The 113,418-nt window shown below is 69.6% G+C and carries 104 protein-coding genes and 1 riboswitch (1 of these 105 only partly in view); of the genes, 45 read left to right on the plus strand and 59 right to left on the minus strand.

Annotation, left to right across the window (positions count from 1 at the left end; translation table 11 throughout):
* Positions 1-161: 161 nt before the first annotated feature.
* Positions 162-2,414, plus strand: coding sequence for an FAD-dependent oxidoreductase (locus RIN43_RS00005; RefSeq protein ID WP_309126814.1), 2,253 nt, complete (start codon positions 162-164; stop codon positions 2,412-2,414).
* A gap of 68 nt (positions 2,415-2,482) precedes the next feature.
* Positions 2,483-3,391: a substrate-binding domain-containing protein gene (locus RIN43_RS00010; RefSeq protein ID WP_309126815.1), complete on the plus strand. Its 909-nt coding sequence runs from the start codon at positions 2,483-2,485 to the stop codon at positions 3,389-3,391.
* A gap of 44 nt (positions 3,392-3,435) precedes the next feature.
* Here the strand turns inward: RIN43_RS00010 and RIN43_RS00015 are convergent, their stop codons facing one another.
* Positions 3,436-4,224, minus strand: coding sequence for a DeoR/GlpR family DNA-binding transcription regulator (locus tag RIN43_RS00015; protein ID WP_309126816.1), 789 nt, complete (start codon positions 4,222-4,224; stop codon positions 3,436-3,438).
* A gap of 74 nt (positions 4,225-4,298) precedes the next feature.
* Here RIN43_RS00015 and RIN43_RS00020 point away from each other — a divergent pair, with 74 nt between their 5' ends.
* The gene (locus tag RIN43_RS00020; RefSeq protein ID WP_309126817.1) at positions 4,299-5,276 is read left to right on the plus strand and encodes an acetylxylan esterase; all 978 of its coding nucleotides are present in this window, start codon (positions 4,299-4,301) and stop codon (positions 5,274-5,276) included.
* A 34-nt stretch (positions 5,277-5,310) separates the two neighbouring features.
* Here RIN43_RS00020 and RIN43_RS00025 read toward each other — a convergent pair whose 3' ends face one another.
* Together RIN43_RS00025 and RIN43_RS00030 are read right to left on the minus strand one after the other, a co-directional pair.
* Positions 5,311-5,673 (minus strand): VOC family protein, encoded by a 363-nt coding sequence (locus tag RIN43_RS00025; protein WP_309126818.1) that lies wholly within the window; start codon positions 5,671-5,673, stop codon positions 5,311-5,313.
* Between the two features lie 63 nt (positions 5,674-5,736).
* A complete protein-coding gene (locus tag RIN43_RS00030; RefSeq protein ID WP_309126819.1) occupies positions 5,737-6,351 on the minus strand; it encodes a glucose-6-phosphate isomerase family protein in 615 nt (204 codons plus the stop codon).
* Positions 6,352-6,426: 75 nt separating this feature from the next.
* Between RIN43_RS00030 and xylB the strand changes: the two genes are divergently transcribed.
* The 4 genes from xylB to RIN43_RS00050 are packed head-to-tail and all read left to right on the plus strand — an operon-like array spanning position 6,427 to position 10,828.
* A complete protein-coding gene (gene xylB / locus RIN43_RS00035; RefSeq protein WP_309126820.1) occupies positions 6,427-7,965 on the plus strand; it encodes a xylulokinase in 1,539 nt (512 codons plus the stop codon).
* Positions 7,965-8,915 carry a phosphoglycerate dehydrogenase gene (locus tag RIN43_RS00040; RefSeq protein ID WP_309126821.1) on the plus strand — a complete coding sequence of 317 codons (951 nt, stop codon included), beginning with the start codon at positions 7,965-7,967 and terminating at the stop codon, positions 8,913-8,915. Before xylB ends, RIN43_RS00040 begins: the two co-directional genes overlap by 1 nt.
* A gap of 9 nt (positions 8,916-8,924) precedes the next feature.
* Complete coding sequence (locus RIN43_RS00045; RefSeq protein WP_309126822.1) at positions 8,925-9,854, plus strand: shikimate dehydrogenase; 930 nt, start codon at positions 8,925-8,927, stop codon at positions 9,852-9,854.
* On the plus strand, positions 9,854-10,828 hold the full coding sequence (locus RIN43_RS00050; protein WP_309126823.1) for an aryldialkylphosphatase: 975 nt from the start codon (positions 9,854-9,856) through the stop codon (positions 10,826-10,828). Before RIN43_RS00045 ends, RIN43_RS00050 begins: the two co-directional genes overlap by 1 nt.
* A 150-nt stretch (positions 10,829-10,978) precedes the next feature.
* Here the strand turns inward: RIN43_RS00050 and RIN43_RS00055 are convergent, their stop codons facing one another.
* From RIN43_RS00055 to RIN43_RS00065, 3 genes are all read right to left on the minus strand, one after another.
* Entirely contained in the window at positions 10,979-11,986 is a 1,008-nt protein-coding gene (locus RIN43_RS00055) for an ABC transporter substrate-binding protein (protein ID WP_309126824.1), read from the minus strand.
* A 63-nt stretch (positions 11,987-12,049) separates the two neighbouring features.
* Positions 12,050-13,081: an ABC transporter permease gene (locus RIN43_RS00060; RefSeq protein ID WP_309126825.1), complete on the minus strand. Its 1,032-nt coding sequence runs from the start codon at positions 13,079-13,081 to the stop codon at positions 12,050-12,052.
* On the minus strand, positions 13,078-14,583 hold the full coding sequence (locus tag RIN43_RS00065) for a sugar ABC transporter ATP-binding protein (RefSeq protein WP_309126826.1): 1,506 nt from the start codon (positions 14,581-14,583) through the stop codon (positions 13,078-13,080). Before RIN43_RS00065 ends, RIN43_RS00060 begins: the two co-directional genes overlap by 4 nt.
* A 211-nt stretch (positions 14,584-14,794) precedes the next feature.
* Between RIN43_RS00065 and RIN43_RS00070 the strand changes: the two genes are divergently transcribed.
* Entirely contained in the window at positions 14,795-15,670 is an 876-nt protein-coding gene (locus RIN43_RS00070) for a sugar phosphate isomerase/epimerase family protein (RefSeq protein WP_309126827.1), read from the plus strand.
* Between the two features lie 44 nt (positions 15,671-15,714).
* Here RIN43_RS00070 and RIN43_RS00075 read toward each other — a convergent pair whose 3' ends face one another.
* Genes RIN43_RS00075 through RIN43_RS00085 form a run of 3 tightly spaced genes read right to left on the minus strand, consistent with a single transcriptional unit; the run spans position 15,715 to position 18,404 of the window.
* Complete coding sequence (locus tag RIN43_RS00075) at positions 15,715-16,134, minus strand: RbsD/FucU domain-containing protein (protein ID WP_309126828.1); 420 nt, start codon at positions 16,132-16,134, stop codon at positions 15,715-15,717.
* Between the two features lie 25 nt (positions 16,135-16,159).
* Positions 16,160-17,122, minus strand: a complete 963-nt coding sequence (locus RIN43_RS00080; RefSeq protein WP_309126829.1) for an aldo/keto reductase — start codon at positions 17,120-17,122, stop codon at positions 16,160-16,162.
* Positions 17,109-18,404: an L-fuconate dehydratase gene (locus RIN43_RS00085; RefSeq protein ID WP_309126830.1), complete on the minus strand. Its 1,296-nt coding sequence runs from the start codon at positions 18,402-18,404 to the stop codon at positions 17,109-17,111. Before RIN43_RS00085 ends, RIN43_RS00080 begins: the two co-directional genes overlap by 14 nt.
* A 122-nt stretch (positions 18,405-18,526) precedes the next feature.
* Between RIN43_RS00085 and RIN43_RS00090 the strand changes: the two genes are divergently transcribed.
* Complete coding sequence (locus tag RIN43_RS00090; RefSeq protein WP_309126831.1) at positions 18,527-19,387, plus strand: fumarylacetoacetate hydrolase family protein; 861 nt, start codon at positions 18,527-18,529, stop codon at positions 19,385-19,387.
* Positions 19,384-20,136: an SDR family oxidoreductase gene (locus RIN43_RS00095; protein ID WP_309126832.1), complete on the plus strand. Its 753-nt coding sequence runs from the start codon at positions 19,384-19,386 to the stop codon at positions 20,134-20,136. Before RIN43_RS00090 ends, RIN43_RS00095 begins: the two co-directional genes overlap by 4 nt.
* A gap of 90 nt (positions 20,137-20,226) precedes the next feature.
* Here the strand turns inward: RIN43_RS00095 and RIN43_RS00100 are convergent, their stop codons facing one another.
* Positions 20,227-20,880: a TetR/AcrR family transcriptional regulator gene (locus RIN43_RS00100; protein WP_309126833.1), complete on the minus strand. Its 654-nt coding sequence runs from the start codon at positions 20,878-20,880 to the stop codon at positions 20,227-20,229.
* Between the two features lie 53 nt (positions 20,881-20,933).
* On the opposite strand from RIN43_RS00100, the gene RIN43_RS00105 reads away from it, so the two are divergent.
* The gene (locus RIN43_RS00105; RefSeq protein ID WP_309126834.1) at positions 20,934-21,527 is read left to right on the plus strand and encodes a dihydrofolate reductase family protein; all 594 of its coding nucleotides are present in this window, start codon (positions 20,934-20,936) and stop codon (positions 21,525-21,527) included.
* A gap of 70 nt (positions 21,528-21,597) precedes the next feature.
* Here the strand turns inward: RIN43_RS00105 and RIN43_RS00110 are convergent, their stop codons facing one another.
* Both RIN43_RS00110 and RIN43_RS00115 read right to left on the minus strand, forming a co-directional pair.
* Entirely contained in the window at positions 21,598-23,139 is a 1,542-nt protein-coding gene (locus RIN43_RS00110; protein ID WP_309126835.1) for an arylsulfatase, read from the minus strand.
* A gap of 51 nt (positions 23,140-23,190) precedes the next feature.
* Complete coding sequence (locus RIN43_RS00115; protein ID WP_309126836.1) at positions 23,191-24,066, minus strand: amidohydrolase family protein; 876 nt, start codon at positions 24,064-24,066, stop codon at positions 23,191-23,193.
* A gap of 56 nt (positions 24,067-24,122) precedes the next feature.
* Between RIN43_RS00115 and RIN43_RS00120 the strand changes: the two genes are divergently transcribed.
* Positions 24,123-24,803 carry a FadR/GntR family transcriptional regulator gene (locus RIN43_RS00120; protein WP_309126837.1) on the plus strand — a complete coding sequence of 227 codons (681 nt, stop codon included), beginning with the start codon at positions 24,123-24,125 and terminating at the stop codon, positions 24,801-24,803.
* Between the two features lie 159 nt (positions 24,804-24,962).
* Here the strand turns inward: RIN43_RS00120 and RIN43_RS00125 are convergent, their stop codons facing one another.
* Entirely contained in the window at positions 24,963-25,619 is a 657-nt protein-coding gene (locus RIN43_RS00125) for a transaldolase family protein (protein WP_309126838.1), read from the minus strand.
* Between the two features lie 115 nt (positions 25,620-25,734).
* On the opposite strand from RIN43_RS00125, the gene RIN43_RS00130 reads away from it, so the two are divergent.
* From RIN43_RS00130 to RIN43_RS00155, 6 genes are all read left to right on the plus strand, one after another.
* Entirely contained in the window at positions 25,735-26,691 is a 957-nt protein-coding gene (locus tag RIN43_RS00130; RefSeq protein WP_309126839.1) for a ribokinase, read from the plus strand.
* Positions 26,692-26,705: 14 nt separating this feature from the next.
* Positions 26,706-27,104, plus strand: coding sequence for a D-ribose pyranase (rbsD, locus tag RIN43_RS00135; RefSeq protein WP_309126840.1), 399 nt, complete (start codon positions 26,706-26,708; stop codon positions 27,102-27,104).
* Between the two features lie 10 nt (positions 27,105-27,114).
* On the plus strand, positions 27,115-27,906 hold the full coding sequence (locus tag RIN43_RS00140) for a GntR family transcriptional regulator (protein WP_309126841.1): 792 nt from the start codon (positions 27,115-27,117) through the stop codon (positions 27,904-27,906).
* A gap of 157 nt (positions 27,907-28,063) precedes the next feature.
* Positions 28,064-29,113 (plus strand): PLP-dependent cysteine synthase family protein, encoded by a 1,050-nt coding sequence (locus RIN43_RS00145; RefSeq protein ID WP_309126842.1) that lies wholly within the window; start codon positions 28,064-28,066, stop codon positions 29,111-29,113.
* Between the two features lie 31 nt (positions 29,114-29,144).
* Positions 29,145-29,654: an ACT domain-containing protein gene (locus RIN43_RS00150; protein ID WP_309126843.1), complete on the plus strand. Its 510-nt coding sequence runs from the start codon at positions 29,145-29,147 to the stop codon at positions 29,652-29,654.
* Between the two features lie 111 nt (positions 29,655-29,765).
* On the plus strand, positions 29,766-31,154 hold the full coding sequence (locus tag RIN43_RS00155; RefSeq protein ID WP_309126844.1) for an FAD-linked oxidase C-terminal domain-containing protein: 1,389 nt from the start codon (positions 29,766-29,768) through the stop codon (positions 31,152-31,154).
* 24 nt (positions 31,155-31,178) lie between these two features.
* Here RIN43_RS00155 and RIN43_RS00160 read toward each other — a convergent pair whose 3' ends face one another.
* Complete coding sequence (locus RIN43_RS00160; RefSeq protein ID WP_309126845.1) at positions 31,179-31,874, minus strand: FadR/GntR family transcriptional regulator; 696 nt, start codon at positions 31,872-31,874, stop codon at positions 31,179-31,181.
* Positions 31,875-32,030: 156 nt separating this feature from the next.
* On the opposite strand from RIN43_RS00160, the gene RIN43_RS00165 reads away from it, so the two are divergent.
* The 4 genes from RIN43_RS00165 to RIN43_RS00180 are packed head-to-tail and all read left to right on the plus strand — an operon-like array spanning position 32,031 to position 36,516.
* Entirely contained in the window at positions 32,031-33,266 is a 1,236-nt protein-coding gene (locus tag RIN43_RS00165) for an aminotransferase class V-fold PLP-dependent enzyme (RefSeq protein WP_309126846.1), read from the plus strand.
* Positions 33,267-33,323: 57 nt separating this feature from the next.
* Positions 33,324-34,634, plus strand: coding sequence for a sugar ABC transporter substrate-binding protein (locus RIN43_RS00170; RefSeq protein WP_309126847.1), 1,311 nt, complete (start codon positions 33,324-33,326; stop codon positions 34,632-34,634).
* Positions 34,635-34,651: 17 nt separating this feature from the next.
* Positions 34,652-35,596: a sugar ABC transporter permease gene (locus RIN43_RS00175; protein WP_309126848.1), complete on the plus strand. Its 945-nt coding sequence runs from the start codon at positions 34,652-34,654 to the stop codon at positions 35,594-35,596.
* The gene (locus tag RIN43_RS00180; protein ID WP_309126849.1) at positions 35,593-36,516 is read left to right on the plus strand and encodes a carbohydrate ABC transporter permease; all 924 of its coding nucleotides are present in this window, start codon (positions 35,593-35,595) and stop codon (positions 36,514-36,516) included. Before RIN43_RS00175 ends, RIN43_RS00180 begins: the two co-directional genes overlap by 4 nt.
* 89 nt (positions 36,517-36,605) lie before the next feature.
* Here RIN43_RS00180 and RIN43_RS00185 read toward each other — a convergent pair whose 3' ends face one another.
* The 3 genes from RIN43_RS00185 to RIN43_RS00195 are packed head-to-tail and all read right to left on the minus strand — an operon-like array spanning position 36,606 to position 39,736.
* Positions 36,606-37,619, minus strand: a complete 1,014-nt coding sequence (locus RIN43_RS00185) for an aldo/keto reductase family protein (RefSeq protein WP_309126850.1) — start codon at positions 37,617-37,619, stop codon at positions 36,606-36,608.
* A 9-nt stretch (positions 37,620-37,628) separates the two neighbouring features.
* Positions 37,629-38,135, minus strand: coding sequence for a hypothetical protein (locus tag RIN43_RS00190; protein ID WP_309126851.1), 507 nt, complete (start codon positions 38,133-38,135; stop codon positions 37,629-37,631).
* A 26-nt stretch (positions 38,136-38,161) separates the two neighbouring features.
* Complete coding sequence (locus RIN43_RS00195) at positions 38,162-39,736, minus strand: DUF4407 domain-containing protein (protein ID WP_309126852.1); 1,575 nt, start codon at positions 39,734-39,736, stop codon at positions 38,162-38,164.
* A gap of 145 nt (positions 39,737-39,881) precedes the next feature.
* On the opposite strand from RIN43_RS00195, the gene RIN43_RS00200 reads away from it, so the two are divergent.
* Entirely contained in the window at positions 39,882-40,097 is a 216-nt protein-coding gene (locus tag RIN43_RS00200; protein WP_309126853.1) for a hypothetical protein, read from the plus strand.
* Here the strand turns inward: RIN43_RS00200 and RIN43_RS00205 are convergent.
* On the minus strand, positions 40,084-40,995 hold the full coding sequence (locus RIN43_RS00205) for an AraC family transcriptional regulator (RefSeq protein ID WP_309126854.1): 912 nt from the start codon (positions 40,993-40,995) through the stop codon (positions 40,084-40,086). The genes RIN43_RS00200 and RIN43_RS00205 overlap by 14 nt on opposite strands.
* Positions 40,996-41,002: 7 nt before the next feature.
* Positions 41,003-41,830, minus strand: a complete 828-nt coding sequence (locus tag RIN43_RS00210) for an alpha/beta fold hydrolase (protein WP_309126855.1) — start codon at positions 41,828-41,830, stop codon at positions 41,003-41,005.
* A 148-nt stretch (positions 41,831-41,978) separates the two neighbouring features.
* Here RIN43_RS00210 and RIN43_RS00215 point away from each other — a divergent pair, with 148 nt between their 5' ends.
* A complete protein-coding gene (locus RIN43_RS00215) occupies positions 41,979-42,461 on the plus strand; it encodes a histidine phosphatase family protein (protein ID WP_309126856.1) in 483 nt (160 codons plus the stop codon).
* A 34-nt stretch (positions 42,462-42,495) separates the two neighbouring features.
* Here the strand turns inward: RIN43_RS00215 and rlmN are convergent, their stop codons facing one another.
* Positions 42,496-43,752 carry a 23S rRNA (adenine(2503)-C(2))-methyltransferase RlmN gene (gene rlmN, locus RIN43_RS00220; protein ID WP_309126857.1) on the minus strand — a complete coding sequence of 419 codons (1,257 nt, stop codon included), beginning with the start codon at positions 43,750-43,752 and terminating at the stop codon, positions 42,496-42,498.
* Between the two features lie 167 nt (positions 43,753-43,919).
* Here rlmN and RIN43_RS00225 point away from each other — a divergent pair, with 167 nt between their 5' ends.
* Positions 43,920-44,558 (plus strand): bifunctional 4-hydroxy-2-oxoglutarate aldolase/2-dehydro-3-deoxy-phosphogluconate aldolase, encoded by a 639-nt coding sequence (locus RIN43_RS00225; protein WP_309126858.1) that lies wholly within the window; start codon positions 43,920-43,922, stop codon positions 44,556-44,558.
* A 16-nt stretch (positions 44,559-44,574) separates the two neighbouring features.
* Entirely contained in the window at positions 44,575-45,303 is a 729-nt protein-coding gene (locus RIN43_RS00230) for a sulfite exporter TauE/SafE family protein (RefSeq protein ID WP_309126859.1), read from the plus strand.
* A gap of 28 nt (positions 45,304-45,331) precedes the next feature.
* Here RIN43_RS00230 and RIN43_RS00235 read toward each other — a convergent pair whose 3' ends face one another.
* On the minus strand, positions 45,332-46,162 hold the full coding sequence (locus tag RIN43_RS00235) for an NAD(P)-dependent oxidoreductase (RefSeq protein WP_309126860.1): 831 nt from the start codon (positions 46,160-46,162) through the stop codon (positions 45,332-45,334).
* Between the two features lie 9 nt (positions 46,163-46,171).
* Positions 46,172-46,933, minus strand: a complete 762-nt coding sequence (locus RIN43_RS00240; RefSeq protein ID WP_309126861.1) for an SDR family NAD(P)-dependent oxidoreductase — start codon at positions 46,931-46,933, stop codon at positions 46,172-46,174.
* 110 nt (positions 46,934-47,043) lie between these two features.
* On the opposite strand from RIN43_RS00240, the gene RIN43_RS00245 reads away from it, so the two are divergent.
* Together RIN43_RS00245 and RIN43_RS00250 are read left to right on the plus strand one after the other, a co-directional pair.
* Positions 47,044-47,406, plus strand: coding sequence for a DUF488 family protein (locus tag RIN43_RS00245; protein ID WP_309126862.1), 363 nt, complete (start codon positions 47,044-47,046; stop codon positions 47,404-47,406).
* 17 nt (positions 47,407-47,423) lie between these two features.
* On the plus strand, positions 47,424-48,161 hold the full coding sequence (locus RIN43_RS00250) for an aminoglycoside 3'-phosphotransferase (protein ID WP_309126863.1): 738 nt from the start codon (positions 47,424-47,426) through the stop codon (positions 48,159-48,161).
* A gap of 39 nt (positions 48,162-48,200) precedes the next feature.
* On the opposite strand, the gene RIN43_RS00255 is transcribed toward RIN43_RS00250, so the two are convergent.
* The 3 genes from RIN43_RS00255 to RIN43_RS00265 all read right to left on the minus strand — a co-directional run bounded on the left by RIN43_RS00255 (position 48,201) and on the right by RIN43_RS00265 (position 51,077).
* Positions 48,201-48,989, minus strand: coding sequence for an energy-coupling factor transporter transmembrane component T (locus RIN43_RS00255; RefSeq protein ID WP_309126864.1), 789 nt, complete (start codon positions 48,987-48,989; stop codon positions 48,201-48,203).
* Positions 48,986-50,443, minus strand: a complete 1,458-nt coding sequence (locus tag RIN43_RS00260; RefSeq protein WP_309126865.1) for an ATP-binding cassette domain-containing protein — start codon at positions 50,441-50,443, stop codon at positions 48,986-48,988. Before RIN43_RS00260 ends, RIN43_RS00255 begins: the two co-directional genes overlap by 4 nt.
* A gap of 1 nt (position 50,444) precedes the next feature.
* The gene (locus RIN43_RS00265) at positions 50,445-51,077 is read right to left on the minus strand and encodes an ECF transporter S component (protein WP_309126866.1); all 633 of its coding nucleotides are present in this window, start codon (positions 51,075-51,077) and stop codon (positions 50,445-50,447) included.
* Positions 51,070-51,179, minus strand: a riboswitch (TPP riboswitch). It overlaps the preceding gene by 8 nt.
* Before the next feature lie 107 nt (positions 51,180-51,286).
* Between RIN43_RS00265 and RIN43_RS00270 the strand changes: the two genes are divergently transcribed.
* A complete protein-coding gene (locus tag RIN43_RS00270; protein ID WP_309126867.1) occupies positions 51,287-53,125 on the plus strand; it encodes a D-alanyl-D-alanine carboxypeptidase in 1,839 nt (612 codons plus the stop codon).
* A 151-nt stretch (positions 53,126-53,276) separates the two neighbouring features.
* Here the strand turns inward: RIN43_RS00270 and RIN43_RS00275 are convergent, their stop codons facing one another.
* Together RIN43_RS00275 and RIN43_RS00280 are read right to left on the minus strand one after the other, a co-directional pair.
* Positions 53,277-55,421, minus strand: coding sequence for an ABC transporter ATP-binding protein (locus RIN43_RS00275; protein WP_309127364.1), 2,145 nt, complete (start codon positions 55,419-55,421; stop codon positions 53,277-53,279).
* Positions 55,422-55,465: 44 nt separating this feature from the next.
* On the minus strand, positions 55,466-57,193 hold the full coding sequence (locus RIN43_RS00280) for an ABC transporter ATP-binding protein (protein ID WP_309126868.1): 1,728 nt from the start codon (positions 57,191-57,193) through the stop codon (positions 55,466-55,468).
* A 186-nt stretch (positions 57,194-57,379) separates the two neighbouring features.
* Between RIN43_RS00280 and RIN43_RS00285 the strand changes: the two genes are divergently transcribed.
* The gene (locus RIN43_RS00285) at positions 57,380-58,600 is read left to right on the plus strand and encodes a glycosyltransferase family 4 protein (RefSeq protein WP_309126869.1); all 1,221 of its coding nucleotides are present in this window, start codon (positions 57,380-57,382) and stop codon (positions 58,598-58,600) included.
* A gap of 25 nt (positions 58,601-58,625) precedes the next feature.
* On the opposite strand, the gene RIN43_RS00290 is transcribed toward RIN43_RS00285, so the two are convergent.
* Complete coding sequence (locus RIN43_RS00290) at positions 58,626-59,684, minus strand: enoyl-CoA hydratase/isomerase family protein (protein WP_309126870.1); 1,059 nt, start codon at positions 59,682-59,684, stop codon at positions 58,626-58,628.
* A gap of 119 nt (positions 59,685-59,803) precedes the next feature.
* Between RIN43_RS00290 and RIN43_RS00295 the strand changes: the two genes are divergently transcribed.
* A complete protein-coding gene (locus RIN43_RS00295) occupies positions 59,804-62,080 on the plus strand; it encodes an ATP-binding cassette domain-containing protein (RefSeq protein WP_309126871.1) in 2,277 nt (758 codons plus the stop codon).
* 11 nt (positions 62,081-62,091) lie between these two features.
* Here the strand turns inward: RIN43_RS00295 and RIN43_RS00300 are convergent, their stop codons facing one another.
* The 11 genes from RIN43_RS00300 to hemE form a co-directional block, all read right to left on the minus strand.
* A complete protein-coding gene (locus RIN43_RS00300) occupies positions 62,092-62,541 on the minus strand; it encodes a hypothetical protein (protein ID WP_309126872.1) in 450 nt (149 codons plus the stop codon).
* Between the two features lie 192 nt (positions 62,542-62,733).
* A complete protein-coding gene (locus RIN43_RS00305; protein ID WP_309126873.1) occupies positions 62,734-64,056 on the minus strand; it encodes a glutamate-1-semialdehyde 2,1-aminomutase in 1,323 nt (440 codons plus the stop codon).
* 35 nt (positions 64,057-64,091) lie between these two features.
* Positions 64,092-65,069: a porphobilinogen synthase gene (hemB, locus tag RIN43_RS00310; protein WP_309126874.1), complete on the minus strand. Its 978-nt coding sequence runs from the start codon at positions 65,067-65,069 to the stop codon at positions 64,092-64,094.
* The gene (locus RIN43_RS00315; RefSeq protein WP_309126875.1) at positions 65,066-65,863 is read right to left on the minus strand and encodes a uroporphyrinogen-III synthase; all 798 of its coding nucleotides are present in this window, start codon (positions 65,861-65,863) and stop codon (positions 65,066-65,068) included. The genes hemB and RIN43_RS00315 overlap by 4 nt, the downstream gene beginning before the upstream one ends.
* Before the next feature lie 5 nt (positions 65,864-65,868).
* Complete coding sequence (hemC, locus tag RIN43_RS00320; RefSeq protein ID WP_309126876.1) at positions 65,869-66,855, minus strand: hydroxymethylbilane synthase; 987 nt, start codon at positions 66,853-66,855, stop codon at positions 65,869-65,871.
* A gap of 2 nt (positions 66,856-66,857) precedes the next feature.
* Positions 66,858-67,535, minus strand: coding sequence for a hydrogen peroxide-dependent heme synthase (hemQ, locus tag RIN43_RS00325; RefSeq protein ID WP_309126877.1), 678 nt, complete (start codon positions 67,533-67,535; stop codon positions 66,858-66,860).
* A gap of 84 nt (positions 67,536-67,619) precedes the next feature.
* Positions 67,620-67,910, minus strand: coding sequence for a hypothetical protein (locus RIN43_RS00330; RefSeq protein WP_309126878.1), 291 nt, complete (start codon positions 67,908-67,910; stop codon positions 67,620-67,622).
* The gene (locus RIN43_RS00335) at positions 67,897-68,304 is read right to left on the minus strand and encodes a phage holin family protein (RefSeq protein ID WP_309126879.1); all 408 of its coding nucleotides are present in this window, start codon (positions 68,302-68,304) and stop codon (positions 67,897-67,899) included. Before RIN43_RS00335 ends, RIN43_RS00330 begins: the two co-directional genes overlap by 14 nt.
* Position 68,305: 1 nt before the next feature.
* Positions 68,306-68,716 (minus strand): hypothetical protein, encoded by a 411-nt coding sequence (locus tag RIN43_RS00340; RefSeq protein ID WP_309126880.1) that lies wholly within the window; start codon positions 68,714-68,716, stop codon positions 68,306-68,308.
* Between the two features lie 165 nt (positions 68,717-68,881).
* Positions 68,882-70,378, minus strand: coding sequence for a protoporphyrinogen oxidase (hemG, locus tag RIN43_RS00345; RefSeq protein WP_309126881.1), 1,497 nt, complete (start codon positions 70,376-70,378; stop codon positions 68,882-68,884).
* 133 nt (positions 70,379-70,511) lie between these two features.
* Positions 70,512-71,522, minus strand: a complete 1,011-nt coding sequence (gene hemE, locus RIN43_RS00350) for a uroporphyrinogen decarboxylase (protein ID WP_309126882.1) — start codon at positions 71,520-71,522, stop codon at positions 70,512-70,514.
* Positions 71,523-71,621: 99 nt separating this feature from the next.
* Here hemE and RIN43_RS00355 point away from each other — a divergent pair, with 99 nt between their 5' ends.
* The 4 genes from RIN43_RS00355 (at position 71,622) to RIN43_RS00370 (ending at position 74,576) form a co-directional block, all read left to right on the plus strand.
* Positions 71,622-72,902 carry a glutamyl-tRNA reductase gene (locus tag RIN43_RS00355; RefSeq protein WP_309126883.1) on the plus strand — a complete coding sequence of 427 codons (1,281 nt, stop codon included), beginning with the start codon at positions 71,622-71,624 and terminating at the stop codon, positions 72,900-72,902.
* Positions 72,903-72,952: 50 nt separating this feature from the next.
* On the plus strand, positions 72,953-73,375 hold the full coding sequence (gene arr / locus RIN43_RS00360) for an NAD(+)--rifampin ADP-ribosyltransferase (RefSeq protein WP_309126884.1): 423 nt from the start codon (positions 72,953-72,955) through the stop codon (positions 73,373-73,375).
* A 206-nt stretch (positions 73,376-73,581) separates the two neighbouring features.
* Positions 73,582-74,157, plus strand: coding sequence for an HhH-GPD-type base excision DNA repair protein (locus tag RIN43_RS00365; RefSeq protein WP_309126885.1), 576 nt, complete (start codon positions 73,582-73,584; stop codon positions 74,155-74,157).
* A complete protein-coding gene (locus RIN43_RS00370; RefSeq protein WP_309126886.1) occupies positions 74,154-74,576 on the plus strand; it encodes a DUF1801 domain-containing protein in 423 nt (140 codons plus the stop codon). The genes RIN43_RS00365 and RIN43_RS00370 overlap by 4 nt, the downstream gene beginning before the upstream one ends.
* Before the next feature lie 94 nt (positions 74,577-74,670).
* On the opposite strand, the gene RIN43_RS00375 is transcribed toward RIN43_RS00370, so the two are convergent.
* The 5 genes from RIN43_RS00375 to RIN43_RS00395 are packed head-to-tail and all read right to left on the minus strand — an operon-like array spanning position 74,671 to position 82,244.
* The gene (locus RIN43_RS00375; protein ID WP_309126887.1) at positions 74,671-75,879 is read right to left on the minus strand and encodes an endo-beta-N-acetylglucosaminidase H; all 1,209 of its coding nucleotides are present in this window, start codon (positions 75,877-75,879) and stop codon (positions 74,671-74,673) included.
* Positions 75,880-75,926: 47 nt separating this feature from the next.
* Positions 75,927-79,103: a glycoside hydrolase domain-containing protein gene (locus tag RIN43_RS00380; protein ID WP_309126888.1), complete on the minus strand. Its 3,177-nt coding sequence runs from the start codon at positions 79,101-79,103 to the stop codon at positions 75,927-75,929.
* Positions 79,100-80,020 carry a carbohydrate ABC transporter permease gene (locus RIN43_RS00385; protein WP_309126889.1) on the minus strand — a complete coding sequence of 307 codons (921 nt, stop codon included), beginning with the start codon at positions 80,018-80,020 and terminating at the stop codon, positions 79,100-79,102. Before RIN43_RS00385 ends, RIN43_RS00380 begins: the two co-directional genes overlap by 4 nt.
* The gene (locus tag RIN43_RS00390; RefSeq protein ID WP_309126890.1) at positions 80,017-80,907 is read right to left on the minus strand and encodes a sugar ABC transporter permease; all 891 of its coding nucleotides are present in this window, start codon (positions 80,905-80,907) and stop codon (positions 80,017-80,019) included. The genes RIN43_RS00385 and RIN43_RS00390 overlap by 4 nt, the downstream gene beginning before the upstream one ends.
* 35 nt (positions 80,908-80,942) lie before the next feature.
* On the minus strand, positions 80,943-82,244 hold the full coding sequence (locus RIN43_RS00395) for a sugar ABC transporter substrate-binding protein (RefSeq protein ID WP_309126891.1): 1,302 nt from the start codon (positions 82,242-82,244) through the stop codon (positions 80,943-80,945).
* Between the two features lie 149 nt (positions 82,245-82,393).
* Between RIN43_RS00395 and RIN43_RS00400 the strand changes: the two genes are divergently transcribed.
* Positions 82,394-83,698, plus strand: a complete 1,305-nt coding sequence (locus RIN43_RS00400) for a glycosyl hydrolase (protein WP_309126892.1) — start codon at positions 82,394-82,396, stop codon at positions 83,696-83,698.
* 16 nt (positions 83,699-83,714) lie between these two features.
* Here the strand turns inward: RIN43_RS00400 and RIN43_RS00405 are convergent, their stop codons facing one another.
* Positions 83,715-84,740 carry a LacI family DNA-binding transcriptional regulator gene (locus RIN43_RS00405; RefSeq protein ID WP_309126893.1) on the minus strand — a complete coding sequence of 342 codons (1,026 nt, stop codon included), beginning with the start codon at positions 84,738-84,740 and terminating at the stop codon, positions 83,715-83,717.
* 81 nt (positions 84,741-84,821) lie between these two features.
* On the opposite strand from RIN43_RS00405, the gene RIN43_RS00410 reads away from it, so the two are divergent.
* Positions 84,822-87,809, plus strand: coding sequence for a glycoside hydrolase family 38 C-terminal domain-containing protein (locus tag RIN43_RS00410; RefSeq protein ID WP_309126894.1), 2,988 nt, complete (start codon positions 84,822-84,824; stop codon positions 87,807-87,809).
* Between the two features lie 157 nt (positions 87,810-87,966).
* On the opposite strand, the gene RIN43_RS00415 is transcribed toward RIN43_RS00410, so the two are convergent.
* The 3 genes from RIN43_RS00415 to RIN43_RS00425 all read right to left on the minus strand — a co-directional run bounded on the left by RIN43_RS00415 (position 87,967) and on the right by RIN43_RS00425 (position 91,076).
* Positions 87,967-88,131, minus strand: a complete 165-nt coding sequence (locus tag RIN43_RS00415; RefSeq protein WP_309126895.1) for a hypothetical protein — start codon at positions 88,129-88,131, stop codon at positions 87,967-87,969.
* Between the two features lie 277 nt (positions 88,132-88,408).
* Positions 88,409-89,290, minus strand: a complete 882-nt coding sequence (locus RIN43_RS00420) for a serine hydrolase domain-containing protein (protein WP_309126896.1) — start codon at positions 89,288-89,290, stop codon at positions 88,409-88,411.
* Positions 89,291-89,393: 103 nt separating this feature from the next.
* Positions 89,394-91,076, minus strand: coding sequence for an ABC-F family ATP-binding cassette domain-containing protein (locus RIN43_RS00425; protein ID WP_309126897.1), 1,683 nt, complete (start codon positions 91,074-91,076; stop codon positions 89,394-89,396).
* A 232-nt stretch (positions 91,077-91,308) separates the two neighbouring features.
* Here RIN43_RS00425 and RIN43_RS00430 point away from each other — a divergent pair, with 232 nt between their 5' ends.
* Together RIN43_RS00430 and RIN43_RS00435 are read left to right on the plus strand one after the other, a co-directional pair.
* On the plus strand, positions 91,309-91,869 hold the full coding sequence (locus RIN43_RS00430; RefSeq protein WP_309126898.1) for a PadR family transcriptional regulator: 561 nt from the start codon (positions 91,309-91,311) through the stop codon (positions 91,867-91,869).
* Positions 91,866-92,600 (plus strand): alpha/beta hydrolase, encoded by a 735-nt coding sequence (locus RIN43_RS00435; RefSeq protein WP_309126899.1) that lies wholly within the window; start codon positions 91,866-91,868, stop codon positions 92,598-92,600. The genes RIN43_RS00430 and RIN43_RS00435 overlap by 4 nt, the downstream gene beginning before the upstream one ends.
* A 58-nt stretch (positions 92,601-92,658) precedes the next feature.
* Here RIN43_RS00435 and RIN43_RS00440 read toward each other — a convergent pair whose 3' ends face one another.
* Together RIN43_RS00440 and RIN43_RS00445 are read right to left on the minus strand one after the other, a co-directional pair.
* Complete coding sequence (locus RIN43_RS00440) at positions 92,659-94,044, minus strand: glycine--tRNA ligase (RefSeq protein WP_309126900.1); 1,386 nt, start codon at positions 94,042-94,044, stop codon at positions 92,659-92,661.
* Positions 94,045-94,115: 71 nt separating this feature from the next.
* Positions 94,116-95,081 (minus strand): helix-turn-helix domain-containing protein, encoded by a 966-nt coding sequence (locus RIN43_RS00445; RefSeq protein WP_309126901.1) that lies wholly within the window; start codon positions 95,079-95,081, stop codon positions 94,116-94,118.
* A gap of 145 nt (positions 95,082-95,226) precedes the next feature.
* Between RIN43_RS00445 and RIN43_RS00450 the strand changes: the two genes are divergently transcribed.
* Positions 95,227-99,054 (plus strand): S8 family serine peptidase, encoded by a 3,828-nt coding sequence (locus RIN43_RS00450; RefSeq protein WP_309126902.1) that lies wholly within the window; start codon positions 95,227-95,229, stop codon positions 99,052-99,054.
* A 96-nt stretch (positions 99,055-99,150) separates the two neighbouring features.
* Here the strand turns inward: RIN43_RS00450 and RIN43_RS00455 are convergent, their stop codons facing one another.
* Positions 99,151-99,837, minus strand: coding sequence for a GNAT family N-acetyltransferase (locus RIN43_RS00455; protein WP_309126903.1), 687 nt, complete (start codon positions 99,835-99,837; stop codon positions 99,151-99,153).
* A gap of 60 nt (positions 99,838-99,897) precedes the next feature.
* On the minus strand, positions 99,898-100,524 hold the full coding sequence (locus RIN43_RS00460) for a hypothetical protein (protein WP_309126904.1): 627 nt from the start codon (positions 100,522-100,524) through the stop codon (positions 99,898-99,900).
* Positions 100,525-100,584: 60 nt separating this feature from the next.
* On the opposite strand from RIN43_RS00460, the gene RIN43_RS00465 reads away from it, so the two are divergent.
* Complete coding sequence (locus RIN43_RS00465) at positions 100,585-102,027, plus strand: MFS transporter (RefSeq protein ID WP_309126905.1); 1,443 nt, start codon at positions 100,585-100,587, stop codon at positions 102,025-102,027.
* Positions 102,028-102,067: 40 nt separating this feature from the next.
* Here RIN43_RS00465 and RIN43_RS00470 read toward each other — a convergent pair whose 3' ends face one another.
* Genes RIN43_RS00470 through RIN43_RS00480 form a run of 3 tightly spaced genes read right to left on the minus strand, consistent with a single transcriptional unit; the run spans position 102,068 to position 103,815 of the window.
* Positions 102,068-102,661, minus strand: a complete 594-nt coding sequence (locus tag RIN43_RS00470) for a dihydrofolate reductase family protein (RefSeq protein ID WP_309126906.1) — start codon at positions 102,659-102,661, stop codon at positions 102,068-102,070.
* A gap of 56 nt (positions 102,662-102,717) precedes the next feature.
* Positions 102,718-103,119, minus strand: coding sequence for a hypothetical protein (locus RIN43_RS00475; RefSeq protein WP_309126907.1), 402 nt, complete (start codon positions 103,117-103,119; stop codon positions 102,718-102,720).
* A gap of 39 nt (positions 103,120-103,158) precedes the next feature.
* Entirely contained in the window at positions 103,159-103,815 is a 657-nt protein-coding gene (locus tag RIN43_RS00480; protein ID WP_309126908.1) for a DedA family protein, read from the minus strand.
* 108 nt (positions 103,816-103,923) lie between these two features.
* Between RIN43_RS00480 and RIN43_RS00485 the strand changes: the two genes are divergently transcribed.
* Complete coding sequence (locus RIN43_RS00485) at positions 103,924-105,354, plus strand: histidine kinase (protein WP_309126909.1); 1,431 nt, start codon at positions 103,924-103,926, stop codon at positions 105,352-105,354.
* Positions 105,351-106,004 carry a response regulator transcription factor gene (locus RIN43_RS00490; RefSeq protein WP_309126910.1) on the plus strand — a complete coding sequence of 218 codons (654 nt, stop codon included), beginning with the start codon at positions 105,351-105,353 and terminating at the stop codon, positions 106,002-106,004. Before RIN43_RS00485 ends, RIN43_RS00490 begins: the two co-directional genes overlap by 4 nt.
* A 139-nt stretch (positions 106,005-106,143) precedes the next feature.
* Here the strand turns inward: RIN43_RS00490 and RIN43_RS00495 are convergent, their stop codons facing one another.
* The 4 genes from RIN43_RS00495 to RIN43_RS00510 form a co-directional block, all read right to left on the minus strand.
* Entirely contained in the window at positions 106,144-107,088 is a 945-nt protein-coding gene (locus tag RIN43_RS00495; protein WP_375163687.1) for a serine hydrolase, read from the minus strand.
* A gap of 118 nt (positions 107,089-107,206) precedes the next feature.
* Positions 107,207-109,171, minus strand: a complete 1,965-nt coding sequence (locus tag RIN43_RS00500; protein WP_309126911.1) for a M13-type metalloendopeptidase — start codon at positions 109,169-109,171, stop codon at positions 107,207-107,209.
* Positions 109,172-109,219: 48 nt separating this feature from the next.
* A complete protein-coding gene (locus RIN43_RS00505; RefSeq protein ID WP_309126912.1) occupies positions 109,220-111,085 on the minus strand; it encodes a lipase family protein in 1,866 nt (621 codons plus the stop codon).
* Positions 111,086-111,168: 83 nt separating this feature from the next.
* Entirely contained in the window at positions 111,169-111,741 is a 573-nt protein-coding gene (locus RIN43_RS00510; protein ID WP_309126913.1) for a DUF1992 domain-containing protein, read from the minus strand.
* Positions 111,742-111,815: 74 nt separating this feature from the next.
* On the opposite strand from RIN43_RS00510, the gene RIN43_RS00515 reads away from it, so the two are divergent.
* Together RIN43_RS00515 and RIN43_RS00520 are read left to right on the plus strand one after the other, a co-directional pair.
* Entirely contained in the window at positions 111,816-113,138 is a 1,323-nt protein-coding gene (locus tag RIN43_RS00515) for an MATE family efflux transporter (RefSeq protein ID WP_309126914.1), read from the plus strand.
* Between the two features lie 11 nt (positions 113,139-113,149).
* Positions 113,150-113,418, plus strand: the 5' end (the start) of a protein-coding gene (locus tag RIN43_RS00520; RefSeq protein WP_309126915.1) for a hypothetical protein. 586 nt of this gene lie beyond the right edge of the window; the window shows 269 of its 855 coding nt (coding positions 1-269); the start codon lies at positions 113,150-113,152; its stop codon lies off the right edge, out of view.

A 113,418-nucleotide genomic window follows, 5' to 3' on the forward strand; every position in this document is an offset into this window, starting at 1 on the left:
GGCGGGTGGCTGCACCCCATGGTCGCGTCGAGGCGCTCGGGCTATTGGGGTTGGTGTGGGGACCCCCCCCCCACCCGCCTACCCCAAATTTAAAACTGGGGGTTGTATGCCGCGGCTCGCGGCATCCACCACCAACCCCGATCACCACAGGAGAACTCCCCATGCGCACCCAGACCGTCCATGCCGACATCGTCATCGTCGGAGGTGGCCTGGCCGGTGTGAGCGCAGCCGTCGCCGCCGCGCGGCTCGGCCGGCGCACCGCGCTGATCAACAACCGTCCCGTCCTCGGCGGCAACTCGTCGTCGGAGGTGCGCGTGTGGGTCTGCGGCGCGACCGCGCACGGGAATCAGCGCTGGGCGCGGGAGACCGGGATCATCGGCGAGATGTATCTCGAGAACCAGTTCCGCAACCCCGAGGGGAACCCGGTGTACTGGGACGATGTGGTGCTCGACACCGTGCGCCGCGAGGAGAACATCAGCCTGTTCCTGAACACCGAGGTCATCGAGGTGGAGGCGTCCGGTCCCGACGAGGACCGGCGGATCACTTCCGTCGCGGGCTGGACGATGGGCTCCGAGATCCGCACCATCTTCCGTGCGCCGCTGTTCCTCGACTGCACGGGCGACGGGCTCGTGGGCGGGCTGGCCGGCGCACGTCACCGGCTGGGCAAGGAGAGCAGGGCCGAATTCGGCGAGGAATGGGCGCCGGAGGAGCCCATTCGCGAATTCCTCGGATCGACCCTGCTGTTCTACACGAAGGACCTCGGGCACCCGGTCAAGTACGTGGCCCCCGAAACCGCCAAGGACATCAGCACGACACCGATCCCGGAGACGCGGATCATCCGCAGCGGTGACAGCGGCGCGCACTACTGGTGGATCGAATGGGGAGGCACGCTCGACATCGTCGATGACAACGAGCGCATCCGCGACGAGCTGCGCTCGGTGATCCTCGGCATCTGGGACCACATCAAGAACTCGGGCGACTTCGACGCAGACAACCTGACGCTGGAATGGATCGGCAACATCCCGGGCAAACGCGAGTACCGCCGGTTCGTCGGTGACCACACGCTGCGTCAGCAGGACGTGCTCGAGCAGGTCGAGTTCGACGACGGCGTCGCGTTCGGCGGCTGGTCGATCGATCTGCATCCGGCCGAGGGCATGTACGCTACGGGCGCGGGTGCGGTGCAGCGCTTCTCGGACGGGGTGTTCGAGATCCCGTTCCGCTCGCTCTACTCGGCGAACGTCTCCAACCTGCTGATGGCGGGACGCAATGTGTCCGCCACCCACATCGCCTTCGGCGCAGCCCGCGTCATGGCGACCTGCGCGGCGATGGGCGAAGCGGCCGGCACTGCGGCATCCCTGTGTCTGACGCACGACGCGACCCCTCGCGACCTGTACCTGCGGCACCGTGCCGAGCTGCGCCAGGCGCTGCTCCGCCAGGACGCCCCGCTGATCGGCGTCGCGAACGAGGACCCTCTCGATCTCGCCCGCACGGCCGCGGTCAGCGCGTCCGGGTGGCAGCGCACGATCCAGGCGCTCGGGGTGGCCCGGGAGCCGCACGCGCTCCGTGACGATCTCGGACTCGTGATTCCGGTGCACCCGACGCTGGAGACCACCGACCTGCTGCTGAGCGCGACCGAGCCGACCGAACTGACGGTCGAGGTGTGGTCGACCGCGAAGCCGCAGAACGTCGTGCCCGCGAAGCTCGAGCACACCACGACCGTCGCCGTGCCGGCCGGTGCCCCCTCCTGGGTGACGGCATCGACGCCATTCGCGCCGGAGACGCCGCAGAACGCGATCGTGGTGCTGCGGGCCGCGCCTGCCGTGAGCGTCCACCTGACCGCACCGCTGCCGCCCGGGTCGCTCACTCTGGTGCACCGCGCCGACAACGACGACCAGAACGTCGAGATCAGCGACGACGGCCTGCTGGTCAAGTGGCCGACCAAGCCGCTGCGCGGGAGGACGCCCGTGTTCCGCACGGCGCCCGAGAGCGAGGCGCTCGCGCCCTCCCGCGCCGTCTCCGGTTACAACCGCCCCTTCGGCGGGCCGAACATGTGGGCGTCGGCACCGATGGCCGAGGGCGAGCAGTGGCTCCGGCTCGACTGGGAAGCGCCCGTCGAGGCTGCGGAGGTGCGACTGGTCTTCGACGACGACGTCGACGTGTCGCTGAACACCCTGCACCACCACCGCAACCCCGACGAGGTCATGCCGCAGCTGGTCCGCGACTATCGAGTCGAGGTGCTGTCCGTCGCCGGCGGCACGTGGACGACCATCGCCGAGGTGCGCGACAACCGTCACAGGCAGCGCGTGCACGAGCTGCCTGAGGGCCTTGGCGCCTTCACCGCCGCACGACTCTCGGTGCAGGCCACGAACGGTGCATCTGAGGCACGAGTCATCGCCTTCCGGGTGCAATCGTGAACGATGACGCTAACGTGAAGCACACCCGCACGCCGACGGGCGGACGCCGCGCATCCAGGAGGCCTCAGATGACGACTTCGCCCGTCGAGCGCGTCCATGCCGCGAACCGCGAGGCACCCGGCGCCCGCGCGACCCGCACCGGGCTGATCGCGCTGGCGGTGCCGCACCTGGAAGAGCCCTACTTCGCCGAACTCGGCGCGCGTCTGGTGCGCGGCGCCGAGGAGCGCGGGCTCGCCGTGCTCATCGTGCAGACTCAGGGCGAGCACTCCCGCGAGATCGACGTCGCCAACGGCGTGGGGCTGCCCCCGATCGACGGCCTGATCCACATCCCGCGGTCCCTGACCGTCGCCGACCTCACCCGCCGCACGGCGCCCGGCCCGCTCGTGCTGCTCGGCGAGCACATCGAGGTCAGCCCGTTCACGCACATCACGATCGACAACAGCGCTGCGGCGCGCACCGCCACCGAGCACCTGATCTCGGTGGGATGTCGCCGTATCGCGTTCATCGGACGCCGTGACGTGCGCCCGTCGGATGCAGCCGATCGCCGCCACGCCGGCTATCTCGCCGCCCTCGCCGCCGCCGGAATACCCGCCGACCCCGCTCTGACGGCCCAGGTCGAATCGTTCACCGCCGAAGAGGGTGAGCGTGTCGCGCGACGGATGGCGGCGGAGGTGCCCGGCCTGGACGGGATCGTCTGCTCGAACGACTCCGTCGCACTCGGCGCCCTCGCGGCGCTGCACATCGCAGGGCTGCGAATTCCGCAGGATGTAGCGGTGGTCGGAATCGACGACATCCGCGCCGCACGGTTCGCCGTTCCCGCGTTGAGCTCGGTGGCCCCCGACCACGAGCGTCTGGTGGATGCCGCGTTCACCGAGCTGGAGCGCCAGCTGACGGCACCGCTCGGCGCTGATCTGCCCGTGCGACACGTGATCGTCCCGGCGCATCTGGTGAAGCGGGCCAGTTCCGCGCGCACATGAGAGGCTCCTTCGCGGCGCCGCGCGATCCGGCCGGCGCAGGTCTCTCAGTGGGTGTCGAACGTTTCGGATGCGGCGATGTCGAGCCGGCCGACGTGCGCGGCGAGCTGCTCGCGTGCCTCGTCGACCAGTCCGTCGTCGATGATCAGGCGGTCGATGTCGCTGAGATCCGCGATCGTCGTGAGGCCGACCACCTGCCAGCGGGTGTGATCGGCGAGAACGACGACCTCCCTGGCGGCCGCCATGAAAGCGCGGTGGGTCTCGGCCTCCAGCAGGTTCATGGTGGTCATGCCCGCCTGCACATCGAGCCCGTGCACATCGAGGAAGACCACGTCGCAGTGCAGCTGCTCCAGAGCGCGCACGGCGACGGGACCGACCAGCGACTGCGCGGGCGTGCGCACGCCACCGGTCAGCACGACCGTCTGCGTGTAGGGCGCGTCAGCCCGGTCGGGCGGCGAGAACAGGTCGGAGACGGTCAGCGAGTTCGTGACCACGGTGAGGTCGGGCACACGCGCCAGCTCCTGTGCCAGTGCGACGCCGCCAGGCCCTCCCGAGATGCCGATCGCCATCCCGGGCTCGACCAGGCCGGCCGCAGCCATGGCGATCGCCCTGCGCTCGCCGCTCGGGGCCGGGACCGGGCTGCGCACCCCGATGCCGGATGCCGCCCGCACGCCGCCGCGCACCTTCTGCACCTCGCCGGCCTCGGCGAGCAGTTCGATGTCGCGACGGACCGTCATGTCGCTGACGCCGAGCTGAGCGATCAGCTCCGGGATCGGCACGGTCCCGCGTTCGCGGACCAGAGCGAGAATGCGCTCGCGCCGTTCGGTGACCAGCATCCGCTCTCCTTCTCGTGCGGTCACCAGTCTGCCATGCACCCCCTCCCGCGCACCGACAGGACGACGATCAACGCATGACCCTCCCCGCCCCCTTCGACGCCTGGTTCCCCGACGCGGCTTTCGACGGCAGCTACGGCTTCACGCTCGAGACCCTGCGCGCCGTGAGGCCGGCGCCGCCCTCCCCCGGATTCGCGGAGCGCTGGTCGGAGTGGCGGGATGCCGCCCGGGCAGTGCCGTCGGCACCCGTGGTGCTCTCCACCCGCGAGCGCCGCGACAGGCGCATCTCGCTGATCGAGCACGGCAGCGCCGACGGCGTGCGCCTGCGATCGTGGCTCGTCGAGCCGTGCGAGGGCGAACCGCGGGTCGGCATCGTGCACAGCCATGGCTACGGGGGGCGCGACCGGGTCGAGCTGCACCGCGTGCCGGTGGATGCCGCCGCGATCTTCCCCGTCGCACGGGGGTTGGGCGCGCTGAACACCGGCGTCGGCGCTCCCGCTGTCAGGGACGAGCACGTCGTCGCCGGTCTGGACGATCCCGACCGGTACGTCGTGGGATTGTGCGCCCGTGACCTCTGGCTGGCAGCGGATGCCGTCGTGGAGCTGGTTGGCGACGTGCCGCTGTACTACGTGGGCGAGAGCTTCGGCGGAGGGATCGGCGCCCTGGCCGCCCCGTGGGACGACCGCTGCATCGGCGCGACATTCGTGGTTCCGACGTTCGGGCAGTACGACCTTCGAATGGCGGTGCCGTGCCTCGGCAGCGGTGAGAGCCAGCGTGCCCTGGTTCTCGCGCGCCCGGAGCTGCGCGAGCAGCTGCGCCTGTTCGACGCCTCCACGGCGGCGATCCTCCTGCGCGTGCCGGTGCGAGTGGAGGCCGCGCTGTGGGATCAGTCCGTGCCTCCGCAGGGGCAGTTCGCCGTCGCCAACGCGGTCGCCGATCTCGAGCTGTGCGTGCTCCCGGCCGGGCATGCGGAGTATCCCGGTGTCGGCAGGGTGACCATCGACGCCCGCCGCGCAGGGGTCGCTCACCTGCAGCGTGTGCTCGACGGTCGCTGACGGATATCGGCTGCTCGCGTCGCCCGCTCGGCGTTCAGCCGCCGACGACGCCCTCGAACAGCCCGATGCGGTTGCCGTCCGGATCGACGATGACGGCCCATGCGCTGGTGTCGGTGATGGGCTGCTTCTCCATCGCCACGCTGCCGCCGGCGTTCTTCGCCGTCGCGATCGTGTCGTCGATCGAGTCGACCTCGACGTAGGAACGCGGCTGCGTGAACTCGCCGTCGCGCGGCGCGAGGCCGCCGCCCGAGAGGCCATTGGGCGCCGACCACATCGGATAGCCCTCGAAGCCGGGCATCTCGGCGATGTTCCAGCCGAAGAGCCCCGAGTAGAAGGCGCTCGCCTTCGCCATGTCGCTCACCGGGATGTCGATGTGCGTGATGTCACCGTGTGCCATTCTCCGTGTCCTCTCATCGGCCGACGCGGCAAGTCTGCGCCTCGGCCGGGAAAAGGACAAGAGTCACCCCTCGGTCGAGCGCCGGTAGCCGAGGTGGTCGGGATTGGGGGCGAGCATCCAGCCGTCGCCGTCGGCGACGACGAGGTTCTTCATTCCGCCTGCGGCGGCGATCAGTTCGTAGTCCTGCCCGGCATCCGCGGCGTAGCAGAACAGGGTCACGAATGGCTCGTCACCCACGTTCACGCTGCGGTGGATCCAGTGCCCCGGAACGTTCACGGCCTTGCCAGGGGTGAGCTCGATGGCGACGGAGCGGCCGTCGATGGTCTCCATCAGCATGACGCCGCGCCCGCTCAGGCAGTGGTAGAGCTCGGCCCGGTCGGCGACCGCATGGAGGTGCCCGCGCGTGACGGCGTACTCGGCGCCGACGCGACCGGGAAGCAGAGTGCTCGTGCCGACGATGAGCGCACCAGGACCCTCCTGGTAGCGGTGGTCGTCGACCCAGTAGATCAGCTCGCCGGCGCCGCGCTCATCGACCGTCGACTGCCAGGCGGCGTCGTCGCGGTAGACGCCCGCCATGTCTCCGAGGAACTTCTCGTAGCGGCGGGTGCGGCCGACGATGCCGCCGTCCGGCGAGATGTCGAGCGACACGGGGGTGTCGACGGCGGGTGGGATGCTCACGAATGACCTCCTAGCAACTTGTAATTACAGGTATACTCCGAAACACCCCGAACTCGAAACCAGCAGGGACGAACTGTGATCATCGCGCACGACCTCGGCACGACCGGCGACAAGGCGTCGCTGCACCACGACGACGGCCGCCTGGTGGCATCCGTCACCGTGCCCTACCCGGCGCACTTCGCCGCGGGTGGCGTCGCCGAGCAGAACCCACAGGACTGGTGGGATGCCGTCGTCACCGCGACCCGCGACCTCCTCGCCCGCACCGGCACCGTCGCCGCGGACGTCGCAGGCCTGGTCGTCAGCGGCCAGATGATGGGCGCCGTGCTGCTGGACGCCGACGGCGAGCCTGCGCGACCAGCGATCATCTGGGCCGACACGCGCGCCGGTGCACAGCAGCGCGAGCTGGAGGCCACACTCGGAGCCGAGCACGCCTACCGTCTGCTCGGTCACCGCCTGAACCCCACCTACTCGGTCGAGAAGGTGATGTGGGTGCGCGACAACGAGCCGGACGTGTGGGCACGGGTGCGTCGCGTCTGCGTCGCGAAGGACTTCATCGTGCTTCGGCTCACGGGCAGACTCGCCACCGACCGTTCCGACGCCTCGGGCACCAACGCGTATGACCAGCACAGCGGCACCTGGTCCGACGAGGTGCTCGCGGCCGCGCGGCTCGACCCCGCCCTGTTCCCTGAGATCCTCGACTCCACCGCGATCGCCGGCACTCTCACGGCCTCCGCGGCCGAGTCGCTCGGGCTGAGCGGCGGCGTGCGGGTCGTGATGGGCGGAGGAGACGGCCCGATGGCCGCTGTCGGCTCCGGCGTGGTCGCCCCGCAGGACGGCGCTTACGTCTGCCTCGGCACCAGCTCGTGGATCTCGTTCGCCGCCGACGCTCCGCTGCACGACGCCGAGCTGCGCACGTTCACGTTCGACAACGTCGTTCCCGGATCGTTCGTGCCCACCGCGACCATGCAGGCCGGCGGGGCGTCGGTGCAGTGGATCGCCGAGGCTCTGTCACCGGATCCTGCACACCCGGAGACCGGCCGTCTCACCGCGGAAGCCGCCGGTGACATCGACACGGAGGACCTCTACTTCCTGCCCTACCTACTCGGCGAGCGCTCGCCCCTGTGGGACCCCGACGCCCGCGGCGCGTTCGTCGGCATCGGCCGTCATCACACGAGGGCGCACCTGATGCGCGCCGTGCTCGAGGGCACGGCGTTCAATCTCCTCACCTGCATCCAGGCGTTCCGCGCCTCTGGGGCTGTCATCGACCGGATCGACGCGGTGGGCGGCGGCGCGCAGAGCGACGCTTACCTGTCGGTGCTCGCCGACGTGTGGGGAGTGCCCGTGCGCAGGCGCACCGTCGTCGAAGAGGCCAACAGTCTCGGCGCCGCCGTGACCGCCGCCGTCGGGCTCGGTCTCGCCGACTTCTCGGCCGCCAGGGCGCTCAGCGAGGTGACCGCCGAGTTCACCCCGGATGCCGCGCGCCACGCCGTCTATGGCGAACGTCACGCTCGCTTCACCGACGCCTACACCGTTCTCGCACCCTGGTTCGCCGGCGCTCGCCGTGCGGCCGGCGAACGCGGCGAGTCGGAGCGTCTCGCGGAGCGGACAGTCTGATGGCCGTGATCCTCGTCACCAGCCGCTCATTCTCGGACGGCGACCTCGACCTCGTCGGCCGCGCCGCCGACGCCGGCCACCGCATCATGCGCGGACCGGCGCATCACGACCTCACCGAGCTGCGCGCGCTGCTGCACGGCGCCGACGCCTGGATCGCCGGAACCGGACCGGTCACCGACGAACACCTCTCGGCCGCGCCGAGGCTCAAGGTCATCGCCCGCTACGGCGTCGGCTACGAGTCGGTCGATCTCGAAGCCGCCGCGCGACGCGGCATCCAGGTGACGAACACCCCGGGCGCGAACGCGGCCGCCGTCGCCGACCACACGATCGGCCTGATGCTCGCGGCGCTGCGCAGCATTCCCGACGGCGACCGCCGCGTGCGCGACGGCGACTGGAGCGTGCGGCGCGGCCGCGAGCTCGGGGCGGCGACCGTCGGCATCGTCGGCTTCGGCCGCATCGGACACGCCGTCGCGCGACGTCTGAGCGGGTTCGGCCCGCGCATCATCGCCTCCGACCCGTTCCTGCCGGCCGAGCGCGTACGGGAAGCCGGCGCCGAACCGGTCGACCTCGACGATCTGTTCCGCGTCGCGGATGTCATCACTCTGCACGCACCAGGCGGCCGGCGTCTGGTCGACGCCGCGCGCCTCGCGGGTGTCCGTCCCGGCACGGTGCTGGTGAACACCGCCCGGCCCGACCTGATCGAAGAATCCACCGTCGCCAACGCCCTGCGCGACGGCACGCTCGCGGCCTTCGCCGCCGACACCCTCGACGGCGACACGGCGGGCAGCGCCGGCCCGCTGCTCGACCCAGGCCTCCGCGATCGCGTGATCGTCACCCCCCACCTGGCCGCGCAGACCACGCAGGCAGTGGACAATATGGGCCGCATGTCGCTCGAGGACGTCATCGCCGTGCTGCGCGGCGAGGCGCCCGCACATGCCGTCACCCACTAGGAGAGCACGATGAACCGCACCCCCACCGGCGATCACATGGGCTTTGTCGGCGTCACGACCGGCTCCTCGTCGATCATGAAGGTGTTCCCGCTGTGGGCTGACATCCTGCAGCTGCCGACGCGCACGCTCGTCGGCCACGACCTGCCGATGAACGCCGCTCCCGCCGTGTACCGCGGCATGGTCGAGCAGATCCGCGACGACGGGCATCATCGCGGCGCGCTGGTGACGACCCACAAGATGAGCGTCTACGCCGCAGCATCCGACCTCTTCGACGAACTCGACCCGTTCGCCGTCTCCTGCTCCGAGATCTCGAGCATCTCCAAGCGCGGCGATCGGCTGATCGGACGCGCGAAGGACCCGATCACCGTCGACCTCGCGCTGAACGACTTCCTTCCCGCCGGGCACTTCGCCCGCACCGGAGGGCACGTGGTCATCCTCGGCGCCGGCGGCTCCGGCACCGCGCTCAGCTGGGCGCTCGCCGAGCGCGACGACGCGCCCGCTCGCGTGGTGGTCACCGCCCGGTCGCAGGACAGTCTCGACCACCTGCGCGAGGTGCACCGCCAGCACGGAACGCCCGATGACCTGATCCGCTACGTCGTCACCGAGACCCGGGAAGAGGCGGATGCCGTCGTGTCCGGAGCGCCGGCCGGATCGGTCATCGCCAACGCGACGGGGCTCGGCAAGGACCGTCCCGGCTCGCCGCTCAGCGACGCGGTGGTGTTCCCCGAAGGCGCGTACGCGTGGGAGTTCAACTACCGCGGCTCGCTGGAATTCATGCACCAGGCGCTCGCGCAGCGCGAGCCGCGCGGCTTGATCGTCGAGGACGGCTGGCGCTACTTCATCCACGGATGGTCGCAGGTCATCGCGGACGTGTTCGAGATCTCCCTGACACCCGAGATCGTCGAGCGACTGGCGACCGCGGCGGAAGCGGTGCGCTGATGTCGGCGGGTCTGGTCAGGACCGTGCTCGGCGATGTCGACCCGTCGTCGCTGGGACGCGTGGACTATCACGAGCATCTGTTCCAGATCAGCCCGCTGCTGCCCGGCGACGAACTCGACGACGAGGACGCATCCGGCTCCGAGGCTGCCCTGCTGAAGGCGAGCGGCTTCGATTCGATGGTCGACGCCACACCCTTCGGGCTGGGGCGCGACCCTGAAGCCGTCGCACGCATCAGCGAGGGGACGGGGCTCGGCGTCGTCGCGACCACGGGTCGTCATCGCGAGGCGCACTACGGCGACGACCACCCGATGCAGGTGTGGGATGCCGATCGCCTCGCCGCTCTTTTCACGGCAGACGTGACGGCCGGGATGGCAGCGGACGATGCGCAGCTGTTCGAGTCCCCTGAGGTCGCAGTCGCCCGCACTCGTGACGGCGAGGCGGTACGGGCCGGTCTGCTGAAGGCCGGCGTCGGCTACTGGAGCATCAGCGCGTTCGAGCGCACCACGCTGGAGGCGCTCTCCACGGCCCACCGGAACACGGGTGCGCCGATCATGGTGCATCTGGAGTTCTGCACGGCAGCGCACGAGGTGCTCGACCTGCTCGCCGCCGAGGGAGTCGCCGCCGAGCGGGTCGTGCTCGCACATGCGGACCGCGATCCGGATGCAGGCCTTCATGTCTCCCTCGCCCAGCGGGGAGCGTATCTGGGTTACGACGGCTTCGCGCGCCCGCGCACGCACAGCGATGCCCGGCTGCTGGAGCTCACCGCGGCGACGGTCGAGGCCGGCGCAGGCGATCGCATCGTGCTCGGGGGCGACGTCGCCAGGCGCACCCGCTACATCGCCTACGGCGGCATGCCGGGCCTGTCGTATCTCGGCGAGAGGTACCTCCCGCGCTTGCGCTCGGTCGTCGGAGACGAGGCGGTCGACCGGATGCTCGTCGGCAACCCCGCGCGGCTGCTCACCCTCGGGCGCTGACCTGGCCGCGGAGAAAGTGCGCGCGGGCGGTGGATCGCCGTCGCACTCCGCCGGATCGCCGTCGCCCTCCGGAGGGCGGCCGCCACACGCCGGAGGCCACACGAAAGGGCCCCTCACCCGAAGGCGAGGGGCCCTTTCGTCACGGCGTGATCACTCGTAGAGGACCGCCGCGATCTTCGGGTCCTCGATGTTCTCGGCGTCGTACCAGTACGAGCCGGTGTCGTAGAACTCGTCGAGCTCCTCACCCTTGGCCGCGGCGACAGCCGACTCCACGGTGCGGGCGCCGATGCCGATCGGGTCCTGGGTGATGGCGCCGGCCATCGTGCCGTCCTTGATCGCGTTGATCTGAGCAGCGCCGGAGTCGAAGCCGATGATGGTCAGCTTGCCCTTCTCGATACCGAGCTCCTTGACCGCGTTCACGACACCGATGGCGGAGCCCTCGTTGGTGCCGTAGATGCCCTTGAGGTCGGGGTGTGCGGCGATCATGCTCTTGGCGATGTCGGCCGACTTCAGGTGGTCGCCGTCGCCGTACTGGATGTCGACGATCTCGATGTCGGGGAAGTCGGCCTCGATCTTCTCGACGAAGCCATCACGCCGCTCGACACCCGTCGAGTTGATCTGCGAGTGGCCGACCACCGCGACCTCGCCCTCGCCGCCGATGAGCTCGGCCATGTGCTCGGCGGCCAGTGCGCCGGCGGCCTTGCTGTCGGTCGCGGCCAGGCTCAGCCCGACCTCGCCGTTGCAGGGCGCGTCGAAGTAGACGACCGGGATCTCCTTCGACTTCGCCTGTTCGAGCGGTGCCACGCAGGCCTCGGGGTCGAGCGCGGCGTAGCCGATGGCGTCGGGGTTGCTGTTGATCGCGGTGGTCAGCATGTCGAGCTGCTGCGCGATCTCGGTCTCGGCGGCCGGGCCCTCGAACGTGACGCGCACGCCGAGTTCCTCGGCCTTCTCCTCGGCTCCGGTCTTGACGGCCTGCCAGAACTGGTGCTGGAAGCCCTTCGAGACGAGCGCGACGTACATCTCGCCGTCGTTGCCGCCGCCGCCGGCGTCGCCACCGGGGTTCTCACTGACCACGTCACCGCCGCCGCAGCCCGCGAGGGCGATGGCGGAGGCTGCGACGAGCGCTGCGAATGCAGTCTTCTTCTTGCTGAATCGCATGTAAAACTCCATTGTTCTCTGTGTGTGCCGATCGGGCGATCGGCGGGTGGTGGGAAGGGACGTTCAGGTGCGCTGCCGGTTGCGCAGCGAGTCGAAGAACACCGCGAGCAGCACGACGACGCCGACGACGATGTTGCGCCACTCGGTCTGGATCGACAGGATACTGAGCCCGTTGACGAGCACGCTCATGATGAGCGCGCCGATCACCGTGCCGACGATCGAGCCTCTGCCGCCCAGCAGCGACGTGCCGCCGATGATGACTGCGGCGATCGCCTGCAGCTCGTAACCCATGCCGATCTGCGGCTGTGCCGAGTCGAGACGGGAGGCGATCACCACGCCGGCGACACCGACGAAGGCACCGGCGAACATGTAGACGAAGATCGTCCAACGGCGGGTGTTCACGCCCGAGAGGCGGGTGGCCTCCTCGTTCGAGCCGATCGCGAACGTGTACCGGCCGAGCAGGGTCTTCGACAGCACCAGAGCGGCGACGATCGCGAGCACGATCGTGATGAGCACGGCGTTGGGGATGCCCGGGATGAGCACGCCCAGCGCGATGCGCTTGAAGTCGGGGGCCGAGGTCGAGAAGTAGATCGGGCGCACATTGGAGATCACGAGGGCGAGGCCGCCGGCGATCATCATCATGGCGAGGGTCGCGATGAACGGAGGCAGGCGGAGGAACGTGATGTTCACGCCGTTGACGAGTCCCATCAGCACTCCGGTTGCGATGCCGCCGAGCACACCGACCCAGATCGGCATCCCCCAGTTCGTGATGAACACACCGGTCATCACCGCGCACAGCGCCATACCCGTGCCGAGCGACAGGTCGATGCCGCCGGTGATGATGACGAACGTGGTGCCCAGCGCGAGGATCGCGATGACCGCGGTCGACAGCAGCACGGTGGTGAGGTTGCTCACCGTGAAGAAGGCTGGGCTGGCGATCGCGAAGAAGATCACCAGCACGACGAGGGTGCCGAACGCCAGCGACTGCTGCAACTGGCGCTTCAGCATCCCGCTGATGTCGCGCTTGTCCGTGTTCTCTGCGACGGCCTGCTGGACGACGGTGGTGGTCGATCCGGGCTGCTGAGGCGTGCTCATTGTTCTTCCTCCCCATGGGCGGCGAGCTGCATGATCTTCTCCTGGCTGGCTTCCTCGTTGCGGAGGGTGCCGGTGATCCGGCCGTTCGCGAACACGGCGATGCGGTTCGCGACACGCAGGATCTCCGGCAGCTCCGACGAGATGACGATGATGGATTTGCCCGATGCGGCGAGCTGCTGCATCAAGCGGTAGATCTCCTCCTTGGCCCCGACGTCGATGCCTCGGGTGGGCTCGTCGAAGATGAGGATGTCGCAGTCGCGCATCAGCCACCGGGCGATGACGACCTTCTGCTGGTTGCCTCCCGACAGCAGTTTCACGATCTGGTTGACCGACGGCGTCTTGACCCGCAGCTGCTGGACGTAGTCCTTGGTCTGGTTCTTCGCCTTGCGATCGCCCATCCAGCCGATCGCGTTCGCGTACGAGTCCAGCGAGGCGAGCACCGTGTTGAACGTGACGTCCTGCTCGAGCATGAGGCCGAGCAGCTTGCGGTCCTCAGAGAGGTAGCCGATGCCGCGCTTCACGGCGTCCTCGGGCTGGCGGATCCTGACCGCCTTGCCCGCGACCGTGACCGTCCCGCTGTCCTTCCGGTCGGCGCCGATGATGGCGCGGGCGGTCTCGGTGCGTCCCGCCCCCATGAGCCCCGCGAATCCGAGGATCTCGCCCTTGTGCAGCTGGAACGACACGTCCTTCAGCAGCGCCTTCGTCGACAGACCCTGCACGTCCAGGACGACAGGGTCGCCGAGGTGCTCACGGGCCTCTGGCCTGGTTCCCTCGTCGATGACGCGGCCGACCATCATCTCGATGATCTTCGGAACGCTGATCTCGGACTTCTCCAGCGATCCGATGTAGGCACCGTCGCGCAGCACGCTGACCCGGTCGGCGAGGCGGCGCAGCTCGTCCATGCGGTGGGAGATGTAGACGATGCCGGTGCCGCGCTGCTTCAGCTGCTCGATGAGCACGAACAGCGTCTCGACCTCGGCGTCGGTGAGAGCCGACGTCGGCTCGTCCATGATGAGCACCTTGGCGTTGAAGGAGAGCGCCTTGGCGATCTCGACCATCTGCTGCTCGGCGACGGTGAGGTCACCGACCTTCTTTCGCGGGTCGAGCTTGATGTCGAGGCGATTGAGCAGTTCTTCGGTGCGGCGATTCAACGCCCGCTCCGACAGGAACGGCCCGTTCTTCGGCTCGCGCCCGATGTAGATGTTCTGCGCGACCGTGAGGTCGGGCATCATGTTCAGCTCCTGGTGGATGATCGTGATGCCGAGCTGCTGGGCCTGCAGGGGGCTGGTCAGCTCGACCTGCTCACCCTCGAACGTGATGGTGCCCTCGTCGCGCGTGTAGATGCCCGAGAGAATCTTCATCAGGGTCGATTTGCCGGCGCCGTTCTCGCCGACGAGAACCAGCACCTCTCCGGATCGCACCTCGAGGTGCACGTCCTTGAGAGCCTGCACGCCGGGGAAACCCTTGCTGATTCCCTCGACCCGGAGGATGGGATCACTCATCGGCACCTGCTCCCTTGAAGGTCGGCGGGTTCCGTGGAACCCATTTCAAACATCGGATCAATTCTGCGACTCACGAACGATCGGCGCAAGTCGCATTCGACCGTACGTGACGGACGGATGCTTGTGAAGGCCTGTAATGACATCTAGGCCAACTTGTAATAACATCTTGATCACGAGGGCGTACGAGTTCCGTGCGCACGGAGGGAGAACGATGCTCATCGGCGCACACGCCCTGGTATTCAGCGGGACCTTCGGCGAGCAGGGTCTCCGTCGCGCCGTCGAGGGGACCAAGCGAGCCGGGTTCGACCTCATCGAGATCCCTCTGATGGACGTCGACGCCTTCGACTCCGAGCTCGCGGCGCGGATGCTGCGCGATAACGACCTGTCCGTGACGGCATCCCTCGGTCTCACCGAGAGCACCGACCTCACCAGCGAGGACCCGGCCGTCGTCGCCGCCGGCGAGCGCATACTGGAGCAGTGCCTCGATCACGTCGCCGCCATGGGCGGCGAAGTGCTGTGCGGGGTGATCTACTCGGCCATGCGCAAGTACGCCTCGCCCACCACCGCCCGCGGGGTGGAGAACAGCCAGGGGGCCATCGCCCGGCTGGCCGACAAGGCCGCGCAGCGCGGCATCCGTCTCTCGCTCGAGGTCGTGAACCGCTACGAGTCGAACGTCTTCAACACCGGCCGGGGAGCTCTCGCCTACCTCGACGGCGTCGATCGGGATGACGTCTCGGTGCACCTCGACACGTACCACATGAACATCGAAGAGTCCGATCTCTTCCAGCCCGTTCACGACGTCGCCGCGGCCGGCAAGCTCGGCTACGTGCACATCGGGGAGAGCCACCGAGGTTACCTCGGCACCGGCAGCGTCGACTTCGGCACCTTCTTCCGCGCGCTGCACGACGTGCGCTACGACGGCCCGATCGTGTTCGAGTCCTTCTCGTCGGCGGTCGTCAGTGCCGAGCTCAGCAACACGCTGGGCATCTGGCGCAACCTCTGGCAGGACTCCGACGACCTCGCCGCGCACGCCAACCGGTTCATCCGAGACGGCCTGCACGCGGTGGGCACGATCGACCTGCACTAGCCTCGCAGCCGGCGACTCGCAGCCTGCGGACGGCTGACGGATCGTCAGGCCGAGGGGTGGCCGACGACGCCCTTGCGAAGCAGCGCGTTGCCGTACTTGCGGGTCTCCCCCGTTCGCACCATCAGGTAGGCGCGCTTGGCGACGTCGTAGTAGGCGAAGCGTTCGACGAACCGCGTCGCCTCGAGCGTCGTTCCCGCTGCCGCCATCAGCTCGCGCTGCACGTCGAGCACCTCGGCGTCCGCCGACTCCATGAGGTCGATCCCCGGGGCGTCGTCGAGCGGCAGCACCGACCGGATCGCGGCGACGACCTCGGGGGTCGTCGTGCCGGGCAGATCGACGACCCGCTCCCCCAGCGCCCACGCCGGGAAGTGTGCGTCGGCGACGACCACCGAATCGGAGTGCCCCATTCGGTCGAGGTGCAGCAGCACCTCGCCGGTCAGCAGCGGGTTGATTCCTTCGAGCATCCGAGGCTCCTTCGTGCACGCCCCGTCAGGCGGGGATGAGTCCTTCGTCGGCCAGCTGGGCCCACAGGTCGGCCGGGATCTGCAGCGCGGCGTACTCGGCGTTCTGCCGCAGCTGGGCCGGGCGGCTTCCGCCGACGACGACCGAGCGCACGACGCCGGACTGCAGGGGGAACTGGATCGCGGCCGCAGGAAGCGGCACGTCGTGGTCCTTGCAGATCGCGGCGATGCGCACCAGGCGCTCCCACAGCTCCTCGGGCAGCTGCCCGTACTCGTAACGGCCGTCGCGGCGCGGCTCGCTCTGGGCGAGCAGGCCGGAGTTGAACACGGATGCCGCGACGATGCCGGTCTCGCGTTCCGCGCAGGCCGGCAGCACCTCGGCCGCCGCGGGCTGCTCGAGAAGCGTGTAGCGGCCCGCGACCATGATCAGGTTCAGATCCGCCTCGCGCACCGACCGCGTGAGAGCATCCGACACCATCGACCCGACGCCGATCGCGCCGACCAGCCCTTCGTCTCGCACGGTCTCGAGTGCGGGGAACGCCTCGGCCAGGGCGAGGTCGAGGTCATGCCTCTCGGGGTCGTGCAGATAGAGCAGGTCGATCCGTTCGATGCCCAGCCGTTCCTGCGATTCGGCGATGCTGGCGCGGATGCCCGCCTCCGAGAAGTCCCACACCCGGCGCAGGTCGTCCGGCACATGGAAGTCGTTGTCGGTGTCGAGTCCCCCGTCGTGGTCGGGATTGGGGCGCAGCAGACGCCCGGCCTTCGTCGACAGCACGAACTCGTCGCGCGGCTTGGTCTGCAGGAAGGCCCCGAGGCGCTTCTCGGAGAGACCGAGGCCGTAGTGCGGCGCGGTGTCGTAATAGCGGATGCCGGAGTCCCAGGCGGCCTCGAGCACCGCCCAGGCCTCGTCATCGCTCAGCTCGCGGAACAGGTTGCCGACGTTCGCCGCACCGTAGCCCAGGGTGGGCAGCTCGAGCTCAGTCGATGACATGCTGCCCCTTCCAGGTGTACTTCGCGATGCTCTCGGCCTTCATCTCCATGCTGGTGCCCGGCTCGGTCGGAGCCATGTACGACCCGCTCTTGATGTCGGTCGGCACCACGAAGTGCTCGTGCAGGTGGTCGACGTACTCGATCAGGCGCCCCTCGCGGGTGCCGCTGACCGCGACGAAGTCGAACATGGACAGGTGCTGCACGGCCTCGCACAGCCCGACGCCACCGGCGTGTGGGCATACCGGAACGCCGAACTTGGCGGCGAGCAGCAGGTTCGCGATGTTCTCGTTGACGCCGGCGACGCGCACCGAGTCGATCTGCATGACCTCGATGGCCTCGGCCTGCAGCAGCTGCTTGAAGATCATGCGGTTCTGCGCGTGCTCGCCGGTGGCGACGCGGATGGGAGCGACGCCGCGGGCGATCTCGGCGTGGCCGAGGATGTCGTCGGGGCTGGTGGGCTCCTCGATCCAGGCCGGGTTGAACTCGGCGAGCGCGTTCACCCACTCGATGGCCTCGGAGACCTCCCAGCGCTGGTTGGCGTCGATCGCGATGGGGAAGTCGGGCCCGCACACCTCGCGCGCCTTGCGGAAGCGGCGGATGTCGTCGTCGAGATCGGCGCCGACCTTGAGCTTGATCTGCGTGAAGCCGTCGGCCATGGCCTCACGGGCAAGGCGCTCGAGCTTCTCGTCGGAGTAGCCCAGCCAGCCGGGGCTGGTGGTGTAGGCCGGGTAGCCCGTGGCCAGCAGCTCGGCCTCGCGCTCGGCGCGGCCGGGCTCGGCCGCCCGCAGGATCTCCAGCGCGTCCTCGCGGGTGAGGGCGTTGGTGAGGTAGCGGAAATCGACGAGGTCGACGATCTGCTCCGGCGTCATGCGGCCCAGCAGCTGCCACAGCGGAAGCCCCGCGCGCTTCGCCTTGATATCCCACAGGGCGTTGATCACGGCGCCGATGGCCATGTGCATGACGCCCTTCTCAGGGCCGAGCCAGCGCAGCTGCGAGTCTCCGATGATGTCGCGGAACGTGCCGCCCATGTCGTCGAGCAGCGGCTCGATCTCGCGACCGACGAGGTGCCCGGCGAGTGCGTCGATGGCGGCGACCTGCACGTCGTTGCCGCGGCCGATCGTGAACACGAACGAGTGTCCTTCGATGCCGTCCTCGGCGTCGGTGCGTACGATCACGTAGGCGGCCGAATAGTCAGGGTCTGGGTTCATCGCATCCGAGCCGTCCAGGCTCAGGGATGTGGGAAAGCGGATGTCGCTGGTGTCCAGCGCGACGATACGGCTCACAGGGCTCCTTCGGGTGCGTCGGCGATTTCTGACGCAGACTCTTGGAGTGTAAACATCCGATGTCTATACTGTCAACGACGGATGCGGTGTCAGCATCCGCCTCGAAGACGTGAAGGAGAACCATGAAGTTCGCGCGACTCGGCGAGTCCGGAAGCGAGATCCCCGTCGTCATCGACGGCGACCGCACGTTCGATCTGCGCCCGGTGACATCCGATGTGGACGGCGACTTCCTCGCCGGTGATCCCGTCGGACGCACGCAGGAGGCGCTTGATGCCGGCACGCTCCCCGAACTCGCGGATGCGGATTCGCTGCGCATCGGCTCGCCCATCGCCCGCCCCAGCGCCGTGATCTGCATCGGCCAGAACTACGCGGCGCACGCCCGCGAGTCCGGCGCCGAGCCGCCGACCGTGCCGATCCTGTTCCTGAAGACGCCGAACACCGTCGTCGGCCCGAACGACACGGTTACCATCCCCCGCGGCAGCGAGAAGACCGACTGGGAGGTCGAGCTCGGCATCGTGATCGGGACGCGCGCGGCGTATCTCGACTCGGTCGACGAGGCCGAGGCGCACATCGCCGGCTATGTGGTCGCCAACGACGTGTCGGAGCGCGCGTATCAGATGGACGTGTCGGGCGGGCAGTGGTCGAAGGGGAAGATCGCCTTCGGCTTCAACCCGACGGGGCCGTGGCTGGTGCCGGCCGCCGAGGTCGACGCGCAAAACCTGAACCTGCGCAGCTGGGTGAACGGCGAGCCGCGTCAGGACTCGAACACGAACGACATGATCTTCGACGTGCGCACGATCGTGCACCACCTCTCGCAGTACGTCACCCTCGAGCCCGGCGACCTGATCCTCACCGGCACGCCGCAGGGCGTCGCGTTCGGCGGCAAGTTCCCCTATCTGAAGGCCGGCGACGTCGTCGAGATCGAGATCGAGGGTCTGGGCCGCCAGCGCCAGGAGTTCGTCGCCTGGGAGGCGCAGAGGTGACCGGCCAGGTGGAGGGCCTGGTCGCGATCGTCACCGGCGGAGCATCCGGGATCGGCGCCGCCATCGCGCGCCGGCTGCACGAGGAGGGTGCGCAGATCGCGGTGCTCGACCGCGACACGTCCGGCGCCGATGAGCGCTTCGCGGCGTTCACCGCCGACGTCTCCGACCGCGCCTCAGTGGATGCCGCCGTGGCGGCGGTGGGTGAGCGCTTCGGCCGCATCGACATCGTGATCAACAACGCCGGCATCGGCGCTCAGGGCGATGTCACCGCCAACGACGACGACGAATGGGCCCGCGTGCTCTCCATCAACGTCACCGGCATCGCCAGGGTCACCTCGGCCGCGCTGCCGTGGTTGCGCGAGTCTCCCGCGGCGGCGGTGTGCAACACGGCATCCATCGCCTCGACCACCGGTCTGCCGCAGCGCGCGCTGTACTCGGCGTCCAAGGGCGCCGTGTCAGCCCTCACCCGCGCGATGGCCACCGACCACCTGCGCGAGGGCATCCGCATCAACGCCGTCAACCCGGGCACCGCTGACACGCCGTGGGTGAACCGCCTGCTCGACTCGGCCGCCGACCCCGAGGCCGAGCGCGCCGCGCTCAACGCCAGGCAGCCGCACGGCCGCCTGGTCTCGGCCGAAGAGGTCGCCGGCGCGGTGCTGTACCTGGTCAGCCCGGCATCCGGGTCAACCACCGGCACGTTCATCGAGGTCGACGGCGGCATGGCTCAGCTGCGCCCCCGCCCCGAGTGAGCTGACCGACCGCCTCGAGGGGTCGCGATTCGTCTGTTTCCGGCAACCGGATGAGACGGGTCGCGGCCCCTCAGTCGCGCCGGCGGCTGCTCACCGGTCGCCCGAGGGGTTCCGAGCGCGATCCCCGAACCCCGCGAGCACCAGCCTGACACCCTCGGCGATATGCGCAGCGCGCGTCTGTTCGGCGAAAGGTGCGGATCCGAACATCGCACGGTCGACCGGGCCGACGACGACGAGCAGCACGAAAGTGCGGGCGGCACGGCGCGCGTCTCCGGCGAGCAGCCCTCTTTCCACGAGCCCGCGAAACATGCGGGCGAGGGCCTCGACGCTGCGTTCGTGGCCTCCCCTGGCGAAAGCCTCGGCAGATGCCGCGAAGCGGTGGGATTCCGCGATGGCGAGTCGTCGTAACCCGATCATCCTCGGAGTCAGAACAACCTCGAGGAACGCTTCCCCCAACGCTTCGAGATGGCGGCGAAGGGAAGATGCGGTGACCGACGCCGACTCCTGCTCATGAATCGGCAACGACGCGAAGGCGCGTTCCGTCTCCGCCTGGAGCACCTGCACGAACAGGCCCTCCTTGCTTCCGAAATGCGCGTACAGCGTCTGCTTGGACACGCCTGCCCGTTCCGCGATCTCGTCCATCGAGGCGGGATCGTAGCCGTCGCGCACGAAGACATCGGCGGCCGCGGCCGTGATGGCGGCCCGCTTGCGCAGCGAACTGGGGCGCTGGGGTTGACTCTCCATACGCATGAGTCTATTTTCTAGATATCATACTCGTGAGTCTAGAAAGGAATCCCATGGGGAGAATAGTCGCAACAGAGAACATCACCCTCGACGGCGTCATCCAAGGCCCCGGAGGAACCGACGAGGACACCCGCGGAGGGTTCCAGCACGGCGGATGGGCGAGCGGGTTCGACGACCCCGTCACGGCAGAGTTCATGGGCGCCGACATGTCGACCACGAAGGCCATGCTCTTTGGCCGCCGCACCTATGACCAGCTCGTCGGCCACTGGCTCTCGACGACAGACCCGAATCCGTTCACCGGCCTGCTTGCCGCCATGCCGAAGTACGTCTGCTCCGCGTCGGCGAGCACAAAGCTCCCGCACCCCAACTCCACGCTGCTCGCCGGCGATGCCGCGGAGACCGTTGCGCGGCTGAAGGAAGAAGTCGATGGCCCGATCAGCGTGCTCGGCAGTGGAATGCTTGTCCGCTCCCTGCTTGCAGCGGATCTGCTCGACGGACTCGTGCTGGTGACGTTCCCCATCGTCCTCGGTTCGGGCACGAAGCTGTTCGCGGACAGCGCGCGCGTCGATCTGAGCCTGGAACGCTCGGCCCGGTCGAGCACCGGCCTGCTCTTGGCCGAGTACTCCGTCCGCGCCTTGCCGGGATGACCCCGACGCAGTGCCTGGAGGGTCGCGACTCGTCTGTTTCGGGCATCCGGATGAGACGGGTCACGACCCCTCAGTCGTGCCGGCGGCTGTGCGGGTGTTCGAGCAGGGTCTGCACAGGTCGGCCTGCGACGAGCTCGTCGCCGTCGACGAAACCCTCCGGGCGACCGCGCAGGTCGTCGATCAGACGCGCCCGGCAGGCGACCAGCGCGTCGGCGGCCGACGGATCACCCGCCCTTTTGCGCAGCTCCTGCGGATCGTCGACGAGGTCGAACAACTGCTCACGGCCCGACTCCGAGAGCCAGACGTACTTCCAGCGGCCGGCGCGGATCCACTGCATCGACTGCCCCAGCAGCACGTGCTCGCCGTGCAGATGCGCCTCATCGGGTTCGAGCTCCGCTCCCGCATCCGATGAGCCCCGGGTCGCGGGCGCGGGAGCGGCCGTCCAGGCGCCGTGATCGCGCAGCTCGACGAGCTCGCGCAGATCGCGTCCGTCGAGCCCTTCGGGAGCACCCACTCCCGCGCAGCCGAGCAGCGTGGGCATGACGTCGCGCAGTTCGACGATCGACTCCGCGCACTGCCCCGCCGCGATCGTGGGCCCGGCGAGGATCATCGGCACCCGCGCCGAGCCCTCGTACGGGTAGCCCTTGCGCCACATGTCGTGGTCGCCGAGCATGTCGCCGTGGTCGGAGGTGAACAGGATGTAGGTGTCGTCGGCCACGCCGAACTCCGCGAGGATCTCGAGGAACCTGCTGATCTGTGCGTCGATGTGGCTGATGTGCCCGTAATAGCCCGCCCGAGCGCGGTGCGCCATGCGCGGGTCGTAACGGGCGATGTTGGCGTCGGGCAGAGCGTCGTTGCGCAGGTGAGCGAACTCGCCCACCCAGTCGCCCACCGGCGGCTCCTGCTCAGGCGCGTCGAGGTACTGCTCGAAGGCCCACGCCGGCGGGTCGTAGGGCGCGTGCGGGCGGTGGAACGACAGATACAGGAAGAAGGGCCGGGTGGGGTCTCGGCGATACAGCCAGTTCTCCGCCTCGGTCACGACCCAGTTCGTCGGATGCAGCCGCTCGGGCTTGTCCCACGGGCGCGCGACGATCGAGTTGCAGTTGATGCCGTTCTCGAGGTAGTCCTCCACCGCACCCGCGCCCGCCTGCGCGCGCAGCCAGGTCAGGTAGTCGTCGTAGAACCGGGGGTCGCGTTCGCGGTGGCGCGAGTGGTGCAGATAGCCGTCATGCAGGATCACATCGTCGAACCCGATGCGCACGCGCTCGGGCGAGTAATGCATCTTCCCGATCGCCTGCGTCTGATACCCGTGCGCCGACAGCTCACGGGGCAGCGTGTCGGCGATGTCGAAGTCGATGCCGTCCTGATAGCCCACTCGCCGGTGCTGCTCCTGCGACAGGCCGGTGAGCAGGGCCATCCGCGCCGGCACGCACGTGGGCGTCGCGGAGTACGCGTTGCGGAATCGCACACCTCGCGCGGCCAGGGCGTCGAGATACGGGGTGCGCACGACCGGGTGCCCCTCGGACGAGAGGCAGTCGCCGCGCCACTGGTCGACGCAGATGAGCACGACGTTCGGCCGCGGCTCGTCCCGGTGCGATGACGGTTCGGTCATGGAACTCCCCTTCGAGGTCGGATGCGGAGACGGCGTCGTCTGTCGCAGAGGTCAGCGGATGCCGTAGAAAGTCGCGGCGTTCGACCAGAAGATCTTGCCGGTGTCGAGCCCGCGCGCCTCAGCCCAGTCCGACACGGTGCGGAACCAGTCGTCGCGGGCACCCTGCAGGTAGCGGCCGTCAGGCTCCGCGACGTCGATGGACGACACGGGCCAATCGCTGCCCCACATGAGCCGATCCTCACCGAAGGCGTCGGCTGCGGCATCCAGGAACGGCGTGAACTGCTCGGCCGAGAAGACGCCTCCGGCTTCGGCGGGCAACCCGGAGAGCTTGCAACGCACCTGCGGGTGCTGCGCGAGGTGCGCGAGGTCGCGAAGCCAGTCCGCGGTCGGTGCGAGCGGCGCCCCCTCTGTGCCGACTGCGGGCTTGCCCAGATGGTCGAGCACGATCGACAGCCCGGGCACGGCGGCGGCCAGCGCCGTCACATCGGGGATCTGGTGCGCGCGCACACAGGCGTCGAAGGTCCAACCGCGACCGGCCACCAGCCTGGCCCCGTCGAGGAAGTCCTCGCTGCGCGCGAACCCGTCCGGCTCGCCCTGAAGCAGGTGCCGCACTCCGACGACGAGCTCATGCCGGGAGAGCGCATCGAGCTGGGCCTCGGTCGCCGCCCCGCGATCCAGCCTGGCACCCGCGACGATCCCCACCACCCCGGTGGCCTGCGCCACGGACTCGACCCAGCGCACCTCGTCGACGGCCTGCTCCTCGATCGGGTCGGCCTGCACGAAGACGGCGGCCTGCTCCTGCGCGCCCGAAAGCCGCTCCCGCTCCAGCTCCGCCTCGGCGAACGTCGAGTCCAGCGCTCCCGCGAGCCAGCCGTAGGTGAGGACTTCGGGATTCCACAGGTGCAGATGGGCATCGAGAGCGCGCATGCGCCCATCTTCACACAGCCGCTCGCAGACATCCGACCACTGGTTATGATGTCGCCATGGCAGTGACTGACGAGGCGATCGAGAAGATCAAGGCGATGATCGTCTCGGGCGAACTGGGCCCCGGCGACCGGCTCCCGCCCGAGAAGGAGCTGTCCGAGCGCCTGGGCCTCTCGCGCAACTCCATGCGCGAGGCCGTCAAGGCGCTCGAGGTGATCCGGGTGCTGGACGTGCGCCGCGGTGACGGCACCTATGTCACGAGCCTGGAACCGCACCTGCTGCTCGAGGCGATCAGCTTCGTCGTCGACATGCACGACGACGATTCACTGCTCGAGCTGTTCGCCGTGCGTCGGATGCTCGAGTCGCAGGCCACCGGTCTGGCCGCGGGCAACGCCTCCGACGCCGAGGCTCAGAGCCTGATCGACGAGATCGAGTCGGTCGACCCGAACACCGTCTCCATCGACGACCTGGTCGCACACGACATCCGCTTCCACCGCGAGATCGTGCGGCTCACGGGCAACGGCTACCTCGCGAGCCTCATCGAGAGCCTGAGCAGTCAGACGATCCGTGCCAGGGTGTGGCGCGGGCTCACCGAGCAGGGCGCACTGGACCGCACCCTGTCGGAGCACCGCGCGATCGCCGAGGCCGTAGCGCAGCACGACTCGGCACTGGCGACCTCACTGGCCACGGCACACGTCGCCGGAGTGGAGCGCTGGCTGCGCCAGGCGGCCACCGCCTAGCCCGCGGACCATCGGGGCTCCGTCGCGCATCACAGTTCGGATCGCAGAACGCCTCGAAACACCCCGCGCGAGCGGGACGATTCGCGACCCGAGATCCAGACGGATGCGGAGCGCGGGCGGCGGCGAAGAACCCCAGGGGCGTCGAGAACTCAGTCGCCGTCAGGCCCCGAGGCGCATCATGGCGGCGTCGAACTCGGTCGCCGAGCTGTCGCTCACCTCGTGGAACAGCAGTTCGTCGAGCACTGCCGGCGCCGCCGTGAAGTAGGGCACCCCCGCCTCGCGCAGTCCGACGATGTCGTCGGCGCTTCGCAGGCTCGCCGCGAGCACGTTGGTGCCGCTGCCGTCGCAGACGGCCTGCATGCGGCCGATCAGCGCATCGCCGTCCATGCCCGCGTCCCGCATCCGGCCGAGGTACGGAGCGATGTAGTGCGCGCCGATGCTCGCGCAGACGAGCGCCTGCGCGACCGAGTAGACGGCGGTGACGAGCACGGTCGCGCCGTCGCGTACGAGGGCGGACGCTGCGGCGAAGCCCTCGGCGGTCGCCGGCACCTTGACGGCGACCCGGTCGCCGAGCGCGCGGATGCCCTCGGCGTTGCGCAGGAAGGATGCGGCGTCGCCGCCCCACGTCTGGAAGAACACCTCCTGCGCGCCCTCGCCGACCCAGCGCTCGTAGAGGGCGGGGATCTCGGCGGCCGTGCGACCGCCGCGCTCCAGGATCGTGGGATTCGTGGTGACGCCGTGCACCACTCCTGAGGCGAGCAGTCCGGAGACCAGATCGACATCGGCGCTGTCCACATACAGTCGCGGGGCGGTCATCCGGTCTCCTCTCACCAACCTGTCGTTACAGGTTCGGATGCGGCTAATGTTATGACAGCATCCGCCCCTGTCCAAAGACAGCAGAGGCAGCCGAGCCGAAGACGATCGGGAGAACATGACCAGCGACCAGCCAGCCCGCACCGGCGTCGTCATCGTGGGCAGCGTCACCGCCGATGTGACCACCTTCTCCGACCGCCTTCCGGCGCGCGGCGAGACTATCCTCGGCGACCAGTTCACGCTGCTGCTGGGCGGGAAGGGCGCGAACCAGGCCGTCGCGGCGGGACTCGCCGGCGCCCGAACGAGCTTCGTCGGCTGCGTGGGCGACGACCTCTTCCACGACCTCGTCGTCGATGGGCTGAGCAGCGCCGGCGTCGACCTCGCCCACCTGCGCACCGTGCCTGGCCCGACCGGCATCGCGCACATCCGGGTCGACTCGTCGGCGCAGAACGACATCGTGATGGTGCCGCTCGCGAACGCTCACCTCAGCGCCGAGCAGATCGACGCCGCGCTCGAAGCGCTCGCCCCCAGCACCGGTGTGCTGCTGACTCAGCTCGAGACGCCGGCATCCCTCACCCTGCACATCACGTCGCGCGCTCGCGAGCACGGCATGACCGTGGTGCTCGACCCGGCCCCGGCCGCTCCGCTCGCGGCCGAGGTGTGGCGCAACATCGACATCGTGACGCCGAACGAGACCGAGGCGTCGATCCTCAGCGGCATCGAGGTGACGGATGCGGCATCCGCCGAGCGTGCCGGCCGCTGGTTCCTCGAACAGGGCGTCGGCGCGGCCGTCATCACGATGGCCGAGAAGGGCTCGTGCGTCGTGACCGACGAGGGCACCACCTTCATCGAGCCGATCCCCGTCGAGCCGGTCGACACCACGGCGGCCGGCGACGCCTACGCCGGATACCTCGGCGCGGCGCTCGCGGACGGCTGGTCTCTGGCCGAGGCCACGAGGCTGGCGAGCGCGGCCGGTGCGATCGCGGTCACGCGCCAGGGGGCGTCACCCAGTCTTCCCCGGCGCGACGAGGTCGACGCGCTGCTCGCCGAGCAGACCGCTGCCGCCAGGATCTGACAGGAGGAGCTGATATGCGCAAGACGGCTACGACCATCAACCCCGCACTGTCTCGGGTCATCAGCGAGACCGGGCACACCGACCTCATCGTCGTGACCGACGCCGGGCTGCCGATCCCGGCGGGTGCCGAGCGCATCGACCTCGCGTACCGGCCCGGTGCTCCCGCCTTCCTCGATGTGCTGGACACGGTACTGGCCGAACTGGTCGTCGAAGGCGCGACGGTGTCGTCCGAGGTCACCGAGACGAGCCCGCACGTGCTGGACGCGCTGCGCGAACGGCTGCCGGGGATCGACATCGAGCTCGTGCCGCACGTCGAGTTCAAGAAACGCACGCACGAGGCCCGTGCGTTCGTCCGCTCCGGCGAGTTCACCCCGTACGCGAACGTGATCCTCCACGCGGGCGTCGCGTACTGAGACCGCTGCCATGAACGCCACGAACCCCGAACCTTCCGGCACCGGAATCGATCGTGCCTCCACGGCGCCGATGTACGACCAGCTGCGTCAGCTGATCCTCGACGGCATCGTCCGCGACGGGTTGCAGCCAGGCGACCCGCTGCCCGGCGAGCACCGCCTGTGCGAGCAGTACGGGATCTCGCGAACGGTGGTGCGCCAGGCGCTCGCACAGCTCGAGCACGAAGGAGCGGTCGAGCGCATCAAGGGCAAGGGCACGTTCGTCGCCCGCCCCCGCACCAGCGAATCGCTGGTGCACACCCTGGTCGGCCTGTTCGACGAGGTCGAGCGCCGCGGCGGCCACGTGCACAGCGAGGTGCTGCGGCACGAGCTCACGGAAGCGGATGCCGAAGTGGCTGCCGCGCTCGAGGTCGAGGAGGGCGCGCCGGTCGTCGTGCTGACGCGGTTGCGCCATGTCGACGGCGAGGCCTGGTCGCTGTCGACGACGTGGATGCCGCGAGAGATCGGCGAGCCGACGCTCGGCGCCGATCTGCGCGATTCGTCGCTCTACGCCCTGCTCGCCGACAACGGCGTCGTCGCCACGCACGGCGTGCGTTCAGCGGAGGCCACCGTCGCGACCCACGAGCAGGCGATGCAACTGGGTGTCAGCGCCGGTTCGGCACTGCTGCGCCTGCGCAGCGTCAGCCGTGACGAGTCGGAGCAGCCGATCGAGTTCTTCATCGCGTACCACCGCGGCGATCGTTCCCGCTTCGAGTTCCGTCTCAGCACCGACAGCTCACAGGGCTCGCTCGTTCACGTCTCCTGACGGCATCCGCCCCGCGCACCCTGCTGTCCCGCGACCGTCGCGCGTCGCTTCCGACCACGTTCTTCACGGATGACCACGTCGTCGACGGCGACAACGTGGTCATCCGTGAAGTTCGTGGTCGGGCGTGGCGAACCGCCCGCGGGCTACGCTCGATGCCATGAGCGAATGGGTCAGTTCCGCCATCCGTGTGCTCGAAGCCGATGGCAATCGCTCGGCAGACACGCACCTCCACCTCTTCCCGCTGCCGGCCGAGTGGGGCATCGACCTGTACCTGAAAGACGAGTCGGTGCACCCGACGGGGTCGCTGAAGCACCGGCTCGCGCGGTCGCTGATCCTGTACGGGCTGGTGAACGGACTGATCGACGAGGGCACAACGCTGGTCGAGTCGTCGAGCGGGTCGACCGCGGTGTCGGAGGCGTACTTCGCGCGGATGCTGGGGCTGGAATTCATCACCGTCATCCCCCGCTCCACCAGCCAGGAGAAGATAGACCTGATCGAGTTCTACGGCGGGCGCTGCCATCTGATCGACGACGCCTCCGGCATCTCGGCTGAGGCCAGGCGGCTCGCTTCCGATTGCCGCGGCCACTACCTCGACCAGTTCACCTATGCTGAGCGCGCGACCGACTGGCGGGGCAACAACAACATCGCCGAGAGCGTGTTCAGCCAGCTGTCGCAGGAGCGGCATCCGGTGCCGCGCTGGATCGTCGTGGGCGCGGGCACGGGCGGCACGAGCGCGACCTTCGGCCGCTACGTGCGGTACCGCAGGCACGCGACTCATGTGGCCGTGGTCGATCCCGAAGGCTCCGCGTTCCATTCCGCCTGGCTGGGGGATGCGGATGCCGTCGGACGCCCCTCCCGCATCGAGGGCATCGGCCGCCCGCGGGTGGAGCCGTCTTTCGTGCCGAGCGTGATCGACGAGATGATCCAGGTGCCGGATGCCGCATCCGTCGCCGCGATCCGGCTGCTGCGCGAGCGCACCCTGCACTGGACGGGAGGTTCGACCGGCACGAATCTGTACGGGGCGTTCGAGCTGATCGCCCGGATGCGGGATGCCGGTGAGACCGGCAGCGTCGTGACCCTGATCTGCGACAGCGGCGTGCGCTACTCGCAGACCTACTACTCCGACGACTGGGTCGCAGAGCAGGGCTGGGATCTCGCGCCGTTCCGCGAGCGCATGGAACGCTTCCTCGACGGTGGCGCCTGGTGACCGCCGGGCGGTGTGTGGCTACGCTGGCCTCATGACCACGCTCATCCTCACCGTCGCGGGAGCCGACCGTCCCGGGCTCGTAGCGGCCGTCGCCGAAGCGATCGATGCCCATGGCGGCAACTGGGAGAACAGCCGTCTCGCCGAGCTCGCCGGCACCTTCGCGGGAGTGATCCAGATCACCGTCGCCGACGAGCGGGCGGATGAGCTGCGCGGAGCGCTGACCGAACTCGACGGCTTGCTGGCCATCACGGTGAGCACGGGGTCTCAGGCCCCTGAGTCCGGCACCGCGCAGCAGATCGCCCTGTCGGTGCTGGGCGATGATCGCCCCGGCATCGTGCGCGAGATCTCGGGCGTGCTCAGCGCTCACGCCCTGAGCATCGAGAGCATGACGACCGAGACCAGGGACGCGGCGATGGCCGGGGGCCGGCTGTTCGAGTCGACGGTGACGGCCACTGCACCCGCATCCGCCGACATCGAGGCGCTGCGCGCCGACATCGAGCGCCTCACGCACGACCTCCAGGTCGACATCACGATCGCCTGAGCAGACCGAGCGCGCGACCGCGCCGTCCCCGATGCCGGGGCCCGGTTCCGCGCGTATGACACAGTTGTCGGAGTGCTGCCGCTGCGGGCAGCCGGAACGCCGAGGATGCCCATGGACCTGGACCGCGACGCGCGCGTGATCTCCGCGCTGGCCGCCGAACTGCCCGAAGGCGCGGTCGTGACCAATCCCGACTCGCTGCAGGCCTACCGCCACGACCGAGCGGAGGAGGCGGCTGCCGGAACACCGCTCGCGGTCGTGCGTGCCACCTGCACGGAGGACGTGCAGGCTGCTGTGCGCATCGCGGCGCGCGAGGGTGTCGGCATCGTGCCGCGCGGCGCGGGCTCGGGCCTCTCCGGCGGGAGTTCCGCCGTGGACGGCGCCATCGTCGTCTCGCTCGAGCGGATGCGGCGGATCACGATCGATGCGGCGCTGCAGATGGCGGTCGTGCAGCCCGGCGCCTTCAACGCCGAGGTGAAGGCCGCAGCCGCCGAGCACGGCCTGTGGTATCCGCCCGACCCGTCCTCGCAGGCGTTCTGCTCGATCGGCGGCAACATCGCCACGAACGCGGGTGGCCTGTGCTGCGTCAAGTACGGAGTGACCACCGACTACGTGCTCGGCCTCACCGTGGTGCTCGCAGACGGCCGCGCGGTGACGCTCGGCGGTCCCCGCCTGAAGGACGTCGCCGGGCTGTCGCTGACGAAGCTGTTCGTCGGCAGCGAAGGAACGCTCGGCATCGTCACCGAGGCGGTCCTGCGGCTGGTGCCGGCGCAGCGCACGCCCACCACGCTGGTGGCGATGTTCCCGACGGTCGCGGGCGCGATCAGGGCGGTGGTCGACATCAAGGCGACGATGCGCCCTTCGATGCTGGAGTTCATGGACCAGGTCACCATCAACGCCGTGGAGGACGTCACGCGGATGGAGCTGGACCGCACGGCGGCGGCGATGCTGATCGTGCAGTCGGATGAGCCCACCGAGGTCGCCGCGGCGCAGATCGAGACGATCGAGCAGACCTGCGGCCTGCATGGGGCGACCGAGGTGTACGCCACCAGCGACCCCGACGAGAGCGAGGCGCTCATCGAAGCCCGCCGGCTGGCGGTCCCGGCGGTCGAGAAGCGCGGGAAGCTGCTGCTCGAGGACGCCGGGGTTCCGCTGCCACGGCTGGGCGAGCTGATCGAGGGGATGCGCGAGATCGCCGACCGGCATGACGTGGAGATCGCCGTCGTGGCGCACGCCGGCGATGGCAACACCCACCCGCTGATCGTGTTCGACCCGGCGGATGCGGCACAGGAGGCCAGCGCGAACCTCGCCTTCGGCGAGGTCATGGATCTGGCGATCGCGCTGGGCGGCACCATCACCGGCGAGCACGGTGTCGGGCGTCTGAAGCAGCCGTGGCTCGCCGACTACCTGGGCGACGACGTGCTCGAACTGAACCTGCGGATCAAGAGCGCCCTCGACCCGCAGAACATCCTCAACCCCGGTGCGATGTTCGGCGCGATCTGACGGCTGCGACCAGTCGCGGAGTCGTCAGTCGGTCAGGCCGACGGCATCCGGCTGCAGCTTGCGCAGCCAGTACTCGGTCTGCGCGACATGACCGGCCGCGGCGGCGGAAGCGGCCACGGGGTCGCGCGACTGCAGACCGCGCAGGATGGCGCGGTGACCGGCATCCGAGAGTGCCTTGATCTCAGCCGCGCTGTCGGTCCTGAAGATGCGGTAGGCGCGCGATCGGGCGCGGAACACGGCGAGCAGGCTCGCGAGAGCCGAGTTGCCCGCGATCTCGGCGATGCGCATGTGGAAGCGATGATCGAGACGGGAGTGCTCGTCGTCGTCATCCGTGCCCTCCATCTCGGCGAGCAGCGAGTCCAGCTCGGTGAGCGTGCTCTCGTCCACCCGAGCGGCGGCCAGCGACGACGCATGCGCCTCGAGAGCGCGACGCAGTTCGTAGAGCTCGAGGATCGAGTCCAGCGGAAGCAGTCCCACGGTCAGCGAGAGACTGCCGATGACGTCCGCGGCGTTGAGGTCGCCGACGTAGCTGCCCGATCCGTGGCGCGTCTCGAGAACGCCCAGCGCGGCGAGCATTCTGATCGCCTCACGCAACGAACCGCGTGACACCCCGAGCTGCTCGCACAGCTCACCCTCGCTGGGCAGCCTGTCGCCGGGGCGCAGCGTGCCGTCCGCGATCAGCGATCGCAACCCGTGCAGAGCCGTGTCGAGTGCGCTCATCGGTCCTCCGTCGGTCTGCTGTTGCGAGTCTGGCGGAAATCGCTCGGCTCACCAATTCGTATGACAACTCTGCCACCAATCGAGGCCGAGGGTCGCGAAAGCCGCCGTGTTGTGGCAAAGTTGTGCAACAAGTCACCGATCCCCCTGCGAGGAAGCATGACCACGGCGAAGCCGTTCCCGCCGATCCGGCTGAAGTCATACGGGCGTGCCCGTGATGCCTGGCCGCTCGACCCTGACGTCATCCACCTGAATCACGGCTCCTTCGGCGCCGTGCCCACGGCGGTCGTCGAACGCCAGGACGCACTGCGTCGTCAAGCGGACCTGACTCCGGTCGGATGGTTCCCGCGGATCGCCGATCACGTGCGGGAGGCCCGAGAGCGCACCGCGCCTTTCGTCGGAGCCAGCGCGGAGCACAGCGCGTTCGTCCCGAACGCATCGGCGGCCGCGACGGTGGTCTACAACGCGCTGCGCCTGGAGGCCGGCGACGAGATCCTCGTCACCGATCACGGCTACGGGGCTGTGACGATGGGCGCGCAGCGTCTCGCACGTCGCTTCGGGGCGAGCGTGCGAACCGTTGAGGTGCCCCTTCTTGCTTCCGACGACGACGTGGTGCAGCGGTTCGCCGATGCGATCACGCAGCACACGCGTCTCATCGTGATCGATCAGATCACCTCGCCAACCGCCCGGATGCTGCCCACGCGCCGCATCTGGCAGCTCGCCGCCGAGCGCGGCGTGCGCACCCTCGTCGACGGCGCGCACGCGCCCGGTCTCGTCGCCGACGCTGCGGCAGAGGGCGGCGGTGACTGGTGGTTCGGCAACCTGCACAAATGGCCGTGCGCTCCGCGCGGCTCCGCACTGCTGGTCACGTCCGCTCCGGACCGCGGTGAGCTGTGGCCGCTCATCGATTCCTGGGGCGCACCCGAGCCCTACCCCGATCGGTTCGACACACAGGGCACGATCGACGCGACCACCTACATCGCCACGCCCGCCGCGATCGAGTTCGTCGAGAGCGAGTACGGGTGGGCTGCCGCCCGCCGCAGCATGGCCGAGATCGCCGATGCCGGGGCCGAGATCATCGCCGAGGCGCTGCGCCCCTTCAGCACCGAGGATCCGATCACTCCTCTCCCCTCCCCCGTGCCCTCGATGCGGCTCGTGCGTCTGCCCGACGGCCTGGGCGCGACCCGCGAGGACGCCGACGCCCTGCGCATGGACCTGTTCGACCAGGTCGGCGTCGAGACCGCGTTCACCAGCTTCCGCGGCATCGGCTACTTCCGCCTCTCGGCGCACCTGTACACCGAGGCGTCCGACTTCCACGCGTTCGCAGAGCGCTGCGTGCCGCAGATCCTGCGGCGCGCCGGCATCCGCGTCCCCACGGCGACCACCGTCGCCTGACCCTGCACCCGAACCATCACCCCAGTAGATCCACTACCCACCACAGAGAGGCACATCGTGAAGCACAAGATCTTGACGACAGCCGCGGGGATCGGCACGGTCGCCGTCCTCGCCCTCACCGGATGCTCCTCCGGCGCCGGCCCTGCCGAAGACGGCAAGGTCACCCTGCAGATGGTCGAGAGCCTGACGAATCCCGCTCGCACCGAGCTGATCCGCGGCCTGCTCGACGAATTCGAGAAGGACAACCCCGACATCAAGGTCAATCTCGTCTCGCCCCCCACCGAGCAGGCCGACCAGAAGATCCAGCAGATGCTGCAGTCCGGCAAGGGCGTCGACGTGCTCGAGGTGCGCGACATCACCGTCGGACCGTTCTCGAACAACGGCTGGCTGTACGACCTGACCGACGACCTGAAGGCATGGGACGGATGGGATGCCCTCACCGAGAACGCGCAGTCGGCATCGGTCGCGGAGGACGGCAAGTCGTACTTCGTGCCCTACGGCTTCTACGGCCTGTCGCTGTTCTACCGCAAGGACCTGGTCGAGCAGGCCGGCTTCGACGGCCCGCCGCACAGCTGGAAGGACCTGCTGGAGCAGGCGTCCGAGATCCAGGACCCGTCGAAGAACATCTACGGTTACGCGTTCCGCGGCGGCCAGAACGCCAACAGCAACGTCGTCGCGGCGATCGAGGCGTACACGATCGACGACCTGAACGTCGACGACGCCTTCCTGCTGAAGAACGGCGACACGATGTTCTCGGCTCCTGAGGCGCAGGAGGCGGTGGACGACTACTTCGCGCTCTTCGAGCAGGCGTCGCCCCCGTCTGCCGTGTCGTGGGGCTACCCCGAGATGGTCGCCGGGTTCACCAACGGCTCGACGGCTTTCCTGCTGCAGGACCCCGAGGTCATCGCGACCGTGCAGGACTCGTCGCTGAAGGAGGAACAGTGGGACACCGCTCCTCTGCTGGTCGGCCCGAGCGGCAAAGCCGCACAGCCGCTCGCCGTCGCGGGCTGGGGCGTCGCCGAGAACAGCGCGAACAAGGAGGCCGCGGTCAAGCTGGTGCAGTTCCTCGCGTCGGAGGAGCCCGCCACCGAGTTCGCCCAGGCGAACAGCCTGGTGCCGATCGTGACGTCCGCATCCGATGACGAGTTCTACAAGACCGGCCCGTGGACCAGCTACGTCACGATGACCGAGGACCCGGAGACCTACATCAACGTGCGCCAGCCTCGCGGTGTGAGCTGGTGGACGGAGTGGATCCAGAAGTCCGACCAGGACGTGCAGAAGGTGCTGCTCGGCGACATGACCACGAAGGAGCTGCTCACCTCGTGGGATGAGTTCTGGACGGAGAAGTACGCCTCGGAGAAGGGCTGATCACGTTGTCAGGCCAGATGCTCCCCCGCATCCGTGAGAAGGGCTCCGCCGGTAGCGCCGGCGGGGCCTCCCCCTCCCGTCGTCGGGCGTTCCGCGGCCGGCACGCCTTGACGCTGCTGGCGTTCATGGCCCCGGCGATCGTGTTCGTGTGCTGGTTCACCTACGCGCCGATGCTGCAGGGGGCGCGTATGGCGTTCCACGACTGGAACCTGTGGGACCTCACTTCGACGCCGTTCGTCGGCCTGCAGAACTTCGTCACCGTCTTCCAGGACCCGGCCTTCGCGACGGTGGCGTGGAACTCGGTGCTCTGGGTGGTCGCCTCGCTCGTGCCTCAGCTGGTGATCGGCTTTCTCATCGCACTCGCGCTGCGCAAGCGCTTCCGCTTCCGCGGTCTCTACCAGGCACTGGTGTTCTTCCCGTGGGCCGTGTCCGGGTTCCTGATCGGGATGCTGTTCCGCTGGATGTTCAACGCCGAATTCGGCGTCGTCAACGACCTGCTCATGAAGGCCGGGCTCATCGAGGCCCCGCTGCCGTGGCTCGCCGACCCGAAGCTGGCGATGTTCGCCGTCATCACGGCCAACATCTGGTACGGGGTCACGTTCTTCGCCATCATGATCCTCGCCGCCCTGCAGTCGGTGCCAGACGATGTGCTCGAGGCTGCCAGCCTCGACGGCGCGGGCAAGGCGCGTCAGCTGTTCTCGATCATCATCCCGTACATCTCGATGACGCTGTTCCTCACGGTGCTGCTGCGGGTGATCTGGATCTTCAACTTCCCCGACATCATCTGGGCGATGACGGGCGGGGGTCCGGCTAACCAGACGCACATCATCACGACGTGGATGATCAACTACACCCAGCAGGGCAACTACGGCATCGCGAGCGCGATCGGCCTGATCGTCGTCGCGTTCCTTTTCGTGTTCTGCGCGTTCTACCTGATGGCGATGCGGAGGGCGCAGCGATGACGACCATGACAGGCCCCACGGCGGCGCGCACGTCCATGACCGACACGCGCCGTGTGACCGTGCCGGACCCCGCATCCGCTCCTCGAGGCCCGCGGAAGGTGACGGTGCGCGGCGTGATCCGCGTCGTCGGTCTCGCGCTCTGGCTGATCATCACGCTGTTTCCGCTGTACTGGATCGCGCTGACCTCGTTCAAGTCACCCGGCACGATCAACAGCTATCCGATCGAGTACTGGCCCAGCGAGCCGTCGCTCGAGAACTACACCAGCCTGTTCGAGAAGAGCTCCTTCGGCGTCTTCCTCGGCAACTCGGCGCTGGTGGCGGTGACCGCCGGCGCCGTGGCGACGCTGATCGCGCTGCTCAGCGCCTACGTGCTGGCGCGCTTCGAGTTCCGAGGCAAGGGCGCGGTGCTGATCGCGTTCCTGCTCACGCAGATGATCCCCGCGTTCATCGCGCTCGGCCCGCTGTACTCGATGATGAGCGATCTCGGCCTGGTCGACACCAAGCCGGGGCTGATCCTGGTGTACATCGCGATCTGCATCCCGTTCTCGACGGTCATGCTGCGCGGATTCTTCGAGAACGTGCCCGACGCTCTCGAGGAGGCGGCGATGATCGACGGATGCTCGCGGCTCGGCGCGCTGTTCCGCGTGCTCGTGCCCGTCATGACCCCCGGCATCATCGCAGCGTTCATCTTCAACTTCGTGAACTGCTGGAATGAGCTGTTCCTGTCGGTGGTGCTGATGAACACCGATGCCAACCGCACGATGCCGTCGGCACTCAACGGGTTCATCTCGACGTTCAACATCGACTGGGGCTCGATGTCGGCCGCCGCGGTGCTGACGATCCTGCCGACGATGGCGATGTTCGCCCTGGCGAGCCGCTGGATCGTGCAGGGGCTCACCTCGGGAGCAGTGAAGGAGTAGTCGCACGACGTCCCGCCCTACCACCGAGACCCCCTGTCGCAGACGTCTGCGACAGGGGGTCTCGGTGTCAGGTGGGGTGTCGGTGCGACTCAGACCAGGCGGGCCTTCGGCGAGGACGCGTAGGTGTCCTCCGGGTCGTCGTTCACGACGCCGGCGAGGGCGGTGTCGATGGCCGACATCACGTCGGCATCCAGTTTCACGCCCGACGCCTTGACCGTGTCTGCGAGCTGCTCGGGGCGGGATGCTCCCACCAGCGCCGCCGCGACGTTCTGGTTCTGCAGCACCCAGGCGATCGCGAGTTGCGGCATCGTGAGCCCTGCCTCGGCGGCGATCGGCTTGAGCCTCTGCACCGCCTCGAGGATGTCGTCCTTCAGCAGGCGCTCGATGAAGTGCGCGCCGGAGTGCGGATCCGTGGCACGCGAGCCCTCGGGCACCGGCTGACCGGGCAGATACTTGCCGCTCAGCACGCCCTGTGCCATCGGCGACCAGACGATCTGCGAGATGCCCAGCTCCTCGGACGCGGGTACGACCTTGCCCTCGATGACGCGGTGCAGCATCGAGTACTGCGGCTGGTTCGAGATCAGCTGGAAGCCGAGCTGCGTGGCCAGGGCGTGCCCCTCACGCAGCTGCTCGGCCGTCCATTCCGAGACTCCGATGTACAGCGCCTTTCCCTGCCGCACGACGTCGGCGAAGGCCTGCATCGTCTCTTCGAGCGGGGTCTCGTGGTCGTAACGGTGCGCCTGGTAGAGGTCGACGTAGTCGGTGCCGAGCCGCTCCAGCGAGCCGTTGATCGACTCCATGATGTGCTTACGACTGAGACCGGTGTCGTTCGGGCCCTTCGGCCCGGTCGGGAAGTACACCTTGGTGAAGATCTCCAGCCCGGCCCGGCGCTGACCGGACAGCGCCTTGCCGAGCACGACCTCGGCGGCGGTGTTCGCGTAGGTGTCGGCGGTGTCGAACGTGGTGATGCCGGCATCGAGCGCAGCGTGCACCGTGGCGACAGCAGCGTCGTCGCCGACCTGCGAAGCGTGCGTCACCCAGTTGCCGTAGGTGATCTCCGAGACCTTGAATCCGCTGTTGCCGAGATAGCGATAGTTGACCATGGTCCAACGCTAGCGCGCGGATGCGACAGGAGGCGCGAGCCGCCGACGGGCGCGGGAGTGCCGCACGGTGAACACGATCACCGCGAGGAACGACAGCATGCTCACGAGGTACAGCGGAATCGCCCAGGGAGACTGGTCGCCGCCGGAGACGTTGTAGGCGTCGGCGAGGTTCATGCCCGTCCCGAACGAGGCGACGAAGTACGCCGGCGCACCGAAGCCCAGCACGGTGAGGAACAGCTGCGTGGCGCCCAGCGGGGCCATCCGCGAGCCGATCGCCGCCCTCGCGACGATGAGGGCGATCACGACGCCGAGGCCGAGCACCACGAGGGGAAGAACGATGTTCATCCCCTCGCCGACGGCTTCCATCTCGGCGTGGATCTCGGCGAGCGAACGACCGGGCACAACGGCCATCGGGTTCAGCACGAGGATCTGCACCGCCGCCCACGCCGCATAGAGCGTGACCGCGACCACACCCGCGATCGAGATCGAGGCCGTCGCACGAGCGTCCGGGTTCATGAGGTCATGCTCTCACACGCGATGAACTACACCGCGACGGTCTCGCGCCGCTCGGCGCGCGTCTGCGGCTCGGCCGACCCGGTCGCCGCTGACGCCGACGCGGGATCGGATGCCGCGGCATCCGGCGACGTGACGATAGCGGCCCTGTCGCGGAACCCTTCGGCGGTGACGCGATCGAGATCCACCTGCCTGCGGATCGCTGCCGCCCTCTCGTACAGCGACGGATCGCCGTAGGAGGTCAGCACCTTCACGATGACCGGCAGCAGTTCGATCATGAAGAACAGCGCGGCGATGAGCCAGTGCGCCCAGAAGATCGTGGGCTCCTTCTCGGCGAGACGGTTCAGCCCGCTGATCTGGCTGAGCAGACCGATCGCGCCGGCGTTGCCCTGCGCGACCGCATCGGCGCGCGCGTTGTAGGCGGCGAGCGCCTGCTCGTAGGTGTCCCGTGCGGCGGGCAACTGGTCCTGGGCCTGCTGGCGGTTCGTCTGCTCCGATGCCGAGGTGTTCTGCTTCGCCGCCGACTCGGCCGCCGCGAGGTCGTCGTTCGCCGTGCGCAGTTGTGCCGCGAGTGCATCGTAGGTCTGCTGCGCCTGTGCGAGCTGCGCCTTGGCGGCATCCGAACTGGAGCCTTCGCCGTTCACTCCGGTGCAGCCGGGCACCTCGCCCGCGCCCTCACCGGTCAGCTCGCACTGGTACAGTGCGCGGGCGGAGTCGATCACCTTCTGCTGTTCGGCCATCTTCGCGGTGATGTCGTCGATCGTGCCCTGCGCCGCGGACGTGCTGGCCGAGCCCGATTCGGTGCCGGCGACGATTCCGGTGGCCGCCTGGTTCTCGAGGGTGGAGACGCGCTCGGATGCCGCATCCAGCGCCTTCTTCTCGGGTCCGTTCTCGAGCGCGTCCTGATCCTGCTGTGCCTGCACGATGTTGGTGGCGGCGACCTCGCGGGAGATGTCGTTGTGGAACACCTGCAGCACGAGCGGCTCGGCGACGAGGAACCCGATCAGGGCGGCCATCGCGACGCGCGGCAGCGCCAGGCCGATCAGCTTGCCGATGCTGCGCGTCGACGTCATGGTCGAGGTGAGGAAGCGATCGAGGTTGAAGATGATCGCGGCCCAGACGAGCGCCAGTGGCACGGCCACCCAGATCGCGACCTGCACACCCGTGGTGAGCGCGAAGAGCATCGAGATGGCCGAGATCAGAGCGGTGCCGAGGAGCACGAAGAACATCTGCACGAAGCGCGGAGTCTCGCCCGGCACGCGGTCGAGCACCTCGCCGTCGGCTCCGCCGAGGATCGCCATCGTGCGAAGGCGTGAACCAGGCGTGCGCGGCTTGCGCTCGCGCTTCGGCCGAGGAGCCCGACGGGGCATGGATGCCGGGGCTGCCGGCTCGCCGCCCTCGGCGTCGGACGGGTCGACGACCTCGTTCGGGTGGGTGCGTGTCTCATCGACGTACGTCTCCCGCGTGGCGTCCGAGCCGGCGGGATCGAAACTGCGCAGGAAGTCGAGGTCGTCGTCGCTGACCGTGCCGTCGGCGGCGTCGGTCTCGAACGAGATCCGCCCCTGGGAATCCATCCGGCCAGGGCGATGCGCGGAGTAAGACATTCATCGAGGGTAGGAAGGCGCGCCTGTGCGACTCCCGGATGATCCCTGCAAGCGCTCCCAGCTTCCCGCGGCTCTGGACGCCCGGTCGGATGCTGCCGGACGGTCGGTCGGGTGCACGGGGGTGCCCGATCGCGACGCTGGAATCATGACAGGCACGACACAGACCGCCCCCGCGGGTCGCGAGCGCCGACGCGTCCGCAACGGGCTCACCACCGTCCGCATCGTCGTCGTGGGTGCACTGAAGAGGGCTCGGGCGCGAGTGCGCGGACGTCTGCGTCCGCATCCCGCGCCCCGGCCGTTCGCACCCGACTCGCTCGATCGCGCGATTTCCGCAGCGGCGATGCTCCTCACCCGGCGTTGACCGCCTCAGACGGATGCTCCGAGCGCCACACTGATGGCGTGACGCCGTGATGCCTCCTGAACGCCCTGCTGAACCCCTCGTCGGAGCCGTAGCCGAGCGCGTGTGCGACCGCGCTCACGCCCTCACCGCGCGACAGCATGTCCCGTGCGGCGCGCATGCGCACGAGCGCGACGTAGCCCGCGGGTGAGCAGTCGACCGCCGCGCGGAAACGTTCGGCGAAGCGCGATCGCGACATCGCACTGATGCCGGCGAGCTGATCGATCGTCCAGGCGCGGTCGGGCTCGGCATGAATCGCGTCGATCGCCCGGGCCAGGAACGGGTCGTCGCTGCGAGCGGGCCAGCCGGCCGGCGCGCAGCCCAGCGCCCAGGCGCGTATCGCGGACTGAAGCAGCACAGTGGACAGCATCCGGCCGATCGCGCGGTCACCGCTGCGTACGGCGTCACCCGTCTCGGCGGTGCGGTCCAGGTGCTCGACCAGCGCCGCGGCCGCCGGCTCGAGGCGGTCGAACCCGCAGACCCACGCGACCTCGGGCAGCAGATCCGCGAGGCGCACGCCATCGCCGACGAGCCGCAGCTCGGTGATGGCGATGCGCGACCCGGCGCTCGTGCGCATCCGGTGGCGCGTATCGCCGCTGAGCAGCAGGACGCCACCACGCGACAGGACACAGCCGTCCGGCGCGACCGTGCCCAGTTCGCCCTGTGCGACGTAGGCGAGGGTGACATCCCGGCCACCCAGGGTCAGCGACTCGTCTGTCGTCGTCCGCACGCGCCGCTGCGCCCTGACACTGATCACGACGTCGCTGAGGACCTTCTCGAGGTCGGCGCCAGCGGCTCCGGTCCACACGCAGCCGGCCTGCGCGAGCTCGGCGACGGGCGGATCCAGGGCGACACTGCTCATACGGAGGTCAACCGCCAGGGGTCTCCGGTTGTTCCTCGAGCCGACGCAGCAGGGTCGTCGCGAGCTCGGCGGGTGCGTCGAGCTGGATCAGATGTCCTGCACCCTCGATCACGGTGAGCGTCGAATGCGGGATGGCCGCGTGCAGGCGATGAGCCCTGTCAACCGGAATCCAGGAGTCCTGCGCACCCCAGACGATGTGCACGGGTTCGTCGATGGTTGCGTAGTGCGGCTCGATCTCATCGGTGTAGCGCTCATCCGCCTGCGCGATCTGACGGTAGAACGCGCTCTGTCCTTCTTCGCCGAGCCACGGCTCGACGAGCATCGCAAGGTCGTCCGGATGCAGATCGCGATGACTCGCTCCGCGGATGTACGCCTCGATCGCCCCGCGGTGCACGGCCGCCGGCAGCTGCGGGAACACGTCGGCGTGCTCCTTGACCAGGGTGAAGAAGGGCGAGCCCCACGGCGAGAGCGCGACGACATCGACCAGTGTGAGCGATGCGTACGCGGCGCCGTGCAGCAGCCGGGCGCGCAGCGCGACGGCACCACCGAAGTCATGCGCGACGACGTGCGGCCGCGTCAGCGCCCACTCTCGCAGCAGCCGCGCGAAGATCTCGCCCTGCACGCCCAGATCGACGGCGTGCTCCGGGCGTTTCGACGATGCTCCATACCCGGGCATGTCCCACACGTGCACGGTGAATCTCGCAGCGAGTGCTCGCGCCGTCGGCAGCCAGAGCTGCGAAGACCAGGGCGTGCCGTGCATCATCACCAGGGGCGGACCGGATCCGAAGCGATCCCAGACGACCTCACGGCCCTCGATGCGGAGTACGCGGCTCATCGACCCCGTCCCGGGGACTGGAAGGAATACGGGCGCGGCATACGCGCCACCGTAACGCAGAATCCGCAACGCCGGGCGACGGGGCGATCCGGTCGCTCCGTCGCGGCGAGGGGGCGCGCGATCCGCTCGCAGATGCCAGGCTGGTGACATGAAGACCCTGCTGCTCGCGCGCCATGCCAAGTCGGATTGGGGCGTGCACGGATTGTCGGATCATGACAGGCCGCTCAACGCCCGCGGCCGGCGCGACGCTCCCGCGATGGCACAGCGGCTGAGCGAGGATGACGTGCCGCTCGACAGGATCGTGTCGAGCAGTGCGACGCGCGCCAGGAGCACGGCAGACGAGTACGCGACGGCGTTCGGGGTGGTCGTCGTCGAGGAGCCTCTGCTCTACGGCGCATCGGCGCAGGCGATCCTCGCGGTCGCCGCCGCCCTGCCGGAGGACTGCTCGGTCGCGATGCTGGTGGGTCACAATCCCGGGATGAGCGCGGCAGTGGGCGAGCTCACCGGCGAGCAGACCCAGCTGCCGACGTCCGGGATCGCAGAGTGCGCGGTCGACATCGGCTCCTGGGCCGAGCTGATCGAGGGGTCGGGTCGACTGCTGCGACTTCGCACCCCGAAAGACGTGGGCTGACGGTCAGCCGCAGGCATCCGCGCCAGTCGATCACTCAGCCGAGCGCGGCGGCCGCCACCTCGTCCTCGGAGGTCGCGACGAGCTGACCGCAGGCGCCATCGATCTCCTTGCCGCGAGTGTCGCGCAGGGTGGTCGGGATGCCGGCGTCGTTGAGGCGTCGCACGAACTCGTTCTGCACGTCGACCTCGGATGCCGTCCAGATCGATCCCGGCGTCGGGTTCAGCGGGATGGGGTTCACATGCACCCACCCGCGTCCGCGTGCGTTCAGCTTCTCCGCCAGCAGATCGGCGCGCCAGCCGTGATCGTTCATGTCCTTGATCAGGGCGTACTCGATCGACACCCGGCGACCGGTCTTCTCGAAGTACTCGCGAGCCGCGTCCAACGCCTCGTCGACCTTCCAGCGCGAGTTCACGGGGATCAGCTCATCGCGAAGCTGGTCGTCGGGAGCGTGCAGCGAGAGCGCGAAGGTCACCGGGATGTCCTCGTCGGCGAGCTTGCGGATCGCAGGCACAAGGCCGACGGTCGACACCGTGATGCCGCGGGCACTCATGCCGAGCCCCTCGGGCTGAGGCGCGACCATGACTCGTACGGCGTCCATGACGCGCTTGTAATTGGCGAGCGGTTCGCCCATGCCCATGAAGACGATGTTCGACACGCGCTCCATGGAGTGGTCGTCTCGGCGCTTGCCGCCCAGCTCGCCGCTGGCGATGACGCGGTTGGCCCGGACGATCTGCTCGATGATCTCGGCGGTCGACATGTTGCGGGTCAGACCAGCCTGGCCTGTGGCGCAGAACGGGCAGTTCATACCGCATCCGGCCTGGCTCGACACGCACAGCGTGATGCGGCCGGGGTAGCGCATGAGCACCGACTCGACGAGGGCGCCGTCGTGCAGTCGCCAGAGGAACTTGATCGTGTCGCCGCGATCGGTCTCCAGCCGGCGCACCTCGGTGAGCAGCGGAGGCAGCATGCCGGTGACGAGCTCGTCGCGCTGCGCGGCCGGCAGGTCGGTCATGTGCGCCGGGTCCGAGGTGTAATGGGTGAAGTAGTGTGTCGCGAGCTGCTTGGCGCGGAACCCAGGAAGACCGAGCTCCTTGACCTTCTCGACGCGCTCGGCGGGGGTCATGTCGGCCAGGTGCACCGGAGGCTTGCCGCGCTTCGGGCTGGCGAACTGCAGGAGGGGCCGGCCCTCGGCATCCTTCTTCTGTGTCCATCCTTCGGTCGCAGGGCGCACCTGAGTGACCGCACGAGGCTTCGTCGTACGGATGCGCGGGGTCTCATCGGATGCGGGCATGACATCAAGGGTACGGGCTGGCGAGTGGGAAGCACCTGGTGGCATCGGCTCCGCGCCCGCACCACGTCCGCGCCTGCGAGCACGACGTCCGGGCGCAGCGACAGTGAAAGGCAACTTGTAATTACAGGCTGTGGCGCGAGAGACTGGACAGGACGAACGGAGCCCTCATGACCGACCGCCTCTCCCGTGCACGCGCCGTTGGCGTGCTCGCCGTGCTGCGCGCCCCCTCCGCCGAGGCCGCGCTCGAGTCGGCGGAGGCCATCATCCGCGGCGGCGTCACCGGTATCGAGGTCACCTATTCGACGCCGGATGCCCCTGCCGTGATCCGCGAGCTGATCGCCCGCCACGGCGAGCGCGCGTACATCGGCGCGGGCACCGTGACCACTCCCGAGCAGGCGGTCGCCGCCGCCGCCGCCGGAGCCGAGTTCCTGGTCAGCCCCGGCACGCTCCCCGACCTCACCCGCGCCATGCTCGAGACGGGACGGGTCGTGATGACCGGCGCACTCACCCCCACCGAGGTGATGGCGGCCCTGTCGCTCGATGTCGACGTCGTGAAGATGTTCCCGGCCTCGCTCGGCGGACCCTCGTACCTCGGCGCGCTGCGCGGCCCCTTCCCGGACGCACCGCTCATGCCGACCGGAGGGGTGAAGCCCGAGAACCTGTCCGAATGGTTCGCCGTCGGCGCGGTCGCCGTCGGCGCCGGAGGGGACCTCGCGAACTCCGCGTCGATCGCGGCATCCGACTGGGCCGACCTCGAGCACCGGGCGGCACGCTTCGCAGAGGCCCTCGCCGCCGTCCGCGGCTGACGACCGCACGGCACCCATGATCGAACTCGCGCCGTGGGCGTGGGCGCTGCTCGCCTTCGCCGCGTTCAACGCCGGAATCTCCAAGACGGCGATCCCCGGGGGCGCGACGGTCTCGGTGGTGATCCTGGCCTCAGTGCTGCCGGCGCGCACGTCGACCGCCGCGATGCTGCTGCTCTTCATCGTCGGCGACGTGTTCGCCCTGATCGCCTACCGGCGGCACGCGCACTGGCCGACGCTGCTGCGACTGGCACCGGCGGTCATGGCCGGATTTCTGCTGGGTTTCGCCTTCCTCGCCCTCGGAGACGACTCCGTCGTGCGGCGCACCATCGGCGTGATCCTGCTCGTCATGATCGGCATCACCCTGTGGCGGCGCAGGCGCTCCCGGCATTCCGAGGGGGCGATCGCCGCGGCGTCGTACGGCACTCTCGCCGGGTTCACCACCATGGTCGCCAACGCCGGCGGCCCGGTCATGTCGATGTACTTCATCGCCACCCGCACCCCGGTACAGGTCTTCCTCGGCACTTCAGCGTGGTTCTTCGCGACGGTGAACCTCGTGAAGGTGCCGTTCCTCGCCGGCATAGGCCTGGTCACACCGGTCGTGCTGTGGATGGATCTGCTGCTGGCTCCGCTGGTGGTCATCGGCGCCCTGCTCGGCATGCGCCTGGCGAAGCGGATGCCGCAGCGGCTGTTCGAACGCATCGTCGTCGTGCTGACGATCGCCGGTGCACTGTACCTGCTGATCTGAGCCGGCGCAGTGGAAGGCCGCTCTCGGCTCAGTCGAGGAAGATGTCCGGGAACAGCCGATCGTCGGGAGTGCCGGGCACCGCGGCGTACTTCGAGAAGTCCGTCACACCGTCGGCCTCGAGCACGTCCTCGACGATGAGCGACTGGCCGGTGTACGAGGCGGCCGGCCTGCCGAGCACCGAGTACGCGGCATCCGCGTAGATGTCGGCGGTGCGACTCGCGGCCATCACTCTTTCACCGCCGAGCAGGTTCTGCACGGCGGCCGTCGCGATCGTCGTTCGCGGCCACAGCGTGTTCGCCGCGATGCCGGCATCCGCGAATTCGGCGGCGAGTCCGAGAGTGACCATGGTCATTCCGTACTTCGCGAGCGTGTAACCGGTGTGCGCGCCCAGCCACTTCGGTGTCAGGTTCAAGGGCGGCGAGAGTGAGAGGATGTGCGGGTTCTGCGCCTCTTTCAGCACGGGAACGGCCGCACGGGAAAGCATGAACGTGCCGCGCACGTTGACGTCCTGCATCAGGTCATACTTCTTGGCGGACAGATCGAGTGAGCGCGACAGGTCGACGACGCTGGCGTTGTTGATCACGATGTCGATGCCGCCGAACTCCCCTGCGGCCTTCAGCACGGCCTCGGTGATGTCGTCGTCGTCGCGCACGTCGCCGACGATGGGAAGCGCCTGCCCTCCGGCGGCCCGGATCGCGTCGGCAGCGGTGTGCACGGTACCCTCGAGCTTCGGATGCGGGGTGTCGGTCTTCGCGAGCATCGCGATGTTCGCCCCGTCGGCAGCGGCCTTCAGCGCGATCGCCAGGCCGATGCCGCGGCTTCCGCCCGACATCAGGATCGTCTTGCCTGCCAGTGACATGTCTTCTCCTTACTTCGGCGCCATGCGGATGGCGCCGTCGAGGCGGATGGTCTCGCCGTTGAGGTAGCCGTTGGCCACGATGTGCTCGACCAGCGCCGCGTACTCGTCGGGCCTTCCCAACCGCGACGGGTACGGCACCTGCTGGCCGAGGGAGTCCTGCGCCGCCTGCGGCAGGCCGGCCAGCATCGGAGTCTCCATGATGCCCGGGGCGATCGTGCACACACGGATGCCGTGGCGGGCGAGCTCTCGCGCGATCGGCAGTGTCATGGCGTGCACGCCGCCCTTCGAAGCCGAGTACGCGGGCTGGCCGATCTGACCATCGAACGCGGCGACGCTGGCCGTGTTGACGATGACGCCGCGATCGCCACCCTCGAGCGGCTCGTTCTGGGCGATCACCGCGGACGCCTGGGAGATGACGTTGAACGTGCCGATCAGATTGATGCGGATGATCCGCTCGAACGCGTCGAGGTCCGCGGGATTCCCATCCCGGTCGAGCACCTTGGCGGGCGGAGCGATCCCCGCGCAGTTGACGACCACTCGCAGCGGCGCGACGGCCTGCGCTGCCGCGACGGCGGCCGCGACCTCGTCCGCGCTGGTCACGTCGGCCGCCGCGAAAGCCCCACCGAGCTCCGCCGCGATGTCCTCACCCGAAGAGTTCGGCAGGTCAATGATCGTGACCTGCGCTCCGGACGCGGCCAGACGGCGCGCGGTGGCGAGGCCGAGCCCGCTCGCGCCGCCGGTGATGAGCGCGCCCTGTCCGCTGATGTTCATGTGTTCTCCTTCGAACGACTCCGCGCCAACCGTTGCGACTGAGTCTCAGCATACGTGGTGCTGAGTTCCTCCACTGGCGCTGATTCCCTCTCGCGGTGGATGCTGAGGGCATGGAACTGCGTCGAAAGCGAGCCTACGACACCGCCTCCGCCGACGACGGCTACCGGGTCCTCGTCGACCGGCTGTGGCCGCGCGGGGTGTCGAAGGATCGGGCGAAGATCGACCTCTGGGCGAAGGACACCGCGCCGAGCGCTGAACTGCGCCGGGAGTGGCACGCCGCATCCCCTGATCAGTGGGACCTCTACGCCGACCGATACCGCGAACAGCTCGCCCACGAGAGCGCCGAGGCGCTGCGCGTGCTGGCCGACGAGCTGGGACGGCATCCGGTCGCCACCCTCGTGTACGCGGCGCACGACGCGGAGCGCAATCATGCGATCGTGCTGGAGGAGGCACTGCGCCCGTTGCTTCGGTGATCGGGCAGGATGGGGGCATGTCGATCCCCGCGAGCGCGACGGTCGCGCCCGAGCGCGTGCGGATGCTGGCCGGTGAGGCCGAGCTCGTCTGCGTGTGGCGGAACGAGCTGGGCGGACTGACCTTCCGCGCGACGAGCCCAGGGGCGCAGGCCCGCTTCATCAAATGGGGTCCGCGCAACGCCGAGACCTCCATGCGCGACGAGGCGGAGCGGATGCGGTGGGCTCGCCGGTGGACGACGGTACCGCGCGTGATCGACCAGGGAGAGGATGCTGTTCACGAGTGGCTCGTCACTGCGGCCATCGAGGCCGACAGCGCGGTGGCTCCGCAGTGGGTCGCCCGACCCGAGGTCGCCGTGCCCGCAATCGGGCGGGCCCTGCGACGCTTGCACGACGCTCTGCCGGCCGACTCGTGTCCGTGGAGCTGGAACGTGCGCGATCGCCTCGAGAACGCGGCACGTCGCGGCATCGTCGTGCCCGAGCACCTGCGCGACGCGCCCCCGATCGATGTCGCCGTCGTCTGCCATGGCGATGCCTGCTGCCCGAACACTCTCATCGCCGCCGACGGCACCGGCATCGCACATGTCGACCTCGCCGCCCTCGGCGTCGCCGATCGCTGGGCCGACATCGCGGTCGCGTCGATGAGCACCGAGTGGAACTACGGACCGGGCTGGGAGGACACTCTCATCGACGCCTACGGAGTCGCTCCGGATCGTGAGCGGTTGGCGTACTACCGCGATCTCTGGAACGCGACCTGAAGTCGGAGCCGAAGAGTTCCCACTGTTCGCCGTTGTCGGTCAGGCGGGCCCGAGGATGAAGTTCCAGGTGCCGAATGCCACCGCCGCGGCGATCGAGACACCGGAGATCAGCGCGCCGATCGCCAGCAGGACCCATTCACGCCGTCCGAAGCGCGATTCCCGTGCCCAGCTGCGCTTGGTGGTGGCGCCGAAGCCGCGCGCCTCCATAGCGGTCGACAGCTTGGCGCCGCGCCGGATCGAGAGCACCAGCAGCGCGAAGGCCATGCCGAGGAACCGGCGGACGCGACCGCGGTCCGCGACACCGCGAGCGCGCCTGGCGAGCTCCAGCGCCCGCCAGTCGTCGAGGAACAGCCCCACCATGCGCAGCCCCGCCAGGGCTCCGAGCACGAAACGCGCCGGCAGGTGCAGCACCTGCGCGAGTCCGTCGGCGAGGTCGGTGGGGTCGACCGTGATGAACAGCACGACCGACGGCAGCGCGATGGCGAGCACGCGCAGCGCGGTGGCTCCGGCGAGCGCGAGCGAACCGTCGCTCACCCGCACCAGGAACCACTCCAGGTACACGGTGCCGCTCGGCTCGCCGTACAGCGCTATGGTCACCCCCGTGAGCGGGCCGGCGAGCCACACCGGCCAGGTGCGCGTCCAGAACTCACGCCAGCCGATGCCGGCGAAGACGAGCAGTGCGCACTCCAGCACCAGGGCGACAGCGGCCGAGACCATATCGAGGGTGAGGATCAGCGGGATGGCGATCAGCGCGCTCGCACCGAGCTTGGCGACTGGGTTGATGCGCGCCATGGGCCCGGTGCGGGCGCGCGCTTCGAGTAGGGTCATGCCGACGCCGCCAGAGTGAGGCGCTCGGCGTGCAGCGCCGCGACCACGTCGAGGTCGTGCGTGACCGTCACCAGGGCGGTGCCCTCGTCGCGCAGCGCCGCGAGCATGGCGACCAGCTCCTGCCAGGTACGCGCGTCCTGCCCGAAGGTGGGTTCGTCGAGCACGAGCACGGGCGGCCGTGTCGCGAGCGCGGCGGCCACTGTCAGGCGGCGCTTCTCTCCGCCCGACAGCGTGTAGGGGTTCGCCCTCGCGAGCCCGTCGAGCCGCAGCCGCTGCAGCAGCTCGTCGATGCGGGCCGAGACCTCGCCCTCCGCGAGCCCGAGCGAGCGCGGCCCGATCGCCAGCTCATCGCGGACGGTGGTGGCCAGCAGCTGGTGCTCGGGCTCCTGGAAGACGGTGCCGATGCGGGTGAGCAGCTGCCGCGAGCTCCAGCCGATCGGTGTCGGCCCCGCCCCGGCCCGGAGGGAAGCGGATGCGGTGACCGATCCCGCCGCTGCGGGCAGCAGCCCCGCGAGAGTGAGCCCGAGGGTCGACTTGCCCGCGCCATTCGGTCCGGTGATGGCGAGGGTCGATCCGGCGTGCACGTCGACGTCGATGCCGTGGGCGACCGTGACACCACGCACGCGCGCGACAGCCAGATCGCGGGCGCTCACCAGCGCCTCCCCCGGAGCCGACGCAGGGGGCGGCGGGGATGCGGGCGGGAAGCCGGGAACCCAGACACCCGCCTGCGCCAGCCGCTCGCCCTGCACCGACAGCACGTGATCCGGCGGACCGTCGGCGATCACACCGCCGTCGCCGATCACGACGACGCGGTCGATCAGGGGCAGCCACACGTCGAGGCGATGCTCGACGACGATGAGCGTGGTGCGCTGCTCAGCCAGCATCCGCTCGACCGCATCCCGCACATCCGCCACCCCCTCGGGGTCGAGGTTGGCCGTGGGCTCGTCGAGCAGCAGCAGGCCCGGGCGCATGGCGAGGGACCCTGCCAGTGCGAGCCGCTGCTTCTGCCCGCCCGAGAGCGCCTTGGTCTGGCGGTCGAGCGGCACGTTCAGGCCGACCGCATCCAGCGCGTGGCCGACGCGGTGCCAGATCTCATCGCGCGGGACGCCGAGGTTCTCGCAGCCGAAGGCGACGTCGTCGCCGACGCGGGCGAGGATCACCTGCGAATCGGGGTCCTGCAGCACCAGCCCGGTGCGTCCGCGGGACGCTGCGGCGGGGATGCCGTCGATGAGCAGCTCACCCTCGGCCTCGCCCTCCTCGTCGCCGCCGAGGACGCCGGCGAGACCGTGCAGCAGCGTCGACTTCCCCGCCCCCGAGGCGCCGAGCAGCAGCACACGCTCACCGGGGCCGATGCGCAGCGAGACGTCGCGCAGTGCCCAGGCGAGCCGGCTGGCGTGCCGCCAGCCCCAGCCGCGTGCTTCGACCGTCGCCGGCCGGATCTCGGCCACGGTCATGTCAGACGCGGGCTCGCACCTCACGGCCTGAGCCGAAGCGGTCGAGGGCTCCCGTGGCGGCGAGCCCCCGCGCGAGGAGCCAGCCCAGCAGGCCGGCCAGCACCGCGCCGGAGATCACCGTGCAGATGAGGTAGATGACGGTGAACGCGGCGTCGCTGCCCGCAAACCACAGGATCAGATTGTTGACGCCGCCGAGCAGGGCGGCACCCGCCCCGGCGAGGATCGCGACCGGGAGCGTCCACACCCGGTAGGCGAAGATCAGGAAGATCAGCTCGGCGCCGAGACCCTGCACGAGGCCCGCCTCGATCGTGAGGAAGCCGCCCCATTGCGCCCCTGCGAGGGCCGAGACGACCGCGGCGATGACCTCGACGTAGATCGCCGCGCCAGCCTTGCGGATGATGAGCCCGCCCAGCACGCCGGCGATCAGCCAGGGGCCGTCGAGCAGTCCCTGCACGCCCGGCATGAGCGGCTCGAGCAGGGCCTTCGGGCCCAGGTAGCCGACGTTCCAGGCCAGGAACAGGAACCCGCAGGCGACGCCGAGAACGCTGGCGACGACGATGTCGACGACGCGCCAGCGCCAGATCTCGGGACGGATGCGCTCCGAGCGGACGGATGCGGACGTGGATGTGCTCATCTGGACTCCTCCCTGCGCCGGCATGATCCGGATCAGGTTCGACGGTCGAAGCGCGGGTCGCTTCCTCTCAGCCCGGCTCGCCGGACTCCCGTGGTTTGTGATCGATCATAGCCCTCCGCCCGAGTTCCGGCGTCGCCGCTGCCCATCGACGAGCGGAGTACCGGCGCGGTGACAGGGCAGTGCGGCGCTGGATTAGGTACCGTAGCGGAGTGACCGCCTCCCCCGATTCCGCGCGTCCGGCCACGCGGCGTGCCCTCCGTGAGCGCAACCGTGCCCGGACGGGTGCCGATGGCGACCCGGGCGCCTCGGCCGAGACGCCGACGGACGCGGGCACGACGGATGCGGCGACAGCGGTGCTCACGCCCGCGGGTCGCGCCGAGGAGGCGGTAGCCGAGTTCGCAGTAGACACCGCTGAGACCACCGACGGGGAGTTCGCGAAGCTCGTCGACGCGCAGCGGACGGGCGCCGATGACGAGCCGCGAACGGACGACGACGGCGATGCCCTGCCTGAGACCGCCTTTCTGCTCTCGGCCTCGGAGCCCGTGGCGGCGGTGAAACCCGCGTCGGCTGAGGCCCTGCCCGCGACGGAGTTCCTGACCCTCACGGAGCCCGGCGAGACGGCTCCTGTCGCACCGCACCCGGATCCCGTTGCCGAACGAGCCGACGCCACGCCGTTCATGGCGACGCAGCCCGCGCCCGCCGAATGGGCCGACGAACGACGTCCGCCCACCGCGCTCACCTGGATCGACTCGAGGGAGGTCGCGGCCGCATCCGCCGCACCGGCGCTCGAGAGCTCCCCCGCGCCGGACATCCTCGCCGGAGCCCGCCTGACGCCGGGATGGCTGCGCCCGCGCGTGCTCACGCCGCTCGGTATCCTCGCGGGAATCTGCGGCGCCTACGTCGCCGCCACGCTGCTGTGGCCCTTGGACGCGGTGGCACCCGAGATCTCGGCGGTGACCGTCGAGACCGCGCCCGCGCCCGCCGCCGCCCTGCCCTGGCCCTCCACCGGAAGCGCCGCCGTGAGCGTGCAGGGGCTGTCGACCGCCGCCTCGACGAGTTCGGCCGACGAGATCGCCAGCATCTCGAAGGTGGCGTCGGTGCTGATGGTGCTCGAGAAGCTGCCCCTCGAGGTCGGCGAGCAGGGCCCCAGCTTCGAGTTCGACGCCGGCGACGCCCGCGACTACTGGCAGTACCGCTGGTCGAATCAGTCCGCCCTGGACGTGCCGGTCGGCGGCAGTCTGACGGAGTACCAGATGCTCCAGGGCGTGCTCCTCGGATCGGCGAACAACTACATCGACCGCCTTGCGGAGGAGCTGTGGGGCGGAGACGCCGGTTTCGCCGAGGCTTCCCGCGCCTGGTTGCGCGAGCACGGTATCTCGGGCATGACGCTGGAGAGCCCATCGGGCTTCGATGAGCGCAACGTCGCCACTCCGGCCGCCCTCGTCGCGCTCGGCGAGCTGGGCATGAAGAACCCCGTGCTCGCCGAGATCGTCGGCACCCGGTCGGCGGAGATCCCCGGCGCAGGGACGGTGACGAACACGAACGAGATGCTGGGCGATACCGGCGTCATCGGCATCAAGACGGGCACCCTCTCGCATTGGAATCTGCTCACCGCCAAGGAGGTGCCGCTCGGCGACACCACCGTGCGCGTCTTCGCCGCTGTTCTCGGACAGGACGACAACGATGCGCGTGTCGCCGTTGCGAGAAGCCTTCTGGCCGAGGTCGACAAGGCGCTCGTGGAGCAGCCCGTCACGGTTCCCGCGGGAACCGTCGTCGGCCGGGTCACCACCGAATGGGGCGAAACGGCCGATGTGCTGACGGATGCCGACGCGCAGGTCGTGCTGTGGAACGGCGCGGTGGCGCGGACTTCGGTCGAGTTCTCGCTCGGCGACGACACCGGGAAGGGTGCGGAGGTGGGTACGTTCACCACCCAGGGCCCGCTCGACACGGATGAGACGACGGTGTCGCTCTCGAGCGACGTGGAGGCGCCGAGCATCTGGTGGCGACTCACCCACCCGCTGGAACTCTTCGGTCTCGACAAGGACTGATCCGGCGCCGGTCCGACAGCCCGAACGCGGGGAGACCAGCGCACGGCTCACCGGCTGCGCGTACCACCGGCTCCCCAGGCATTCGGACGATCACGCTGCTGACGCGAGACGCCCGTCCCTCATGTGAGGGACGGGCGTCTCGGCCTGCGGATCAGCGGCGCCTTTCACTGTCGGATGCCGCCGGCTCCCCTGCTTCGGGGCCCGTTTCGTCCGCGGATCCGTCTGCTCCGCCCGGCGCGGCGTCGGCCTCACCCGTCACGATCACCGGGGTGGTGCCGGTGAGTGCCTCCTCGGCGTCGATGTCGGTCGCCGCCTGCTCGAACTGCGACTGGTACAGACGCCAGTACGCGCCGCGCTTGGCGATCAGCTCGTCGTGGTCGCCCTGCTCGACGATGTCGCCGTGCTCCATCACGAGGATGAGATCGGCGTCGCGGATCGTCGACAGACGGTGCGCGATCACGAACGAGGTGCGCCCCTTGCGAAGCGCCGCCATCGCGTGCTGCAGCAGCAGCTCCGTGCGGGTGTCGACCGCGCTCGTCGCCTCATCGAGGATGAGGATCGACGGGCGCGCCACGAATGCACGGGCGATCGTGATCAGCTGCCGCTCGCCCGCCGAGACGTTCGACGCGTCCTCATCGAGCACGGTGTCATACCCGTCGGGCAGAGAGTGCACGAAGCGGTCGACGTAGGTCGCCTTCGCGGCCTCCATCAACTCCTCGTCTGTGGCGCTCTCCTTGCCGTAACGGATGTTGTCGCGGATCGTGCCTGCGAACAACCACGGGTCCTGCAGCACCATTCCGGTACGCGAACGCAGATCCTCGCGGCTGACCTCGGCGATGTCCTGACCGTCGAGCAGGATGCGGCCCGAGTTCAGCTCGTAGAAGCGCATGATGAGGTTGACCAGCGTGGTCTTGCCCGCGCCGGTCGGGCCGACGATCGCGACCGTCTGCCCTGGTTCCACCCGGAACGACAGATCCCGGATGAGCGGCCTGTCTTCGGTGTACGAGAACGCGACGTTCTGGAACTCGATGACGCCCTTGCCCTCGGGCACGGCGGGAGCCTCCTCGGCATCCGGGTCCTGCTCGTCGGCGTCGAGGAAGTCGAAGACTCGCTCTGCCGACGCGGTGCCCGACTGCACCACTGCCGCCATGCCGCCGAGCTCGCTGAGCGGCTGGCTGAACTGCTGCGAGTACTGGATGAAGGCCTGCACGTCGCCGAGGCGAAGGTTGCCGCCCGCGACCATCAGGCCACCCAGCACGGCGATGCCGACGTAGGTGAGGTTTCCGACGAACATCATGGCGGGCATGATGATGCCCGACAGGAACTGTGCCTTGAAGCTCGCCTGGAACAGCTCCTCGTTCTCGACCTGGAAGCTGTCGAGCGCCTCCTGCTCGCGACCGAAGACCTTGACCAGCGCGTGCCCGGAGAACGCCTCCTCGACGCGCGCGTTCAGACGACCGACCTTTCGCCACTGAGTGCCGAAGGCCTTCTGCGAGCGCGGTCCGATGATGCCGAAGATGACGCCCATCAGCGGCAGCGACACCAGTGCGACCAGCGCGAGCTGCCACGAGATCGAGAACATCATGATCAGCACGCCGATCACGGTGAGCACAGAGGTGAGCGCACCCGACAGCGACTGCTGCATCGTCTGAGTGATGTTGTCGATGTCGTTCGTGACGCGCGAAATGAGCTCTCCGCGCTGAACCTTGTCGAAGTACGAAAGCGGCAGGCGGTTGATCTTCGCCTCGACGCTCTCGCGCAGACGCCACATGGTGCGGACCATGATCACGTTGATGACGTAACCCTGGATCCAGCTCAGCAGCGCCGAGACGACGTAGATCGCGAGCACCGCGACGATGATCCAGCGCAGCCGCTCGAATTCGACGCCGGCGCCGACCGAGAAGTTCTGCATGGCGCCGACCATGTTGGCGAAGTCGTCCTGGCCCGCGGCGCGCAGCGCCTCGACGACCTCGGCCTGGCTCGTGCCCTGCGGGAAGCCGGGGAAGTCCCCGACGCCGGTGCCGAGCACGTGCGAGATGAAGCCCTCGTACACGATGTTGGTCGCCTCGCCGAGCACCTTCGGTGCGGCCACCGCGAGCACGACGCCGATCGCGCCGAGCACCGACACCAGCACGAACCAGACGGCCGAGGGCTTGAGCAGGCCGATCATCCGGGCGAAGCTCGGGCCGAAGTTGTCGGCTTTGCCCGCGGCCGGGCCGTCCCAGCCGCCCCCGTCGATCCGGGCCTGCTCAGCGAGCTCAGCCTCATACGCCTCGTCGGCGGTGAGCTCCTTCACCGCGCCCTTCTCGGCGGGCTTCGCGTTCTTCTTCTCCGGCGTGCTCACGCGTCCACCCCCAGCTGCGACTCGACGATCTCCTTGTAGGTGGCGCTGGTGGCGAGAAGCTCCTCATGCGTGCCGACGCCGACCATGGTGCCGCCCTCGAGCACGACGATGCGGTCGGCGTCGGTGATGGTCGACACGCGCTGCGCGACGACGATCTTCGTGACGTGCGGCAACTCACGCCACAGCGCCTGACGCAGCCTGGCGTCGGTGGTGAGGTCGAGCGCCGAGAACGAGTCGTCGAAGACCAGGATCTGAGGCTGGTGCACGAGCGCCCTGGCGATCGCCAGACGCTGACGCTGGCCGCCGGACACGTTGGTGCCGCCCTGCGCGATGCGCGAGTCGAGCCCCTCGGGCATCTCCTCGACGAAGTCGCGGCCCTGCGCGATCTCCAGCGCCTTCCAGAGCTCCTCGTCGGTGGCGTCCTCGCGGCCGTATCGCAGGTTGGATGCGACCGTGCCGGTGAACAGGAACGGACGCTGCGGCACGAGTCCGATGCTCTTCCAGAGCGAATCCACATCGGCTTCGCGCACGTCGGTGCCGCCGACCATCACGGCACCGCCGGTGGCGTCGAACAGACGGGGGATCAGCGAGACCAGCGTGGTCTTGCCTGCGCCCGTCGAGCCGACGATGGCGACGGTCTCGCCGGGCTCGGCGCGGAAGCTGATGCCGCTGAGCACCGGGGCCTCGGCGCCGGGGTAGGTGAACTCGACGCCCTCGAACGCGACGGCGCCAGGCGTGCGGAACTCGGTGACGCCGTCTTCAGGCCTGGTCATCGACGACTCGGCGTCGAGCACCTCGGCGACGCGCTCGGCCGAGACGGCGGCGCGCGGGATCATCATCGCCATGAAGCTCGACATGATCACGCCCATCATGATCTGGCCGATGTACTGCATGAACGCGAACAGCGTGCCGACCTCCACACCGCCCTCGTTGATCTCGATGCCGCCGAACCAGATGACGGCGACGACGGTGACGTTGAGGATCAGCATGAACAGCGGGAACAGCAGCACGAACAGCGAGCCGATCTTGCGCCCGAGGATCATCAGGTCGGTGTTGGCGCCGCGGAAGCGCTCCTCCTCGATCGGCTCGCGCACGAACGCGCGCACGACGCGCACACCCGTGAGCTGCTCGCGCATGATGCGGTTCACGCCGTCGAGCTTCTGCTGGTTGGCTCGGAAGAGCGGCACCATGCGGCCGATGATGATCACGGCGACGATCAGCAGCACCGGCACAGAGACGGCGATCAGCCAGCTGAGGCGGACGTTGGTCTGCACGGCCATGATGATGCCGCCGATGGCGAGCAGCGGCGCGGTGACGAACATGGTCGCGCCCATCATGGCGAGCATCTGCACCTGCTGCACGTCGTTCGTGTTGCGGGTGATCAGGGAGCCGGCGCCGAACTGCGACACCTCGCGCTCGGAGAAGCCGCTGACGCGGGAGAACACGTCCGCGCGGATGTCGCGTCCCACGGACATGGCGGCGCGTGCGGCGAAATAGGTGGCGATGATCGACGCGATGATCTGCCCCAGCGAGATCGTCAGCATGAACACGCCGTGCGACCAGATGTAGCCGATGTCGGCCTTGGCGACGCCCTGGTCGATGATGTCGGCGTTCAGCCGCGGCAGGTACAGTGAGGCCATGGCACTGGCGAACTGGAACACCAGCACTCCGGCCAGCAGCCATCGGTATTTCGAGAGATAGCGGAAGAGGATCTTTCCCAGCACAGGCGGACTTCCTTTTGGGATCGGGGCCGAGATTCGGCCACATGAAAGAGTGCCACGAAGATCCGACATCCGTATCCCCCTCAGGTATGACCTTCGCTGAGAGCGAAAAATCGCGGCAGGGCGGGGGTTCTTCCTGGACGCGATCGAAGAATCGCGCGCCTAGACTCGCAGAGTCGAAGGGAAGACATGCCCGTAGAGGATGCCGCCGCCAAGGCCGTACTGCTGGTCTGCGACTACTCGCTGAAGTACCTCGGCGGCGCGCAGACCGCGTTCCTGCGTCAGGCCGAGTCCCTCGTCGGTGAGGGCGTGCCCGTCGTGGTGCTCGCACCGGACGCCGCCGCGCTGAACGCCGACGCCGGCGACATGAACGACACCCGAGCGGACGCGGCGCAGCATCCGGAGGCTCGTCTCATCACGGTCGCTCCGCCCCGCCGAGGCACGATCCCCGTGCTCGAGCTGCCCCTGCTCGGCCGCGCGCGAGACCTCGAGCCGCTGGTCGCCGCCACGATCCGCCGGCACGACGTCGGCGCGATCGTGGTGCACTCCGAGTTCGCGCTGGCCGCTGCGGCCATCGCGGTGGGACGGCGCCTCGGCATCCCGGTGCTGCACACCGTGCACACCTTCTTCTGGCGGGCGCCGGCTGCGCTGGCGCCGTTCGCCCCGCTCGTCTCGCGGGTGCACTCCTCGCTCACCGGCATACGCGGCGGAGACCGCTACACGGGCAGCCACCCGCTCAACAACGCCCTGCGCACGATGACCCTGCGCATCGCGCAGCGCGCCGACGTCGTCCTCTCCCCCTCGCGGCACCAGGCCGATGCCCTGCGCGCGGCGGGCGCGGGGAGGGTGGAGGCCTTCTCCAACGTGGCGCAGCCGCTGCGTCAGGCGCCGCCGTCGGCGGGCGGGCCGCTGCGCCTGCTGTGGGTGGCGCGGTTCGCACCCGAGAAGAGGCTCGAGATCGCACTCGACGCGATGCGGATCGTGGTCGAGCGGCTCGGAGCGGATGCCGTGCACCTCGACGTGGCCGGCGGCAGCCATCGGCCTGCGCCTGGCGTCACGTTCCACGGATCGGTGCCAGGAGAGCGGGTCGGCGATCTCATGGACGCGGCGGACGCCGCCCTGATCACCTCACTCGGCTTCGACAATCAGCCCATGGTGGCGCTGGAGGCCTTCGCGCACGGCCGCCCCGTCATCGTCAGCGACCCGGTGCTGGCGACGGAGTTCGGTGCGGCCGCGATCGGCACACCGTCGCCCGATGCCGAGGGGCTGGCGGAGCTGATCGTCGCCCTCGAGGCCGATCGCTCGCTGCTGGATGCTCCGCGCGCCGGCGCCCTGGCGTACGCCCGCGACCGCCAACCGGGCGCGCACGTCGCCCGCCTGCAGGAGCTCATCGCGTCGGCGCGCGGCTGAGACGTTCCGCGCGGCGCAGACGGGCTCAGAACAGCGCGAGCTCAGGCACGTAGGCGCGCGCGTCGGCCCCCGCGTCGTCCGGCAGTTCCGCGATCGTCGCCGGCTGCCACTTCGGCTGGCGGTCCTTGTCGACCAGCTGCGCTCTGATGCCCTCCACGAGGTCGGGGTGATGCGTCCCGAACCACATCACTCGCCGGTACTCGCCCTCCAGCGCCTCACGGATGCCGCTCATCGCACGCGCTTCGCGCACCGCATCGAGGGTGACCGCGAGACCGGTGGGCGCCAGTTCCTCTAGCGCAGCGAGCGCGGCTGCCGCATCCGGAGCTTCCGATCGCCGCAGACGGTCGGCGATCTCGCCGACCGTTGGCGCCGAGAAGGCCTCATCTATCCATTCCCTCGCGGCGGGGAGCTGCGAGGGCTCCGGCGTCTCGTCGAAGAGCAGCACCAGCTCGTTGGGGGTGCCGGGGTCGGCGCGGTATGCGAGCGCCTCCCGCAGGGCGTCGAGGCGGTCGGAGGGCACGAAGTGGTCGGCGAAGCGCATCTCGACGGCATCGGCGCCACCCATGCTCGCCCCAGTGAGCCCGAAGTACTCCCCCAGCCTTCCTGGCGCACGGCCGAGCAGCCAGGTGCCGCCGACGTCAGGGGTGAAGCCGATGCGCGTCTCGGGCATCGCCAGCTTCGAACGCTCGGTGACGACGCGCACAGCCGCGTGCCCTGCCAGGCCGATGCCGCCACCCATGGTGATGCCGTCGGCGAACGCGACGACGGGCTTGGGGTACTCGGCGATCAGCGCGTTCATGGCGTACTCGGCCCGGAAGAACTCGGCGATCGCCTCGGGGTGCCCTCCCACGATCTGGTCGTAGAGCGCGCGAACGTCACCGCCTGCGCACAGCCCCCGCTCGCCTTCACCGTCGATGAGGACGGTCTGGATGTCGGGATCGTCGCGCCAGACCTCCAGCGCCGCGGTGATCCGCCGGATCATCTCGAGATCGAGCGCGTTGATCGCGCGAGGGCGATTGAGGCTGATGCGGCCAAGCGAGTACTCGGTGCGGACGAGGACGGTGGGTGCTTCGACGTCGGTCACGCTGGCCAGGCTACCTCCTCTCCACAGGGCCCCGTCTTGGCGCTTTTCGGCAGGTGGAACGACGAAACCAGGTGATTTCCGCAAAGATGGAAGGAACTGCCCAGGGAGGAGGGGCTCGCATGCCCGAAGGACAGGTGCTCGAGTTCGCCCGAGTGACGAAGCGCTTCGGCGCCGTGACCGCGGTTTCCGACCTCTCAGTTCGCGTCGAGCCGGGAGTCGTCACCGGCTTCCTCGGCCCGAACGGCGCAGGCAAGACCACGACGCTGCGGATGCTGCTGGGGCAGATCCGCCCCACGTCCGGCACCGCGACGATCGGCGGCGTCAGCTACGCCGAGCTGCGGCATCCCCTGCGCACGATCGGGGCCGTGCTCGAAGAGGCGGCATACCGTCCGCGGCGCTCGGCGTCTCGTCAGCTGATGATCGCGGCCAAGGCCAACGGCATCCCCGCGGAGCGCGTCGACGAGGTGCTGCGCCTGGTGGGCCTGCAGGACGACGCCGATACCCGCATCGGCGGGTTCTCGCTCGGCATGCGCCAGCGGCTCAGCGTGGCGACCGCGCTGCTCGGCGACCCTGGCGCGCTGGTGCTCGACGAGCCGGCGAACGGGCTCGACCCCGAGGGCATCCGCTGGATGCGCATGCTGATACGCCGCCTCGCCGACGAGGGCCGGACCGTGCTGGTGTCGTCCCACGTGCTGAGCGAGATCGAGCAGGTGGCCGACGCCGTGGTGGTGCTCTCGAAGGGCCGCGCGGTGTACTCGGGCAGCATCGACGACCTGGCCGACCCGACCGGCGGTGCCGTGATCGTGGACGCCGAGGATCGCGGCTCGCTGGCTGCGGCGCTGACCGCCGCCGGCCTGTCGTTCGACGTGCTCCGCTCGGGCCTGACGGTGCGCGAATCGGATGCCGCCTCGGTTGGGGCCGTCGCGGCGGCCGCCGGCATCGCGCTGACGACGCTGCAGCAGCGCGGACCAAGCCTGGAAGAGGTCTTCCTCGATCTCGTGTACGGCCGGCGCGGCGACAGCCCTCGTCTCGACCAGGTCGCGAACCCGGTCGCTCATGCTCCGCACGAGGCGGCTGCCGAATCGACCGCAGGCGACACCGCACTCGTCGCGGCCAGCGTGCCGGTCGCGGGCGCCGCCGCTGCCGTCGGCGCGGGAGCGGGACTCTTCCCCGGGGTCGCCGACGACGAGACGGATGCTACCGGGGGCGCGAACACTCCGCCGCACGATGCGGACGACACGGATGCCACGCTCGAACGAGATGGCATCGATGCTGACACGGATGCCGCGCTCGAACGAGATGGCATCGATGCTGAGGCGGGTGCCACCGAGGGTGTCGTCGCCGCCGACGCCCCGCCCGCGGATGCGGCGGCAGAGGCGGACGCCGAGCACGACGCGTCGGCAGAGCAGACGCATGCCGACGCAGGAGAGCCCGTCGCCGACAGTCAGCCGGTCGATGAGAGCGAGTTCGACGGTGAGGACGCGCGCGACGATGAGGGCGAGCGCGACGGTGGGGTCGAGCGCGACGGTGGGGTCGAGCCCGCGGCTTCGAGCGGGCAGCCGTCCGAGGGGCAGGGCGCCCACGCGGGCGGAGAAGCTCCGGTCGACGAGTCGGCTCCTGTCGACGAGAGCGAGCGATCCGACGACGCACAGTCTTCCATCGAGCACGAGGGCGAGCCGACTGCGGAGGGCCCGGCGGAGCACCACGAGGACGGCTCGGACGGCGAGAGTGACCACTCGGGCGAGGGCGACCACGCAGATGTGGACGCGGACGAGCGAGCCGCCCACGAGCGCGACGGCTCCCCCGGGTCCGCGTTCTCGTTGCCCAGTGATCTGTGGTCGCCGCGGCATGCGCAGGAGACGCCTCAGGCGTCGGACGATTCGGGGCCGGAAGTGCTCCCGCTGGCGACGCAGGCGGTCTCCCTCCCCGTCACAGCGGACCAGACCACTTTCACCGAGCTGATCACCGGCATCCCTGCGGCCTCCTCGGAGGATGCGGCATCCGACTCCGCCGAGCCGCCGGCGACCACGTCGGCGTTCTCGGTGTTCTCGCCCATCCTCTCGGAGGACGAGGATTCCGAGTCGGGATCCGACTCGACGGTCGATGATGAAGACGACCCTCGCCTGGCGGCGATGCGCACATCCCTGTCGTCCGCTGCGAGCCGGTTCTTCGGCGGACCTGCCCCTGAGTACCCCTACGGAGACGTTCCGAAGACCGACGAAGCGGCCGAAGCGGCCGAAGCCGACGAAGCGGCCGTGGCCGAGCAGACCGACGCGGGCGAGTCCGACGATTCGGACGACGCCACACGCACGATCGAAACGGTCACCGGCGACCGGGGCGACGACGTCGATCAGCCCGACGATGACCAGCACGACGACGACCAGCACCGGGGCTGATCGCCCGCCGGTCAGACCGGGCGGGGCCGGATGACGGGTCGCTGACGCTGCTTCGGCACGGCGACCGGCGCAGTCGAGGCGATGTCTGTGACGTCGGCCGGCTCGTCTGTGACCTCGAGCCGCAGCGCCTGCGTGAGGGCGAGGCCGTGGCGGGTGGTGAGGATCAGCCGCTGGTACTGCTCATTGCCGTCGAGATCGATGACGACGCTGGGCCGCCGACGCCGGATCAGCACGAAGTCGGTGGTGCCGGCGCCCTTCCACGTGCCGGCGGCGAGGATCCCGGGGATGTACGTGCCCGGGCCCGGGACGCCGCGGAGCCATGTCCAGGCATCGTCGGTCAGCTGCACCCGCGTGATGTGCTCGCGCTGGATGCGCACGTTGGAGCGATGGAACGTCGATGCGCGCTCGATCGGCGACAGCACGATCTCGAGCTGCGTCTGATCCAGCAGGAGCGTCACCATTCATCCAGTCTGCCAGCGCGCCGCTGGGAGACGAGTGCGACTTGCTCACAACGCGACAACGATCCGTTGTCGACGACTCACAGTCACGATGATCGCCGTCCGAGGAGGATCCCGCGTCCCGCAGCGCGACCTGCGTTCGAGAGACTCCTCGCGATGCCGGCAGGAGAGCGCCGGGCGGATGAGCGCGGCGACTCAGGCGGTGGCGGATGCGGCCGCCGCGGCCGCGGCCGGCAACGAGGCCTCGATCGCAGCGAGCTCATCGTCGCCGTGCGCGGCCGTGAGGAACCATGCCTCGAACACGCTCGGCGGAAGCGCGACGCCCTGCTCGCGCATGGCGTGGAAGAACGGTGCGTACCGGAACGACTCCTGGGCCTGCGCCTGCGTGTAATCCTTCGGCGCTTCCGGGGCGAAGACCACGCCGAACAGGTTGCCGGCACGGGGAACGGCGTGCACGACGCCGGCCTCGGTCAGTGCGGCGTCGAGCGCATCGGCGAGGCGGGATGCCGCGGTGTCCACCCGCGCGTACACCTCGGGCGTCGCCAGCCGCAGCGTCGCGAGGCCGGCCGCGACCGACAGCGGGTTCCCCGACAGGGTTCCCGCCTGATAGACCGGGCCGACAGGAGCCAGCAGGTCCATGACCGCGGCGCTGCCGCCGAGAGCGGCCAGCGGCATCCCGCCGCCGACGACCTTGCCGAAGGTGATGATGTCGGGAACGTAGTGCTCGCCCTGCTCCTGCTGCAGCCCCCAGAACCCGGCGGGGTGCACACGGAACCCGGTGAGCACCTCGTCGAGGATCATCAGCGCGCCGTGCTCGTGAGCGGTGTCGGCGATCAGCTTGTTGAAGCCGGGCTGCGGGGCGACGACGCCCATGTTGGCGGATGCCGCCTCGACGATGACCGCGGCGATGCGATCGCCGTGTTCGGCGAACACCGCGGCGAGCGCGTCGGGGTCGTTGTAGTCGATCACCACGGTCTGCGCGGTGATCGGCGCGGGCACCCCGGCCGATCCGGGCAGGGCCAGCGTGGCCACGCCGGATCCGGCGGCAGCGAGCAGTCCGTCGGAGTGACCGTGGTAGTGCCCGGCGAACTTCACCAGCAGGTCGCGACCGGTCGCACCCCTGGCCAGCCGGATGGCGGTCATGGTCGCTTCGGTGCCCGTCGACACCAGGCGCAACCGCTCGACCGGGCGCACGTCGCCGTGCCGCACGCGGTCGGCGATCAGCTGTGCGAGCTCCACCTCCCCCTCGGTGGGGGCGCCGAAGGACAGCCCGCGGGATGCCGCATCCTGCACGGCCTGCACGACCTCGGGCTGGGCATGCCCGAGCAGCGCCGGGCCCCAGGAGGCGACCAGATCGATGTACTCCGCGCCGGCCGCATCCGTCACCCGCGCGCCGCTCGCCGAGGCGAGGAACCGGGGCGTGCCGCCCACTGATCCGTAGGCGCGCACCGGCGAGTTCACGCCGCCGGGGATCACCGCGCGAGCGGTGTCGAACAGGGTGTCATTGCGGTCGGTCATCCCTCAAGCCTACGGATGCCGGCTGTGTGCGAGGGTCAGCGCAGCCACTGGGCGGCTTCGACCGCCCAGTAGGTGAGCACTGCGTCGGCGCCGGCCCGGCGGATGGCCAGCAGCGACTCCAGCACGGCGGCGCGGCGGTCGATCCAGCCGTTCGCCGCGGCCGCCTCGATCATCGCGTACTCGCCCGACACCTGGTATGCCCAGACAGGCACGTCCACGGCGTCACGCACCTCGCGCAGGACGTCCAGGAACGCCATCGCCGGCTTGACCATGACGATGTCGGCGCCCTCGTCGACGTCGAACAGGGCCTCGCGTACGCCCTCGCGCCGGTTGCCTGCATCCATCTGGTAGGTGCGACGGTCGCCCTGCAGCTGCGAGTCGACGGCCTCGCGGAACGGACCGTAGAAGGCGCTGGCGTACTTCGCCGAGTAGGCGAGCAGCAGGGTGTCGTGGAAGCCGGCGGTGTCGAGCGCGTCGCGAAGCGCGGCGACCTGGCCGTCCATCATCCCGCTCAGCCCGAGCAAATGCGAGCCGGCCTCGGCCTGGGCGAGCGCCATCGACCGGTAACGGTCGAGCGTGGCGTCGTTGTCGACTGCGCCCCGCGCGTCGAGCACGCCGCAGTGTCCGTGGTCGGTGAACTCGTCGAGGCAGAGGTCGGTCTGCACGACCAGGGCGTCGCCCGCCTCGGCCGCGATCGCGGCGGTGGCGACGTTCAGGATGCCGTCGGGGTCGTCCGCCCCGGAGCCCACCGCGTCGCGCACCTCCGGCACGCCGAAGAGCATCACGCCGCCGATGCCCGCCTCGGCCGCATCCGCCGCGGCCCGGCGAAGCGAGTGGAGCGAATGCTGCTGCACACCGGGCATGGATCCGATCGGCGCGGGCTCGGTCAGCCCCTCGCGCACGAACATCGGCAGCACCAGCTGCCGCGGCTCGAGCGACGTCTCGCGCACGAGGGCACGCAGCGGCGCCGACTGACGCAGCCGGCGCAGGCGGGTCTCGGGGTAGCGGCTCACGGCGCGAACTCGTCGGCAGCGTGCGGGAGGGTGAACTTCGAGACCGTCTCGATGAGGGCGTCCACGGTCTGCTTGTCGGCGACGACGGAGACGGGCAGGCCCGCCTTGCGCGCGTCCTTGGCTGTGCGCGGCCCGATCGCGGCGAGAAGCGTGGTGTCGGGGATCTCGGGGAACTGCTCGCGCACCTGCTGGGCCACCGATCCGCTGGTGATCAGGATCGCGTTGATGCGGCCGTTCTCGACGTCGCGGCGGATGCGCTCGGTGACCGGCACGCCGACCGTGCGGTAGGCCACGACGCTGTCGACGTCATGGCCGGCCTCGGTGAGCATCACCGAGAGAACCGGCTTGGCGATCTCGCTGCGCAGCGAGAGCACGCGCCTGGCATCGGACTCCAGCGCGATCATCTGCTCTGCCATCCCGGCCGCCGAGTTGTCGAGCTCCGGCACCAGTGCGACCTCGTAACCGACCGCCTGCAGTGCGGCGGCGGTCGTCTCACCCACGGCGGCGACCTTCGTCGCCCGTGGGATCTGCACCCGGTGCGCGAAGAGCACGTCGACCGTGGTCGCGCTGGTGATGGTGAGCCAGTCGTACTCGCCGGCCTGGAGTCGCGCGAGGGCCGCGTCGAGCGCACCCTGGTCGGTGGTGGGTGCGAAGTTGATCAGCGGGGCCACCACGGGCACGGCGCCCTGGGCTCGCAGACTCGCGGCGACGCTGTCGCCCCAGGGGCCGCCGCGCGGCACGAGCACACGCCAGCCGTCGAGCGGCTTGGCGGTTTTCGGTTCGGAAGCAGTCATCGTGGTCACTCTCGCGGGAGGAGGTCGGCCGCCCCCTGTTCGAGCAGCCGATGGGCCGCAGACGTGCCGATATCACGGATCACGTGCATCGGGTCTGCACCATCGGCAGCATCCGCTCCGTTGCCGCTGCCGTTCCGTCGAATATACCCCCGGTTCAGAGGGTGTGTTACGTCGAGGCCGATCCTGCGGTCGCCGTCGGGCTGGTAGACGACGGTGCGGATGCGGATGCTGTCGCCCCTGACGACGGCGTGTGCGGCCATCGGCGCCTGACATCCGGCCTCGAGTCCGGCGAGGATCGCACGCTCCACCGTGACCGCGATGCGGGTGTCCTCGTGGTCGAGCTGCGCGAGCGCGGCGAGCAGCTCGGCTGGTGCGTCGACGGTGGTCTCCACCGCGAGGGCGCCCTGCCCGGGGGCGGTGGGCCATTCGGTGAGCCCCAGCTCCTCGCGGCGCAGGGGGCTGTCGGAGCCCAGGCGGGACAGGCCGGCAGCGGCGAGGATGATCGCATCGAGCTCTCCGGATGCGACTCGCTCGAGCCGGGAATCGACATTGCCGCGAATGTCGACCACTCGTGCCTGCGGGGCGCGACGGCGCACCTGCGCGATACGGCGGGGAGCTCCCGTGCCGACGGTGCTGCCGGCACGCAGCTCGTGCAGCGGCGTGCCGCCGCGGGTGATCGCCACATCGCGGGGGTCTTCGCGCTCGGGGGTCGCCGCGATCACCAGGCCATCAGGCTGCGCGGTGGGGAGATCCTTCAGGGAGTGCACGAGCAGGTCGCACTCGCCTGCCTTGAGCGCCTCGCGCAGGCGGGTGGCGAAGATGCCCTGACCGCCGATCTCCGACAGCGAGGCGCGATTCGTGTCGCCCTCCGAGGTGATGGGCACGAGTTCGACCGGCCGGCCGATGATCGCCTCGAGCGCAGCGGCGACGTGGCCGGACTGTGCCTGCGCCAGCGCGCTGCGCCGGGTGCCGAGGCGGATCGGGGCGCTCATCGTCACTGCAGCACGTCGGCGATCTCGTCGAAGCGCAGGCGGCGCCCGGTGTAGAAGGGCACCTCCTCCTTCACGAAGCGGCGAGCCTCTGTGTAGCGCAGGTCGCGCATCAGGTCGACGAGCTCGGTCGGATCGTCCGCCTCGAGCGGAAGCAGCCACTCATAGTCGCCCAGTGCGAAGGCGGCGACGGTGTTGGCGATCACGCCCTTGAACGCGGCGCCCCTGCGGCCGTGGTCGGCGAGCATCTGCCGGCGCTCCGACTCGTCGATCAGGTACCACTCCGGCGTGCGCACGAACGGGTACAGGCACAGCCAGCCCTTGGGCTCGACCCGGCGCAGGAACCCGGGCACGTGGGACCGGTTGAACTCGGCGTCGCGGTGCACGCCCATGACGTTCCATACCGGCAGAAGGTTGCGCAGCAGTTCGGTGCGGCGCAGGCGTCGCAGCGACTGCTGCAGCTCCTCGGCGGTGGCGCCGTGCAGCCACACCATCAGATCGGCATCCGCCTTCAGCCCGCTGACGTCGTAGAAGCCGCGTACGGTGACGCCGGAGTCCTCGATGTGGTCGACGATCGTCTCGAGCTCGGTCGCGTCGGACTCGGCGACAGGCGCATCGGGATTACGGCGCCACACGGCCCAGAGAGTGAATCCAGAAGGGTTCTCTTCGTTCAGCTCGGACATGCTTCCAGTCTGCCCCTTCGTCGCGGAGTCGGCGAATCCGGCGGCCGCCCGCCCGTGACAGCGGCGGTGCGCGCGTCGCCGCTGTTAGCGGGAGACAGCGCGCGCGATCACCCAGACCAGCCCGCCGATCGCCGCGGCGACACCCGCGACGGCTGCGGCGGCACCGACGGGGTTGCGCCGGGCGAAGGTGCGGGCGCGCAGGATGCCGCGCTCCGACGCCTTCTCGATGCGACGCGGGAAGTTGCCCTTGATCTCGATCGCGGCGAGAGCCGCCTTCAGCTCGGCGCGAGCGGATGCCACCGGGTCGGTGATCCCGCCCGGGACCGCGGTGCGCGGAAGCGTCGTGGGGACGGACTGGGGTTCAGAGTTCGTCATTGCCGGCCTCCTTGACGAGTCGGACGTCGGTGGCGACGGCCTTTCCGGGGTTCTCGCGCTTGACGACCTTGCGGAAGCGCAGCACGCCCAGCAGGGCGAAGATCACGATGGCGACGAGCAGGAAGCCGAACACAGCCAGTGCCGCCACCCAAGCCGGCCACCAGGACGAGAGTCCGATGATGGCGAAGGTGAGAAGCACCGGGATCGCCCAGAACAGCAGGAAGAGGGCGACCACGAACCAGGCGCTGCCGATCCCGGCATCCTTCGCGGTGCGCGAGACCCATGCCTTGGCGGCGTCGATCTCGGCGGTGATGAGGTTGCGGATCAGTTCGGGCAGGTCGCCCAACAGGGTCAGCAGACTGTCGTCAGCGCGGTCGCGGTATCCGCGTGCCATATCAGGAGCCGCTCTTCCCCGTCGTGTTCTTGGCGGAGCCGTTCGAGCCGGACTTCTTCTTCGCCGCGTCCGCCGTGTTCTTCACGGCATCCGCGGTGTCCTCCGCGGCGTCCTGCACCTCTTCGACGGCGTCCTTGGTCGCATCGATGGCGGAGTCCAGCTTCTGTCCGGGGGTGCCCGAGCCGGAGACCGCCTTGACGACCTTCACCGCCCCGTGGAAGACAGCACCGGGAACGGCCGCGGCCTGCGACTTCGCGAAGTCCTGCACCTTGGCGACCTGCTGCTGGACCGGGTCGAGATTCCAGACCTTCAGCCACTGCGTCCTGATCTGCTCGTACCTCTCGCGACCTGCGCGCGTGCCGAGCACGTAGCCTGCGCCGAGTCCGACGATGAGTCCGATCTTCCCCTTCATGGGAGCCTCCTCCGGTTGGTTGCGGCGTCCTCGCGTGGAAATCTCGCTGTCCCCGCGCGATCGGTCTCCAGGTTAGTCGCATATTCCCGATTCGGCATCTACCCTTGCGCCAGGCCGGAACCTGGGGTAGTCGGAGGGCGGCGCGGGGTCCTCAGGGCCAGGGGTTCAGCGCCAGAGCAGAGCGTGACGCAGCCGGTCGGCTTCGGCGACCGCATCCGGAATGACCTGCGCGAGCCCCGTCCCGGCCAGCCATGCGCCGACGACCGCGAGTCCCGGCGTCCGCTGCACGGCCTTGCGCACGGCTTCGCGGCGTTCGGCGGCGCCGATGAGCGAGGTGGGCTGCGCCTGCACGAACCTCGCACGATGACTGGCGACCAGCTGCGACGGGCTCAGTGCGACGCCGAGCAGGGCGGACGCCTCGGTGAGGGCGAGCTGCGCGGCGCCGTCGTCGTCGAGCCCGGCCGTGGCAGCGGCCTCGCCCTGCGTGCCGAACGAGACCCGCACCACGTGCCTGCCATCTGTCGCTTCGCGCAACCAACCCCATTTCGCGGTGGAGTGGGTGAGGGCCTTCGCCGTGTGACTGCCGGGAACGGTGAGCACACCGCTGCCTCGCGGCGCGGCATCCAACTCCGGGGCGTCGAGCAGCAGCGTGACGATCTCGATCTCGGGGGCGGCGCCCGGCTCGCCGAGGCCGTCGACGTGTCCTGCGAGCAGCGCGCGGGCGGGCGGTTCCGCGGTGGCGACGATCACGCCGGTGGCCGTCAGCGGCTCTGCCGCGGCATCCGGAGCTTCGTCTTCATCGGCATCCGGCACCTCGATCTGCACCGTCCAGGCGGAGCCCGTGCGCTCGATACTCGTGACCGTGACGCCGGTGCGCACCTCGACGCCGTACGCTTCGACGTCGGCGCGCAGCGCTTCGACGAGCCGGCCCATCCCGCCGGAGATGCCGAGCACCGCGGAGCCGGGCGCCTTGCCCGCCTTCTGCTTCTGATCGGCGCGCAGCGCGTCGACGGCGCCGCTGAGGGAGCCGATCCGGGTGAGGGCAGCGTTGAGTCCGGGCGCGGCGACGTCGGTGTCGACCTCGTCGGGGTGGGCGGAGTAGACACCGGCCGTCACCGGCGCCACCAGTCGGTCACGCACACGGGCTCCCATGCGCGAACGGACGAGCTTGCCCAGGCTCCGCTCGTGACCGATCGTCAGCGGGGGACGAAGACGGTCGACGTAGGCGCGCCAGGCGCCGCGCCAGCCGATGATGCGTCGCACGTCGTCGGCGAACGGGTTCGCGGGGATGCCGAGGATGCCGCCGACCGGCAGCGGTGCGTCGGGAGCATCCGGGATGCCGCTCAGCCACGCTCCGCCGCCCTCGGGCCTGACGATCGCGTCGGCCAGCCCGAGCTCCTCGACCAGGGCGCGCACGGTGCCGCCGCGCGTCGCGAAGCTCTCCGCGCCCGCGTCGACGACGATGCCGTCGAGGTCGGCCGAGCGGATGCTGCCGCCCAGCGCGTCGCGCGCTTCGAGCAGCGTCACCCGCATGCCGACCTTGGCGCATTCGCGCGCGGCGACGAGGCCGCCGATGCCGCCGCCGATCACGACGACGTGCTGCTGAGCGGCGCGGGCGGCGAGGTCGGAGGGCTCTGCGCTGGACGGATCGGCCGAGGTCATGCCCCCATCATTTCACCGACGGCTGCGGTCCCTCTCAGCCCGGCGAAGGAGCCTGACGTCGATCCTGCGGGCGCTGAACCGACGAGAAGCTCTTGCAGCGCGCGTGCCGCGCCCCATGGGAGGACTGACGCCGTCAGGCCCCGTGCGCGAGTTCCACGATGCGCGTGAGCTGATCGGGGTCGGTCTCGGGGGGAACGCCGTGGCCGAGGTTGAGGATGTGGCCCTTCGCGCCGCGCCCGCGCTCGATGACGTCGCGCACGTGCGCCTCGAGCACCGGCCACGGCGCCTGCAGCAGTGCAGGGTCGATGTTGCCCTGCACGGCGACGTCGTTCCCGACGATGCGGATCGCCTCGTCGAGCGGCATCCGCCAGTCGACGCCCACGGCATCCGCGACCCCGTCGAGACGCATGTCGGCCAGGAACGGGCCGGTGCCGACGCCGAAGTGGATGCTGGGCAGGCCGATGCCGTCGAGCGCAGCGCGCGAGTGCGGGGCGACGAAGGCGCGGTAGTCGTCGGGGCTGAGCGAGCCCGCCCACGAGTCGAACAGCTGCACGACGGATGCACCTGCATCGCGCTGGATCTCGAGGAAGCGACGTGAGACGCGTGACAGCCATCCCGCCAGGAGATTCCATGATTCCGGGTCGGCGTGCATCATTCCGCGCGCCCGCATGTGCTCCTTCGACGGGCCGCCCTCTACGAGGTACGCGGCGAGCGTGAACGGGGCTCCCGCGAAGCCGATCAGAGGCGTGTCGCCGAGTTCGGCGGTCGTGATGCGCACAGCCTCGGTGATCGCGGCGCCGTCGAGGTCGGCCGGGTCGATCGCGGTGACTCGGGCGACGTCCTCGGCGGTGCGCACGGGGTTCGCGAACACCGGGCCGCGGCCGGGCTCGATCTCCACCTCGACGCCGGCCAGGCGCAGCGGGATGACGATGTCGCTGAAGAACACCGCGGCATCCACCTTGTGACGGCGCACAGGCTGCAGGGTGATCTCGGCGGCGAGGTCGGGGGTGAGACATGCGTCGAGCATCCGGGTGCCGACTCGCAACTCGCGGTACTCGGGCAGCGACCGGCCCGCCTGACGCATGAACCAGACAGGGGTGCGCTCGGTCTTCTCGCCCGCGAGCGCGCGCAGCAGATCACTCATGCCGCAATCCTCGCACCGGCAGGCTATGGATCTCCCTGCCCTCAGCCGGTAAGGCAGCCCTCAGATGACTCTCATAGTCTCGAGGCGTACCCTGGAGGGGTGCTGCTCTGCGTCACGGCGAGTCACAAGACCGCTTCATTCGACCTGCTCGAACGCCTCAGCCGCCACCCCGAAACCGTCGCCCCGACCCTGATCGAAGCCGGCGCGCAAGGAGCAGTCGTCCTCGCCACCTGCAACCGCTTCGAAGCCTACGTCGAGGCGGACGACGCCGATGAGTTCGGCGCGGAGGCGGTCGTGGAGGCCGTCGCGCAGGCCACAGGCATCCCCTCCGAGGATCTCGAGAGCTCTCACCAGGTCGTGAACGGGCGCCGCGTCGCCGAGCATCTCTTCGCCGTCGCCTCTGGCCTCGAGTCGGTCGTCTCGGGCGAGGGTGAGATCGCCGGTCAGGTTCGCAGCGCGCTCAAGGGCGCGCGCAAGCAGGGCACCACGTCTCCTGAGCTCGAGCGCCTGTTCCAGCGCGCCAGCCAGGCGCAGCGCAAGGTGAAGAACGTCACCGCGCTGCACCGCGCCGGCCGCTCGCTGGTTCGACTCTCGCTCGAACTCGCCGACAGCCGCATCGCCGACTGGTCGACCGAGCGCGTGCTGCTCGTCGGAACCGGCAACTACGCCGCCGTGACCCTCGCCACGCTGCGCGAGCGCGGCGCCGTCGACATCTCGGTGTACTCCCCGTCGGGCCGCGCCGAGCTGTTCGCGAAGAAGCACGGCATCCGCGCCGTCTCGGCGTCCGAATACGCGACGGTCGCGCAGCGTTCGTCGCTGCTCATCACGTGCACAACCGCGACCGAGCCGGTCCTCGGCGGGGAGCAGCTGCAGCGTCCGGAGCGCGCGGCGATGGCCGGTTGCCCTGTGCACCACGTCTCGTCGCAGCTCGTCATCGACCTCGGGATGCCGCGCAACGTCGACCCCGCCGTCGCACAGCTCGAGGGCGTCGCGCTGCTGGATCTCGAGACGATCCGCCTGCACGCACCGCTCGAAGAGCTGCAGGCGACGGACGCCGCCCGCACCGTGGTTCGCGAGGCGGCCGACAGCTTCCATCTCGCAGGCTCGCGGCAGAGCGTCACCCCTGCGGTGGTCGCGCTTCGCACGCACATCTTCGGACTGCTGGAGGAGGAGATCGAGCGCGCCCGCCGCCGCGGCGACTCCGACGGCCTGGTCGAGCAGGCTATGCGCCACCTCGCCGGCGTGCTGCTGCACACCCCGACGGTGCGCGCGCATGAGCTCGCCGCCGACGGCAGGGCCGACGAGTTCATCTCCGCCCTGTCGACCCTTTACGGTCTCACGCCCGACACCGGCGAGGCAGAGCAGCAGGCGACCGCCTGAGCCGCGGCAGCCGCGCCCGAGGAGCCCATCCCGTGCGCGAGACTGGAGCGATGAGCGACTTCCTGGACGACGGCCCCTTCTTCCACGGCACCGTCGCGGCGCTGGAGCCAGGTGACCTCCTCACAGCCGGCTTATCGTCCAACTACCGGCCCGAGATCACGATGAACCACATCTATTTCACCGCCCTTCGCGACGGTGCAGGTCTCGCCGCCGAACTCGCCGCCGAACTCGCCGCGGGCGGCAGCGAACCGCACGTCTACCTGGTCGAACCGACCGGCGATTTCGAGAACGACCCCAACGTCACCGACAAGAAGTTCCCGGGCAACCCGACTCGCTCGTACCGCAGTCATGATCCGCTGCGAATCGTCGAAGAGGTGCACGACTGGACCCGACTGACGCCGGAGGCGCTGCAGACCTGGCGTGAAACCCTTGCGGCGATGCGTGAGAACGGCGGGGGCGAGATCATCAACTAGGCGCTGGCCCGCCCGTCACCCGAACCCGAGATCGCGAGCCCGCTGTGTCGGCTCCAGCTCGATCAGCATGTGTTCGAGAGCATCGCCCTCCTCGCCCGCGTCCCGACCACGGTGCTGGATCGAAACGCTGCTCCGCACCACCCGGGAAGTGCATTTCTCATCCCGCATCATCCTGTTCTCCGCCGTCGCGGTGCCAGACTGGAGGCATGGCCCTTCACATCACCGGAGACACCGCCGCCGACGACCTGCTCACGAACAACCCTCTGGCTCTGCTGATCGGGATGCTGCTCGACCAGCAGGTGCCGATGGAGACCGCCTTCGCCGGTCCCCTCAAGATCGAGCAGCGCACCGGCGCCGCTGACGCCGCATCCATCGCCGCCATGGCTCCCGACGCCTTCCTTGAGGCCTTCAAGCAGACGCCGTCCGTGCACCGCTTCCCCGGCTCCATGGCCGCCCGCGTGCAGACGCTGTGCCAGACGCTCGTCGACGACTGGGGCGGCGACGCTGCCGCGCTGTGGACCGACGGCGATCCCGACGGGCCTGAGGTGCTCAGAAGACTGAAGAGCCTGCCAGGGTTCGGCGAGCAGAAGGCGAAGATCTTCCTCGCCCTGCTCGGCAAGCAGTACGGTTTCACCGGCGCCGGGTGGCGTGAAGCAGCCGGCGACTACGGTCAGGAGGGCTCGTTCCGCAGCGTCGCCGACATCGTCTCGCCCGAATCGCTGACCAAGGTGCGCGAGCACAAGAAGGCGATGAAGGCGGCGGCCAAACAGGTGAAGAAGTGAAGCCCACGGGCGGCAGCGTCGCGGCGTTCATCGCCGACGTCACGCCGGCGGCGCGGAGGCGGGATGCCGAGACACTGACCGCCCTGCTGCAGGAGGTCTCGGGCCGCGAGCCCGAGCTCTGGGGCACGATCATCGGCTTCGGAACCTGCCATTACCGCTACCCGACCGGCACCGAGGGTGATATGCCCGTGCTCGCCTTCGCCCCCCGCAAGACTTCGTCGACCCTGTACCTCGACAGCACCGAGCGGCACGCCGCCGCCCTCGCCGCTCTCGGCCCGCACACCGTCGGCAAGGGTTGCCTCTACATCAAGGACTTGGAGCAGGTCGATCTCGACGCGCTGCGCCGGATTCTCGAGGACGTTCTTGCCTGGACTGAGGCGGGCGGCGACGGTTACGCGCAGATCACGGTCGAGAACTGACGGTTCGGCGAGACAGAGCAGACAGAAGTTCGCCGCCGGTGCGCTGCCCGGCGGATGCGGTGGCCGGAGTGCCGCCGCATCCGCCGGGTTCAGCTCATCGACCGCAATCCGGCACGGCGTACGATCCGGCCAGTTCGAGCGCGCCCTGCGGTCCGGTGATGCTCACGGTCAGATCGCCGTCGGCCTTCGCGCCACCCTTCGCCTGCTGCACGGCGACGCGGGTTTCGCCCGAGAGGATGTCGCCGAACGAGCGGTCGCCGATCGACGAGACCACCTGGGCGTCGAGCGAGGCCGCATCGTGGCTGTCGATGCGCACCTTCAGTTTGACGGCATCGCCGGCGCACGTCGCCTCTGCAGCCACGTCGACGTCGTACCAGGGCGCACGGTACGCGGTGGCGTGACCGGTGAGCTGCTCGGTGATCGCAGACAGGTAGGCGGAGTGATCCGCGGCGGTGAGGTTGTAAGTGACGTAGACGCCGTAGCCCTCGTCGACGGTGCGCTGCGCGAGCTCGACCGCGCGGCTCTGGCTCGTCTGCGTCAGATCCACTGCCGCGGCGCCGGACTGCGCCTTGGTCATGCCCGGCACCTGCGGCGGGTTCCAGCTGCCGTAGTACGGGTTCCACGAGTAGTCGAGGTTCTCAGCCGCGCCGGTGCCCTCCCAGTCGGTGAGGTCGTACGACGGGCCGATGTTGTACAGGGTGATCAGCTTGTCGGGTCCGAGGCGATCGCGCAGCTCATCGAGCAGGTAGGCGAACGAGGTGCTGTTCGGCTGCGGGGTTCCGTTGGTGCCGTACTTCGACCACTCGTCGTCGAAGTCGATGCCGTCCAGTCCGTACGTCTCCACGGCGTCCGCCAGCTGGTCGGCGAACGCGCCCGCGCTCTCTCGGGAGGTGAAGTTCGCGAATCCTGCGCCCTGGTGGTTGCCGAGCACCGACAGCAGCACCTTCGTGCCGCGCTCCTGCAGCGGACGGATCTGCGTCTCGGCGTTCTGCAGCGTCTCGGTGACCCGCTCGTTGAAGTGCAGGTACGCCTCGCCACGCTCGACGTCGTAGTTGATGTTCGCTGCGAAGACCATCGCCAGATCGAACACGGGGCGGTTCGTTCCCTCGAGCGTGTAGTCGGCGACGTTGGCGAGGTCGTTGTTGTTGACCTCGACGTAGACGACGCGCTTCGGCTCGTCGACGGCGGCGGCATCATCGGCGGATGCGGCGGCCGGCGCCGCCAGCGCGGCCAGCGCCAGGCCGAGCGTCGCGGCCGCAGCCGTTCCGCCCCTCCGCAGGCGCCGTGAGATGGACTCGTTCATGTCATTCCTTTCGTTGGTGCTTCATCGCATTTCCAGGGGACATCGAGTCAGGGCGTCGGGTCGCCCAGGTCGAAGAGTTCGAGTTGCCGCAGCGTCACGGATGCCGAACGGGCACGCACCCGCAGCATCCGCGCGGTGACGGGCGCCGTGAACTGGAACGGCGTGGTGCGGTCGGCTGTGAGCGACTCACGGTGCGTCGTCGCCACGTCGCGCCATGTCTCGCCGTCATCGCTCGCCTGCCACGCGACCGCGTCGTCCGCGGCGTTGCGCGCCGCAGTGATCGTGACGTCTGTGACGCGGCGCGGCCGGTCGAACATCCAGCCGGCGGATGCGGCGGACACCGCGGCATCCGCCGCGGCACCGTCGTCGAAGAGCACCGCGTGGGCCGGATCGAGCGGACCCCCTCCGGCCGCGGTGAGGTCGGGATGCCACGCAGCAGCCGGTTCCATTGCCGCCCACAGCGGGCTCGCAGCGGCCTCCGCCTCGTCGGCCGTGAACGCGAGGGCCAGCTCGACGTCGCCGTGCAGGGCATCGATCGGCAGCACGGCACGATCGAGCGGCGTACCGTTCAGTGCGGCCGACACGAGGTGGCGGGCGTGCGGATGCGGCCGGTGCGCCCGCACCCGCAGGCTGCCGCCTCCTGCGCGGCGTACGCGGATGTCGTCGAAGAGAGGCGACCCGATGCGCAGCTCGCCCGATGCGAGCTCGAGTGGATAGAGCCCGAGAGCGGCCCACAGCCACCACATGCTCATCTCGCCGTTGTCCTCGTCGCCGGGGAAGCCCTGGCCGATCATCGCTCCGGTGAAGAGCCGGCCGGCAAGACCGTGCACCAGCGCTCCGGCACGCCACGGCCGGTCGCCGTGCACGTGCATCCAGGGGATGTGGTGCGCCGGCTGATTCGACAGCGCGCACATGCCGCTGCGCTGCGCTCGTGCCTCACGCTGCTCGTGGATCACCGCGCCGTAGCCGCCCGCGAACGCGATGTCGGCGGTCTCGGGTTCGGCGAACAGCCGATCGAGATGCGCCCGCAATCCCTGCGGGCCGCCGTGCAGCTCGGCGAGGCCGGAACCGTCATGGACGGGGCTCACCGACATTCCCCAGCCGTTGGTCTCGACGTTGTCACCGCCCCACACGCGGGGGTCGAACGTGTCCGAGAACCGGCCGGCGACGTCCTTTCCGCGGAAGAACCCCCGTGCCGGGTCGCACAGGGCGCGGTACGACAGGGCCCTGTTGCCGAAGTACCGTGCGTAGACCCTGAAGCGGGGCGCATCGTCTCCCCTTGCGGCCAGTCGTTCTGCGAAGCGCGCGATGGCGGCATCCGATATCGCGTTCTCGAGGCTCCAGCTCATCCCCTCCGGCACATCGCTCGAGACGTACCCGGCGAACCGGCCACGGGCGATGCCCTTGCGTCCCCTACGCGGATCCGCGCTGGGCTCGCAGGCGTTGCGCCACGCCGTGTCGAATGCGGCCTGCTCGTCGAATCGCACACCCCAGCGTTCGGCATCCGCGAAGATCTGGTCGCTCGACGTGCCGACCATCGAGTCCACGTAGCCCGGGGCGCTCCACCGGGCCATCCAGCCGCCGCGGCGCGCCTGCTGCAGCATTCCGTCGAGCATCCGGCCGCAGCCCTCCGCATCGAACAGGGCAAGGGCCGGCCATACCGTGCGATACGTGTCCCAGTAGCCGTTGTTGACGAACAGCTCGCCCTCCGCGACAGGGGCACCGGTCGACTCGTCCCCGTGCGGCGCGGCCTCGGCCATCGGGTCGGCGAACCGCAGCTGCGGGTCTTCGACCGTGCCGACGTTCTCGGCCGACGTGTTCGGATAGAGGTGCAGCCGGTACAGCGCACTCGCGATCTGCGTGCGCGCCTCGTCGTCGGCGAGCGCCCGCCACGGCTGCTCCGCGGCATCCGGTTCGGGCAGTTCGACGACGGAGAGACGCCGGTTCCATTCGTCGCGCAGCGCATCGCGCAGGTCGTCGAAGGCGAGCGACGCCGACAGCTCCTGCGCCAGCGAACGACGCGCCTGTTCCACGGACAGGAACGATTGCGCGATGCGCACCTCGACCGCGCCGTCAGCGCGTACGGTCTGCTCGTCCACTCGGGCCTCGCCGAGCACGATGCCGGCGAAGTACGCGCGCGGCGCGTTGCCCCAGTCGGCGGTGCCTTCCGGCGTCCAGCCGTCGAAGGTGCTGCCGTCGCCATGGAAGGTGACGCGACCCTCGCCGTCTGGCGATCCGATCGAGAAGGCGACGGGGTCGGATGCGGCGTCTGCGGTGATCCGGAAGGCGCCGCCGTGCGACGTCGCCGTCATCTCCACCTGCGCCACCTCGTGCGAACCGCCGTCGCGCAGGCCGGCCGCATAGACGTGCGGACGTGCGTACTCGGTGCCGGGGACGATCCGGGGCGCCGCAGGTCCGCTGAGAACCGGTCGCACCTGCAGCACGCCGCGGTCGCCGATCCATGGGCTGGGCTGGTGCGAGAACTGAAGCGCCGCCAGCGGACGGCCTTGTTCGTCGTCATGCACCGACCAGCGGTACGGCCAGCGGGTGTTCCCGGCGTCCGTCGCCGGGGTGAGGAAGCAGAATCCGTGCGGCACCGCCGTGATCGGGATGGTGTTGCCGCGCGAGAAGCGATCGCCGGAGTGACTGCCGCGACGCGTGTCGACCCGTTCGACCGGGGTGGCACGCGCGGCATCCGTCACGCCCCGCGTGCACGCGGCATCCACGCGCGTGCCGAGAACCACCTCGACGAACCCTTCGGCCGGGTCGCCGCCGGTGAGCCCGTCGACCCCCAGCACGACCTCGACGCTCGCCCTGCGCCCTGCCCACGGCTGAAGGGAGACCGAGTCGGCATTCCACTGCTCCGGCATCGACCACGCCGCTTCGAACTGCGCGGTCGGGGTCATCGCGAATCCGTAACGGTCGCGCACGCGGGGCTCGGCGCTCAGCCGCGAGCCGTCATCGAAGACCACATCGATCGTCACGGCGAGAGCGGCGTGCGGCGCGTGCACGGCGTCGGGCCCGTCGGCGTAGAACGCCCAGTGCACGACCGTCTCGGCCGTGACCGCGACGCCGTCGAGCTCGGGGATCGGCATCCGCTGCTCTCCGCCGGCCGGGTCGAACCGGAACGCGTGCACCGGCCCTCCGAGCACGCCCGCGTGCGGACGCGACGACGGCGGGTCGGCCGGGCCCGCCGCCGGCCGCATCTCGGCAGCAGCGATCATCCCTTGACCGCACCCTCTTGCACGCCGTTGAAGAAGAACCGCTGCATCACCGAGAACAGCACGATGATGGGGATGAGGGCCACCATGGTGCCAGCGGCGATCATGCGCGGATCCGGCGAGAAGTTGCCGTTCAGATAGGCCATCCCCACGGTCAGCGTGTAGTTCGCGGGGTCGGTGAGCACCATCAGCGGCCACAGGTAGTCATCCCACGCACCGATGAACGTGAAGATCGCCACCACGCTGGCCATTCCGCGCACGTTCGGCCACACGATGTGCCGGATGCGCTGCCACGTCGTCGCGCCGTCGACGGTCGCCGCATCGATGACGTCCTTGGGGATCATGCGGCACGCGGTGGCGATGAGCAGCGCGTTCATCGCCGAGATCGCACCGGGCAGGTAGACACCCCACAGCGTGTTGGCCAGCCCCAGGGAGTTGATCGTGAGCAGGTTCGCGGTGATGGTCACCTCACCTGGCAGCAGCATCGTCGACAGCAGGATGCCGAGCACGACGAACTTGCCGCGGAACTTCATCAGCGCCAGCGCGTAGCCGGCGAAGACCGACAGGATCACGTTCGACAGCACCTGGCCGACGGCGACGAGCAGCGAGTGCCAGGCGTAGGTGTACACCGGCACGATGTCGGTGACCTTGCTGTAGTTCTCCAGCGTCGGATCGACCGGGATGATGTTCGGCGGAAAGATGTACAGGTCGTCCAGCGGTCCCTTGAACGACGTCGACAGCTGCCAGACGAAGGGGCCGATGACCAGAAGCATCACTAAGATCATCAGCGCGTACCGCATGATCAGGCCGGCCAGGGTCGGTTTGCTGAAGTCGCCGGATCCGCTGCGGCGGAAGCTGCGCTCCCTGCGGAGGCGCTGCGGCGTATCCTCGGCGGTCGCCGGGCGCGTGTCCACGCTCATCGGCGCACCCCCATCGTCTTCTTCTCGCGGTTCATGAACGCGATCGCGATCAGCGGCAGCAACGTCAGCAGGAACAGCGCCACGCTGATCGCCGCCGCGTAGCCGAGATTGCCGTTCAGGCCGGAGCCGACCCGGCGGATGAGCATCACGATCGACATGTCGTAGCCGCCTGGCCCGCCGGTTCCGTTGGAGAGGATGTCGAGCTCGGTGAACACGCGCATGGCCGAGACGGCGATGAGCACCGAGATGAGCAGCATCGCGCCGCGCACGCTGGGGATGGTGACGCTGATGAAACGGCGGATGCTGCCGGCGCCGTCGAGCATCGCCGCCTCGTGCAGCTCCTTGCCGACGTTGCCGAGCGCCGCGAGGTACACGACCATGTAGTAGCCGAGACCCTTCCAGACCGTGAGCAGGATGGCGCAGGCGAGCAGCCACCAGCGGTCGACGAGGAACGCGACGGGCTTGTCGGTCAGGCCCATCCACTGCAGGGCCTCGTTGATGACGCCTCGGCTGTCGAACAGCCAGCCCCAGATCAGGGCGACCACCACGACCGAGGCGATCACCGGGAAGTAGAAGGTGGTGCGGAACACCGCGATGCCGGGCACGTTCTTCTCGACCAGAAGCGCCAGCAGCAGCGGCAGGATCGTCAGCAGCGGCACGCACACGACCACGTAGATGAGGCAGGTGATCAGCGCGTAGCCGAACTGCTCGTCTTGCAGCAGCCGCTCGTACTGGGCGAACCCGACGGGCTGCACCGCGCGCAGTGGCCGCGCGTCGGTGAAACTCAGGACGACGGTGTTCAGGAACGGCCACAGCGAGAACACCAGCACCCAGACGACGGCGGGCCCGACGAGCAGCCAGGGTGTGAACCATCGATGGGATCTCATCGTGCGCCTCCTCGCGGGTGCTGGTGTTCGCATGCTCACTGGTCGATGCGGTTCTGGTTCGCGTAGTCGACGATCTTGTCGAGCGCGTCCTTCGGGGTCATGTCGCCCTTGATCGCAAGTGCGATCTGCTGGTTGAAGTACGTCGACATGTCACCCGTCCACTGGAACGGTGTGGCCTTGGCCTTCGGCAGCGACTCGAACATCAGAGCCATCGCGTCGGCCTGCGCCGGCTCGAGGTCGGCCTGGACGGCCGACACGACCTCGTCGGCACCGCCGGCCGTGCCGGGTGCGAACCCGCCGCCGGTCAGGATGGCGAACTCGACCTGGTTCTCCTCGTTCGTGAGGAACTTCGCGAACGCGAGCGCGGTCTCCTTGTTCTCCGAGTCGTTCGAGATGTTGATCCCCTGCACGAACAGCGGCGGCGTGCCGGGGCGGGCGGTGGCGACGCTGGTGTCGGCCAGGGTCGGCGCCTTCGTGCGCAGGTCACCGGCGAAACCGGGTCCGCCGGTGGTGTAGGCGACCTTGCCCTGCAGGAACATCTCGGCGTTGCCGGCATAGCTGCCGGTCAGCGCCTCGGCGGGCATGGCGCCGGCAGCGTAGGCGTCGGCGTACTTCTGCACGATCGCCTCGGCTTCGGGCGTGTTGAAGGCGAACGTGCCGTCGGCTTCCATGACGGGCAACCCCGCGGCGACGAACGTGTCGAGACCTGGCATCGACGAGACGAGCTGCACCTTTCCGTCGGAGTCGGTGGCGACCTTCTCGGCGGTGTCGAGCCACTCGTCCGTCGTGCTCGGCAGGTTGCCCTCGGTGATGCCGTACGGCTGCACCGCGGCGAGGTTCCACCATGAAGCGTCGCTGCCGAGGTACCACGGCAGCCCATACGTGCCTTCCACACCGCTGTAGTTGCTGTACGCGTCCCAGCCGCCGGCGTTGTAAAGCTCCTTCAGCCCGGGGTCAGCCTTGTCGAGGTCGAGCAGCTTGCCGGCCTTGACCAGCGGGAAGGCGATGTCCGGCGGGAGGTTGAGCACGTCGGGCAGGGTGTTGGAGTTCGCCTGGCTGAGGATCTTGTCCTGGTAGCCGTCGCCGGGCTGGTCGATCCAGTCGACCTTGACGTCGGGATGCTCCTTCTCGAAGGCGGCGATCAGCTCTTCGAAGTACGGCGTGAACTTCTCGTTCTTGAGCGACCAGGTCTGGAACTCGATGGTGCCGCTGAGTTCACCAGAGGTGTCGACGGGGCCGGCGTCTTCGCCGCCGCCGGCGGCGCCACCGGTGCAGGCCGTCAGGGCAAGGGCGGTCGCTGCGGCGAGCCCGACGGCGAGGGTCGATCGGATCTTCATGGACGTTCTCCTTCGAAGGGGTCCGGGATGCGCTCTGTGGAGGCCACATCACTAAACCGTTATAGTGTCCATAGCATTACACATGGATGCACCCGCGTCCAGTCACCGTCGATCGAGCACGGAAATATCCGGGTCCAGAAAGGACTGCGATGTCTGCGACCTCCTCCGCCAGCGCACCACTGCGTTTCGGGGCGAACTACACCCCTTCGACGAACTGGATGCACTCCTGGATGTCGCTGAACCTCGACGACGTCCGCCGCGACTTCGCGGGGCTGGCCGAGCTCGGCCTCGACCACGTGCGGATCTTCCCGCTCTGGCCGCTTCTGCAGCCCAACCGCACCCTGATCCGCGCCGAGGCGGTCGCCGACGTCCGCGCGGTCGTCGACGTCGGCGCCGAGTTCGGCCTGGACGTCAGCGTCGACGTCATCCAGGGCCATCTGTCGAGCTTCGACTTCATGCCGTCGTGGCTGTACACGTGGCACGACAAGAACATGTTCACGCACCCGGACGCCCTCAGCGGCCAGGTCGCGCTGGTCGAGCGCCTCGGCGAGGCACTGGGCGGAGCGAAGAACTTCCTCGGTTTCACCACGGGCAACGAGACCAACCAGTTCTCGGCATCCGTGCATCCGTCACCCTGGCCGGTGACGCCCGATGAGGCGGCGCACTGGATCACCACCCTGCTCGACGCGGCCGACTCCGCCGCCCCCGACCAGGAGCATGTGCACAGCGAGTACGACGCGGCCTGGTATCTCGACGGACACGGCTTCACCCCCGCCCACGCCGCGCGGCTCGGAGCGATGACCACCGTGCACTCGTGGATCTTCAACGGCACGGCTCAGCGGTACGGCGGCCGCTCCGCGGCATCCGACCGCCATGCCGAGTACCTGATCGAGGTCTCGCGAGCATTCGCCGCCGACCCGCATCGACGCACCTGGCTGCAGGAGGTCGGCGCCCCGTCGAACTGCCTGACCGCTGACGAGGTGCCTGGCTTCCTCGAGCAGACGGTGCGCAACGCGCTGCGGACCGAGAACCTGTGGGGCGTGACCTGGTGGTGCTCGCACGACGTCAGCCGGACGCTCGCCGACTTCCCGGAGCTGGAGTACTCGCTCGGACTCATCGACCAGTCCGGCGCCGCCAAGCCCATCGGGCGCCGCTTCGCCGAGATCATCCCCGAGCTGCGCGCCCGGCGCGAGGCGCCGAAGCGCGAGCTCGGCATCGTCATCGAGGTCGATGAGGACGACACCCCGGTCAGCCGCGGCGCCCTCGCGCCCGGCGGTCCGATCTTCGAGGCGTGGGTCGCGGCGTGCGCGGAGGGCGTGGATGCGGCCTTCGTCACCTCCGCGGATGCCGCCGACCCGGCCGCCCTGGCCGCGCGCGGGATCACCGAACTCCTGCACCCCGATCTGTCTCAGGGCGTCGCGGTCTACTCGTCGAACAACACCGTCGTCGACTGAACACGACCGGCCGCGGTCACGCCTTCGGGCGCCCCGTGCTCTCGCGCACGGTGAGCGCGGGGCGCGGCCCCGTGCGGTCGGGCAGGATCTCCGCGGCATCGATCTGCTCGAGCAGGAAGGCGGCTGCCTGCTCGCCGAGCCCGAAGGTGTCTCGGGTGAGGCAGGTGATCGACGGATGCATCAGCCCGGTCACGACGGAGTCGTCGAAGGACGCCAGAGAGATCTCACCCGGCACCGACACGCCCATCTCCTGAGTCACGCGCAATCCGGCGATCGCCATGGTGTCGTTGTCGAAGACGACGGCCGTCGGCCGCTCGCGGCGGCTCAGCAGCGACCGCATCACGGACGAGACCTCGATCGGCGAGTAGTCGGTGGCGATCGTCTCGCCCACCACATCGCGATCGGCCATGGCCGTGAGCACCTCGGAGCGCAGCCGGGCGTGCTCGTACTCCTCCGGACCCGAGATGTACACCACGCGCCGGTGGCCGAGTCCCGCGATGTACCCGAACACCGTCTCGGCCGCCTGCGCGTCATCGAGCCAGATCGTGGCGGGGTCTTCATCGCTCGACGGGCGGCCGCCGATCACCACGGCCGGCAGACCGAGCGAGCGCAGGATCTCGGGCCTCGGGTCGCCCTCGCGGGGGTCGAGCACGATCACGCCGTCGACCTGGTTGGCGCTGCGCCAGCGGCGGTAGGTCGCGATCTCATCGGCGATCGACTGGACGACCACCAGCTGCAGACCCATGCGATGCTCAGCGAGCGACGACTGCGCGCCCGCAATGAGATCGGTGAAGAACGCCTCAGCGCCGAGCGTGCGGGCGGGGCGGTTGACGGCGAAGCCCACCACGCCGGCGCGCGCCCCGACCAGCGCGCGCGCGGTGGAGCTCGGACGCCACTCGTGCTCGTCGGCGATCGCGAGGATCCGCCGGCGTGTCTCCTCGCTCACCCCTGGCCGCCCGTTCAGCGCGAAAGACACCGCACCGGGCGAGACCCCCGCCTGTCGCGCGATGTCCGCGATGGTGACACGCTTGGCCCGTGACATAGACTCACCGTACTAGATCGTTTTAGTCGCCGTACCCCTCGGACGGTCGCTGACATTCTCCCACTGCGAAGGAGCACTGCCGTGCACGAAGAGACCTCGCTCACCGTCGGCCGCGTGAACCGCGTTCTCAACGAGCGCGTACGGCCGGCGATCCATTCCGCCCGCAGGCCGCTCGAGATCGCCGTGCGCCGGCTGCCCGGCGAGCCGATCGCGCCGGCCGAGGGCCTGGCTCTGGACTTCGAGCCGTTCACCGCTGGCAGCATGTGGGGGCCCGCCTGGGGGACGACCTGGTTCCGCGTACGCGGCGAGGTCCCCGCGGAGTGGGCCGGTCGCAAGGTCGAGGCGCTCATCGACCTCGGCTTCGACGTGAACATGACCGGCTTCCAATGCGAGGCGCTCGCCTACCGCCCCGACGGCACACCCATCAAGAGCCTCAACCCGCGCAATCAGTGGCTGCCGATCGAGGTCGACGCCGGCGGCGCGGTCGAGTTCTACCTCGAGGGCGCATCGAACCCGGTGCTCCTGGATTACCACCCCTTCCTGCCCACGCAGGAGGGCGACATCCGCACCTCCTCCCCCGAACCGCTGTACCGCGTGCGGCACATGGACCTGGCGGTGTTCGAGCCCGAGGTGTTCGAGCTGTCGCTCGACCTCGACGTGCTGATCGAGCTGCAGGCCGAGCTGCCCGAGACCAGCCCCCGTCGCATGCGCATCCTGCAGGCTCTCGACGACGCACTCGACGCGCTCGACCTTCAGCGCATCGTCGAGACCGCATCCGACGCGCGCGCCGAACTGGCCGAGGTGCTCGCCTCGCCCGCCGACGCCAGCGCCCACCGCATCGCCGCAGTCGGCCACGCCCACATCGACTCCGCCTGGCTGTGGCCGGTGCGCGAGACGATCCGCAAGGTCGCCCGCACCACGTCGTCGATGACGACGCTCATCGACGAGCAGCCCGACTTCCTGTACGGCATGTCGAGCGCCCAGCAGTACGCCTGGATCAAGGAACACCGCCCCGAGGTTTTCGCACGGGTGAAGGATGCCGTCGCCGCAGGCCGCTTCCTGCCGCTCGGCGGGATGTGGGTCGAGTCCGACACGGTCATGCCCACCGGCGAGTCGCTGGTGCGGCAGTTCTCGCACGGCCAGCGGTTCTTCGAGCGCGAGTTCGGCATCCGCTCGAAGGGCGTGTGGCTGCCCGACAGCTTCGGCTACTCCCCCGCCCTGCCGCAGCTGATGCGCCGGGCCGGGTTCGAGTGGTTCTTCACGCAGAAGATCTCGTGGAACCAGCGCAACGTGTTCCCGCACCACAGCTTCCTGTGGGAGGGCATCGACGGCTCGCGCATGTTCACGCACTTCCCTCCGATGGACACGTACAACTCGCAGTTGAGCGGCATGGAGGTGGCGAAGGCGTCTCGCCAGTTCAAGGAGAACCGGGTCGCCACCATGTCGATCGCGCCGGTCGGCTGGGGCGACGGCGGTGGCGGCACCACGCGCGAGATGACCGGACGCGCGACCCGCCTGGCCGACCTCGAGGGCTCCGCGAAGGTGGAGTGGAAGCATCCCGACGACTTCTTCGCCGACACCCGCGCCGAGCTCACCGACCCCGCGGTCTGGGTCGGCGAGCTCTACCTCGAGCTGCACCGCGGCACCCTCACCAGCCAGCACGCCACGAAGGCGCTGCACCGCTGGGCAGAGCAGGCGCTCATCGAGGCCGAGCTGTGGGCGGCGACGGCATCCGTCCGGCTCGGCGCACCGTACCCGCATGACGAACTCGACCGGCTCTGGCAGCTGGTGCTGCTGCACGAGTTCCACGACATCCTTCCGGGCACCTCGATCGCGTGGGTGCATCGCGAGGCCGTCGAAGTGCTCGGAGACGTGCTGTCGGATGCTCGCGCGATCACGGATGCCGCGATGAAGGCGCTTGCCGGCGACGGCGACCGTGAGCTGGTGTTCACGCCGACATCGGTCGGGGGCGGAAGGGCGCTCGGGGCGAGCGAGATCGAACGCCCCTCGGCATCCGCCGGCCTTTCCGAGGAGGGCGGAGGCTTCCGTCTGGAGAACGACCTCATCTCGGTGCTCGTCTCCTCAGAGGGCCTCATCGTCTCGGCCGTCGACAAGTCCACCGGTCGCGAGGCGATCCCGGCGGGGAAGCCCGCGAACCTGTTCCAGCTGCACCAGGACTTCCCGAACATGTGGGACGCGTGGGACATCGACCGCTACTACCGCAATCGCGTGGACGACCTGACGGCGGCTTCCTCGATCACCGCCTCCCTCGAGGGTGGTGCCGCGACCGTCGTCGTGAAACGGGAGTTCTCGCAGTCGACGATCGAGCAGACGATCGTGCTGCAGCCCGGCTCGCGCACGGTGCTGCTGCGCAACGACATCGACTGGCACGAGACCGAGAAGCTGCTCAAGCTGGCGTTCCCGCTCGACGTCTTCGCCCGCGAGACGCTCGCCGAGACCCAGTTCGGCTTCCAGCGCCGGGTCACGCACGTGAACACCAGCTGGGAGGCGGCGAAGTTCGAGACCTCGATGCACCGCTTCGTGCTGGCGCAGGAGGACGACGGCTTCGGCGTCGCGCTCGTGAACGACTCGATCTACGGCTACGACACCACCCGCGACGCGGACGGCGACGACGTCACCACCACCATCCGCCTGTCGCTGCTGCGCGCTCCGCGCTTCCCCGATCCCGACACCGACCACGGCCCGCACGAGATCGAGGTGGGTCTCGTCGTGGGGGCGGATGCCGCGATCGCCACCGCCGAGGGCATCAGGCTCAACGCGCTGCCGACCGTCGTGCGCGGGGCGAACGAGGTGGAGCCGCTCGTCTCCGTGACCGGCCCTGGCATCGTGGTGTCGAGCGTGAAGCTCGCCGACGACCGCTCCGGCGACGTGATCGTGCGCGTGTACGAATCGCTCGGGCGGCGCACCAGTGGTGAGCTGTCGGTCGGCTTCGAGCATTCCGGCATCCGCGAGGTCTCGCTCATCGAGGACGACCTGGACGACGCGCGCACCGGCGGAGAGATCTCGCTCAAGCCGTTCGAGGTGCGCACGCTGCGCATCGCGCGCTGAATCGTCGGCCTAGCCACCCGACGCCACCGGCCGAGCGACCAGGCCGGGCGACGCTCTCCGGGCGACGCGGAACAGGAGATTCACCCGCGACAGGATGCTTTCGCGGCATCCATCCTGTTGCGGGTGGATCCCCTGTTCTCGACCACGGCCGACCGGGTCATCCGAAGACGGCCACGGCGTCGCGCCGGGTGGCGAGCACGATCGCCAGCACCCCGAGGAAGCACTCGGCCGCCGCCAAGACGATCGACGCCAGCGGGCTGAGCGCCAGCAGAACGTCCTGAGGGGCGGTGATCGCGCCGGCCATGAACGCGGTGAGCAGCAACCCTCACGATAGCGGGGCCGCCGGTCTTTCGAATCGCTAAGGATCCGCGCTTCTTTCCTCGCGCACTCGCCGCAGAAGTCTGCAGGCTTGCGCGAGGCTGAAGGCGAAGCATCCGCGGATAAGGAAGATCATGGAACGCGACGAGAAGACCGAGCTGTTCGACAGCGACGCCCTGCTGCACATCGACCGCCCGTACTGGTACGACCGGCACCCTTCGCAGGCCGAGGGTGAGGACTTCTGAGCAACGGCCCTGCCCCAGGCGGCCGCACGACCTCGGTCAGCGCGTTCCGTAACGCTCGACGATCTCGGCGGTGAGCGGCGGCCAGATGCGCTTGTGCTCGTCGCCGAAGGCGACACCCGACAGGAACGCCGCGGCGAGATCGCGGGAGCGGTCGACGAACAGGAAGCTTCCCTGCCCGCCGAAGTGGCCGGCGGTCTCGGGAGGCAGGGTGTCACTGAGCCAATGCGGGCTCTTGGCTCCCTTGAGCTCGAAGCCCAGACCCCACTGGTTGTCGTCGAACGAGCCGTAGCCGGGAACGACCCCGCGCAGCCCGGGGCGAGACACCATCAGCGCGAGGTCGCGCAGGGCCGCGGGGATGAGCGTGGGCCGCAGCACCTCGCGGCCGAAGACCAGCAGATCCGCGATCGAGGCGGTGTACCCGGCGGACGGTCGCCCCGTCACGTCGATGTCGGTGAGGCCGAGGGGCAGAGTGACCTCGCGGGTCATCCAGTCGGAGAAGTCCATCCCGACGGCGTCTGCGATGTGCGCACCGAGGGCGTCGAACCCGGAGTTCGAATAGATGCGGCGTGTGCCGGGCGCAGCCTGCGTCTGATCTCCTTCGAAGGGAAGGCCGCTGGTGTGATCGAGCAGGTTCAGCAGCGTGGATCCCTCGGGTCCGGCCGGCTCGTCGAGATCGACGAGCCCGCGCTCGACGGCGATCAGCGCGCCCCAGGCCGAGAGGGGCTTGCTCACCGATGCGAGCGCGAGGGCGGTATGCGGATCGCCCTGCGCGGCGAGAGTCCGCTCGGGGCCGGTGACACCGACCAGGGCGGTGTGCGGAAAGCCGTCGGTCGCTGCGAAAGTCGTCGTCTCCACCCTGCCATCGTCCCACGCCGGGTCGGTCGCTCCCGCTCGCGAGAAGTCGAAAGTGCGCGTCATCGCCACCCATAGCCGACCTTCTCGACCTTTCGACGCGTGCCGGGCGGGTGCGCAGGGGCGAGGCCCCGATTCCGACGTGGAATCGGGGCCCGGATGCTGCGGCTCAGCCGTCGGCGACCTCCGCGCGACCTTCGCTCACATGCACGCGACGCGATCCGGCCGCCCTGCGCAGCCAGCGCCTGTCATGCGTGACGGTGACGACCGCGCCCTGGAAGCCGTCCAGGGCGTGCTCCAGCTGCTCGACCAGCTCGGGGTCGAGGTGATTCGTCGGCTCATCCATGAGCAGCAGGTCGCAGGGCACGGCCAACGTGATCGCCAGATCGAGGCGGCGCCGCTGTCCGACCGAGAGGTCGCGCACCGGGCGCCCGAACTCCTCGTCACGCAACAGACCGAACGCTGACAGCCTCGCCGCTGCGTCCTGCGTGTGCATACCCACCGCGCGCGCGAACACATCGACCACCGTGCCGGCCTGCGCCGCTTCGACGTCCTGCCGCAACCACGAGACGCGCAGACCGGGGGCACGCTCGACGACCCCGCTCTCCGTGGCGATCTCGCCCGCGAGCAGCCGCAGCAGGGTCGTCTTACCGGCACCGTTCGGGCCGGTCACGAGCCAACGATCGCCCGGCCGCAGCATCCACCGATTCACTCGCAGCCTGGCCCCGGAGCCGCGGCGGACCTCGTCCAGGGTGATCAGCGGCGCGCCATCCCGCTCCGGCGGGTCATCCGCGTCCATGGCGAACCGCAGCGGCTGGGGTGGCGGCGCGACCGGCTCCGACCGCAGACGGGCGACCCGCTCCTTCGCCATGCGGATTCGCCCCATCGCACCGTGGTCGCGACTGCGAGCACGGAACGCGCCATGGCCGAACCCGTCGAGCTCCAGCTTGCGCGGGATGGCGCTGAGTCGGAAGGCGTTCGCGGCGACGAGCGCCTCGTTGCGAGCGAGCTCCGCCTTCCATTCCTCGTGCCGCTCGGCCTGGCGGCGCCGCTCCGTCTCGCGTGCGCCGAGGAACCCGGCGTAGCCGTCGCCGTAACGACGAAGGCCCGCATCCCGCACGTGCACGATGTCGTCGGCGAACCTCTCCAAGAACGCCCGGTCGTGCGTGACCACGACCATTCCGCCGCGATGCGAGCTCAGGCGAGCCTCGAGCCACGCGAGCCCTGTGTCGTCTAGGTCGTTGGTCGGTTCGTCGAGCAGCAGCAGCTCCGCCATCGACGACAGAGCCACGGCGAGCGCAAGACGGGCGCGCTCGCCGCCCGAGAGTTCGGCGACGCGGCGTGAACGGTCGACATCACCCAGACCCAGCTGCTGAAGGGCGGCGTTCACGCGCTGATCGACGCGACGGCCGTCGCGCGCCTCGAATCGATCCATCAGCTGCGCGAGTTCGTCGAGCAGGGCCGGCTGCGCGCCCGCGTCCGCCGAAGCCAGCCGGTCGGAGACCTCCTGGATTCGGCGTTCGAGGGTTCTCAGATCGGCGAGGAGCAGATCGACGGCATCGCGCACCGTCGCGGCAGCAGGAAATCGCGGATCCTGCGCGGCATGGGCGACGCCGCCGGGGATGGCCACGCGAGCGGCGCCGTCGACAGGCAGCACCGCACCGGCGAGCAGATCGAGCAGGGTCGACTTGCCGGCGCCGTTGTCGCCGATGATCGCCAGCCGGTCCGTGGCACCGACCACGAGGTCGATGCGGTCGAGCACCAGACGGTCCGCGAAGCGGACGGTCGCAGATCGCAGCTCACACACGCGATGCGCGCGAGTGGGCACGTCTGAGAGGTCGGAAGGAAACATGAGAACTCCTCTCCGCGACGATCGATGGCCGTCGCGGCGATTCACGCATCGGGGATGCGGATCGGAAACAGGGACCTCGGCCGCGCCGATCAGACGACGCGATCGCTCAGGACCCGCTGCGGAGAAGACTCGACGCAGCGTCCCGATCTAGTGAATCAGCGTACCCACGGTCGACGACGATAGCAGACCTCTGCTGTCCCATGACAGGTGCTAGTTGACTTATCCACTAGTGATGGGCTTCACTGATGTCGTGACCCTTGCGCGCATCATCCTCGGCTTCCTCACTGTGCAGCCCATGTCGGGCTACGACCTGATCCGGGCGTTCCGCACGTCGGCGGCGTACTTCTGGAACGCAGACAAGGCACAGATCTACCGCACCCTGTCGCGACTCGTCGAAGCCGGGCACGCACGCAAGGAGATCGTCCCGGGGCGCGATGCGCCCGACCGCGCCGTGCATCACATCACGGATGCCGGACGGCACGCCCTCACCGAGTGGCTGCAGTCCGACCCGGCCGAGCAGCCCGAACGCGACGCCTTCATCGCGCGGATCTTCTTCGCCGGCTCGCTCGAAGTCGAGGCGCTGCAAGGCGTGATAGGCCTCCGGCTCGAAGCGGCCCGCTCCTCGCTCGGCGAACTCCGCGCGCTGCGATCGAGCGTTCCCTCACCCGATCCGGGTCACGATCGCGCCGGGTGGCTGCGGTCGATGACGCTCGACCACGGCATCCGCACCAACGAGACCCACATCGACTGGCTCGAGCAGCTGCTGGCCGGCCTCGGAGGGGAGCGGTCATGACGCGGACGGTGGTCTTCCTGCACGGAGGCGTGACCGGCGGTTGGATGTGGAGGTCGCAGATCGACGTACTGTCCGATCGGCCGACTTTCGCCCCGGACCTTCCCGGCTACCTGTCTCGAAGAAGGGAGCCGTGGTCGAGCTTCGATTCGATGTCGGACAGGCTCGCTGCGATGATCGCGGCGCAGACCGACGAACCCGTCGATCTGGTCGGCCTGTCGATGGGAGGGATCGCGGCGCTGCACGTCGCCGCGCGGCATCCGGCCCTCGTGGCATCCGCCTTCGTGACCGGCGTCTCGGTGCTGCCCTACACCCCGGCGATGCGTCTCGGGAATCGCGCGTCGCTCGCACTGTGGAACACACGGTTCCTCTGGGAGGGCATGGCCCGCGCGATGGGACTCGAAGACGAGGCGAGAGCCGAGTTCGTCTCGCGTTCGCCTGCTCTCTCGCGCCGCAGCGCGCTCGAGCAGCTGCGCGAGGTGCAGCCGGGTCACGTGACCGGACTCGAGCAGATCGAAGCACCCGTCCTCGCACTCGCCGGCGAGCGGGAGACACGGTACTTCCACCGCTCGCTGAAGGCGATCGCGGCCGAAGTGCCCGACGTCAGAGTCGGGCTTGCACCCGGGATGCACCACGGGTGGAGCGGTGAGGACCCCGACCTCTTCAACCGGGTGCTGCGCGCGTGGCTGGACGAGCGCAGGCTGCACCCGGACCTGCTCCCCCTGCCGGACTGAAACGGAGCCCCGATTCTGACTGTCCGAATCGGGGCTCCGGACGCTGCGCATGCCGAGGTCAGGCGCCGCGCAAGCGCTCCGCGAGGTACGTCTCCAGGCCGTCGAGCGGCACGCGCTCCTGCGCCATGGTGTCGCGGTCGCGCACGGTCACGGCGTTGTCGTCGAGCGAATCGAAATCGACGGTGACGCAGAACGGCGTGCCGATCTCGTCCTGACGGCGGTAGCGACGACCGATCGCGCCGGCGTCGTCGAAGTCGACCGTCCAGCGACCGCGGAGGGTGTCGGCCACCTCCCTGGCGAGCGGCGACAGCCGCTCATTGCGCGACAGCGGCAGCACCGCGATCTTCACCGGAGCGAGGCGCGGGTCGAGCTTGAGCACCGTGCGCGTGTCGGTGCCGCCCTTGGCGTTCGGCACCTCCTCCTCTTCGTAAGCGTCGACGAGGAACGCCATCATCGAGCGGGTGAGACCGAACGACGGCTCGATGACGTACGGGGTGTACCGCTCGCCCGAGGCCTGGTCGAAGTACGTCAGACTCTGACCCGATGCCTCGGTGTGACTGGAGAGGTCGTAGTCTGTGCGGTTGGCGACGCCCATCAGCTCGCCCCACTCCTTGCCGGGGAAGCCGAAGCGGTACTCGAAGTCGATGGTGCCTGCGGAGTAGTGAGCGCGCTCGTCTTCAGGCACATCGAACTGACGCATGTTCTCGGGGTTCACCCCCAGGTCGATGAACCAGTTCCAGCAGGCCTCGACCCAGTGCTCGAACCACTGCTGCGCCTCGGCGGGCGGCACGAAGAACTCGATCTCCATCTGCTCGAACTCGCGCGTGCGGAAGATGAAGTTGCCCGGCGTGATCTCGTTGCGGAACGCCTTGCCCACCTGGCCGATGCCGAACGGTGGCTTCTTGCGCGAGGCGGTGAGCACGTTGGAGAAGTTCACGAAGATGCCCTGCGCAGTCTCGGGGCGCATGTAGTGCAGGCCCGACTCGTCGTCGACGACGCCGAGATAGGTCTTCACCAGACCGGAGAAGGCCTTGGGCTCGGTGTACTGACCCTTGTTGCCGCAGTTCGGGCAGGGCACATCGGCCAGGCCGTTCTCCGCCTTGCGGCCCTTGCGCGCTTCGAAGTCCTCGATCAGGTTGTCGGCCCGGAAGCGCTTGTGGCAGCTCAGGCACTCCACCAGCGGGTCGGTGAACGTGGCGACGTGCCCGGACGCCTCCCACACGCGCTTGGGCAGGATGATCGACGAGTCCAGGCCCACCATGTCGCCGCGGCCCCGCACGAAGGTCTGCCACCACTGGCGACGGATGTTCTCCTTCAGTTCGGTGCCGAGGGGGCCGTAGTCCCACGCAGAACGCGAACCGCCGTAGATCTCACCCGCTTGGAACACGAACCCGCGGTGGCGGGCGAGGGCGATGACCTTGTCAAGACGGGACTGTTCGGCCACGGTGGCTCCAATGGTCGGATGCGGAGAGAACGCTCGTACACGAGCATCCTCAATCCTATCGGTGGGGCCGATCACACCCAGCCGAGGCGGACGGCGGCGGCCCCCAGCTGCAGGCGCGTGGACACTCCGGCGTGATCCATCAGCTCGGCGACTCGGCGCTGCACGGTGCGTACGGAGATGCCGAGCTGGGATGCCGCGGCGCTGTCGGTCATGCCCAGCATCAGCAGCTTCAGCAGTGCGCGGTCCACGCCCTGCTCCGCCTCACGATTCTCCATCGCCGCGTCGACGAGGGCGGTGGAGATCCGCCAGTACTGCTCGAACATCGCGGTCAGCAGATCGCGCAGGCCGCTCGGGTGCACCAGCAGCGCACCGGTGACATTGCCCTCGCTGCGGGAGTAGGTGGGCAGCAGCGCCAGTTCCCGATCCACGATGAACAGCCGCGTGGGCAGGGAGGGCAGCACCCTCACCTCCTCACCGTGCGCGTAGGCCTCTCTCGCCGCGTCGAGGAACCCGGGGCGCTCCAGCACCTCGGTCTCCACCACGACGCGGTACTCGACACCCCTGGCGAGGGCCCTGTCCTCTTCACTGTTGGCCGCGGAATCCATCAGGGCGACATCGCTCAGCACGAACACGTCCACCCGCTCGGTCGCGGCGGCCTGCAGCTGGCCGATGCGCTGGCGCACGGCATCCGCTCCCCTGACGACGTCGACGACATCGGGCGCGTGCCGCAGCGCAGCACCCTCCCGGTACAGATCACTGAGCTCGCCCAGCAGTCCGTGCGCCTGAGCGAGGCGACGTTCGCGCTCTGCGAGAAGCGGCCGGAAGGCGAGCGTCGGCGGTGAGGCGACGAGCAGATCGGGCTCCGCGGCACGTCGGGCCGCCAGGCCTCGACGCTCGAGGGCGTCGAGGATCAGCTCCACCCGCTCGATCGGGAGCCGCACACCCTCGGCGAGCTCCGCCGCCCCGGCGGCCGACAGGGTGAGCAGGGTGCGGTAGACGAAGAGCTGCTCCTCGTCGAGGTCGATCTCATCGAGCATTCTCATCTCCTGCGCCGATGGAGCGATCGCCGACGGATCGCAGCGCTCTCACGTGGCGGATCGCGGCCATGGCGTCACTCCGCCACCACGCTACCCGCTCCGCCGTGGGATTTTGGGGGGTACCTGATCCCCGGAAGGACTCCTGATGCGCCCCTCCCCCAGACGCGCCATACCCGCTCGCCGCTCGATCATCGCCGGTGTCAGCGGCATCGCCCTCGCCGCCAGCGGCGTCGCGCTCACGGGCGGCGCGGCCGCCGCCGACCCGGACGGCGAGGGCACCGCCGCCCCCGAGGTCCTGAGCGCCGCCGAACACAGCGTCACCCTGATCACCGGCGACCGCGTGCGAGTGAGCACGCTCTCCGACGGCACCAGCACGGTCGATGTCGAGACCGCAGTCGAAGGAGCCGGCTATCAGACGATCACCGTCGGCGACGACATCCTCGTCGTGCCCGATGCCGCCTCGGCGTACATCGCGAAGGGTGCACTGGACCGCGACCTGTTCAACGTCACGCAGCTCATCGAGTTCGGCTACGACGATGCGTCGGTCGATGCCACCCCGATCATCGTCGAGCACGGGTCGGCGCGCCGCAGCGCCCCGCCCGTCGGCATCAAGACCGAGACGGCACTGCCCAGCATCGACGCCTCGGCGGCGACCGCCTCCCACTCCGATGCCGCCGCCACATGGGCCGCACTCACCGGGTCGCCGGCCGCCGGAGCCCGCTCATTCCATCCGGGCGGCGCATTCTCGTCCGGCATCGAGGCCATCCACCTCGACGGGAAGGTGCGAGCCACTCTCGACTCGAGCGTCCCGTGGACGGGCACGCCCGAAGCGTGGGACGCCGGCTACACCGGCGAGGGGGTGACGGTCGCCGTGCTCGACACCGGCTACGACGACACCCACCCCGACCTCGCCGACCGTGTGCTTCCCGAGTCCGCGAGCTTCGTGCCCGGCGAGGAGGTCGACGTCGACACGCAGGGGCACGGCACGCACGTCGCGGCGACGATCGCGGGCACCGGCGCTGCGAGCGACGGACAGCACCGCGGCGTCGCCGACGGCTCCGACCTGCTCGTCGGCAAGGTGCTCGACAAGGACGGCTTCGGCCAGGACTCCTGGATCATCGCCGGGATGGAGTGGGCCGCCGAGCGGGCGCCCATCGTGTCCATGAGCCTCGGATCCCAGCAGCCCTCCGACGGCAAGGACCTCATGGCGACGGCGCTGAACAACCTCGCAGCCGAGACCGGCTCACTGTTCGTCGTCGCAGCGGGCAACTCGACGAACCCCGAGACCATCGGCTCACCGGGATCGGCGGCCAGCGCGCTCACGGTCGGATCAGTCGACGACCCGACCGGCGCGCTCTCGTGGTTCTCCAGCCAGGGGCCTCTCGCCCGTTCCGGCGCGCTGAAGCCCGACCTCGCCGCCCCCGGCAATGAGATCACGGCCGCCCGCTCGGCAGACAGCGCAGGCTCGGGCGACTACGTCACGATGAGCGGCACCTCGATGGCCACGCCGCACGTGGCCGGCGCGGCCGCGATCGTCAAGCAGCAGCATCCCGACTACACCGCCGCGCAGCTGCGCGCTGCACTGGTGAGCACCGCCACCGATGTGGGTCTCACCGCCTACCAGGTGGGCGCAGGCGCGCTCGACGTGGCCGGTGCCGTCGAGGACACCGTGCTGGCCTCGGGATCCGGCGACTTCGGGACCCTGCTCTGGGGAGCGGAGCCCACGCCCGTCGTCCGCGAGATCGAGTACACCAACCGCTCCCAGTCCGAGGTCACCGTCTCGCTCGACGTCTCTCTTGCCGACACCACCCCCGGGGGTGGCGGCGGTGCGGCCGAGGGCATCGTCTCGCTGGATGCTCCGACGCTCACCATCCCCGCGGGCGAGACCCGCACGGCGACGCTCACGGCAGACCCCGGCGACGTGCCGGCGGGCGCACAGTACTCCGGCACGCTGATCGCCAGCGTCGAGGGCACCGAGGTGGCGCGCACGGCACTGGGCATCATCGCCGAAGCAGAGCGCTACGACCTCACCGTCACCGCGACCGGACTCGACGGCGAGCCCGCCGACACCGTCGGCTGGATCCACAACGTCGAGACCGGCTGGTACACCTCGATCCCCGTCTCCGGCGAGACGACGCTGCGTCTGGCTGCAGGCACCTACTCGCTGATGTCGATGATGCCTGTGCACTCCGCGCCCGACAGTGAAGGGATCGCCCTGGTCGGCGACCCGCACATCGAGCTCGACGGCGCCACCTCGGTCGCCTTCGACGCCCGCGACACCGAGCGCGTGACCGTCGACGTCGACGAGGACGGCGTCGAGTCCAGCTATCGCCGGCTCGACTACGTCGCCGCCGGATTCATGGGCAGCGCGACGGTGCCGGTGTGGACGGACGAGCTGTACGCGCAGCCCCTGGAGGCCGGCGACGCGGATCAGTTCTCCTTCACGGCCCGGTGGCGCCTGCAGCATCCGACGCTCTCGGTGAATGCGGGAAAGCTCGATCTCGATGTGATCGCGCAGCCGGGGGGCACGTTGCTCGACGGCGATGTCAGCGGCCACGCCGTCGACATCGGAACGGGAACGGCGGAGGAGGTCGCTGCGGCGGACGTCAAGCGCAAGGTCGCCGTCGCGACGGTGTCGGATGCCGTCGCGCCCTCGTCGATCGCTGCGAACGCCGCCGCGAAGGGAGCTGCTCTGCTCATCCTCGTCAACGGCGACCCCGCCGAGACGAGCGTCTGGGTCGGGTCGGATGACGGAGCGACGCCCTCGCCGATCGCCGTCGCCGGCATCAGCGGGGTTCAGGGCGCTGAGCTGCGCGAGCAGATGGCGAAGAAGCGCGTGCTGATCAAGGCCACAGGGATCCCGGTCTCGGACGAGACGTGGGACGTCGCTCTGTACAGCGACGGGTCGATCCCGGCGGATCTCTCGTACAAGCCGCAGCTCGCACGCATCGACACGCAGTACATCGGCCGTGACGGCGAGCTCGTCGGAGAGTTCCGGTACGACTTCGCACCGAACGCTCCGACCGCCAGCGGCTTCCTTCAGCGCGTCGACCGCGGAATGGAACGCACCGAGTGGGTGAGCACCGACGACTTCAGGTGGTACCAGACCGCGACGCTCGTCGGCGCCGCCTGGGACATGCGCGACACGATGCGCTCCTACAAGCCCGGGCAGCGAGTGGACACAAGCTGGTTCGGCGCGGTCGTGCGCCCCTACGTGGGCCCCGAGTTCTGGGCGCCGTACCGATCGGGCGATGCGGTGCAGATCAACGTGCCCTCCGCGGCGGACGGCGCGAACCCCGAGCGCACCGGCACCGTCGACACGTTCGCCGAGGTTCCCGGGACCAGCTACCTCGGCGAGCTGTTCGTCGACGGGGAGCCGTTCGCATCGTCCCCATACCAGGGGTCGTACGCGTGGGGCATCCCTGACGGCGAGAGCACACTGCGGTACGTGCTGACCACGACGCAGGACGGCACCTGGCTCCCCACATCCACGAAGACGCTCACGGAGTGGTCGATGGGCTCGTCCGGCAAGGCCAGCGAGAATGACAAGCAGCTTCTGCCGATGATGCAGGCGAGCTACGACGTCGCACTGTCGAGCGGGGGCATCGCCGGCGTGAAGCGGAAGAAGAACGCCCCGATCGAGGTGGGCATCGACGTCGGTCACGTCTCCGGTGCCGTCGGCAGTGCCGCGGTGAAGGACGTCACCGTCGAGGTTCGCACCGACGGCGGCGAGTGGGAGAGGATCGAGCTCGACCTCGAGTCTCGCGACGACTCGGGCCCCGGTGAGCCGCCCTCCGACGGCTTCGCCGACGGCCGCGCCTACGTCGCCGCCTACACGGCGACAGTGCCGGTCCCGAACAGCGGCGGGTTCATCGACCTGCGGGTAACGGCCGTCGACGAGGCGGGCAACACGTTCAGTCAGGAGATCGAGCGCGCGGTGCAGGTGGCGCCGGCGCGCGGCGCCAAGGGCTGAGCGCTGACGACGGAGGGCCCGCAGGCATTCGCCTGCGGGCCCTCCGTCGCATTCGCGCGGGCTGTTCCGCGCAGGCTCAGTCGGTCTCGCTCGGTGTCACTCGGTGAACAGGTAGCCGCGCTCGACGTCGAAGCCGCCGATGCGCAGGCCGCGCGCGAGCAGCTCTTCCATCTGCGCGCGCAGGCGCATGCGCCACTCGTGCGCGGCATCCGGGTCCGAGGCACGCATGGCCTCGACGTCTTCGGGGATCTCGAGCGTCTCGACGATGGCCTCCGATGCCGGGGACTTGGCGATGTCGGCCAGTGCCCATTCGACGTCGAGGCGGTCGCTCTCATCGCCCGCGTCCCCGCCGCCGAAGATGCCGTACTGGTTCACCACATAGCCGGTGACCCGTGCCCCCAGCACTGTCAGGAAGAAGTGCGCGTTGCGGGCGACGAGCGGGTCGAACGTCCAGGTGATCCGGCCGACCTCGCGCGAGAACGCCCACTGGCGCTGGTGCTCTTTGAGTTCGCGGCCCCAGCCCCGCCCGCGGTACTCCGGCAGCAGGGCGGTGATGTGCGAGTGCATGGTTCGCCGACCCGGCTCTCCGAAGAACGCGATCGACGCGCCGACCATGTGCTCCTCGCCGTCCCCGTCGAACAGCCCGACCACATAGTTCCCGGACTGCTGCAGAGCGCGCAGCGTTCCCGCGTCGATGACGCGCTCGGGGCCACGGATGGAGTCGAGAAGCCCCTGGGCGTCGATGATCAGTTCAACGGTGTCGAGTTCGCGGATGGTTCGCACGTTCCCAGTCTGCATCCCCGGGGGCGTGAGGGGAAACGCGCTCGCACCGTGCCGCGCGCCTCAGCTGTAGGGGAACGCCTCTCCGCCCCCTGCGGCGAGCGCCTCGGCGACGATGCCGAGGTAGCGCCGCATCATGTCGTCCGGCATGGCGGGCATGCACTGCTCCCAGTACGGCAGGATCGCACCCCGGCCCTGCATCATGCCGGCCGGGCGCGCGTACGCCCACAGGTGCAGGTGCGCGGAGCCGTCGTTCCAGCGCGAGAAATGACACCGCGCCACGGCGGGGATCGCCTTCGCCGCCTCGGACACCCGCTGCAGCACCGGGCCGAGACCAGCCAGCACCTCGACCGGGGCGTCCTCGAGCTTCACATGTCGCCGAGGCGAGATCGCGCCGATGAAGGGAAGTCCGCTCGCTCCCTGCATCCCGCCGCTGACGCGCCACTCGTCGTCCTGCCAGATCGTGTACGGCGACGGACGGCAGTGGTGACACTGCGAGGGGTCGAGCTCACCGCTGCGGGGCTTCTCGGGCACGAGCATCTGCTCCAGCGGCAGCAGCTCGAAGGCGGCGATGCTCGGGGTGGGCCCGCTGCGGGGCACCCTGCTCGCGTCGAGGGTCTGCCCGATCGGCGCCCAACGATGCCAGTCGGTGTCGGCGGGATGCTGTTGCGGTGGCTGCGCGTCGCTCATGCCCCCCATCGAATCATGCTTCCGGCCCGATGCCCGGCGGCCGCACGATAGCCTGCTTCGATGGGTGCGGAAGACGACAGGGCGAGAAGACGACTGTCCCGCATACCACCTCGAGGGGCGATCGTCGCCGTCCTCGCCTTCGTCGGCCTGTGCTCGGCCTTCATGTTCACCCTGGTCGTGCCGCTGCAGGCCGAACTGCCGGCGCTGCTGAACGCCTCTCGCGAAGACACCACGTGGGTGGTCACCATCACACTGCTCGTCGCCGCGGTGGCGACTCCGATCTCGGGCCGCCTCGGCGACATGTACGGAAAGCGCCGTGTCGTCGTGGTGCTGCTGGTGATCCTCGTCGTCGGATCGGTCATTGCCGCACTGTCGACGTCGATCATCGGGGTGATCCTGGGCCGCGCCCTCCAGGGCGCGGTGACGGGCGTCGTGCCGCTGGGCATCGCCATCATGCGCGACGCGCTGCCGCCCGCGCGGCTCGGCACGGCCGTCGCGCTGATGAGCGCCACGATGGGCGTCGGCGGTGCGATCGGGATGCCGGTGGCGGCGCTGCTCGCCGAGCATGCCGACTGGCACATGCTGTTCTGGCTGGCCGCCGCGCTCGGTGTCGTGGGGCTCGTACTCGTCGTCATGGTGGTTCCCGACGACGTGCTGCGCTTTCCCGGGCGGCTCGATCTGATCGGCGTGGCCGGACTCGCGATCGGCCTCACCGGCCTGCTGCTCTACGTCTCTCGCGGCGCCGAGTGGGGCTGGACGGCACCCGCCTCGCTCGGTTGCCTCATCGGCGGCATCCTGGTTCTGCTGGTGTGGGGTTGGTACCAGCTGCGCGCGAAGGAGCCGCTGCTCGATCTGCGGGTCGCCGCGCGGCCGGCGGTGCTGTTCACCAACATCGCGGCGATCGGCATGGGATTCGCACTGTTCTCGTCGAACGTGACCTTCCCGCAGATGCTCGAGCTGCCCATCGAGACCGGCTCCGGCCTCGGCCTCGACATGTTCGCCGCGGCGTTGATCGTGGCGACCTCGGGCATCATGATGATGGTCATCTCCCCGCTGTCGGGCTGGCTGGAGCGCACCGTCGGACCGCGGCCCCTGTTCACCGTAGGCACCGCGGCCATCGTGCTGGCGTACGTGTTCGTGCTGATCTGGTCGACCGAGGTCTGGCACTTCCTCGTCGGCAACGTCCTCATCGGCATCGGGATCGGCTTCACGTTCGCCGCGATGCCGATGATCATCATGCGCGCCGTCCCGGCGAACGAGACCGGTGCGTCGAACGGCCTGAACGCGCTGTTCCGTTCCGTGGGGACCTCGACCGCGTCCGCGGTGATGGGCGGCGTGCTCGCCTCCATGAGCATCCAGGTCGACGGTGTCGCGGTGCCGACCCGTGAGGCCTTCGAGGTGTGCTTCTGGCTGGCGATCGTCGCCGGCATCATCGCCTTCGCCCTGACGTTCTTCATCCCGAGCCGATCGGCGGGCGAGCAGCATCCGGCCCTCCCGGGCTGACGACGACTCCCACGTCGGCAACGACACGCGGAAGCGCGGGTCACGCCCGGCGGTAGGTGATGTGGGTCACCAGCGATGTGGCGCGCACGGATGCGCGTTCCAGGCGCTGCGCCGGCACCCCGTCGAAGATCCGCTCCCCCGCGCCGAGGATGCAGGGCGTGATGTGCAGGCGCAGCTCGTCGAGCAGTCCGGCGGCGAGGAACTGGTTCACCGTCCTCGCGCCGCCCGCGATCGAGATGTTCCGCTCCCCCGCCGCGGCGCGTGCGCGCTCCAGTGCGGCCGCGATGCCGTCCGTGACGAAGTGGAAGGTCGTGCCACCCTCCATCTCGATCGGGCCCTTGGCGTGATGGGTGAGCACGAACACCGGCCCGTGATAGGGCGGGTTCGGCCCCCACCACCCGCGCCAGTCGCGATCCCATTCGCCTCGCACCGGGCCGAACATGTTCCGGCCCATGATCGTCGCGCCGGAGTCGGTGATCGCGTCGGCCTCCTCACGGTTCTCCTCGTACGCGTCGAACATCCAGCTGTGCAGCCATGCGTCGTCGATGTCGCCGAAGGGTTTCTCCTCACGCTGGTTCAGGCCGGTCGCGTAGCCGTCGGCGGAGACGGAGATGTCGCTGTAGACGATGCCCATGGGCGGCTCCTCACTGATCGCTCGTCCATAGGTCTACGCGGTCGCCGGGCGCCGCGTCAACGGGTCAGCGTGTGGGCGTCGGGGTCGCCGTCGCGGGGCGGCCGCAGCCGGTCGGGGATGGGCCACGGGAGGATAAGCGGCTGCGCAGACGGCCTGCTGACATCGCCGAAGTCGTCCAGCTTGACGACGATGCGGCCGCGAACGTCGCCGTCGTGCGGGGTGACCTCGATGATGCGCACCCGCTGAGGACGATCCTCCTCGCCGTCCAGCATCCACGGATCCGCGAGCCACGCCAGCCCGCGCGCCTCCAGCGTCGCCTCGGCCTGCAGCCAGTCCGTCGCGTCCGATGCGCGGCGGCCGAGCACGTCGACCGCCACCCAGTGCTCGCCTTCGGCATGGATCCACCCCAGCAGCTCCCCGTCTTCACGACGGTGCGGAATCCAGTCCTCGGTCGGCATGTGTCGACGGTACCGGAGGTCAGAGGCGCGTCGACGCCGTCATACCCGAGCGTCCACGAGATCCGATTCGGACTCGGCGGGTGCGCTCGCCGTCGTGCGGGCGAGCACCCGCCGCAACACGACGTCGACGATCCAGCCGAAGAGCGCGGCGACCGCCACGGCGAGCGCGATCGCGAGGAGCGGCTGGTCGTGCAGCCACCGGCCCGCGACGACGCCGAACAGTGCGGAGTATGCGGCCCAGGTGATTCCCGCGGCGACCGAGAGCAGCACGAAGCGACGCGGCGGGTACCCGGTGGCGCCCGCGGTCATGTTGACGGCGATCCGTCCGACCGGGATGTAGCGTGCCGTGAAGATGAGCAGGGCGCCGCGATGCTCGAGCCCGCGCCGCGCCCAGTCCAGGGCGGAGGCGACACGGCTCGTGCGCATCCAGCGGAACCGCGTGGTGCCGATCGTGCGCCCCAGCAGATAGGCGATGTTGTCGCCGGCGATGGCGCCCACCGCCGCCACACCGATGAGCAGAAGCAGCACCGGTTCGCCCGTGGCGCTCGCGATGGTCGCCGCACCGACCACGACCGTCTCGCTCGGCACGGGCGGGAAGAACCCGTCGATGGTGCACACCGCGAAGACCACGGCGTACACCCAGGGCGACGCGGCCAGGTCGGTCACGAGCCCGGTCAGGAATGCGAGAAGGTCCATGCCTGCGACGCTACGGATGCCGGCATCCGGCCCGCATCGCACCGAAGACAGGGGATCGCCTGACTTTCGTCAGGTATGCGGACGGGCGCCGGTTCCTAGGATGGGTGGATGCTTCAGCGCACGGGCACGACCGGGACGAGACCCCTGTCGACCGCGCTCGGCGTCGTCCTGCTGTTCGTCGCGACGTCGGTCACGCTGCCCGTCGCGCGCTGGGGCGACTCGGCCCTCGTCCTGCTTCTCGTGCCGTCCGTGATCGCCGGTTACATCGTCGGCCGCCGCATGCGCGGGCTGTCTTCCGCCGTGATCACGATCCTCACCGCGCTCGCGCTCATGCTGCCCGTCTCGTATCTGCTGCCGGGCGGCGCTCCGCTGGGCGATTGGATGACAGGTGCGCTCATCGCGCTCCTCACCGTCGTCGCCGCCTGGTGGGTGGGGCGCTATCAGCTGCTGCGAGCGCGGCAGCGCGAATCGGACGCCGCGGTGCTGGCCGACCGGGCACAGGCCGAAGAGCGCGCACGCATCGCAGACGATCTGCACGACACGATCGGGCACGAGCTCGCGCTCATCGCCGTGCAGGCCGGCGCGTTGGAACTCGGGCGGGGTCTGAGTGCGCCGCAGCAGCTGCAGTTCCAGGAGCTGCGCGCGGCGGCGGTTCGTGCCAGCGAGCGCCTGCGCGAGGTCGTGCAGCTGGCCGGCCCGAACGGACCGGGCCGGCTGGCGCCCGTCGGAGGGGAGAGCATCGACGTGCTCGCCGCCGGAGCGCGCGACGCAGGCATGTCGGTCAGCGTGGCGTCCGACCGGCAGGCGCTGACCGCCGTGCATCCGCTCATCGCCGAACTGGCCGTCCGGGTGGTGCGCGAGGGTCTCACCAATGCGGCAAGGCATGCGCCGGGTGCGGAGGTCGAGATCGCCATCGTCCGGGGGGATACCGACGCGGGCTCCCCCGCGGATGCGGACGGGATCGTGGTGTCAGTGCGGTCCGGGCGGCCGAGCGCGGACGCCGGTGCGTCGCACGGCAGCGGTCACGGCATCTCTAGCCTGCGTCGACGCGCCGAACTGCTCGGAGCCACGATCGCCGCACGCCCGGACGACGGCGGATTCGAACTGATCCTCCGCGCACCAGCGACGCCCGCACCCGCGACCGGATCGATCGTCGGCACCGCCGATGCCGAGCTTCGGGCGAACGCGCGGGCCACGCGTCGCAGCCTGCTTCAGACGGCCGCGGTTCCAGGGTCGATCGTCGTGCTCGCGATCGCCGGGTTCCTCGCCGTGCAGGCGATCACGGTCGCTCAGACGGCCGTATCATCCGAGACGTACGAGGGCATCGAGCTCGGAGCGACGAGGTCTGCGCTCTCGCCGGTGCTGCCAGGGGGCATTCCGCGCCCTGCACCGGTCGTGGACGAGCCCGCGCTTCCGACCGGCGCGCAATGCGAGTACTTCGCGGCGCGCGACGGCTGGCTCCACTTCACCGATGCGACGTACCGGCTGTGCTTCCGAGACGGCGTTCTGGTGCAGAAGCTTCACCTGGAGGCCTCGTGATCCGCGTGCTGATCGCCGACGACGAGGCGATGATCCGCGCGGGCGTTCGGGCGATCCTCGAGTCCGACCCCGACGTCGAGGTGGTCTCGGAGGCGGCCGACGGGCGGGAGGCGATCACCGCCGCGCGGCGCCATCGGCCCGATGTCGCTGTGCTCGACATTCGCATGCCGGTGCTCGACGGGCTGAGCGCGGCCGCCGAGATCATCACGACGATGCCCGCGACGGCGGTCGTGATGCTGACGACCTTCGGCGAGGACGACTACGTCGAGCGCGCGCTGGGCGGCGGGGCACTGGGGTTCCTGCTGAAGGCCGCCGACCCGCGCGAGCTGATCGCGGGGGTGCGGGCCGTGGCCGACGGCGGCGCCTACCTGTCGCCGGAGATCGCGCGGCGCGTGATCGCGCCGTACCGCGAAGGTGCGCGCACCCGCAGCGCCGAGGCCCGGGATGCCGTGGCCGCGCTGACCGATCGCGAGCGCGAGGTTCTGGCGCTGCTGAGCGCGGGGGCGTCGAATGCGGAGATCGGCCGACGGCTGCATCTCGTGGAAGGGACGGTGAAGGGCCACGTCAGCGCGATCCTGATCAAGCTCGGCGTGCGCAACCGGGTCGAGGCGGCCGTGCTGGCCCATCGCGCAGGTCTCGCGGGCCACTGACCGCCCGGCTCGACCGACGCACCCCCGCTTCGCGTTCGTGGGGCGCGCGGATGGAGAACGCCGCCACGGCGGCCGCGGGACCGGCGTTCTGGATCCGTTCCGAGAGGGGCGGATGCTGCTCGGCGGCGAGCCGCCGGCGTCAGTGCGCGTACTCCATCAGCTCGACCCCGAGCACATGGAAGGCGTCGTGCGCGCGCAGGCGATGGCTGATCGAGAGGTCGTCGAAGCACACCGTCATCGCGTAGGCGGTCCCGGCGCGCGGGCCGGCCAGCACCCCCGCCTCGGCGCGCACACCGCCGCCTCGGCCGGTCTTGTTGATGAACAGCAGACCGTGCTGATCGTGGTCGTGCGCGAACGGGTCGAGGCCGGTGGATGCCGCGACGAGGCTCAGGTCGTGCCCGAGGCTGAGCCATTCCGACACCTGGGCGCTGACGGCGGCATCGACGACTGCCGAGTTCACGAGCGCGGCGAACAGCCCGGCGAACTCGCGGGTCGTGCCGACCGCGACGTGAGGGGCATCGTCCGGACCGCGCCGGTCGCGGAACCGATCCAGCACGGCGCTGCGCGGCATACCGAGCGAGACCATGCGCGCGCGCACCTTCTCGTGCCCGACCGCGTCGAGCAGCGCGTTCGCGGCGTTCGGGTCACCGGCGGCAGCGGCAAGCAGCGCCAGGTCCGCCAGCGGCAGCGAGGGGGCGCGCAGGTTGCGCCACAGCCCCGAGCCGCTGACCACATCGAGCTCGGCGCGGTCGACGATCTGAAGCGGGTCGAGCCGCCCCGCTTCCAGCCCCGCGGCGACCTCGACCAGCAGGGGCACGACGCCGAGACCAGCGATCGGCAGCGGCACGTGGTCGTCTCCGGCCAGCACCGAACGGCCCGTGTCGAGGTCGGCGACGTGCACCGACACCTGCGCCCCTGATGCGGCGAGCAGTTCGAGCGCCCGCACGGTCGCACCGAAGGAACGGCGACCGGTGGCCGCGCGGCGAGGGGCGCGCCTGCTACTGCGCTGCGACCGGCGCAGCACGGCCGGCGGCCCGTCGACGGGCGCGTCGAACGGGTCGGGCACAGAGGAGTGCGAACTCACGCGTATTCCTCACGGGTGTGGGGGAGGCGGCGGATCCGGGTGCGCGATGCCACGCATCCGTCCGTCCCGGCTATCGTAGCCCCGCCGTCCTCCTCGCACACCTGCGCCGGAGAGTCGTTCACCAGATCGTGACGCGCTCCCCCTCCGGAAGGTGAAGGTCATCGCCTTCGGAGACGTCGAAGGCCTCGTAGAACGCGTCGATGTTGCGCACGATCTGGTTGCAGCGGAACTCGTTCGGCGAGTGCGGGTCGATCGTCAGCAGCCGGATCGTCTCGGCGTCGCGGCTCTTCTGCTGCCACACCTGGGCCCAGCTCAGCAGCAGTCGCTGCACGCCCGTGTAGCCGTCGATCACGGGCGCCTCGGCGCCGCCGAGCGACAGTTCGTACGCCTTCAGGGCGATGCCCAGACCGCCGAGGTCGCCGATGTTCTCGCCGATGGTGAGCGCGCCGTTGACGTTGTTCTCGTCGGGCAGGCCGACGGGCACGAGTGCGTCGTACTGGCCGATGAGCGCCTTGGTGCGCTCCTCGAAGGCTGCACGGTCCTCGTCGGTCCACCAGTCCTGAAGGCGGCCGGTGCCGTCGTAACGGCTGCCCTGGTCGTCGAAGCCGTGCCCGATCTCGTGACCGATCACGGCGCCGATACCGCCGTAGTTCGCCGCGGCGTCCCGCTCGGGGTCGAAGAACGGATACTGCAGGATCGCCGCAGGGAACACGATCTCGTTCATCAGCGGGTTGTAGTACGCGTTCACCATCTGCGGCGGCATGAACCACTCGTCGCGGTCGATCGGCTGCCCGACCTTCGAGATCTGCCTGTCGTGCTCGAACACCGTCGCGCGACGGGCGTTGCCGACCAGATCGGCCGGATCGATCTGGATCGCGTCGTAGTCGCGCCACTTGTCGGGGTGGCCGATCTTGGGCCGGAAGGTGGCCAGCTTGTCGAGCGCCTTGCGGCGCGTCTCGGGCCCCATCCACTCCAGCTTCTCGATGCTCTGCCGATACGCCTCGATGAGGTTCCCCACGAGCTCATCCATGGCGGCCTTGGCCGTCGGCGGGAAGTGCCGCTCGACGTAGATCCGGCCGACGGCGTCCCCGAGCGAACCCTCGACCAGCGAGACGCCGCGCTTCCACCGCTCGCGGATCGACGGCGTGCCCGTGAGCTCGGTGCCGTAGAACGAGAAGTTCTCTTCGATGATCTCGTCGGTGAGGTAACCGGCCAGCCCGTGCACGACCTTGGCGGTGAGCCACGCCTTCCAGTCGTCGAGACGGTCTTCGGCGAGCAGAGCGCCGAGCCCCTCGAAGAAGCTCGGCTGGAACACCACCAGCTCATCGAAGGCGCCGGGGTTGGCAGTCGCCACGGCATCCCGCCATGGCGTCATGTCGGCTCCGACGAGCTGCTGGAAGTCGTTCCAGCTCTTCAGGTTGTAGGTCTTCACGGCGTCACGCGACGCCACGTTGTCCCAGTGATGACCGGCGATCTCGTGCTCGAGGCCGAACGAGCGATCGGCGACGCCTGCGGCATCCGCGACGCCCGCCAGGGCGAGCAGTCTCTCGAGGTGAGCACGATAGGCCGCGCGGGTGCCTTCGAAGCTGTCCTGGCGGTAGTAGCTCTCATCTGGCAGCGACAGACCCGCCTGGACCGCGAACGGCACGTATCGCTCGGGGTTGCCGGGATCGGGTTCGACGAAGACGCCGATGAGCGCGGCCACGCCCTCGCGGTCGAAGGCGCCGACGGTGGTGAGGAACGAAGGGATGCTGTCGACGGCGTCGACCTTCGCCAGCTGCTCGTGCAGTGGCGCGAGGCCGAGCTCGGCGATGCGCTCGGTGTCCATGAAGCTCGTGAAGAGGTCACCGACCTTGCGCGCGAGGGTGCCGGGCTCGGCATCCTGGGATTCCTCGATGATCGCGCGCACGTCCTTCTCGGCCTGCTCGGCGAGCAGGTGGAAGGATCCCCAGCGCGCCTTGTCGGCGGGGATCTCGGCGGCCTCGAGCCACGCGCCGTTGACGTGGCGGTAGAGGTCGTCCTGTGGGCGGATGTCGGCGCTGAAGTCCGAGACGGCGAGGCCGGAGGGCAGAACGTCTGTCATGCCCCCAGCCTATTCGCCGGTCACGACACGGCGGCCGGCGGCCGCCAGTCAGCAGGTCCCCGCGGTCGAGACGCCGGCGAGCCGATCCGCGGTCCACGCCATCGCCTCCTCGATCGCCGGCGAGTCCGCCTCGACGAGCGAGAGATGGTCGCGCCCGCCGTATCCGCGGTAGTCGACGGACGCCCCCTCGCCGCACAGCCGCTGCACATAGGCGGATTGCATGTCATGGGCGATCAGCTGGTCGTCCACGCCCTGCCCGAGCAGCACGGGGACGTCCTTCGCCGCCGGCGGGATGTTCTGCGTCAGCCGCTCTCCCAGCGCGCCGCTGGTGGGATCGGCGGCGAGGATGTTCGGGTCGTCGGTGAGCGCCATCACGGTCAGCACCGACACGAGCATGTCGGGGGCGGCCAGGCACCGGGTGGCCATCTCGCGCACTGTGACGTCGGCTCCGGGACGGATGTAGCGGCTGAACGACACGTCGTCGTAGATCTCGCTGTACGCCGAGATCACGAACGATGCGAACACGCTGCCGCCGGTCACGTCGGGCAGTCGGTCGACCAGCCCCGTGAGGTCGCTCGCGGGGGCGAGCGCGACGCTGCCAGAGAGGGGGACGTCGGGTGCGTAGTCGTGCGCGATGGCCGCCGACCACAGGGTCGCGCCGCCACCCTGGGAGTGACCCCAGGCCACGGTCTGATCCGTGATGCCCGCGGCGTCGAGGTCGCGTGCGGCGCGTACGGCGTCGAGTTCGGCGCGCGCGCTGCCCTCGCCGATGAGGTAGGGATGCGGCCCCTCGGTGCCGAGGCCGATGTAGTCGGTGGCGACCAGCGCCCAGCCGTGTTCGAGGACGCGGTCGAGCACGAACATCGCGCCCGATCCGAACGGATCGGCTGCGAGGGAAGGCGCACAGGTGCGGTCGAAACCGGTGGTGCCGTGATGCCAGGCGATCGCCGGATGCGGCTCTCCATCTCCGGGCGCCACGACGATGCCGCTGGCGACCGCCGGGCTGCCGTCGCCGTGCGTGGTGGTGTACAGGATGCGCCAGGCGATGGCGCCGGAGGGGACGCCCCGTGTGAAGGGCTCGGCGCGGATCAGCTCGCCGGGCTCCCCCGGCACGGTGCGCGGTGCGGCGTAGAAGTCGTCGACGACCGGCGTGCCGTCGCGCAGCGCGATGGTCGCGACGACCGCACCCCCGGCGAGGACGACCGCGCAGACCGCTGCGATCGTACGCATCCAGCGACGCGGCAGCGTGTCGCGGCGCGGTGCAGGCCTGCGCGGCGTGCGGGCGCGCAGCATCCGGAGCAGTGCGGCGGCTCCGACGACGGTCAGCGACGCACCGAACACGACGGCGACGACCAGCAGAGTGATGTCGGGCCACACGATGGCCAGGATGCCGAAGGCGATGGCGGCGGCGCCGAGGAGCACCTCAGCCACCCGCCGATCCAGCGGGCTCTCGCGGCCGATCACGATCGCGCTGAGGCCGACTGCGCCGCGCACGATGAGGGTCACGCCGACCACGATCGCGAGCGCGCGCACGGTGAGGTTGGGCAGGACCAGCACGACGAGGCCGGTGAGCACGAGCGCAGCCGACAGCAGCACCCTCAGCCGGTCGCCGCGGGCAGCCGGGAGCAGCAACTCGAGCAGGCCCGCCAGCACGAGACCGGCTCCGATCAGCAGCGCCAGCACATCGAGCGCGGTGGTGGGGCGCGCGATCAGTACGATGCCCACGATCACCGCCGCAGCCGCGAGCGCAGCGACCGCCGGCCTGGGCAGGCGCCTGGCGAGTCGGAGGACGGCGGGAGCAGCGTCGCCAGCGGGCGAGGCGGCGTCGTGCGCCGGGTTCCGCGGCTCGAGGCTCTGCGGCGCGCGGTTCTGCTGCTCGGGCTGAGATGCGCCCGCTTCGGAGTCGGGTGTCACGGCGCCAGCCTATCCAGCCGCGCCTCGGGGCCTCGGGACGCCGGATCCGTTCCGCGCGCGGCCCCGGCATCCGGCGCCCTCGTTCAGCGCCGACGCCACCGTCGCAGGCGGCGGCGCGGCGCGGCGTCCGCCTCGGTCGCCGCATCCGTCCCAGCCGTGACGGCGGATGCCCTCGTCGCCTCTCGACGCGCTCGCCACGCCGCGACCTCGGTGTCGACGTCGCGCGTCCTGGTGACGACCGGAGGACCGCCCTGCAGCTGTCGCCGGGCATCGACGACGCGGCGGTTGAAGTCCTCGACCACCGCGCGCACGTCCTCCTCGCGGCGCAGCTCGTCGAGATCGCCATCGAGCTCTCTGTCCTCCACGCGCAGCAGCAGGGCGGGTGGGCCGAGGCCCGACAGGTTCTCGCTCTCGATCTTGCGGCGCACCCACCAGTCGGGGTCATGATGCGTGCCGAGACCCTCGATCGGCTTGCCCGCTCCGGGGAGATCGTCGAAATCGCCCCGCCGGATCGCGATCTGGATCGCCGTCTCGACGAACTGCGCCTTGTTCTCGGCGTTCAGCGTCATCGCCGGATTCTCGTCCTCGGGCTCGGCGTTCTCGCCGGCCGCGCGCTGCGCGCGGTACCGGGCGGCGTTGTTCATCGCATCCGACATCGGTCACCTCCGGTGGATCCAGGTTACGACGACCGGTTCGCATCAGCATCCCCCCGAGCCCATAGGCTCGAACAGTGCCCGCTGCCCGAACCCTGAATCGTGAGATCCTGCGGCTCGCCGTACCCGCACTGGGAGCGCTCGTCGCCGAGCCCGCGTTCCTCATCGTCGACGCCGCCCTCGTCGGGCATCTCGGTACCGTGCCGCTGGCGGGCCTCGGCATCGCGAGCGCCGTGCTGCAGACGATCGTCGGGCTGATGATCTTCCTCGCCTACTCGACGACCCCCGCCGTCGCCCGCCGCTTCGGCGCCGGCGAACCCGGCGACGCCGTGTCGGTCGGCATCGACGGCATGTGGCTGGCCCTTGGCCTCGGCGCCGTCCTCGCCGCGGCTGGAGCGGTCGCCACCCCCTGGATGGTGTCGCTCTTCGGCGCGTCCGACGACGTGGCCGCACAGGCGGTCACCTACCTGATGATCTCCATGTGGGGTCTGCCTGCCATGCTGGTCGTCTTCGCCGCGACCGGATTGCTGCGCGGCATGCAGGACACCATGACGCCGCTGTGGATCGCCGGTCTCGGCTTCGGCTCCAACGCACTGCTGAACTGGCTCTTCATCTACGGTCTCGGCTGGGGCATCGCCGGATCCGCCTTCGGCACGGTCACCGCCCAGTGGGGCATGGTCGCCGCCTACGTCGTCGTCATCCGCCGGCTCGCCATGCGGCACGGGGCGTCGATGAAGGCGCAGCGCGACGGGCTGCGCGGCACGGCACGCTCGGGCGGCTGGCTCTTCCTTCGCACGGTCAGCCTGCGCGTCGCCCTGCTCGCCACCGTCGGCGTCGCGACCGGCATCGGCACCCGCGAGCTCGCCGGCTGGCAGATCGCGTTCACCATCTTCTCCACCGCCGCCTTCGCGCTCGACGCCCTCGCCATCGCCGCACAGGCGCTCATCGGCAAGGGCCTCGGCGCGGGCTCCCACGACCAGGTGCGCCGCGTGCTGCGCCGCACCGTGGCCTGGGGCGCCTGGTTCGGCGTCATCGTCGGCGCCCTCATCGCCGCGCTCTCGGGCGTGCTCGGCATCGTGTTCACCGGCGACCCAGGGGTCGCGGCGCTGGTGCAGCCGGCCTTCCTCGTGCTCGCCGTCGCCCAGCCGATCGCCGGCATCGTCTTCGTGCTCGACGGCGTGCTGATGGGCGCGAACGACGCGAAGTACCTGGCCGTGGTCGGCGTGCTGAACCTGGTGCCGTTCCTGCCCGCGCTCTGGATCATCTCCGTCACAGGGGTCGACGGCGCCGCAGGTCTCGTCTGGCTCGCCACCGCGTTCTTCGGCATCTATCTGCTCGCCCGCCTCACCACGCTCGGGTGGCGTGTGCGCAGCGACCGCTGGATGGGCGTCACGGCCTGAGGAGGAACCGCATGGAATGGCCAGGAGACCGCCGCGCGATCGAGAGCTGGCTGCGCACGCGGATGCTGTCGGAGATCGGGGCCGACGCGGGCGCACGCGTCGGCGGGCTCGACCGGGTGCGTTTCGCCGTCGAAGCCACAGGCGCGGAGATCGAGCACCTGCTCATCGACGCGACGGGCGTGAAGGTCACGCTGCACGCCTCCGCGCCCTTCACGACCGATCCGCCACCGCCGAACGGCCCCATCGTGGTCTCGCGGCAGGACGGGATGCTGCGCTCGGC

Origin of the sequence: Microbacterium sp. (assembly GCF_031178445.1) — a bacterium.
Taxonomy (GTDB): Bacteria; Actinomycetota; Actinomycetes; order Actinomycetales; family Microbacteriaceae; genus Microbacterium.

Bases quoted from the DNA above. Each gene is read 5' to 3' on its own strand.
- RIN43_RS00005 (WP_309126814.1), top strand. From the start codon at position 162: ATGCGCACCCAGACCGTCCATGCCGACATCGTCATCGTCGGAGGTGGC.
- RIN43_RS00010 (WP_309126815.1), top strand. From the start codon at position 2,483: ATGACGACTTCGCCCGTCGAGCGCGTCCATGCCGCGAACCGCGAGGCA.
- RIN43_RS00015 (WP_309126816.1), bottom strand. From the start codon at position 4,224: ATGCTGGTCACCGAACGGCGCGAGCGCATTCTCGCTCTGGTCCGCGAA.
- RIN43_RS00020 (WP_309126817.1), top strand. From the start codon at position 4,299: ATGACCCTCCCCGCCCCCTTCGACGCCTGGTTCCCCGACGCGGCTTTC.
- RIN43_RS00025 (WP_309126818.1), bottom strand. From the start codon at position 5,673: ATGGCACACGGTGACATCACGCACATCGACATCCCGGTGAGCGACATG.
- RIN43_RS00040 (WP_309126821.1), top strand. From the start codon at position 7,965: ATGGCCGTGATCCTCGTCACCAGCCGCTCATTCTCGGACGGCGACCTC.
- RIN43_RS00045 (WP_309126822.1), top strand. From the start codon at position 8,925: ATGAACCGCACCCCCACCGGCGATCACATGGGCTTTGTCGGCGTCACG.
- RIN43_RS00050 (WP_309126823.1), top strand. From the start codon at position 9,854: ATGTCGGCGGGTCTGGTCAGGACCGTGCTCGGCGATGTCGACCCGTCG.
- RIN43_RS00055 (WP_309126824.1), bottom strand. From the start codon at position 11,986: ATGCGATTCAGCAAGAAGAAGACTGCATTCGCAGCGCTCGTCGCAGCC.
- RIN43_RS00060 (WP_309126825.1), bottom strand. From the start codon at position 13,081: ATGAGCACGCCTCAGCAGCCCGGATCGACCACCACCGTCGTCCAGCAG.
- RIN43_RS00065 (WP_309126826.1), bottom strand. From the start codon at position 14,583: ATGAGTGATCCCATCCTCCGGGTCGAGGGAATCAGCAAGGGTTTCCCC.
- RIN43_RS00070 (WP_309126827.1), top strand. From the start codon at position 14,795: ATGCTCATCGGCGCACACGCCCTGGTATTCAGCGGGACCTTCGGCGAG.
- RIN43_RS00075 (WP_309126828.1), bottom strand. From the start codon at position 16,134: ATGCTCGAAGGAATCAACCCGCTGCTGACCGGCGAGGTGCTGCTGCAC.
- RIN43_RS00080 (WP_309126829.1), bottom strand. From the start codon at position 17,122: ATGTCATCGACTGAGCTCGAGCTGCCCACCCTGGGCTACGGTGCGGCG.
- RIN43_RS00090 (WP_309126831.1), top strand. From the start codon at position 18,527: ATGAAGTTCGCGCGACTCGGCGAGTCCGGAAGCGAGATCCCCGTCGTC.
- RIN43_RS00100 (WP_309126833.1), bottom strand. From the start codon at position 20,880: ATGGAGAGTCAACCCCAGCGCCCCAGTTCGCTGCGCAAGCGGGCCGCC.
- RIN43_RS00105 (WP_309126834.1), top strand. From the start codon at position 20,934: ATGGGGAGAATAGTCGCAACAGAGAACATCACCCTCGACGGCGTCATC.
- RIN43_RS00110 (WP_309126835.1), bottom strand. From the start codon at position 23,139: ATGACCGAACCGTCATCGCACCGGGACGAGCCGCGGCCGAACGTCGTG.
- RIN43_RS00115 (WP_309126836.1), bottom strand. From the start codon at position 24,066: ATGCGCGCTCTCGATGCCCATCTGCACCTGTGGAATCCCGAAGTCCTC.
- RIN43_RS00120 (WP_309126837.1), top strand. From the start codon at position 24,123: ATGGCAGTGACTGACGAGGCGATCGAGAAGATCAAGGCGATGATCGTC.
- RIN43_RS00125 (WP_309126838.1), bottom strand. From the start codon at position 25,619: ATGACCGCCCCGCGACTGTATGTGGACAGCGCCGATGTCGATCTGGTC.
- RIN43_RS00130 (WP_309126839.1), top strand. From the start codon at position 25,735: ATGACCAGCGACCAGCCAGCCCGCACCGGCGTCGTCATCGTGGGCAGC.
- rbsD (WP_309126840.1), top strand. From the start codon at position 26,706: ATGCGCAAGACGGCTACGACCATCAACCCCGCACTGTCTCGGGTCATC.
- RIN43_RS00140 (WP_309126841.1), top strand. From the start codon at position 27,115: ATGAACGCCACGAACCCCGAACCTTCCGGCACCGGAATCGATCGTGCC.
- RIN43_RS00145 (WP_309126842.1), top strand. From the start codon at position 28,064: ATGAGCGAATGGGTCAGTTCCGCCATCCGTGTGCTCGAAGCCGATGGC.
- RIN43_RS00150 (WP_309126843.1), top strand. From the start codon at position 29,145: ATGACCACGCTCATCCTCACCGTCGCGGGAGCCGACCGTCCCGGGCTC.
- RIN43_RS00155 (WP_309126844.1), top strand. From the start codon at position 29,766: ATGGACCTGGACCGCGACGCGCGCGTGATCTCCGCGCTGGCCGCCGAA.
- RIN43_RS00160 (WP_309126845.1), bottom strand. From the start codon at position 31,874: ATGAGCGCACTCGACACGGCTCTGCACGGGTTGCGATCGCTGATCGCG.
- RIN43_RS00165 (WP_309126846.1), top strand. From the start codon at position 32,031: ATGACCACGGCGAAGCCGTTCCCGCCGATCCGGCTGAAGTCATACGGG.
- RIN43_RS00175 (WP_309126848.1), top strand. From the start codon at position 34,652: ATGCTCCCCCGCATCCGTGAGAAGGGCTCCGCCGGTAGCGCCGGCGGG.
- RIN43_RS00180 (WP_309126849.1), top strand. From the start codon at position 35,593: ATGACGACCATGACAGGCCCCACGGCGGCGCGCACGTCCATGACCGAC.
- RIN43_RS00185 (WP_309126850.1), bottom strand. From the start codon at position 37,619: ATGGTCAACTATCGCTATCTCGGCAACAGCGGATTCAAGGTCTCGGAG.
- RIN43_RS00190 (WP_309126851.1), bottom strand. From the start codon at position 38,135: ATGAACCCGGACGCTCGTGCGACGGCCTCGATCTCGATCGCGGGTGTG.
- RIN43_RS00195 (WP_309126852.1), bottom strand. From the start codon at position 39,736: ATGTCTTACTCCGCGCATCGCCCTGGCCGGATGGATTCCCAGGGGCGG.
- RIN43_RS00200 (WP_309126853.1), top strand. From the start codon at position 39,882: ATGACAGGCACGACACAGACCGCCCCCGCGGGTCGCGAGCGCCGACGC.
- RIN43_RS00205 (WP_309126854.1), bottom strand. From the start codon at position 40,995: ATGAGCAGTGTCGCCCTGGATCCGCCCGTCGCCGAGCTCGCGCAGGCC.
- RIN43_RS00210 (WP_309126855.1), bottom strand. From the start codon at position 41,830: ATGAGCCGCGTACTCCGCATCGAGGGCCGTGAGGTCGTCTGGGATCGC.
- RIN43_RS00215 (WP_309126856.1), top strand. From the start codon at position 41,979: ATGAAGACCCTGCTGCTCGCGCGCCATGCCAAGTCGGATTGGGGCGTG.
- rlmN (WP_309126857.1), bottom strand. From the start codon at position 43,752: ATGCCCGCATCCGATGAGACCCCGCGCATCCGTACGACGAAGCCTCGT.
- RIN43_RS00225 (WP_309126858.1), top strand. From the start codon at position 43,920: ATGACCGACCGCCTCTCCCGTGCACGCGCCGTTGGCGTGCTCGCCGTG.
- RIN43_RS00230 (WP_309126859.1), top strand. From the start codon at position 44,575: ATGATCGAACTCGCGCCGTGGGCGTGGGCGCTGCTCGCCTTCGCCGCG.
- RIN43_RS00235 (WP_309126860.1), bottom strand. From the start codon at position 46,162: ATGTCACTGGCAGGCAAGACGATCCTGATGTCGGGCGGAAGCCGCGGC.
- RIN43_RS00240 (WP_309126861.1), bottom strand. From the start codon at position 46,933: ATGAACATCAGCGGACAGGGCGCGCTCATCACCGGCGGCGCGAGCGGG.
- RIN43_RS00245 (WP_309126862.1), top strand. From the start codon at position 47,044: ATGGAACTGCGTCGAAAGCGAGCCTACGACACCGCCTCCGCCGACGAC.
- RIN43_RS00250 (WP_309126863.1), top strand. From the start codon at position 47,424: ATGTCGATCCCCGCGAGCGCGACGGTCGCGCCCGAGCGCGTGCGGATG.
- RIN43_RS00255 (WP_309126864.1), bottom strand. From the start codon at position 48,989: ATGACCCTACTCGAAGCGCGCGCCCGCACCGGGCCCATGGCGCGCATC.
- RIN43_RS00260 (WP_309126865.1), bottom strand. From the start codon at position 50,443: ATGACCGTGGCCGAGATCCGGCCGGCGACGGTCGAAGCACGCGGCTGG.
- RIN43_RS00265 (WP_309126866.1), bottom strand. From the start codon at position 51,077: ATGAGCACATCCACGTCCGCATCCGTCCGCTCGGAGCGCATCCGTCCC.
- RIN43_RS00285 (WP_309126869.1), top strand. From the start codon at position 57,380: ATGCCCGTAGAGGATGCCGCCGCCAAGGCCGTACTGCTGGTCTGCGAC.
- RIN43_RS00295 (WP_309126871.1), top strand. From the start codon at position 59,804: ATGCCCGAAGGACAGGTGCTCGAGTTCGCCCGAGTGACGAAGCGCTTC.
- RIN43_RS00300 (WP_309126872.1), bottom strand. From the start codon at position 62,541: ATGGTGACGCTCCTGCTGGATCAGACGCAGCTCGAGATCGTGCTGTCG.
- RIN43_RS00305 (WP_309126873.1), bottom strand. From the start codon at position 64,056: ATGACCGACCGCAATGACACCCTGTTCGACACCGCTCGCGCGGTGATC.
- RIN43_RS00315 (WP_309126875.1), bottom strand. From the start codon at position 65,863: ATGACTGCTTCCGAACCGAAAACCGCCAAGCCGCTCGACGGCTGGCGT.
- hemC (WP_309126876.1), bottom strand. From the start codon at position 66,855: ATGAGCGCCCCGATCCGCCTCGGCACCCGGCGCAGCGCGCTGGCGCAG.
- hemQ (WP_309126877.1), bottom strand. From the start codon at position 67,535: ATGTCCGAGCTGAACGAAGAGAACCCTTCTGGATTCACTCTCTGGGCC.
- RIN43_RS00330 (WP_309126878.1), bottom strand. From the start codon at position 67,910: ATGACGAACTCTGAACCCCAGTCCGTCCCCACGACGCTTCCGCGCACC.
- RIN43_RS00335 (WP_309126879.1), bottom strand. From the start codon at position 68,304: ATGGCACGCGGATACCGCGACCGCGCTGACGACAGTCTGCTGACCCTG.
- RIN43_RS00340 (WP_309126880.1), bottom strand. From the start codon at position 68,716: ATGAAGGGGAAGATCGGACTCATCGTCGGACTCGGCGCAGGCTACGTG.
- hemG (WP_309126881.1), bottom strand. From the start codon at position 70,378: ATGACCTCGGCCGATCCGTCCAGCGCAGAGCCCTCCGACCTCGCCGCC.
- hemE (WP_309126882.1), bottom strand. From the start codon at position 71,522: ATGAGTGATCTGCTGCGCGCGCTCGCGGGCGAGAAGACCGAGCGCACC.
- arr (WP_309126884.1), top strand. From the start codon at position 72,953: ATGAGCGACTTCCTGGACGACGGCCCCTTCTTCCACGGCACCGTCGCG.
- RIN43_RS00365 (WP_309126885.1), top strand. From the start codon at position 73,582: ATGGCCCTTCACATCACCGGAGACACCGCCGCCGACGACCTGCTCACG.
- RIN43_RS00375 (WP_309126887.1), bottom strand. From the start codon at position 75,879: ATGAACGAGTCCATCTCACGGCGCCTGCGGAGGGGCGGAACGGCTGCG.
- RIN43_RS00380 (WP_309126888.1), bottom strand. From the start codon at position 79,103: ATGATCGCTGCTGCCGAGATGCGGCCGGCGGCGGGCCCGGCCGACCCG.
- RIN43_RS00385 (WP_309126889.1), bottom strand. From the start codon at position 80,020: ATGAGCGTGGACACGCGCCCGGCGACCGCCGAGGATACGCCGCAGCGC.
- RIN43_RS00390 (WP_309126890.1), bottom strand. From the start codon at position 80,907: ATGAGATCCCATCGATGGTTCACACCCTGGCTGCTCGTCGGGCCCGCC.
- RIN43_RS00395 (WP_309126891.1), bottom strand. From the start codon at position 82,244: ATGAAGATCCGATCGACCCTCGCCGTCGGGCTCGCCGCAGCGACCGCC.
- RIN43_RS00400 (WP_309126892.1), top strand. From the start codon at position 82,394: ATGTCTGCGACCTCCTCCGCCAGCGCACCACTGCGTTTCGGGGCGAAC.
- RIN43_RS00405 (WP_309126893.1), bottom strand. From the start codon at position 84,740: ATGTCACGGGCCAAGCGTGTCACCATCGCGGACATCGCGCGACAGGCG.
- RIN43_RS00420 (WP_309126896.1), bottom strand. From the start codon at position 89,290: ATGACGCGCACTTTCGACTTCTCGCGAGCGGGAGCGACCGACCCGGCG.
- RIN43_RS00425 (WP_309126897.1), bottom strand. From the start codon at position 91,076: ATGTTTCCTTCCGACCTCTCAGACGTGCCCACTCGCGCGCATCGCGTG.
- RIN43_RS00430 (WP_309126898.1), top strand. From the start codon at position 91,309: ATGGGCTTCACTGATGTCGTGACCCTTGCGCGCATCATCCTCGGCTTC.
- RIN43_RS00435 (WP_309126899.1), top strand. From the start codon at position 91,866: ATGACGCGGACGGTGGTCTTCCTGCACGGAGGCGTGACCGGCGGTTGG.
- RIN43_RS00445 (WP_309126901.1), bottom strand. From the start codon at position 95,081: ATGCTCGATGAGATCGACCTCGACGAGGAGCAGCTCTTCGTCTACCGC.
- RIN43_RS00450 (WP_309126902.1), top strand. From the start codon at position 95,227: ATGCGCCCCTCCCCCAGACGCGCCATACCCGCTCGCCGCTCGATCATC.
- RIN43_RS00460 (WP_309126904.1), bottom strand. From the start codon at position 100,524: ATGAGCGACGCGCAGCCACCGCAACAGCATCCCGCCGACACCGACTGG.
- RIN43_RS00465 (WP_309126905.1), top strand. From the start codon at position 100,585: ATGGGTGCGGAAGACGACAGGGCGAGAAGACGACTGTCCCGCATACCA.
- RIN43_RS00470 (WP_309126906.1), bottom strand. From the start codon at position 102,661: ATGGGCATCGTCTACAGCGACATCTCCGTCTCCGCCGACGGCTACGCG.
- RIN43_RS00475 (WP_309126907.1), bottom strand. From the start codon at position 103,119: ATGCCGACCGAGGACTGGATTCCGCACCGTCGTGAAGACGGGGAGCTG.
- RIN43_RS00480 (WP_309126908.1), bottom strand. From the start codon at position 103,815: ATGGACCTTCTCGCATTCCTGACCGGGCTCGTGACCGACCTGGCCGCG.
- RIN43_RS00485 (WP_309126909.1), top strand. From the start codon at position 103,924: ATGCTTCAGCGCACGGGCACGACCGGGACGAGACCCCTGTCGACCGCG.
- RIN43_RS00500 (WP_309126911.1), bottom strand. From the start codon at position 109,171: ATGACAGACGTTCTGCCCTCCGGCCTCGCCGTCTCGGACTTCAGCGCC.
- RIN43_RS00510 (WP_309126913.1), bottom strand. From the start codon at position 111,741: ATGTCGGATGCGATGAACAACGCCGCCCGGTACCGCGCGCAGCGCGCG.